Genomic DNA, 115,343 nt, shown 5'->3' on the forward strand with positions numbered 1-115,343 from the left:
GCCGGCCACCTCATCCTCGGTGACGAGCCGCACGAGATCCAACAGGTGCACGCCGATCTCCAGCAAACAGCCTCGCCCGTCGAATCCGGCAACCTCCCCGCTAGACGGCTCCATACGGCTCGCCAGGCTCAGGTACTGTAACGCCCCGACTGTCTGCCGTTGTTGCATCGCCGCCTGGATCGCTGAATCGAACCGCAGGGTTTGGGCCGTCATGGCAAGCAGAGAGGATTGCTCGGCCGCAGACACAATGGCCTCCGCATCCTCCACCGTCACAGCCAGCGGCTTTTCCACCAGAAACGGTTTGCCTGCGGCGGCGGCGGCAAGACAAATCTCGCGATTCAACGTCGGCGGTGTCACAACCACCACCGCGTCCACCCGCGGGTCCGCGATCAAGCGTCGATAATCCTGATAGACTGCGACCTCGATTCCATCCGGCACGCCGGTGCCGGCGCCGAGGTTGCGGCGGCATACGGCGGTCAGCCGCGCCTCCGGCACATCGGCCAGCAGGTGCCGCACGTAGCGGCCGCCATGGCGTCCCAGGCCGATCACACCGAGATTCAGAGGGCTAGGTTTCAAGACCGTCATCGATGCGCGGCACTCTACTGACCGTCGCCACGGCGGTCAAGCTGCATCCGGGCCCGACTTCATTGACAATGGCCAAATCGGCTCCCTATAGTACGGCGATCAGAAACCGCTCGGCCTTGTCCGAAAGAAAGGATCTCGACGCGCATGACCACCCAGGCAACACCCTTCTCGCTTCAGCAGATCGGCACGGGGACGGCCCGTTTTCCCAGCGGCGTCGCCATTCCGACGATCACGGATGCCGCCGTCGATCCCTACATTCTCACCAGACCCACGAAGGACGTGCAGGTCGAGTGCATTCAATTTTGGCCGCAGGAAAAAGGCATCTATCCGGGCATCGTCCTCCTGCATGAAACCTGGGGACTCAACGTCCAGATCAAGGATCTCGGTGCGCGACTGGCTTGCGAGGGGTACGGCGTCATCATCCCGAACCTCTACGGCCGGTTGGGTGGCATGGTCACGGCGAACGCGGAAGTCGCCGAAGCACTGGCCGCCAAGTGCAATGAGCAGATGCTGTTGCAGGACATCAACTCCTGCTGCGAATATTTCAACACCCGCGATTACATCAAGCGCAACATCCATGCCGTCGTGGGTTTCGGCATGGGCGGCACGCTCGCGATCCGATTTGCCTCTCAACGGAAACGGCTGCGCGGCGCCGTCGCGTACTATGGAAAGGTCACCGCGCCGGAGAGCCTCGGCTCCATTCTCTGCCCGATCCTGTACCACCAAGCCGAGCAGGACGCCTTTGTCACGCAGCAAGACATCGACCATTTGAAGGCGGCCCAGGCTCAGGGGAAAAAGATCGAGATCAAGACCTATCCCGGCACACAGCATGCCTTCAGCAATGAAACGAGGCCGGCCACCTACCACGAATCCGCCACCTCGCAGGCGTGGGATGCGACCGTGAGCTTCCTCAAATCCTGCTTCCAAGGCACCTGACGCGTGGGCCGACGGCGGAGAATCGTGAAATCACCCATGCAAGGCTTGTCACCGCATCCCCTGCTCGCGCTGGTTCTCGGAACCGCGCTGACCATCGGGGCTGCCCCGTTCAATTCATCCGAGGCTTCGGCAGCGGACAGCTCGGCCACGACCGCCGCCGCGCCAGGCATCCCGGACCGATACCCGGCGTTCCCGGAATTCGTGAAGGAACTGGGAACGCCATTGTCGGCCCTCTCGAGCGGACAGGACGCCACCACCCTCTTCCGTCAGGAATTCGCTCCCCGCCTCGGGCTGAAGGATGCGGCGCTGACGATTGGGGTCAAGAACCTTCCCGCTGCCATGGCCAAGGAATTGATTTTGGATGATGTGAAACAAGCCGTGAGCCGCCTGATGAAGGGGCTCGCCGCCTGGCAACTCGCGGAGAGCGTCAAGGCCGCCGCCACCGGCGGTCCCGCGCCTCAAGTTACGGAAGCCCGAACCGTTTGGCTCACGGAAGAACTCGAATCGGACCATGCGCTTCGCCAACTGCTGACGCAACTGCAGCAGCAGGCGACGGCCGACGGGTCGGCATTTGCGACGGGATCCGCCGACTCCTCTCAGCTGTTACTCCGCGCCGTCACGGTTGAAAGCTGGGCGATGCATACCGTGAATCGCGAGTGGTTCAAACTCCACAATTGGAAAGACGCCGTGCGGCAGCAACGGGCGTTGGCCCGCCTCTGCGGTACCTGGCAATGGATGATTCACAATCACCAGAACCACCGCGAGGACAAGACTTCCGTGATCTTTGCCCCGCCGGGAGCGGAGCCCTCGGCCAGCCCTGCGGAAATCATCGCGGCAGGCGATACGTTGTATCTCCGCTGGGAAACGAAAGTGGGTGTGCAGGAAGACAGTCTCGTGTTCTCAGGGGAAGGACAGCGACTCGAAGGCACCTTCGTCAATTCGACCGGTGGGTGGGGTTCGATCACCGGGAAGCAGACCGCAACCTGCGCAGGCGTAGACAAACCCACCTCCACTCCCCGCCGGCATCACTGAGCCGTTCTCGCCCGCCACGCCGACCAGGCCACCAGCAGCCAGCCGGCCATGAAGGAAACGCCTCCGAGCGGCGTGATCGCGCCCAGCCATTTGATGCCCGACAGCGCTACGAGATACAGGCTGCCGCAAAAAAGCGCGAGTCCCAGACAGAACAGCCACCCCGCCCGAGCCACCTTTCGATCCTGTGTTTCTCGCAGCAGCCATGCGACGACACAGAGCGCGAGCCCATGGTACATTTGGTACCGCGCTGCGGTCTCGTACACCGCGAGCGCCGGGCCGTCGAGGATCGCCTTCAACGCATGGGCGCCGAAGGCCCCAGCCGCCACTGCAGTTCCGGATACGAGGCCGCCCAGCGCGGCAAATACAAAAGGCCGTTTGTCATCCGTCATGAAGACCTCCCCGTCATCGTTACAATCCCGCCGCCGGTCAGGGCGCGCGATTGTATCACGAGTATTCCCGTGGTATGAGAACGGTCATGCCGTTTGAATGTCCCCGGTGCCTGCTCACCCATCCGGATTCGGTTCAGTTCTGCGAATGCGGCTACGATTTCACGCCGCACTTCGAGGGGCTGGGGTTTGCCAAGCCGCCGGAAGCCCAGCGCGGCCGCCTGTTTTCGCATGAAATGGGCCGCGGCAGTTTCTTGGTCGGGATGATCTTGATCTGGCTGGCCTTGGGCGTCGGCGAACTCTATCGCATCCGGGCGGAGCTGCCGCGACGGCCCAAGATGGAATTGGCGCTCAGCAGTCTGATGGTCGGACTCACCGACCTGGCAGGCGCCCTCGTCGTCGGGGCCATCGGATGGGCCTGCGTCTGGATTGCCTTGGCGGCGCAGAGCAAACGAGACGGCAGTCTCTGCCCGAAGCGTACGACATTCGTCGTCACGCTCATTGCCGCCGGGATTCTCTTCGTCACCAGAACGGTCGAACCCAGCGTGCTCGTGCAGCACGTGATGCAAATCCTTTTCGTGCTAGCTGTGGCGATAGCGTCGTATTACGCGGGATCCAGGGGCTGGCTCGGACGGTGGTAGCAATTTCCCGGCGCGATTCACCGGAGCGGGTTTGACAGCAGGTCAGTGCTTGGTGAAGTAGCGGTAGAACTCGACGAAATCCTCCGAATCGATCATTAAACGAACCGGCCGGTTGCGAATCCCCTTCAGTAAAGCCCACTCAGCCGCATAGATCGCCAGGTGATCCGGCGACACGCCATGCGTGCTCCACAGATTCACCGCAGCCGACGACAACACCACCGTGAGGGTTTCGACCGAAGGGCCGAAGCTGAACTTGTATTCATACCCACCGCGAAACAGGAGAATGACGCCCTCGTGGGACTGAAGGCCCTGCGTGCCGCAGCGATCGCAGCGAAGCGCGTCGACCCCCATCCGGTCGTCGAATGACGGCGGCTCACAATGCATGAGCCCGGCGCATTCGGCGGAAGGACACCACCCGAGCGGCGGCCGTCTGGCCTCGCCGATAGGTGAGATCATCCCGGACGAGTTGGACGCGGGATCGCGTCGAGGGGCAGATGAAGGCTCCGGCGTCGGGAGTATGCGGGCTGGATCTGCCATCCATGGCCTCCTCTCGGGTTAACCCCGAGTGTCACAGGTCATCGAATAGGGTCTCGTCTGCAACGGTTCGGGCATCCTGCCCTCCACGGAAACAATCGCAGACGAATCAAGTATAGCAAAGGGAAAATGGCCTCAAGATTGACGGGGGAGCGACGGGGGAAACGACTAAAATGAAACCGCGAAGTGGCCGCTTTTCGAGCAGTTCTGTATGGTGCCGGAGACGGGAATCGAACCCGTACGGGCTTGTTCAGCCCGAGGGATTTTAAGTCCCTTGCGTATACCAATTTCGCCACTCCGGCTTGGGGCAGGCCGGAGCGAATCTAACACCGGGGTTACGGAGGGTCAAGGTGAGTTGGGTCGCTGGCGGGCTTTATCACCAACCTGTCAAAAGCAAACAGCCTGTCCCTTGCAGGACAGGCCGCTGCAGTTGCTGCTTCCGCTGTATTCGACTGCGCTTGTTGAGCGTTACGCCGCTTCCACGATATGCTTGTCCGACTTCTTCTGCACCATCGCTTTGCTTCGCTCTACCATATCCGTCACACCGGTCTTGACCGCTCGGCTGAACCGCGTGGCCTGTACCTGCGCGCGCCGCGCGTAACGTGCCACATCGCGCCTGGTCTCGGTCCCCGCCTTGGGGGCAAAGAGCAAGCCCAACGCCGCCCCGACCACCGCGCCGCCACCGATCATTGCTGCTATTTTTGCCGCCTCACGCCCCTTCGTCGACATGGTGTGCCTCCCTCTGGTGTTACAAGGTTTGTTGTCTCCGGCTCGGCGAGAGCTACCGTTTTATACAGCATCAAGCGTGCCACGAGTCGTCATCTTGCAAGGCCGCGGAAATCGCATCGTCGACTTTCTCAGCGTTAAGTCGGTCTAATAAACGGTGTAGTTTTGTCGACATCAAGGGGAGACAAGCGTTACAGAAAATCCACATACGTTCGTATAAGAAGGCGATCGCCACCAGCAGTCACGCGCATCCCTGCTCACCTTGCATTGCGCCGCCCGCTCACATAAGATCGCGAAACAATTCGGAGTCTTCACATGTTGGCTTGGTACCACACCATCCCCTATCCCAATATCGATCCCGTTTTTCTTCATCTCGGTCCATTGCAGTTTCGCTGGTACGGGCTGATGTATCTGATCGGACTCACCCTGGCCTACTTCATCATCGGTGCGAGGGCCAAGGCGCAGAACCTTCCCCTGAATAAAGACCAGGTCTACGACATGATCGTCTATGCGGCGGTGGGAGTCTTCACCGGCGGCCGCTTGGGCTATGTCCTGTTCTATAACCTGTCGTACTACCTCGAGAATCCTCTCAAGATTTTGGCTGTGTGGGAAGGCGGCATGAGCTTCCACGGCGGATTGATCGGCACGATCATCGCACTGGTGCTCTTCGCCAAGCGACGGGGCATTGGCGTCCTGACAATTGCCGACTTGGCTGCCGGGGTCACGCCCGTCGGTCTGGGCTTGGGCCGGATCGGGAACTTCATCAATGGCGAGTTGTTCGGCCGGCCGACCGACGTGGATTGGTGCATGGTCTTTCCCGGCGGGGGACCGGTCTGCCGCCATCCCTCCCAGCTCTATGAATCGGCCCTGGAGGGCGCGTTGTTGTTTACGGTGCTGTGGCTCATTGCTCGGAGAATGCCCCCCGCAGGAACCGTCTTCGGATCATTCTTGATCGGCTATGGGATCTGCCGCTTCATCGTGGAGTTTTTCAGGGAGCCGGATGCCCAGATCGGGTTCCTGTTCGGCACCCTTTCGATGGGACAGCTCTTGAGCCTGCCGATGCTGGTGGGTGGCGCGGTGATCCTGGTCATCGCGGCACAGCGGCGCGCGCCTGAGCACGGCACCGTGTGATTGGGAGCGAGGCCGCCACAAGACTTCTGATGGCGCCACGGAACGGCCGGCTTCGTATCGCCTACCGCGTTTCGTCTTCCTGACTCAACGCGGGTTGGCGTCCATGAAGGACTTCTTTTCCAACCCCAGCGTAGTCTCGTGCTTTCTCAGCGGCGGCGCATCCCAGATGACTTTGTTGCCCGGCGCAAGGTTGGCTGCCTGGATGTATTGAGCCCTCGCCGCAGCCTTGTCCCCGAGTCGTTCGAGGGTCAGCGCCAAATTGTAATGGGCCTCGGCCAAGGAGGGCTCAGCCTTGATCGTCGCTTCGTAGACCGCCTTGGCTCCCTGCCAGTCCTGCTGCTTGAACAACCCATTGCCCTGCTCCAACTGCTGACTCACGGCGGCAGTGGTTCCCGCCGGCGCATGCAACGTGACCGCCTGTTCCTTCTGCTGCGTCGCGCATCCCATGCTGAGAACGACTGCTGCCGCAACCAACCATCGAGAGTTCATGCTCTTGCTCCTTTGGCTAGCGACTCATGGGACCACCGAAACACTCAGCCCGTGGCGCAGAAAGACGAACTCAAAGCCCGCCACCGGTTCCCGCAACGAACGAGAAACCGCTTCTGAGTAGATTCGCGCCTGCTCACGGTACGCCTGGGCTCGTTCGGCCACCTGATCCGCCGGGATCATATCCGTCTTGTAATCGGCAATCCAGAGGGCTCCATCCAACCGATAGACCAGATCGATCACGCCTTCCATGACTTGGCGCCCCTCGTTCCAGGGCAGGAAGAAGGGCACTTCTCGGCCCAGGATCTCGGCGCGCCGAAGACGGGCATAGAAGTCGCCGCCTGCAAACCGTCGCAGCAGGTCCCGAACCTCGCGATCCACGTCGTCTTGGCCCAGGTACTCCCCTGAGTCTCCCCGATCGAAGCCGGCGGTGCGGAGCTTCGACAGTTGCTCCTCCACGTCAGCGGCAAAATCCCAATGCTGCAGGGCCTGGTGAACCAACCGGCCCACGTGGGCACCGCCGACGACACCGGTGACAGGCGCCCCTCCACTGAAACCCTGCGGTGGATTTGCTTGCATGAGACGCGAGGGAGAGAGCGACCGCGCCATCGAGCGACAGGCGGCCCAATCCCGATCCCGTTGTGCCCAGCGAATGGACAGGACCGCACCTTCCGGAAACGCTTCGAGCCTCGTCGGCCTGGCTGCTTGGCGCGGTGAGTCCGGTTCCTCTCCCGGCGCAACAACCTGCGGCACCGACACCCCCGCGATGGCGACCTGCGTGGCACGCTGATCGCCGAACCCTTGACCGAATGCCTGTTGGAGCAAATCCATGAAGGTGTCCCGCGAGCGTTTCCGACCCACGGCGCCGGACAGCACGAGACAGTCCTTGGCCCTGGTCATGCCGACATACAGCAACCGGCGCCGTTCGGCCTGCTCACGAGTCCGGGCCTTTTCGGCCACGAGCACGGAACCCAAACTGCATCGCGTGCCGAATTCCAAACCCTGTATGCCGGTGGACCAGTCATGCCGGATCACAGGCCCGGCGTAGCCTCGCGACGCCCCGTCGCCATGATGCAGTCCCGCCAACACGACCAGAGGAAACTCGAGGCCCTTGGCCTTGTGAATCGTCATGACCCGAACCGCATCGAGCGTTTCTTCGGAGAGCGCGCTTTCAGCTTCGTCAGGCTGCTCGACCAAGCGGGCCATCATCAGTTCCACGAAGCCGGAGAGGGACAAGGCCGGTCGATCTGCGAGTTCGACGGCCATCTGGCGAAGCTTCAGCAGATTCGCCACTGCCTGTTCCTCGTGCAGCGACGCGGCGGCCAATTCTAAAATCGGCAAACGCGCGAAGATCCGGTCGAGCAATTCCGGCAAGGGCACATCCGCCGACCCTGCATGCAGTTCGGCCAGCACGGCATACAATCGTCGGACCGTGGGGGCCGAGGGAGCCTCCCATTGGGCCAGCCGCTCGGCCCGTCGAAAGTCCAGGGCATCGAGTCGCTGCAACGCGACCAACTCGGGATCGGAAAGACCGCCCAGCGGAGAACGCAACAGTCCCGCACAGGCGATTTGGTCGTGCGGATTCTCGAGACAACGCAGCAGGTTCACGAGATCGATGATCTCTTGCCGCCGGTAGAAATGCTTTTCGCCGTCGATGATGTAGCGGATGCCGTGGCGGTGCAAGGCCTGCAGGTACACCTCGGCCTGGGTCAGCTTCCGGAACAGCAGCGCCGTCTGGCCCGGCCGCAGGCTCCGCTCCGGCGGACTGGCGCCGTCCCTCGTCTTCACCGGCAGGAGGCGGGCCAACCAGGCAGCAACCAATTCCGCTTCCGCCCGCGTGGCACCCGCGGCGTCCAGATCGCTCTCCTCCTCGCCGCCTGCAATGAAACGAAGCCGGACACCGGGATCGGGAAACTGACTGGCGCGATTCGGTTGGACTGCCAGCGGGACATTCCCCGGTTGCACGGAAGCCTGCGCGACCAGCAATTTGTCGAAGACCCCGTTCACGACATCAAGCACCTGCACATCGCTCCGAAAGTTCGTGGCCAAGGTGCAGACCAGCGCGCCTTCCCGCTCCAACCGGGAAACGACATGGTCGAAAGCCTCGATGTCCGCTCGACGGAAGGCATAAATCGATTGTTTGGGGTCGCCGACGATGAACAGTTTCCCCGGTTCGAGTTCCGTGTCTCGCCAAGAAGAGGCGCGTCGCCCCTGCCGCTCGCACAGGTACAGCACGATTTCATACTGCACCGGATCGGTATCCTGGAACTCATCCACGAGGAGCGAGCGATATTCCTGCTTCAAGCGCTCACGAATCTCGGGATGGTCGCGGAGCAGCGCGCGGGCGCGAGCCAACAACCCATCGAAGGTCAACCAGCCCTCTTCGATAAACCCTCGCCTGACCCGCTCCACGAACGGCCCCACCAGATCCAGGAGCGTCGGCAACAGATGGGGGTCGACTTCCAGCAGTCGCTCCGCCACGCGCTGCAGCGACCGGACCTCTTCCCCCTCCTCTTCCGACCAGCCGTTCGGAAGGGCCCCGAGATCCTTCGTCAACCAGTCACGCATTTCGGGAGACAGCCTCGCCAGTCCCGGCAACCCCTCCGCAAGCAGCAGCGTCGACAGGTCGATCACCGCAGCGGTGACGTGCTCGATCTTTCGTCTCTTGGGCCGATCGTGTGCGCGGAGGAGGATTTCCGCCCGCCCGCGCCGCGCTTCCAGCCAAACACGCATGGCCGGATGCAGGGCCGACTCCCTGACTTGGCTCGCCAGCGACGCCACCTCCACCAACTCGCTCATCAGGCTCAAGGCCGCGTCGCGCACCCCCTCCAACCCGAATGCTTCGATGAGTGCGCGCCAGCGCCCGTGGTCCGTCCCTCCGGCGCCCAGTTCGGTATCGAGCCAGAGATCCCATTCGCGGGCGAAGTGTTCTTCGAAGGCCAGGCCATCCTCGTCGGTCCGGAACGTCGGCGACACACCGGCCTCGATCGGGTACAGCCTCAGCAAATGCGAGGCAAAACTGTGGAGGGTGCCGATCTGTGCCCGTTCGAGATCCCTGAGCGCCGCCTCGGCCCTGGCGCAGATCTCCTCGCTCGCCAGTCCGTACATGCGCGTCAGTTCCGCATGCGTCAGCGCTCCGCCGAAGGAACCGGCGGACGCCGCGCCAGGCTGGACCAGGTCCCTCAACCGCTCGCGCAGCCGGACCTTCATTTCAGTCGCGGCCTTGTTGGTAAAGGTGAGCGAGACGATCCGCGACAGGGGCAGCGGATTGGGCTCTCGCAGCAAAAGGTGCAGCAGGCGACTCACCAACAAGGTCGTCTTGCCGGTTCCCGCTCCTGCGATGACGACGACGTTACGGTCGAAGGTCGTCGCAGCCGCAAGGCGCGCGCCGGAGTCCGGCAACAGTCCCGGCTCACTCATGCTCGAGCTTCCTCCGTCTCAACCTCCGAAGCGCCCTCGCTTCCTCAGCGCGATAGGACCGCCACCAGGTCGCCTGATGATCGCGGCGACAGGCCACGGCAAAATCGCAGTACGTGCAGTAACTGTCCGGGAGGATGAAAAATTGTTCCTCCCGCAATCCGGCGATCATTTCCCGCAGGGAGCTCCGGAGTTGCGCGCCGATCGCTCCCGCCCACGACTCGGCCGGATACTGCGCCCGCTCAATGGCCGGCTGACCGCCAGGCAGAAGATAGACAAACTCGACCAGTTCAGGATTTCCGGTCGCCCCATCAGGCAAGGGCTTGATGGGGTGCATCAACGAGTAGAACGCCGGTTGGAGCTTCTTGCCCCGTAGCGCCGCTTGAGGAAGATTCCGATCTTCCGGCTTCAACTCGCCGGCTGCACGAAATTTATAGTCGACGATCCGAAGCGCGCCGCTGTCGCCGACACGATCGACCCGATCCCAGTAGCCACGAATCGCGATCGGTTCATCGGCCACCTCGTCCGGGAGCCGGCCGGCCGCTTCAGTCTCGGTATCCACCGGGAGCGCCCCGCTCGCCCGCCATACCGATTCCTCCGCCTGAACGGTCGCCAGCACGACCTGTTCGACTAATTCCCGTGCCAGTCGCCAGGTGAGCGCATAGCCCGTTCCGTGGTTGGCTTCATACGCATCACACACTCGAGCCACCGCATCGCGCACGGCCGCACGCAGTTCCTCCGGAAGCATGGCCTTGCTGAGCCACGCTCCTTCGATCAGCCCATCGACACAATGCCGCAGTGCCTTGTGACAGAGATCACCCAGCGCCGAGGGCGGCAATTCCCGAGCAGGCAGCGGCCTCACCGATTCCAGCTTTAGAACCTTCTCGGCGAAGTATTGAAAGGGACAACGGACGTAGGTTTCCAGCGCCGTCGGCGAGAGTCCTTTCCCGCGCAGGGTTTCCCAATGGCCCGCCGACCCGTCGAGCAGCCCATCATACGCACCCAGATGAAGCTGGTCCCCCTCGATTCGAAGCTGCGCGGCCACTCCGTGCGAGAAGACCTCGCCTTCTCGCGCCATCGCCGAAAGCAGACCGCTGACGTCGTGGCCTTCCAGCACCATGGCCACGGACAATTCCTCGCGCGTGAGCAGCGGAGGCACAAAAAGAGGGACGGCGCTCCGCTCCCGCCACCGTCGCGGCAGCGACAGTTCCGGACTGTCACCCGGGTTCCAGCCCGGCAAATGCCTCGCATCGAGATAGCTGGAGGGAGCCAGTACGCGCCCATCCGCATCGACCCGCTGGTACGACACGTAAAGGCGATCCCTGGCAGAGGTTCGAAGCAGCTCGAAGAGCAACGCTTCCTCGGCATAACCCTGAAGTTTTTGATCAACTTTGTAGCCGAGTGTTACGTCCAGCACGGCTCGGTGGCGGTCACGGAGAAACCCATCCTCATGGATGAAGCGAGGAAAGAGCTTCTCGTTCAGCCCGATCAGAAACAATGCCCGGAATCCGAGTCCGCGCGCCGCCATCGCATCCAATACCTCCACCCCACCGAACTCAGGCGGTGCAAGGGGAACGGTCGCGCGCTCCAAGAGCTCGCCGAAGGTTTCAGCCCACGCTTCCCACGTCGCCCTGCCCCCCACTCGATCCAGGTCATAGAGCTGAACGAAGATGGCATCCAAGGCCTCGGCGATGGCCGGACTGCCGGACAACCGATCGGACGGCTTATCAGACCCGTACCCAAGCTCGGGCAATGAGAGGTGTCGTTGCGCAAACGTCAGGTAGGCGTCCGTCAGTTCCGCATAGGTCCCCTCTTGCGGCAACAGCGCCGCATCCGCCAGTAACCGATCGACCCTTCCCCAAAGCAGGCTCAATTGCGCCGGTTCTACCGCCACCACGGACGGTAAGTCCGGTTCGAGTTCGTTGTCTGAGCCGAGACAGGCTTCGACCTGCTGCCAGCGCGAGAGCCTCCGCCACTCCTCCGTCCCTCGCGTGATCCCCAGCGCGAGCACCGCGATGCGCCACAGGTCCGGACGGGCCTCAGGGGCACCGGCGCCGTCTTGCTCGCCGCGGTACCGTGGCGAGGCGACCACATCAAGCACGTCCGAGCGGTAGAAGCCGTTGAGGCGAAGTTGCGCAGCCACCAGCAACGTCTTGACCACCGGCTCCTGCAGCAGGGGTGTCGCCGCGTTGGAGACGAACGGAATCCGATGCTGATCGAACACGCGTTTGAGCACCCCCTGATAGGGCGTCAGACTTCGGCCCACGACTGCGATCTGATCGAAGCGATAGGCGTGGGTCTCCACCAGCGTGAGGATCTGTTTGCAGACCAGCGTCAATTCATCCTCCGCCCCGGCGGCATTCATCGTGACGATCGGGACTGGATCGCACCGATGGCCGGATGCTTGCTCTTCAGCCGCCAGATCCCGGAAGCTCGACGAAAGGGAATGAAGATACCGTTCAAGAAACCGCTGCGCGAATCCATAGGCGGGAACGGAGGCGAGCGGAAGATACAGGGTCACCGGCAACCGTTTCCCCAGCGCTTCGAGAAGACTCAATTGCGTCTGGGTGAGGTCGTAGGAACCGTAATACCAGAGCTGCCTGAGACTGCCGAGAAAGGAAGAGGCCGGCGCGAACTCGGTGACGAGCGCAGCCAGATCGTCCGCCGAGCCGACCTGCAGAGCCTGGCGCCCATCGCGGAGCCCGGCCAATAACGTAAATAATCCCTTGAGCTTCTCGGCATCTTCCGGCTCGAACTGCCCCTCATCGACCGCTCGGATCGCCACGGCCGGATCGACCAGCGCATCCTTGAGATCCCTGAGGCTGGCCCAGAGGGCCGACCACGCTCCACGCGGTAGGCCCGACAGACGGAGCGCCTCGACATAGGGAAGCTTGCGTTGCGCGACGTGCCGCAGCAGGTGCTCGAAGAACAGGTCTGAGACCAGATGCAGCTCGCCTCCCTGGTCGTGCCCCGCAAGTCCGGCCCTCCGCTCACGATCGAGGTGGAGTGCCAGCTGGTGGAACGACAGGATATGCACGTTGAAGAGCGTCAGCCCTTCTTTGAGCACGAGCAGGCGCGTGAGGTATTGCCGGAGCGGTTCGGACGGCACGACGACGGCCACGGGAGCGGCGGGATCGTCGCGTTTCAAAGCCGTCAGGTCATGCAGGAAGGCGGTCTCAAGGGAAGGATGGAAGGGACCAGTGACGACGTGCAGCATGCGGGCGGAAGTTCGTGATTCGTGGAACGTGGAGCAGGAAACGAGCGGTGAACTCTCGGGAATTCATCGGTCGCTTCACGACGTACGAGCGACGAACGACGCGGCGGCTAGCCCGTCTCCGGGCCGAGAATCTCTCCGTTGCAATCGACGCAGGCCCAATCCCCGTCGATGAAAGACATGGGTTCGCCGCAAATTCCGCAATCCGGCGGCGGCCCCTTATCGATGAGCGGCAGCTCCGGCAATTCAAAATCATCATCATCGGGCACAGTCATACTCGATCCTTTCAGGTTTCCCGCGGACGCATTTTCAGCTGCAACGCTTTCTCGGCGCTCTGCCGACTCGGCACGCCGACGAAGGTGAGCCGCCCATCGATGATGGTCGCGGGGACCGCACGAACCGAGTGGCGATTGGCCAATTCCTGCCCATCCGCCGTGGTGATGTCGACTTCCCGATAGTTAAAGCTATACTTCACCCTCAATTCCTTCCAGAGGCTCTTGGCCGAGGGGCAAGCACCGCAGGATGGAGACACGAGCAACGTGATATTCGGCATACATTCCCTCTTGGCTGATCGTGCGCGGATCTTAACACCTGTCGAAAGAGAGGCGCAAGCAAGCGTGAGCCGAGGACGCGCCCGCGACGCTGACAAGCGAGGGCTGGTTCTATATACTTCGGCGAAGAGTCATCCACCACTAACGGAAACGGAGACCATGAGCCTGCACAGCCGCGCCGGACAACGCCCGCTCCCCGACCAGCTAATCGATCTCAAACAGCTCGAACAGGCCTACTACGAGTTGAGGCCGGACCCTGCCGATCCCCAGCAGCGCGTCGCGTTCGGCACGAGCGGTCATCGCGGGTCGTCCCTCCGCCGCACCTTCAACGAAGCCCACATTCTGGCGATCACCCAAGCGATTTGCGAATACCGGCACAAGGCCGGAACGAACGGTCCCCTGTTTGTCGGCAAGGACACCCATGCCCTGTCGGAGCCGGCGATGCGTTCCGCACTCGAAGTCCTGGCGGCCAACGGCGCGGAGGTTCGCATCGACCGCGACGGCGGCTACACGCCCACCCCGGTCATCTCCCATGCCATTGTCACCTTCAACCGCGAACGGAAATCCGGCTTGGCCGACGGCATCGTCATCACACCCTCGCACAATCCCCCGGAAGACGGCGGCTTCAAGTACAACCCGCCCAACGGCGGCCCGGCCGACACCCAGGTCACCAAGGCCATTGAAGAACGCGCGAACGAATTGCTGGCCTCGAACCTCACGGGCGTCCGCCGGCTCGACTACAAAGAAGCGCGCAAGGCCTCGACGACGAAAACGCACGATTATGTGGGCCGATACATCGACGACCTGGCGCAGGTGGTGGATCTGGAACCTATCAAGGCGGCGGGACTCAGGCTTGGCATCGATCCGCTCGGCGGCTCGGCGGTCGCCTACTGGAAACCGATCGCCGAACGGTACGGGCTGAACATCGCGATCGTGAATGAGTCGGTCGATCCCACGTTCCGCTTCATGAGCTTGGACTGGGACGGGAAGATCCGAATGGACTGCTCCTCGCCGCACGCCATGGCCTCGCTCATCGGACTCAAGGATCGCTTCGACTTGGCCTTCGGAAACGACACCGATACGGATCGCCACGGCATCGTCACGCCGGACGGCGGCCTGATGAATCCGAATCACTATCTTGCCGCATCCATTTCCTACCTCTTCACCCATAGGTCCGGCTGGAAAGCCACGGCCGGAGTCGGCAAGACCATCGTGAGCAGCAGCCTGATAGACCGGGTCGCGGACGTACTCCAACGGCCGCTGATTGAAGTCCCCGTGGGCTTCAAGTGGTTTGTCCCCGGCTTGAGCGACGGCTCGCTGGGGTTCGGCGGCGAGGAAAGTGCGGGGGCGGCCTTTTTACGTCGGGACGGCACGACCTGGGTCACGGACAAGGATGGGATCATCATGGACCTCCTTGCCGCGGAGATCACGGCGGTCACCGGCAAGAATCCCTTCCAGTTGTACCGCGAATTGACCAGCCAGCTCGGCGAGCCGGTCTACGAGCGGATCGATGCGGTCGCCACCCGTCAGCAAAAGGCCGTGCTGCAAAAGTTGTCGCCGGACCAGGTGAAGAGCCGAGAATTGGCCGGAGAGGCGATCACCGCCATGCTCACCGCCGCTCCCGGCAACAAGGCCGCGATCGGAGGGCTCAAGGTCATCACGGCCAACGGCTGGTTTGCCGCGCGCCCCAGCGGTACGGAAGACGTGTACAAGCTGTACGCGGAAAGCTTCAATGGGCCGGCCCATCTGAGACGGATTCAGGAAGATGCCCAAGCCCTGGTGCAGCGAGTCTTTGCCGCAGCTGGGGTCTGACAGGAGGAGGCTGAACCCCGCACGTGAATGAAAACCACCTGGGTAGCCTTCTGCGCTCGACACCCACTCACTCTGTCCGAGGGCTCAGCCCCAGAGATCGACGGACGATCGTTGTGAAAGGGTACAGGAACTGAGCCACATAATTGCGTATGACCGCGCCCCCTGCCATCCGGCGCTCGAGCGGGAAGTCCGGATCCGCAATGCCAGTGGCCGGATAACCGCCATCGCCGCGATAGGCGGTGCCGAAGAGTTGATCCCAGAAGCTAAAGATGACCCCGAAGTTCTTATCGCGATGCTGCGGTTCGATCGAGTGATGGATACGATGAAACTGGGGCGACACCAGTATGTACCGCAGGATACCGAGATCGGCCTTGATGTTGGCATGGTAGAACTTCGGGTACCATTTTAAGAGCAAGGCGAAGGAGACAGCCATGGGCGCGTCTACGGCAAACATGAACATCGGGATGCACACCAGACAGTTGGCAATAATCTCATCCATGAGATGGACGCGATCGTCCGTAAACAGATTCATATCCGGTTGAGAGTGATGCACGGCATGGAAGCACCAGAATACCCACACCTTGTGACGAACCAGATGGTGAAACCAGTCCAAGAAATCATTCACCAGGAGAACCAGGACGATTTTTGCACCGAGCGACCACGACTGGATCGCGCTGATGGACAACAGGCTCAAGTGGCGTTGGTACAGATCATGGAGCCCCTGCATCACGACGGAGATGACGACCACCGTCAGAAACCCATGCACGAGAAACCAACAAAGATCCTGAATCAGGCCGACCGAGAATATCCGCTGTTGCGGGCGTGCGGGGAAAAGGCGTTCCAACATGAGTAAGAGACCGAGGACTGCATAGAGGTATGGATCGAGCAGGGGCTTGACGATCAGACTGGGCCAGACATTGAGCATGGTCCAGATGAAATGTTGCACGGACCTCGGCGCCCAGGCGAGGAATAGACGTCGAACATCCGCCACGATCCCCTGCAGGTCGCATTCACGGCACAAAATAAGAACGGCAGCGACTGCAGTGAGCGACAGCAGGATAAGGCCTCCGAGGCGGGCGCGGGCCTGCAAGGCGGATGCGTTCCCTCTCTTGCCGAGTATTTCGAAGCCTGGCAATTTATCATCACCCATCGTAAGACGAATCCTCCAATGTCCATGGACCCGGCGCTCCGTATCCAGGCCTAGGCAACCTCCATCCTGTGAAGGACTCGCTTGCCTGCATACCTCACCGCCCCAACCAACCGATGATGGGCATGCCGAAGATCCTGCAACAGACAATGCCCACCCACATAGACCGCCAGTCGAGGAGAGTTCGACTCCCATAGCGCCGCCGCCGCTTCAGCGAGGAGGTCGCCCACCAGCCGTTTGTGGCTCTGCCGAATGCGCACTGAGGTCTGTTTCCCATTGGAATCGTTGCGTAAATCCTCGCCGAAGTCATGGATCGCGGCGATGGGAGCGGCAGACAGGGACGCCAGTTCCCGCGCCACACGATAAAGATGGACTCGAATCGAGGCGGTTTCCAGCATTTCAGGAGCCTCATGCGCGACTGCCCTCACATGGTCTCTCACCGCTGACAAGCCGCCGAAATGCCAGAGTTGCTCGGCAAGCATGGCCAACCCAGCGGCACGCGCCTCATGTTGAAGCCTGTCATACTGCGCCCTCGGCAGCAGATCCAGCGCACGGTCGACCACGCGACGCAACGCGCCAACGGCTACCCCGTTTCGTATATTCGTCACCCACATGCCGCCGGCGAGTAGGCGTCCGTAACACACGGGACCGGGAACGAACTTCCAGGCGACGTGAAACGCCAAACGAAGCGCCATGTCGTTATGCTCGAGCGTCGGAAGGAATTCATCGAACAGCCCGGCTGCCTCGAAGGCCGTCCGCCGCACTAACCACGTATCCACGTTGTGGATGTCTTCCGACAGGGTGAGAAATGTTTCAAACACGCGACCGGACGGACATGTGGCCGGCCAGATCGTTGTGTGACCAGTCTCCGTGACCACGATCCCCTGACCATAGATCACCCCGATCTCCGGCTGTGCTTCGAAAATCGGCACCTGGACCCGCAATCGATGGGGAAGCCACATGTCATCGTCGTCAAGAAACGCGAGATACTGCCCGGTGCTGGCGGTGATGCCCACATTTCGTGCGACCGACACATTCTGTTTGTGGTCGAGCCGAATGTACTTCACATCAGGGTATTGTCGTGCCACGTCTGGAGTGGCATCCGTCGAGGCGTCATCGACCACGATGGTTTCCAGGTCGAACAGTGTTCCCGCCCCCTCTTGCGCGAGCACCGACGCAATCGCTCCACCGAGCAGGCCCGCCCGGTTACGTGTCGGAAGAATCACGCTCACCAACGGTCGATGCATATGATCGGACAGAGGCCTCGGAGGGTTCGCGAAGATGGACATCATGCGTTCGACGGTCGCTGCGAATCCAATGAAAAGAGAAGATGTTCCGGACGGCCACCCCGAAACTTCATCGTCAAAATCCTACTATCCGATGTATCACGCCACAACAAAATATACCTTTTCGATGCAGTATCGGTCGGAAAAACGCGGAAACAAACCAGATGGCAGGGCACGTTCTCTTTGGTTTTCTGAATCGGAATTCACGATATGGAGGGGGAAGGATTATCCAGGACACATCGTGAAGCAATTCTTTACCGTTGCCGTGGTCTGATCAGGCTCCATGACGAGGTTCGGACCGCCAGGTATACTTAGACCGTATGCCGATGCGCTTCCCCCTTATGCCCTACATCCTGCTCGCCCTGACGGTGTTGGGCTGTGTCGGCCCGACCGCCGAGCGCCATCGGACTGCGGTGGCCCCCCTCCCGGATTGTTGTCGGGCGATGAAGCCCAGCCGGAACCAGGCGGCGATCGTCCAAACGGCTGCCGGTTTGGTCGGTGCGACGACGATCGAAAGCAACGGTCAGCGGATCCGCTACGACTGCGCCGGCGTCACGCGGGCCATCTACCTGGCCCACGGGATCGATCTCTACCAAGGCTCCGATGGGAATGGGACGGACAACGGCGTTCGGCTCATTCACAATCATCTGCGCAACCAAGGCCGGCTCCACCGAGGGCCCGGTGTACACGCCGGGGACTTGGTGTTTTTTGACAATACCTGGGACTACAACGGGGATGGAGTGGTGAACGATCCCCTCACCCATGTCGGCATCGTCGAGCATGTGGAATCCGATGGGACGATCGTCTTCATCAGCCGCGTGGCGGACTCCATCCAACGCTACCGGATGAACCTTGCACAACCCGGCATCCACCGTGCGCAAAACGGACGAGTGCTGAACGACTATATGCGCCGCAAACGCTGGCAGGACGGAGGCGATACCCTGTATCTCACCGGACAGTTGTTTGCGGGATTCGGGACGAGAATTGTAGAGTGAGGGTGATGAGTCAGACCCCGCAAACAGACCGCGAGAACCAACCGACCAAATCCCTGAGCCCCTGCCCGGAATGCCGGACACCGACTGCCTGGCGCGACAATCCCTGGCGTCCCTTCTGTTCCGAGCGTTGCCAGCTGCTTGACCTTGGCGCCTGGGCCGGGGAGCAGTACCGAGTCGCAGGCCCCAGCCTCACAGTCCCAACCTCGGAGTCTCCTTCCGAGGATTGAGGCTAGCGCCTATTCACACCGGCAGTTCGCCTTGTATTCAGTACACATCGGACCGAAGTTCTTCACACAATCGCAGCTGCACTTCGGCGTCTGGTCGGCTGGACAGGTGATCTGACAGGTTTGCTTGATCCCCATGCCGCAAGACACGATTTCGCAGGAGTTCGATCCTTCGGCCATGAGCAACGGCGGCGTCTTGGCTGGACCATGCCCCGGCAGGTGATTTTTCGGTGCGGTGGTCCCCGGCACCGGGGTCATCCGAGGGGCTGACTCCGCGTCAGGCTCCGCCGACCAGGCCATTCCCGCCGCGGAGAAAAGCCCCACGAACAACAGACCCAGCAACGCCCCACGCAACCTGCGCACTCCATGTTTCGTCATAGTCCCCTCCAGGTGAGTCGCCGTAGGATAGGCAGGCGCCAGGCCAAAATCAAGCCGGGCTCGGCGACTCCTGTCCCGGCACATTCGGGAATAACCCTGAGCTTGAGGCAGAATGCGGAAGGACTTGCCCAACCTCGCATGAGTTGATCACGGCTTCACGCAATCCAGGCTCGGGTATCGCCCGGCAACGAACATCGGATCACTGATACGCCACCATCGCTCGACGACGGTCGCATAGAGGCTGCGATAGTCAATCCTATGTTTGAGGTCTCCATCCTGAAGATCGCTGAGAGAGGGCTGCGCCCCATAGAGCCCTCCCTTGACCCGCCCCCCAATGAGGAAGTGCGGCGCTGCGGTGCCATGGTCCGTTCCGGCGCTGGCATTCTCCCCCACTCGGCGGCCGAACTCCGAATAGGTCATGATCAGCAGATCCTGCCACCGCCCCTGCCGGACCGCTGCCTGGCGAAACATCGCCAATCCCTGCGCCAGCTCTTCCAGCAACCGCTGGTGGGTGGGACGTTGTCCGGCATGGGTATCGAATCCCCCGTGGGTCACCTTGATCACCGCCACCGGCACGCGCGCGGCGATCAGCTGCGCCGCCACCTGCAGTTGTCGTCCGATGTTGGTGACGGGAAAGTCGACATCGAGATCGGGCACCTGCTTCATTCTCACCCGCAGATCACCGACCGCATGGGAAATCTCGCGCTGGACCTCCAGGATATGGGCCAACGCTCGATTCCCACCGACCGAGGCGACCGGATGAACCATTGCCGCTTGAGTCAGGAATTCTTCGGGCTCGCGCAATGCAATCGCGCGGGCATGACCGCCGGCCAACGGTCCCCCGTCTCCCTTGCCCAACAGTATTCCATCTGCCGCAAAATCGGCCGGTACGGAAGCCCGCTCGAACAGCCTGGCCAACCACCCTTCATCCAAAACTTGATCACTATCCGACGCGGTGTCCCAGATTTCGATCGAACGAAAGTGAGACCGGTTGGGCTTAGGGTAGCCGACGCCCGCCACAATCGCGCATTCGTTCGCCTCCCACATCGGCATGAGCGGCGTGAGCGCAGGATGAAGCCCCAGGCTCGGCGACAATTGGCGGACCTGCTCGCGAGGGATGGCCAATTTCGGACGAGCACGATAGTACGCGCCATCGGCATACGGCACCACCGTATTGAGCCCATCGTTTCCACCGTGCAGCTCGACGAGGAGCAACACACGCTGATATGGCGATCCGGCCGGAGCGTGGCCGTCCCCCTGCGCGGCCCAGAGTCGTTGAAACCAAGACGGAGACAGTAGCAGCCATGGGATCGCGGCGGCGCTACGGAGGATTTCGCGGCGGCTCACTCCTTCTCGCATGCTGGTCCTCATTTCAGTTGATAGACGGGATCCGTGACCAGGTGAACCACGGACTGCGCCCGCTCCTCGTCGGCAGAAAGCGGAGAGACCGGTGGCAGCGGCAGTAACGTGGCCTGCACGACGTCGATCGGCTCAACCGCTTGCCAGGTACTGCCGATGCCATGCCCCAGTTCACCCATCGTCATCGGATGGCCAAGTTCATGCCCTCGGATGCTTCGGTGTAGCAATTGAGTTCGGACCAACAACGTCGTCGCCGTGATCCATCTAGCCCCGCCAGGCCAACCCTTGACGTTGGGGGGGTCGAACAGATCCTGGCCGAGCCTGCGGCCGTATCGGATGAACGGGAGTGGATCATCGTCCGGCAACCCAAACAATTTCGCGGTCCCGACCATCAACTCCACCGGGGACTTGATCATCGCGCCCCGTTCTTCAGGAATCCAAAACCGCTCGTTCAAAAAGATGGCGCGCAGGACCGGCGTAATCTCGTACCGCTCTTGCGTGAACAGGGTCGCCAGCCGTTCGACCTCAGCCGCCGCCGGTTCCTCCGACACAAACTCCCGCCAGAGTTTCACCACGAGATGCCGAGCCGTCTGAGGATCGTCCAACGTCAGGGCCAAAATGTCGTCTCCCTCGAAGGCTCCGCTCTTGCCGAAGACGAGTTTCCTTCCGTCGTCGTGCTGGATCGGATCCACACGGAACGCCCCGGTTCGATGGTCGACATGCCACCCACTGAACGCGCGCGCCGCTTCTTTGATATCCCGTTCGGTATAGTGTCCTTCGCCCAACGTGAACAATTCGAACAGTTCCCTGGAGAAATTCTCGTTCGGATGGTCTTTGCGATTGGTCTGCGTGTCGAGGTAGAGAACCATCGCGGGATTCTTCGCAATGGCCTTCAGCATGTCGCCGAAGGAGCCGAGGGCATGGAGGCGAAGCAGAACATTTTGCCAATACAGAAATCCCGGCCACTTGACCTTGTGGAGGCTGGAGGTGAAGTGGTTGTGCCAGAAGAGCGTCATCCGCTCGAGGATGGGGCTCTTGGTCGCCCGTAGCTCCCGATACCACCAGCCCTTCAGCTCCAACCCCTCCAGTTTTCGTTCCTCGCGGAAGGCCCGCTTGTCCATCTCGCTCCAGTACTTGCGATCCCTCGGCAAGGGCGGCAATCGGTGGATCCAAGTCGGTGGCGGTGTGTGCGCCTTCGTGGAAGGGACGGCCAGGATGTGGGCCACGGCCGCCGCCCGATCGAGCGGCATGAGCCGGCGGATCTCATCAGGCGTGGCGCCGAATCCCGTGCGGGACAGGAGATGGCGGGCCTCATCGAAGGAGAGCGGCATGGGAATGCCTCAGCGATATCCAGTGGGGACTGATCACCTCAACGAGCAACCGATCGTTCCGTTGACAGAAGACCTTGAGGAAACAGGAGCAGCCGATGACGATGTTTCGGGTCGATTGTTTCACGGAACTGAATCGTTTGATAGACTGAATGTGCGGGGCAGCTATCGGGCCTCGTGCCTTTCCAGCTGCAAGGAGACCCCGATGATTGAGTTGCGCCAGCAGCGCCGGATTCCGGTCAACATGCAGGTCATCTTTGCCCACGCCGGAGCCACCAGCCTGAAGCAAGGGACCCTCTTCGACCTCTCGACCGGCGGCTGTGCGGTCGCGACGACGGTCGCGGTGCCTCCCGGTGTCCCCCTGAGTCTCTTGATCGAAGGCCAAGATCTCGGCACCCCGATTCGCATTCCCACCGCGACCGTCCGCTGGACCAAACTTGGGGAGTTCGGTGTGGAGTTCCTGGCGCTGCCCGAATTGGAACGCCGACGCCTGTATCGACTGATCGACTACCTCCGCCCCTCCACCACGTAGTCCTGAACAGTCCTGCCGACTGCTGCAAATGCCCCCGCAGCCTCCAGCCCGCGTCTCCATTGACTCCGCTGGTCGCATCTCGCCGGATGTAGGCGAACCGAATACGGCCATTCGTACAGAATATGACGCACAAGAAACGGAGCGACGAGGGTTGGGGCATGGGCTCCAAGCCGACGCTCTACAGCGAAACCCAGAGAGGTAGTCTTGTGTTCAGCAGGGAATGTTGATCGCGGGATCGCAGAACAACGGGGGAATGACGGGCGGGCGCATGTAGCGGGAGGCGGGATCCTGAGATCCCAGGGGTTGGTTCAAGGCGGGACCACCGGTCATACCCGGCAGCCCGGCCCCGATGCTGCCGAACGACTTCCCTTGGCTGGATGGAAGTGTCGAAACCTGCGGCGCACTGGCACCGGATGCGGTCGAGGTGATGGTCGCGGAATTCGCCGGTGCGGGCAAAGTCCCAAGTAACGGAGGATTCTGCCCCGGCGGGGTCTGTGGCAACGAGGGGGAGGACGAACTTTGAGCCTGGGCCATGCCGGAACACAGCAGCAACGCCACCCCCACGGCCTGCGCCGAGAGGGCCGTCAATGCGAGCGTCCTGTTTCCTTGGCCACGGAATCCCATCTCGAACACCTTGCTGGTACGTCTCAAGCCGCTCAGTCGAGCCAATCCTTCTCTTTCAACTTCCGCGGCAGGTACTTCTTGGTCAGGTACTGGAAATCTTTGTTGGCCAACGCGTCCAATTCATACTTGAGCCCGCTGGCCAGCATCCGCTTGATCTCCTGCTGCCAGGCCGGTTTCTGAAACCACTCGTAGTTCAGGAGTTCCTTCGCGCGGGCGATGTCCTTCTCGTTCAGCTTGATGCCGACGTTGCGCGGCAGCTCGTACCGCTCCGGATCCGCGCTCGAGAGTCCGATAAACTTGGCCTTGGGGATCGCCATGCGCTGGCTCTCGAATGCCAGATTGATCGACCCCTGTTTCACGACCGAATAAATATAATATCCCCAGGGATCGTTGTCGACCAAGACATAGACCGGCAGCCGGTGCTCCTCGTGCAGGCGTCTTGCCAGCCGGCGCACGCCGCGCGGCGGCTGGCCGTTGCCGGTGAGCAGCACGCAATTGTAGCGGCGCCAAAACTTATCTTCCGAGAGGCGGTTCCACTGCGTGCCCTTTTCGACCAGGAGGACGAAGTCGGCCGTGCAGCGGCGGATCTCCAGATACTCCGGTTCGACGATGGAGGGCACCGAGTAGCCTCCCTTGCCGAGCTTGGCACAATCCACTCGGTCTCCGTCGTCTCCGAACACCACCGGGCCCACGATGCTGCCGCCGTTTTCCGCTCGGACATGGAGCTCTTCACGAAGCGCCGCAAGCGACACTTCGAGGTCCTCGATGATCGGATCGGATTCGTCCTGCGTATCGAAGGTGTTTTCGTGGGAATCCTGGATCGTATGTTTCGTCCGGTAATAGATCTCTCTGAGCGAGGTCGTGAGGTCGGCCCGCTGCAGTTCGGACAAGGCATCGGCGACCAACATGGTCTGCATGAACTTCTTGGCCATCCCGACGTTGAAGAATGTACGGGCCTGTTCCTTATCGCCCATCTCGATCATTCCCTTGCGAGGGTTGAACGAGACGTTCGACAGGGCTCGGATCGGAATCGCGAACGTCGGGTCCTTCGACCGTTGGGCCGCATTGATGACCACGTCGGCCATCCCGATCAACTTCTTCTCCACTACCCCGGCTCGTTTGTCTTTGGTCTGTGCCATCGGTCGTCCTATTGCTTCCGACGCGCCGCGCCACGCGGAGCCGTCTTCTTGGCAACCTTCCCCGCCGTTTTCTCACCACCGCTCTCGCTGCCGTAGAGCCTCAACTGCGCGGCCTTGCCCTTCGCAGGCTTCCCTTTGGCCGCCTTCGCAGCCGTCTTCGCGCCGGTCGCCTTGCCGGGCTTTTCGGACTCGGGCTTGGGCTGAACCTCCTCGGGAGCCGGTGCCGCCTGGACTTGTCCGCCGGCCGCCTCAACTTCCCCCTCGAGGCCGTCCGCCGTCACGATGATGGAATGCGGCAGACCTTGCGGTCCGGCCCCGGTTTTCCCCAAGGCTTCGTCGGTCTTCAGGCCGCCCGTCCGGCTGCTGGCAATCTTCTGCAATTGATCCCGCAACTTGTTCGTATCGAGGGTGCCGCCTTTCAAACGATTGCAGGCATCGACCACTTCCTCGATGTAGAGTTCGAAAATGTTTCGGCGGCGGAATTCGCTCGCGGCCCGCTCACGCCGTCGCAGGAAGACGCCGAGCCGGCGCCCTGCTTCGCGCAGCGCCAAGGTAATCTCTTTTTGAATCTCGTCGTAGTCAGCGATCGCTTCCTTGGACTCGCTCGTGAACGGCACCCAGACGGACGCCATGTGCACGAAAATTACCATCGGGCCGCCCGGCAAGGCGCCCCGCGACTGGCTCACACCATAGTGGCGCCACGTCGTACTCAGCACCGCCTTGAACGTGGAACAGGCGGATTGTTGATAGAGCAACGGCACACGATTGGCGTACCGGATGACGCGGGCCAGTTCGGCGTCATCCTCTTCGTCCTCCCCTTCCGCTTTCGGCCGTGCCGGTTGCTGGGGCTTCGCTTGATTCTCCGGCGGGCGGCCATAGGCGAGACCCGCTTCAATGATGAAGGGATTACCGCGGTAGACAGCCGGTGGACGGCTGACAGCCGTGTAAAATTCGCCTTTGATCTGTTTATACAGGCCGGACAGGATCGCGCGCTCTCCGATCGGCGAAATACAATTCGTCGGCGGCGCCATGATCTTGGTGGTCTGGATGGTCTTGTAGAGCATCTCGGCCGCTTGGTTCTTGACCTCGCGCGGTTTGGCATTCGGCGACACCTTGGCCGCTCTGCAGATCTCTTCGGCCAACGCCGGCGAGACCCGGCAGAAGTCGGTCGCGAGAAATCCTGCCACCGTATGGCTCTTGGTATCCTGCAGCATCTTCAGCAACACGCCGAACTCGATGCCGTAGGGATGCGGCTTGATTTCTTTCGGCGAGGGCGGCAGCTCGTGGTAGGTGCGGGGGTAGTCCTTCGTCTCCCCTTCCGGCGTGTGGTAGATCAGGTGCACGTGCGGATTCGCGATGGAGGTCTGCTCCAACCACTCGTCCACCGAGGCGCGGCCCTTCTGGTACCGCCCCTCTACTTCCAACGACACCTCCGTGCCTTGCGGCTGCACCCACTCGATCTGCTTGTTTTCATGCACGAGCGGTTCGTTCTTCTTGGTGTCGATTTGGACTTCGAAATAATGAGCGGTCGCGCGAGGCCCGGTTCGCGAAATGATCTTCACCGGCTTGCCGGTGGTCAGTTGCGCATACATGCCGGCGGCGGAAATGCCGATCCCCTGCTGGCCGCGGCTCATCCGTAGACGATGGAACTTGGAGCCGTAGAGCAACTTGGCGAAGATGCGCGGGATCTGTTGACGAACGATGCCGGGGCCGTTATCGGTGACGGTCACGCGAAACCGCGTCGCCTGGCTCGGCGCCGTCGCTTCGTTTCCGTTCGCCGCCACCTCGAGACGCACGGTGACTTCCGGAAGAATGCCCGCTTCCTCGCAGGCGTCCAACGCGTTGTCCACCGCTTCCTTGACACAGGTCAGCAGCGCCTTGCGGGGATTGTCGAAACCGAGCAGATGGCGATTTTTGGTAAAAAACTCGGAAACGGAAATTTCCCGTTGGCGCGCGCCCATCTCCACCGCCGTGACCGCAGGTGTAGCCTTGCCGGCGTCTTGCGCTTTTTTACGTGGAGCTTCTTCGGATGGAGAGTCGGATGCGGAACGGGAAGCGGAAGTCGCGGCAGCAGTGGGCTTGAGTGACGTCTTGGTGGCCATTCAACCTCTCAACCAGGTGATCCAGCTACATCGTGCGCCGAATGGCTTTGTCACCGGCGCAGGCTCTCACATCGTCGTTTACAGGGAACGAGCGTGAGAGTCAAGTGAACGTTGAATCCGTGAGAGGCAGACTCAGCCCTCTCGGACCGTGTCACCGACCTGATGTAGGGCGGGCTTTACGCTGAGTGACTCGCAATCCGATACGGCGCGCATCGGTCAGGATTGCGCGTCTGGTCGCAGGCGGCAGCGCTTCCGGAGGGAAGGCCCCGGACAATCGGTTCGGCAGATGCTTGATGAACAACGCCGTCATGTGCGCGGTCGACCAGGCGATCGGGGTGGAGTGAATGCCGCGTCGTCTCAGCAACGCCAGACTCGGCACGACGACATCGTAGCGAATGTGCGTCCTGCGACTCGCTCGAATCCCATGCACGATCACGGCCGCGGCAAAACGGGCATTGTGAAGGACTCCATACGCCACCAATCGCTTCACCGTGCCGGGCGTCGGCGTGCGCGGAAATCTGGCCTCGACCAATCCCCGCGACTTACGCAGTTTGCCCTGACGGTACCACCGCCTGAGCTGGTCCATGTCGGGGCCGCCGATCTTCGCGTCCATCGACTGCAAGGCAATGAAATGCGGCACCGTGACGACTTCATCCTGCGCGGCCAGCATGACGGCGACCGTGCCGATCGGCCGAGGGAATCGAAACGATTCCCGATCGCCGAACCTTGGGGCAAGCGCGAAGGTTCCGCGTCGATACACCCGTGGAGCCGATGTGGCTTCATCGAACGATTCTTCCGCCGACCACTGCGACACCGGATCGTCGCTGTCGGTCTGCTCGTAGAGCCGCACCTGCACGTCATCGACCTGGTCAAGCTGGTCCGCCGCAGCCGCGATCAACAGGTTGGTCAATCCAGGGGCCACACCCGCCGTCACCAGCGCCAGGCGACGCTTGAGCCGAAACCGATCGTCAAACGAGAGTTGCTCCGCTCGAAATGGATGGCCGGTGAGGTGTGCTGCCGTATCCAGATAATGACAGCGTAAGCGCAGCGCCGCCCGCATGATGATCTTATTGAAGACTGCGGGGCAACAATTTACCAGGACGTGGCTGCCGCGCGCCGCCCGGACGATGCTCCACACGTCGCGGGCATTGACCGGCACGACGGACAGCGTCGACGATTCGCCGAGGAATCGGCGCGCTCGCACGGGATCGCGATCGCCGCAGGAGACCTGATGACCCTGGCGTTGAAGCAGGGTGACGAGTCGTGACCCGGTGGCGCCAATCCCGAGAACAAAGATCCGCATCGGGTCGGCACTTTACCACATTCATTCAGCCGATGGGACCAAGGCCTCAGGCGCCGGATTTTCAGTAAGCGGATCACGGTAAAAACATGGCGCTATACCCCTGTAAGACCTGATGGCGCCGTTGGGCAGGGTGACAGAGTTCGTCGCGGTCGAGTTCGCGAACGTGCCCGTGAGCGTGGTGGTGCTCGTCGTGGTGGGCGCGGCGAATTGCGGCAGCACTTTCATCCACACCGTGGTCGCAGGGCTGCCTGGGACCGGCGTGTTGGTTTCCGCTGTGACGACGCTGACCGGGTTGGTCGTCCCGCCGGGTAAGGTCACATCGGCCGTGGTGTAGGAGCCGCCGGGCGTGCCGGCCGGGCTCGTGACCGTAAACGGATAGGTCCCAGACGGCACCGTGGAGGCCACCGTGAGGCTGATGGGCAGCGTCGTCGATGTGCCGCCCTCTCGAATCGAAGCCGTGAGCCCCGCTTGCGTAAACGTCACGGCCGTGGCGTTCAGGAGATTCGTCCCGGTGATCTGTATTCCGCTGGTAGCCCCTGGCGGAACGGTCACCGGATCAACGCTGGTCACGGCCGGTAAGGCAGGAACCGTAAACGATTGTGGACTGGTCGCCGTGCCGTTCGTGTTGGTCACCGTGATGGAACCGGTCGTGGCCGCACTGGGTACGGTGACGACCAGTGTGTTCGCAGTGGCAGACGTCACCGTGGCAGCGGTCCCATTAAACTGGACCGTGTTGTTTGCTGGGGTCGGACGAAGCCATAACCCTGGATCGTCACTTGCGTCGTGGCGGGTCCACTGCCTGGGGCCGCGAGATAGATTCCGATGCCGCTCCCGGGTGGGGTGAAGCGATCGATACTCGTGAGATTGCCCACGGTATCGTAGTTATAGACCGCCGTGACGCCGGCGCTGTCGGCCACACCAATAAGTCGGCCAACCTCATCATACAAATATTTCCCAGTATCTGCCGAGATATGGGCGAGAGGTAATAAAAGCACAGCTGATACAAGAATATACCCACACCGAATAGATACTCCATGATCCCAGGCTCGGCCAAGCCGAGCGAAGTTGACCAGGCTGAAAACAATTCCTAAGAGCGCACCTGCAAAACGCGTGAGTTGGCTCCATAGTGGAAGCATCGCTACAGAGAAATTCACGATGTGGATAAGTACACATGTCACATATTGAGTAACTTCGAGACCACGCGAACGCTCAGAACGATACCTCCACAGCAGGAAAATAGAGATACATAACGTTCCGAAAGGAATGCCAAGCACTGAAAGGCCGACTAGAAAATCGAGCGCATCTGCTCCTTGGCTCCAATAAGAAATCAGAACGCTAAGTCCTTGCGCCCAAAAAATTAAGCCCAGCACCAGCAATACTACCTCACCATTCCTCAAAAATAAGCTGAGTCCCACTCCGATAATTGCAATCGCCATGAAAAGAAAGAAGTAACTACCTCCGTACTGGGAGTCAACGAGAAGTAAAATAAGATAAGTACCAATAGCCAACAGGATTAGCGTGAGCCCACCTAGCTTGAGATTGGTTGTGGTCACTTACTCCTCACCATCATTGGCAAATGGGAATCCTTCCGGGAAACAACTTGGGCTAATCCCATACTGAGCGAAACATTTCTTATGGTAAGCCACTATAGCTGATCGCTTCGGACACGGACGTTTTCGACACACCTGTCTACTGGGGTCATTCATGGCTTCCTTATCCTGGACAATCAGACACTGACGTACCAATCTTGTTACTGGGGAGTAGGGACCATACCCCGTGAAACAAGGGTTAAACTGAGGCCGCTGACAATAAAATCGACCAGAAGAACTGTGGTAATTACAGCCGAAGCGTCCAGCGACCTCATCATAATATTTACACCCTTCTATGCCTACCCCAGGAAGAGTAGGCTGAGGTGCGTCTCCTAACGGATCAGCATAAATGATTGGATTATTGGCTGCATAACTGTAACTATTCAACCAGCTACCCAAACCTGCGAAAAACGAGTTCAGACTTGTTCGACCACGGGACGGATCCTCTCCGAAAAACCGCAGGATAGATGGTCCATAATATCTTGCTCGATAGTAGTATTGATTCGTCGAGTCCTTCTCACGGCCCGTGAACTGAAATGGATTGCTACTAGCCGTGCCGCTCTGTGTGGTCATCCCAAACGGTTGATAGCCATAGGTGGTCTGGCCAGATCCGGCACCATTGGTCAGGACAACAGCACTCCCCAAGGCATCGACCTGATAAAACTCATCACTGGTTCCTTTGCGTATGTAGGGCTCATCGATGCTGAGCCCGCGAATGTACGTGGCCGAGGGGGTCCCGCCGCTCAGTTCCGCTAAGATATCGTTGCCGTCATACCAGAATCCCGTCGTGTTACCGTTAATCGTCTTCGTTTTCCGCCGACCGAGACCATCATACCCGAAACTGGCCGTCACACCACCGCTGATCGCCGTCAAACGATTTCTCGCATCCCACGTATAGGTGTTCGTGCCATCGTTCGTGAGATTTCCATTCGCATCGAAGGTCTGCGTCACGCCGTTGAACTGGGTCTGTTCATTCGCCGCATCGTAGCTGTTGGAAGAGACAGCCGTAGGAATCAGCGACGCAGCAGCATTGGCCCTGTTCAAAGAGATTCGGTTGCTTGTCGGATCGTACTGGTAGGTCAACGCTTCGATGGTCGTGGGCGTCTTCACGTGGTTGATCGTCAACAAGCGATTGGCATTGTCGTAGCCGTAGCTGGTGACGACGCCATTGGGATACGTGAGTGAGGTGCGTCGCCCGGCATCGTCGTAGGCTAACGTGACGGTCTGGCTGCCTTGGGTGACGCCGGTCAGGCGGGAATTGTTGTCATAGCTGTAAGTCGTATCCGTGAGGCCGCTCGCTGATAGTTTGAACCTCCGGCCGATTTCATCGTATTCCACCGTCACCGTGCCTGGCGTGGTCGTCTCCAACACGCGTGGATGATGCCCTCCACTCACGGTGTCGTAGGTCCAAGTGATGGTCCCGCCAACCGAATCATTCACGCTGGTCAATCGATTGATCGCGTCATAGCCGAAGGTCACGATGGCATCGGGGTACGTAGCGCCGGTCCGGCGGTTCAGCGCATCGTACGAAAAGGTAGTAGTTTGATTCTTGCGGTCCGTGAACTGCGTGAGGTTCCCGGCCATGTCGTACTGGTAAGATTCTTGTCTGTTCAGCGCGTCCTTGCGGGTGGCCAGCCGATCCATTGGATCGTACGTATACGTCGTAGTCTGATTCTTGGCATCGGTCACGGTGAGGAGATTGCCGTTGAGATCATAGGCCAACTGCGTCGTCCCATTTTTGGCATCTGTGATCCGCCGCACCCGGTTGGCATTGTCGTAGCGAAAGGTGGTGACGAAGCCGCGTGGGTCTTTGATCCCCACCAAGCGCGAGATCGCATCGTAGGTCCGCTCTGTGCGGTTGTTCAGTGCATCGACCGTCGCCTTCAGGTTGCCGAAGCCGTCGTATTCGAAGGTCGTCGCATGGGACAGCGGATCGGTGATGCTGGTCGGCTGCCCTTGGCTGTTATAAGCGATGGTCGCGACCTTGCCGAGCGGGTCGGTGATCGTCGTCTGGGTGAGGGAGGGGTAACTGATCGTGGTGATATTCGCCGGGGTCATTGCATCGGTGATCTTGGTGAGCCGACTATAGGTCGTGTCGTATTCAAAGGCCGTCGTATTGTTTTCCGGATCGGTGATCGAGGCCACGTTGCCGTTGCTGTCGTAGGTATAGGCAGTGGTCCGGCCGAGCGCGTCAGTGACCTGCGTGAGGTAGTTCGTGCTTGACTGCAACTGGAATTGCGTGGTCTGCCCCGGGGCATCGATCTGGCTCACGAACTGATAGTTGTTGAAGGTATACGTCGTCGGATTCCCGCGCGGGTCGGTGACCTTGGTTTGGGTGATGGTCGAGCCCGCTAAGGTGTATTCAAATCGATAGGTCCCGCCGTCGGCCAGGATCTGCTTGGCCACCAAGCCACTCGGATAATAGAGTGTCGTCAGATAGGTAATGCCTCGGGCGTCCGTGATCGTGGTCAGCCGATTGTTTATGTCGTAGGTGTAGATGGTGACGCCGCCATCCGGGGCGGTGATCGTGCTCAAGCGGTGCAGGGCATCGTAACTGTAGCCGACGGTCCGTCCCATCGGATCAGTAATGGAGGTAATCAGCGCCGAGCCCGCCTGGTTCGCCGTGGTCGTGTAGCCGAATTTCAGGGTCCGCCCATATTGGTCGGCAATGCTGTCGATGCGCTGATTGAGCGAGCTGCGCGTGATAGTAATCATATTGTTGTACCGGTCCTTCTGCTGCATCAGCCAGGCGGCGCCACCGGTCGGCTGGCCGAACACGTAGGTCATGCCGTCCTTCCAGCGGATTTCCACATGGCTGTCGGGAAAGACCTGGGCCCGGGCGCCTTTGAGGAACGGGTAGTTCTGGTTGCGGAAGTACCCGTCGACCTCTTGCGAGAAGGTATAGCGGTTCCCGTTGGGCATCAGCAGCGAGAGCGCGGCCGTGCCGATCCCGGAGATGTACAGGTTATAGTTGAACTCCCCGCCCATCCCGAACGATCCCACGCCTTGGGCCTCGGTCCGGTAGGACCGCATGATAGCGATCGGTAACACGCCAGGCAGGCCTATGTCCGTTTTCTCAATGTTCAGCACGCCCGACGAGGGATCGACGGGATCGCCCGCGAAGAGAAAGCCCAGCAATTTGTAAATGAAGTCTTTCCAGGTCGCGTAACTCACACAAAACTTCGGCTGCCCCACGCCGGGGTCTGGGATGATGGTCTTGCCGTCGGGACTAACCGTGCCTTCGCCGTACTTCTTCCACTGATGGGAGTGGCTGGCGGGCTTGTCGGTCTTATCGTAGTACCAAAGATCCAGACGTGTGCCCGGCGGGGCCCCGAGATCGTTGGGATAGATCACCGGTACTGGCTTCGACGGGGTCCCACCACCGGGGTTGTCGAAGCTGAAGAGATAGACCGTCCGCGGCGCGGCATCTGGCGGCAGCGGAGGCACGCGATCCGGGGACAATGGGGTCACGGTCATTTCGGTCTGCGGGGTCCCGTCCGGGCCCAGGATCGTCGTGTCCTCGGGGATCGTGACAATCATCTCGGGGACCTCGGCTGGTTGAATCGTCATCCCCTTCCCAGGCGTCAGCCGATGACTCTTCTTTGTCGGCTCGATGACAAAGATCGGAGCCGGGACCTCGGTGAGGCCGCTGTCGGCAATCTCGACCATCGCGGGGTCCGCATGCCAGGCCCCGGTCATGGTCGCATCGGCGAGTTTCTGCCGTTTCGCCAAGAGCCACTGCGGCTCCACGATGACGAGCTGGTTTCCGGCAGGCGGGTTGCTGAATCGATACACACCGCGCTCATCCGTCTGCGTTCGTAACGTGCCGAGCGAGACCGGCACATCCTTGAGCGGTTTCTTGTCGCGCGCCGAGAGGACCTGGCCAGTCACAATACGAACGGCATCGGATGCAGACGGCTGCTGCGCGTAAAGCAAATGGACGCTAGTCTGAAAGGGATCGAGAAAAGAAAGTGTGAGGCTGACGATGAGACTCGTGACGAATGACAGCCGATGGAGTACCAATGCGGGGAGTCGCCGTCGATGCGCTGCTCGCAATCAACACCTCCGTTCGGAGTGTACCGCGGAGGCTTCTACACGTTGCCCAACGAAACCACAAGATGAATTATGGCCCTACTGCTAGTGCTACTTAGACCTAGCGCGAAGCGATACGGTTCAGGCTAGGTCAGCGCGGGCAGTGTTTTTGTCGATACTTTTGATCAGCGGCACTTGATTGAAGAATCCTGGTCAATAAATATTGGGTGGACAAGCTCAAGCTGCCGTAGATGCTTTTCGGCGGTTGAAACGGGAATGAACCAATCCCCACTTTTCTTTTCGACTACCTACTCTTTTAAGGCCACCTTCGTGGCGCAGCTATCGCGCCAGCTTGGCTGTCACTCATGCTGCTAAGCCATCCAAATGGATCTTGCTCATTCTTTGTATTTCCTCCGTGAAATGTGCGCTGGCTCTCCGCCTCCTGTGTGAGAGCCACCTTCATTTCAACCAAGGAGGAAACGCCATGACTACTAACAACAAACCGATGCACACGCTGCGATGCGGCAACATCAAGGCGACGATCTGGCGGAACCAGAGCGAGAAAGGTCCGTTTTTCTCCACGACGTTCACCCGTCCGTTCAGAGATCAATCGGGTGTCTGGAGAAATGGCACGTCGTTCGGTTTGAACGATTTGGAAGCGCTCCTCACGGTAACCCAACAAGCCATGAAGTGGATTGCTGATCACATTCCAAAGCCGTAAATCGCCAGAGGGAGGCTCTTCATGGAAGGAGGGCTTCCCTCCCAAGCTAATCTGATATGGCGGGACTATAGTGTGACAGCTAGGATTCAGTCGTCAGGTTTATGCCGCTACCCTGCAGAAACAATCGCCACGGAACTTATGATTTGCCAAGTAGTCTAGTCCATCCACCTTTGAGGCGTGAACAAGACCGGAGAAAACGATGTGGCGTCTTCTTCGGCTGCCAACGAATTTGGTGTCATTACGGTGTCAGCCAGACAACACAACTCACCTCAATACAGCTTAGTACCACCGAGGAAATTTGGCGGAGAGAGCGAGGCAATGCCGCTTTCAGAGCGGGTTCCCCGGATTAGCCACGTAATTTGTAGGAGGATTAGAACTGCTTGGGAAGCAAGGACTCTACCACTGAGCTACGCCCGCCCCTCTCGAAGCGATGTTGAATCCTACGCTGGCCGGTTCAGCTAAGTCAAGGTAACCGCGGCGGAATCACGCACGGTACTCGGCCACGGCGAACTTCCGGCGGCCGACCCGCATCCGTAAAATCTTCCCGGACTCCAAGGCGACCGTGCCGTTCACATCGGTCATCTTTCGTTCGTCGATTTCCACCCCACCCTGCGCGATCAAGCGCCGCGCCTCGCTCTTGCTTGGCACGAGTCCGGTTTTGGCTATCAAGTCGACGAGGCCGATGGCGGGTGCGGCGGCATCTTTCACATCGGCCGGGGTCAACTTCACGTGGGCATCCGGCTGCTCGGGAAATTCCCGGGCTTGGAATTTGTGTTGGAACGCCGCGCGCGCCGTGCGACCGGCTTCGGCCCCGTGGTAACGGGCCACGATCAATTCGGCCAGCGATTGCTTGGCTTCCATCGGATGGGCCGCACGGACCGCCCCCAGATCTTCAGTGGTCAACAATTCATAGTACCGGTGCATCAACGCATCGCTGATCGACATGACCTTGCCGAACATGTCGTCCGGTTGGTCCTCAAGGGCGATGTAGTTGCCCAGGCTTTTGCTCATCTTGCGGACCCCGTCGGTGCCCTCGAGCAGCGGCATTGTGATTACGACCTGAGCTTCCTGCCCGTAATCCCGTTGGAGATCGCGACCGACCAGGAGGTTAAACTTCTGATCGGTGCCGCCCAGTTCCACATCCGCCTTCAGCACCACCGAATCATACCCTTGGATCAGCGGATACATGAATTCATGGATGCTGATCGGCCGCTGCTCGGTGTACCGCTTATGAAAATCTTCCCGTTCCAGCATGCGGGCCACGTTGTAATGGGCGCTCAATTGAATGAGCCCGTCGGCCGTCATCTGGCTCATCCAGCGACTGTTGAATTCGACTTGGGTCCTTGCCGGGTCCAGGATCTTGAAAATCTGGCGCTCATAGGTCTTGGCGTTCTCGAGCACCTTCTCTTTGGACAGCGCGACCCTGGTCTCGGATCGACCAGTCGGATCCCCGATCATGCCGGTGAAATCGCCGATTAGAAAGATCACTTGATGGCCGAGATCCTGAAAATGCTTCAGCTTGTGGATCAGGACCGTATGGCCCAGATGGAGATCCGGAGCCGTAGGGTCGAAGCCGGCCTTGATGCGCAATGGCCGCTGCTCCTTGATGGCGCGGGCAAGTTTCGTCTCGAGTTCGGTTTGCTGGATCACTTCCACGATGCCGCGAAGAATCAAGTCGAGTTGTTGCGCGAGGGATGTCACAGTGTTCCTTAATGGCGAGAGGGTACTTTGGTATTCGTGACCAGCACGAAGGGCCGCAGACGATCGAACTTCTTACGCCCGATGCCCTTGACCTGCTGCAATTCTTCCACGCTATGAAACGGACCGCGTGAGGTACGATGCTCCACGACGCGCTGCGCCAGCTTCGGCCCGATCCCCGGCAGTCCTTCAAGGTCCGTGACGCTGGCCCGATTCAGATCAACCCGACGTGATTCCGCGAGGCGAACCGGAGCGTCGGTCTGTGCCGGTTCCTGAACCGACTTCGCCTTCGCGACTGTCTCAGCCTGTTCTGTGCCGCGATCCGGCTTGACCTTGACCTCTGGACCCGGTGCGACCGCCGGGGGAGATGCCGGGATCGCAGCTGGAAGCGCCGAACGAACGGGAGGCTGAGATACCGGTCGCGGAGGGGGCTCGGTCACCTGCCGTATCGGGGTCGTGGTTCCAATCCAGATGAGCGCTCCCAGCGTCACTCCCAACATGCTCAGCTTGATCAGGAGCGACCGGAGCATCTACGGAGCCTTTCTTGCCAAGTGTACCGCCCGGCCATGGACGTCCTCCATGGCCTCCATAAGTCCTTCAGCTAGCGTCGGGTGTGCATGGATCATGTCACCGACGGCCGTCGCGGTCGCCCCGACCTGCATGGCCAGTGCCGCCTCGTGCACCAGGTCGGCCGCATGGGCACCCAGAATATGTACGCCGAGAATCCGATCCGTGGCCGCATCGGCGATGACTTTCACCAAGCCCTGGATATCACCGCTCGCCTGGGCTTTGCCCAATCCCCCGTAACGGAAGCGGCCGACCTTCAGCGCTTTTTGCGCATCCTGCCCGGCCGCCGCGCAACGATCCTGCGCTTGCTGCTCGGTCAATCCGACTCGTCCGATCTCAGGTAACGTAAAAATCCCCGCCGGGATGACGTCATAGTTGATGGTTTTCTCCATGCCGAGCAGATTTTCAACGGCGACCTTGCCCTGGGCCGAAGCCACATGGGCCAACATGGCCTTGCCGACCACGTCGCCGATGGCATAGACGCCCGGCACATTTGTCTCCATGCGATCGTTGACGAGAATTTGTCCCCGTGACCCGACCTGAACCCCTGCGACCTCCAGGCCGATACCGTGAGAGTTGAATCCCCGGCCGACCGAGACCAGGAACTGCTCGGCATTGATCGACAATCCATCCCGCAGATGGGCCGTGACGACCTCGGGATGCCTGACGACTTCCTCCACCGTCACCCCGGTGCGGACATCCACGCCGCGCTTCTTGAGCTCCCGCTCCATCATCTGACTGATTTCTTCGTCCTCAAGCGGAAGGAGGCGGGGCATTAATTCGATGATCGTGACCTGCGTACCTAACCCGCTGTAAAGCGACGCGAACTCACACCCCTCCACGCCCCCACCGATGATGAGGAGGCTGGCGGGAATGCGCGGGAGGTCCAAGGCCTGCTTGCTCGTGATGATCTGCGCGCCGTCGATCGGGAACAGGGGCAAGTTCGGCCAAGAGGAGCCTGTGGCGATGATGAGACCATCGGCTGAGATTCGGGTTTCCGTCCCATCGGCTTTCTTTACCAGCACTGTCCTTGCGTCCAGCAACGCGCCTGTGCCTTCGACATGCTCAATCTTCCAGGTTTTGAAGAGAGTGCCGATGCCCTTGACCAAGGTGCCGACCACTTTGTTCTTACGAGCCACCATTACGGCCGGGTCGTACCGGATCGATCCCTCGAGCGTAATCCCGAAGTCTCGAGCCTTCTTGGCCTTGTCGCCCAACTCGACGACGGACAACAGCGCCTTGCTGGGGATGCACCCCCAATTGAGGCACACGCCGCCCAACGCCTGGTTTTCGACCACGGTCACTCGCGCGCCCAATTGTGCGGCGCGGATCGCCGCGACATAGCCGCCGGGACCCGCACCGAGAATCGCAATGTGTTTCATGGGGAATATCGAGACGTGATGCGTTGCTGAGCCGGTCAATGGACGAATGATCGAGGCCGTAAACGGAGCGAGCCTTCCGACTTCAGCCCATGACCGGCTTGCCGAAATCTAGTGCTTTTGTTTCTTTAAGAAATCTTCATACTGCGCCGCGGTCATCAGACCATCGACCTCCGCGCTGCTTGCGAGGTCGATGACGACCATCCATCCCTTGCCGTAGGGATCGGCATTGACCGCTTCCGGATGATCCTTCAAGTCGCTGTTGACCTTGCTGATCGTGCCGCTCACCGGCGTATAGATCGTGGACGTGGTCTTCGTCGACTCCACTTCACCGATCTGCTGTCCCGCGGTCACCTTGGCCCCAAGCTTCGGCAGGTCGATGAACACGATGTCACCCAGCGCCTCCTGCGCAAAGTGGCTGATGCCCACCGTGCCTTGTTGGCCTTGAACGCGAACCCACTCGTGTTCCTCATGGTAACGGAGATCCGACGGTATCATGCTGCTCCTTTAGACACGGACGAAAACGCTGTCCGTCCGCCTACTCGACTGATTTGATATCACGTAAGTTTTGGCGCCCTACCGATGGCGCCGGATCGTAAAAGGTGCGCCCGCTTTTGTCAAGGAAGTGTCCCGCGGGCATCGGGCACAAACACCACATGCCGCAAGTCCGGCGTCCGCACTGTGCTGGCAAAACTTCCGAGTCCCATAAACATGCCCGACCGATCATCGCTGGGCGTCCTGACCAAGACCCAGGCCTGCGGTGGACTTTGTGGTACTCCCTTCACAGGCTGCACGACTTCTTGACTCCAGCCCTTGAACGACGTCGCCAGAACTCCGACCTCCGACGTCTCCCGCGGCGTTCCTCCCAAGAGCAGATCGAATCCGCGACGCTTCGCTTCCGCGGCATCTTCCCCAAAATTCATGAGCGCCGACGTGGGATTCGAAAAGGCTTCAGGATGAACTTCGAGGATCACGCGCAGGCGCGGAGCAGCGGCCTGGATCTGTTTCTTGAAGGTCGTCAGGACGTCGAGTTCCTTGCGCGCCTTCCAGCCGACCCACCGCCAGAGAGTTTGGGTCGCAGCCGACGCCCCGGCATCCTGACGCAGCGAAATCTTTTCCCTCAATGCCTGAGCCACGTCCGCCGACGGTTGATGGAACTGCGTTTCAAACTGGCGCAAGACCCCGTCGCTCACCTCATAGGGAAAGCTGTTCTCTCCCCTCGCACGAAAGACGAGACCATCGACGCCCGTCGCCGAGAGATCGACCAAGAGCTGATTGAGAAACGGCTGCAACGGCGAGGATAACAAATCCAGTTGCGTCCACGGGTGGACGGTCCTGCGCGTCGGATCATAGAGCATGACATGCCACTCTCGACGCGGGTTGTTCAACGGCGCATGGAAGAGATCGATCACCGCATAGACGGACAGCCCCAGTTCATGGGCAGGCGGAACAAGTTGGCTGTACCAATCTTGAAGTACCGGCGCCTGCTGCGTCGGGAAAAATGCTCCCTCGAGAGAATCCGGCACAGCCGGGTTGTCAGCGCCGGTCTGCGCACGGGGTCTGGTGAAGGACGCGTCCGGGCTCGCATCCAGCAAGATTGCCGTGATGCCCTGCGCGCTCAACTGTCGTACCCATTGATCGATCTGCGAGATTGCCGGCAAGCCATTGAACGGCACATACAGCGCCGTATGCCCGGCCGCACTCCCACGCGATGGGGTGGGAAAACGCTGAATTTTTTCGATGCGGTCGGAGGCCCGCTCGGCATAGCTGCCCAATTTGTTTTTCGGGGTACCTTCGGGACCGGCGACTGCGCGATATTCCTTCAAGGCCGCAGGGATATCGCCCATTTGCTCATAGGCCTGCCCAAGATCCCATCGAGCTTCAACCGTGCGGCGGGATTGCGGGTAGATCGTCAGGTAACGGCTGTAGAGTTGAATGGCAGAGGCATACCGACCGTCGGAAAAGGCATTCGTCGCCTGCTGCCAGAGTCGGGTTTCGGCTTCGACCGTGGGATCGTCGGACGGCCGCGGCAATGTGCCGCCATCGCGCGTCACGCACCCCCCCGCCAAGGCGGCGAGCAGTGGCAGGAAGAAGATAACCCGAAGCACCGTCGCGTGCGGCGCCCTGCGGATGGGATTTACTTTAGTCTTCCAGCCGTGTGCAGCATTAGCCGTAACCAAGTAACCGAAGGTCATCCAGGATATACTCCAATCAAGTCATGGAGAGGCTCTATTTTGGAACCACACTATATGATGGGTTCTACGGGTTCTACCCCATTTCCACGGACACCTGAGGTAAGAGTTGCTCCGCCTCTTGCTGAACGGCCAGTCTCCGCCGCAGTCGCGGATTGTGCCAACGTTCGATGTAGTCAAAGATATCCGCTCTTGCCTCGGCCCTCGTCCGATACTGCCGCCGGTTGCCCCGCTCCCGCTGGAGCACCCCAAAGAAACTTTCGGCGGCCGCATTGTCGGCACAACTGCCCACCGCACTCAGGCGGCAGGTAATGTGGGGCACCTCCAAGAATGGGTGGTCGTCGTCGGACGTAACCTGGCAGCCGTGATCGGAATGGAGAATGACGGGCGTCCGGCCCGGCCGCTGCCACACGGCCATCAACACGGCTTGGACCACGAGTTGCCGGTCCTGCCTCGGACTCATCGACCAGCCCACGACCCCGCCCGAATACAAATCCAGCACGATGCAGAGAGACAACCAGTGTTCGGCGGTCCGAATGTACGTGATGTCGGTGCCCCATTTGGTGTTGGGCGCCGTGGCGGTGAAGGTCCGCTCCAACTGGTTCTGTGTCCCCGCGGGTGGAGCCCCGGACGGCTTCCGGCGCCACCACCGCCGCTGCGGCACGCCTTGCAACCCGGCCCCACGCATCAAGCGCGCGACTCGGTGCCGCCCGCACCGTTCGCCGGCATTGCGCAGCTCCTCCCAGACGGGGGGACTGCCGCTGATGCCGTCGGATTCGGTATGCAGGCGCCGAATCTGGACCAGTACGCGGGCGTTCTCCGGAGCTCGTGGACTGGGCGGGCGCGTGGTCCAGCCGTAACACCCACTGGCCGACACCCGCAAACAGCGGCACAGTAATCGGATGGGAAACGCAGCGCGGCATCGTTGGATCATCCGAAACTTCACGTCGACGCTTTCGCGAAGAACGCTGCCGCCTCGCGCAAAACATCCCGCTCCTTGGTGACGCGAGCCAGCTCCCGCCGTAACTGGCTCAGCTCTTCATCCCGCGAGCGCCCATTGCCCACCAAGGCCTGCTGAGGCTGACGGCGCAATTCACGCCGCCACCGTCCCAACACTTTGGCCCCGATGCCCAGGTCGGCGGCGATCTGACTCACCGTCACCCCCGGTGCATCGAGCATGGCGACCGCTTCTCGCCTGTACTCGGCTGAAAACTTCCGTCGTGTTCCTATGACACCCCTCCTGGCCCAGTATGGGCCTTCAGTGAGGTGTCCGTAAATCGGGGCAGAACCCGATTGCCGTGGAATCTGCATCAGCCCAATAGGCATGTAGGATGGGCCAATCCTCTCAAAATTATAGGCTAGCTTACCGATTACACTCTATCAGTCTTCAGGAACGGACTTTGAGCACAAGTATTGCGCATCCATAAGTTACCGCACGGGAAAGATTTTTCTTCCTAACGCTGCATATGCCCTACGGTGGGCGCATTATATTGAATGGCCGAAACAACGAACAAGATGGATGAAGCGGGCATCCAGGATTGCCAGGCCTCGAACCATACGAAGACCTGGCCGAGTCACAAACGTGTCTCTGCCTAAATGAAATGGAGTGCGACTGTCGAACGCTTTTTCTGGCGCTCAAGACACTAACGCAGCCAGTTTCAGCCCCAGACACGGCCAGTTACTCAGTCAGCTTGATGCAGGGTGCTTCTCCAATTCAACAAGTTTGGGATTCCTGGAGTATAGAGACAGGAGCATTTAGACTGATTTCTAGGTACGTTTTCAACATCACTCTAGACAACATCGCTCTTACTTCGCACAACAAAACGTGCCCCGCGAAATGGCATCAGAAATTGCTGAGGATATAATCCTGTTTTGTTCAGCAGTCGGATGCATATCCTCGGCCAGGAAGAAATCCGCGACCTTTTTATTTTGCTCCTGTGCGGCCTTCCGAATAAGCTCCTTGGATGCTATGAAAGGCACTCGATGTTCTTCGAGGGTCCTGACCAGCAATGCCTCCCGCCAAGACCGCGTGTCGCTTTGCATCTCGTCCAGAGAACTAAATATTATGAACAGGAACGGGATATTTCTTGCACGCAGATGTTCTATTGTCCCCTCTAAGAGCCGGGTGCCAATAGATTCAATCTTTTGGATTGCCCGCCCGGCTAAATAGTCCACCAATACCCTCGGTGCATGGTTGGAGTGCAACACGAATTGTAGGAGATAGGATCGGATGTCAACTGGATGGTCGTTCAGATAGCGAACAGGATCAGGGTCAATTGGAACACCGTGCAGTTGAAGCCCCCGGCCATCGAGTTCGAAGTAGGGTTTCTGCCCTATTCGAAAACCCATGACACTTCGATCGAGATCGTCAGTAAAAACGCCAACGATTGCCATTGCTCGCTTGTAGAGAGGGAGGGTTTCTCTCAGTAACAGCAACATCTGGTCCAAGCCATAGCCGCCTACACCATAATTGAGCATGTAACGACTGCCGGCGAACGACGGATTACTATTTAAGATTTGATGAAAACATTCCCCGGATGCAGCAGAAGCACATTGCGCGAAGGAGTCCCCGTAGAGAAGGATCGGCTGTCTTTCACCAAGCTGTCCCTCATCATCGTGTAGGTACGTTTCTCTCGAGAAATATCCAACCCAGCCAAGCAATGGATGGGGGGTCGCCGGGCCTTGATACTTGCCGCCCCAGAGATGATAGAGCTTCCAATAGTTCTCTTCATAAGTGTACGCAAAATGATAGGGCTGTTTGAATCGCTCAAGCATTGGCAAACCAGAGAAAAGGACCCACCGGAAAGCATACTCGGATGCTACCAGGGTTACGGCCGTGGAAAAACACAGAAGAAGCAGGTTTGCGAGAAGATGTTTTCTCATTTCATATCAGCAGATAGGGGCGCCCTGTATCAACATCAGGACTGGATAGAGCTGAGCAGTATAAGGATGTAGGCGTTTTCTCGGAAATTCCAGCTTTGAAGCGCTAACCCAGCGATTGAAATCCCGGGCGATCAAGTTACGTCATTGTTCATGGTCGACTGCTTTCCCCAACAGTGTTAGCATCTACGAAGATTCCTGACCTACGCCCTCAGATTCAGCCCTGAGCAAAAACATGAAATCAATTGTAGCGTTATATCATTCCTTGTTATGTTAGCCTGTGCATGATACTCATAGGCATCAGTTTTGCTTCCCGGCTCTTATAAAATATGCAAATGAGCACTGGGTCCCAGCTAGGAAACTCGTGATTGTTATTTCTACCCAGGTAGCACATTCTATCTTACGCACAGATAGGAACCAAGTAGGGAGTGCCGCAGCCAAAGTTTTACAAGGGGAACATCATGGCAGAACAGCTAGATCGCCAATGCATCAAGGTTTTGACAGCAGTCGTTATGGTCGCCATAGGTACGGCAACAATTTTCTTCCCGTCACAAGGTCACGCTGCTGGGATCTGGACTAACGAACCGACTGGCGCCAGTGTTGTTCTCGACTGCCCTTTTAATAGCGTCTCGGGTTGCGGCATCCTTGATGCGTACGCCACATCTCAGGTTGTTCCTGACGCCAGCGCCCCCGTCTCACCGAGCAATGTAGTTAAATCTACCCTGCTCCCGGGAAACACCGGTGGGGGCATTCAGCTGAATTATGTAACGCCACAGGTTCAACGAGAAATGTATATGGGATTGATGTGGCGTACCAATCCTCAGTTCCAGGGTCGCGTGGTAGGGAACAAGATGTTTTTCTTGCGTGGACCAGGGGCAAATGGCGTCTGGCTCTTCGGGAACAGCGCTTTGGTGGGCGGCACGGCACCGATGATTTTCGCTCACAATACAGGCGGCCTCGACAACAGTCATGTCTGCGCACTCGATTCGGGTCTGGCGTGCTATCCCAATGTCGGTGACGGCACCTTGCGCGTCGGGACCTGGACCAAACTGGAAGCCTATGTGAAGGCAAGCACCACGATGACATCACGCGACGGAATCGTCCGGTGGTGGATTAACGGTGTCCTGGTTGGGAATTACACGAACCTCAATTACGCTCAGAATGGGTTGAACGAGTGGGTATGGGCAGAAACTTGGGACGGGTTGGTCAATCCCCCACCCACGGTCGAGTGGAATCACTTTCTCGACCACCTTCACGTGTCAATTCCCAATGGAGGCGGGACAACGGATCAGCCACCCGGACCGCCGGCGAGCCCAAGCATCCGAGGCGTCACCGTCCCCTAGTGTGAGCGCGTCTGTTGATTGAGCCTTTGAGGCTATGCTGATTGCAGAGCCCGTCCGCATGCGACGCGGGGCACAGTTGCAATGTGCCTCGCGTCGCGCACATTTCTGCTTGCACCAGTCGGTGAGGGTTCCCCTCAGCGGTGTCTCACGACAACAGGACCTTCGTCTTTTCTAACAGGCCATGGTCTGAAACAGCATGCCTCGCACGCCTAGCCACCCTTCTGAGGTCACGGGTTCTCGGGACTGGCTGCCACGATTCCAGTTGAGCATAGGACACTCTCGACCCCACCCCCAAGGACAGCTCGTATGAGCTTCCACTTGTTGAAAATATTGTGGTGGGGCCTGTTTTTCCTGCTCGTCACCGAATTTGGACTGGAGTTCCGCGCCTACCAGCGGGGATTCGATACCCTTGCCTTCGGTACCTATCAACGGCAGGGGGACGAGCCCAATCCCCCTGCTCCCAACCCGACTGTCCTGCCGACCACACTCGGCGAACCGGTCGGAGACAAAAAGCCGGGAGAGATTCGATACTGGATCGCATCCTCCTCACACGCGGAAGACATTTATTTGAGCCGCGACCTGATTTTCCCAACCCGATTGGAAGGCTTGCTTCATGAGTCCGGCCAACAGGCCATCGTAGTCAACGCCAGCCATGCCGGGATGAATATTCAAGCCAACCAAGCCGATCTTGAAGCACGCGGAAATCGCATCCATCCTGACGTCGTCATCCTCTATCAGATGTCGACTCAGATCACTGAACTGTCGAAAATGTTCTTGTCACCGCGACGATCGGAGTCGACCAAAGGAAAAAACGCCGGGGCAGTACCCCCGCCTCCCCCAGCGCCAAACATGATCGTGAAGGTGTTCGAAAATACGTCCATTTATGCGCTCCTGAAAGGGAATCTCTCAAATCGCTTGGCGGGGCAACGGCTGCTGGCCGATAGTTTGGGAGAACAGGGAGACGCCGCATTCGAACAGCAGGTCGCCGCCTTCGTCAAAGCTGCAAGACAGATCGGCGCCGAGCCGGTTCTCTGCACATTTGCGACCAGCCATACGCGATCGCAGTTCCCGAATATTCCGAGCACGGTCGGCAGTTTCCTCTTTCGCTACAACTTGTACCTTTCCCTGATTGGATGGCTGGATACGGTCGAGCGCTTTAACCAGGTGATCCGCAGGATGGCGGCCACTGAACACCTACGACTGGTAGAACTGGATACGGTCTTGTCCGGCCGGGAGGAATACTTCCGCGACTTCGTACATTTCACCCCAGAGGGACATGCGCTGGTCGCCCAAACGATCTTCTCCCGACTCCGTCAAGAGTCCGCGCCGGGACTTCGGGTCGCCACCCCCAATGCCGGAGCGGACGGGCAAAGACCATGAATTTCAACTCCGTCGAATTTTTCGTGTTTTTCTCCAGCCTCCTCGTGCTCTATGCCCTGGCATTTCATCGCGTGCTCTGGCGAGACATGTTGTTGCTGGTGTCGAGCTACTTCTTTTACATGTGTTGGAATTGGAAGTATGCAGGACTGCTGGCTCTGTCCACCTGTGTCGACTATAGCGTGGGGCGTCTCCTTGATCGTGCCACAGACCCTCGGTCCAGGCGCTGGATCCTGATTATCAGTTTGACCTCGAACCTCGGGCTGCTGGCCCTGTTCAAGTACTACAATTTTTTCATGGACGTGGCGAAGCCCGCCGTTGCGGCGTTCGGGTGGGATCTCTCGTTCCTCCAGCACCAATTGCTGCTGCCAGTCGGGATCTCCTTCTACACGTTCCAGACAATGAGTTATACGATCGACGTATACCGCGGGGAACGTGTCCTTGAGCGCAGCTTTCTGAAATTCGCTGTGTTTGTGGCGTTCTTCCCGCAATTGATTGCAGGGCCTATCGTGCGCGCCCGGCAATTCCTCCCTCAGCTGCACCACCCGCCGACGGTGACCTTCGAGCGATTTCACAGCGGGCTCTTTCTCGTTTTCAAAGGCCTGTTTAAGAAGATCGTATTCGCCGATCTTCTGGCAGCGTTGGCCGTGGACAAGGTGTTCTCGGATCCGCTGAGCTTTTCCTCGTGGGACTTACTGATCGCGCTCTACGCTTATTCGTTCCAGATCTATTACGACTTTTCCGGATACAGCGACATTGCGATCGGCTTGGCCAGAATCCTGGGCTATGACCTTCCCCAGAACTTCAATCGGCCCTATCTCTCTCAGAACGCTCGCGAGTTTTGGACTCGCTGGCACATTTCGCTGTCGACCTGGCTGCGAGACTATCTGTATATTCCTCTCGGCGGAAACCGAGCAGCGCCGTGGCGGGTGAAACTCAACCTCATGCTGACGATGCTGCTGGGAGGTTTGTGGCACGGAGCCGCCATGCACTTCGTACTCTGGGGCGGATTTCATGGCCTGCTCCTGATGCTGACGCCCCAAAGAAGCCAATCGGGTCCTTCCCCGTCCTTCCTGGGAACAGTGCTGCGCCGGCTGGGATGCTTTCACCTGATTGCGTTCGGTTGGCTCCTCTTCCGCGTGCAAGATATGAAGAACTTTGTGGACTTTTTCGAGGGCTGCGCTCGATTGACGGTGGGGACTAGGCTCAGCGGAATCTTTTATCTCGTATTGTGTGCCGGCATCCTCTCTCACCTGTCCCCACTGGAACGACTCGAACGATTCGGCCAATGGTGGATTGCGCGGCCTATCCCCGTTCAGGCTGCCGCATATGCCGTGCTGTTGATATTCTATGCCGGCGTCACGCTTGAGGCCCCGGCGTTTATTTATTTTCAGTTCTAACGACTCCACCTACTCCCTCGTCTTCAGCCGGAGCACCCGACTAGACTGGTAAAAGGAATCACCGTGTTCCCCGGACAGCCCACACCGCCCTCCGCCAGACTCACATATCTGGACAATTTCCGTGGATTGGCGATCACCATGGTCGTGGCAACCCATGCATTGGGATATGCGCACCTGCCTGAGGATGAACAGCGTCGCATCGCCTGGATCGTTCAAACGATCGCCGTTCCGGTATTCTTCCTCGTTGACGGACTCCTCTTTTCCTTACGTCAGGGCGCCGGGATCGGATTTGACTATCGAGGGTATGTGGCCAAAAGCGCGCACCGGTTGCTGGTCCCGTGGGCGCTGTTCACTTTCCTCTACTGGGTACTTCGTCTCATCTTCGAACTTGTCGGAAGCGCACCGGCCCACATCCTCGTCGGACGCCCCTGGCAAGATTGGGTCTCGGCAATCTATCTGTCGGAATTCTCGAGCCAGATGTACTTCCTCCCATCCCTGTTCTTCATTCGCGCCGCCGCCCAACCGCTGCGCGCCTTCGCCCAATCCAGTCTCTCCACACGGACCGTGATTCTCATCCTGTATGTCGGCGCCTTCCATCTTCTGCCGATCCGCGGGTGGTTTTACCCGGGACTCGATCCCATCTACCATGCGCTCTGGGGTCTGCAATTCTATCTGATCGGACTCATGATACCGCTCGTAGCAGGACTCTTCACAAGCCATAGCCTGGCCGTCTCGCTCGCAACACTTTCGGGCGGAATCTTGCTGCCTGCGTATTCTGAACACATGGCCGTCCCGTCGCAATTCCTACTGCTGATTGGGAGCTACTCAGCATTCGCGTCTATCACCGCCCCGCTTCGGCTTCTTGCCATGCTCGGCCGATACACGATGGGGATTTACCTCCTGCATATTCCGTTGGTCATGAAGGGGATGGCCTCGGTGCTATCACGCGTTCTCCCGTCGACTTCACTCACCTTCTTTGCCTGTCTGACCCTTTCTTCGCTGACAATCTCCCTCCTCCTGACGAAGCTCCTTCTCCTATTTCCGCACGGCTATCGACTATTCGGTGAACAGCCGCAAGCCGACGATCCTAAGAATCGGACCCGTTAACACCGACAAACGCAAGTGGCTATACCCCGGTTCCGCGGTTACCGACGAGGCCAATGGGCAGCCGGGCGACACAAGTCGAGCGGCGCTCTGGAGATGCGCCACTACTCGGATGCGTCTTTGAGAGGTTGATTCGTATTCGTGGAGTGATGCGCCGCCGGAACGGCGGCGCAGAAGTGACTAACTTTTTCGTGAAGCTGAGTCGCGGAAGGTTCGTCCCCAGCCTTTTCGTCCGAACCCCAGCATGCCGAGAATCTCTATCCCAAGCCTCCAGGGCAGAAAGACAGCGATATAGGGAATCCCAGCAAGCGTCTTCAATGGGGACTCGGTCTGGAAGGCGCCCAGAAGAAAATATCCGCCGAGGGAAGCCAACACTACCAGCGACCAGGGCATCAAGAACCCCCAGCCTTCCACCTGACTGACCAGAAGACTGCAGACAGCAGAAAACACGGTCAGCGATGCCTGGCTAGAATAGTTGGGAGCGGCCAAGGTAATCGCCCCATCCACGAAATCAGGGCGCCTTTCGGATATGCCCCGTAGCAGCAAACGCTTTGCCCCATGCGTCATCACGGCATACCGACCTGTGGCCCACCGCAACCGCTGGCGGGAGGCTTGCTTCAGCCCCTTCGACTCCGTAGCAAACACTCGTGCCCACGGGTTGAAATGGATGCGGACGTTGTTCAGCAACAGCGACACGGAAAATTCCCAGTCTTCCGCTACAGAGAATGCCGACCAGCCATGTTGATCGACAATCTGCCGACTGAGACACATGCCGGTTCCACTGAGCATCGCCGACCAACCGAGGGCTTCTTTGCCTCCATAAAACAGAAAATTTCGGAGGACACTGGTTACGGCGATCACTCGCGTAAACGGAGTCTCCCACGGGTTGGACAGGTAGTTGTAGCCTTGCTGCACCTGCTGCCCCTTCGCGAGAGCATCATCAAAGGCGATCAACAGGTTGGCATCGGCGACACAGTCCGCATCGACGATCACCAGTGCATCGAACTCTTCACCGGCCGCCCGCAACTGCTGCATCGCCCATGACATGGCCGCACCTTTTCCACCCGGCCCGTCGTTCCTTTCCAAACAGAGAGCTCCCCCTTCACGGGCCACTTTCGCCGTCGCGTCGGCGCATCGATCCGCGATGACCACAATCCGAACCAGCGCCTTGGGGTAACGCAGCTGAGACAAGCTTCTCAATGTCGCCGGCAGACCATCTTCCTCATTGTGTGCGGGAATGAGAATGAGGAACTTGGTCCGGCGGTCGACCTGCTGTTCCTGCGGCCGACGCTGGGTCAACATTGCAACGATCGCGTGCAGCCATTGATACAACGCTACGAAGGAGATGACACCCAGCAGACAGACGCAGATGATGCCAAGAATAGTGGTCATAGCCCCTTCCTATGAACTGACGGTCTGTGGGATTGGAATGCGCAACCCCAGGTACATCGCGCTCGTACGCTCCGCCATGCGAGCGGCGCTGAATTCCTGCTCCACACGCGCACGCCCAGCCCTGCCAAGTAGCATGGATTTTTCAGCGTGTTCAATGAGATCTCTCAACGCATTGCTCAAGGCGACATCGTCACCCGATTGCACCAGGAGCCCGCACACCCCATGCTGAATCACTTCGGGGATCCCTCCAACATGAGTGGCCACCACGGGACGTCCCAATGCCATCGCCTCCAACAACGCCATGGGAATCCCCTCGTGTAACGAAGACAAAGCGAAGATGTCCATTGCGCATAGATAGTCGGGGACGTGTTCCTGGTGTCCCGCAAAGACGACGTGCAAATCCAAATTCAGCTCGCTCACCAGATGACGCAACTCGTGCTGCATTGGGCCATCCCCGACGAGCAATACGCGAACTCTGTAGCCATCCTGAATCAGCTGCTTCGCTGCCCGCACCAACCGATCAGGTGCTTTGACCGGAGACAACCGGCCCACGGCTCCGACGACAATATCCTCACGGCCAAACCCGAGTCGGAAGCGCACGTCATCGCGCTTGCGCTCGTCGTACTGCAAGGATTCCAGATCTACGCCGTTATGGATACATACGACGTGGTCCGCAGAATATTGCTTCGTCAACGCCACTTTGACATTCTCTGATACCGCCACAAACCGCCCAACCCGCCAACGACTGATGAACCCGTCAAGCAAGACATACGCCTTCATATTGAGCCCCTTCAGGCCCCGGAATGGCTCAGGCAATCCGTGTACCATCCGCACCACGGAAACTCCTCCGACAACCCAACTCGCCAGCGACGCAGCAATATTGTCCTTGTATTTGTGGGTATGAATAATGTGAGGGCGAAACTCCTTGAACCAGACTATCAGTTGTCGTATCAAGCCGAAGAAACCGACTCGAGACTCTTCGATGACTCGCACGGGTATGGAAAGCTTTCTCAATTCATCCGCCAGCTTTCCTTCGTTGAACAGCACGACCGAAAGGGAAAGGCGTTGGTCCTTCCTGAGGTATCGAATGAGCGTGGCGAGTTGCACTTCCGCCCCAGCCCAGAGATCACCCATGGCCACGTGACACACACGCAGGCGTTCACTCATTGTGAATCCATTTGCCCAACTCGGTATTGCTTCATGAACACGTGAGCCCTTCCCAACCGGACGTGGGGCCAGATGCCTCACCGTTATCGAGGGGTCGAATCCGGCAACAATTCGTCGTACAGCGCCTGATAGCTACGGACCATTTCTCCGACGCTAAACTCAGCTCTCGCTCTCTGGTAAGCCCTAGCCCCCATCCCCAGCGCCAGCCGCGGTTGAAGCAACAATTGCTCCAGGCCGGAGGCTAGAGAAGACGAGCTTTCCGAGTCCACCAGAATGCCGGTCTTTCCATGTTCGATCAGCTCAGGATTTCCCCCAACACGAGTGGCGACGACCGGCTTCCCTGCCATCATGGCCTCGATGATGGCCATAGACAGCCCTTCTGACAGGGAGGACATCACAAAGATATCCATTATCGCCAACAACCTCGGCACGTCATCACGCAACCCCAAGAACTGCACTTTGTGGTCAATTTTCAACTCTGCGGCCTGCGCCTTGAGCGCCATATCCAAATCCCCTCGACCAACTACCAGCAACGTGGTTTTCGGATGGCGTTTGAGGATCGACGCGAAGGCCTCAAGCAAAAAGCGGTGCCCCTTTACCGCATAAAGACTCCCGACCACCCCAAGAACTCGCTCGTCTGGGAGGATACCCAGGAGACGTCGACACACGGCGGTATCCTCACGGGAAACCTCCACCGGGATCGAGACTCCATTATGCACCACACGGAGTCTCTTCGGATCGATACCGACCTTATCCGCGATAAAATCCTTCAGCTCATGGGAGACAGCCACCATCTGCCCCCAGCGGCTGACAAGCCTGTACGCCAACCGGCGGCGGATTTTCATCCAATAGTAGTGCTTCCCATGAACAGTGGCTACCATCGGCACGCCAGAGAGTTTTGCGACGAGTGCGCCCTGGACATTAGCGTCAAATTCATGAGCATGGATCAACTGGACTCGCTTCTCACGGACGAGTTTCCAACAGGCTTGCATCCAGGCCCCATGCAGAGGGCCTCCCGCGGGAAGCACGTGCGTTTCCACATCCCGCTGCTCACATTCTCCTTTGATCCAACCCGAGCGAAACAATCCGACAATCGGTTTGAAGCGCGCACGATCCAGGCCGGCAGCAAGTGACGCGATCATACGCTCGGCCCCACCCGGCCCACTGCTGCTGGATAGGAACAATACCGGGATCGGATCTATCGGTGCCATCGTAGAAAGGCGTGCACTGATATGATTAGTTGACATTCGTGGGATAGAGCGCTGTCAGGAACCGGCGACAGCCGCCTCCACCTCTTTACGGGAGACCGCAGTGACCCGATGCCAACTATGTGGCACCCCGCCGGAATCGCTGGGATGATTGGACAGGACGTCGCAGTTGGGTTACTGGTGCCGGTGTTGACTCATGCCCCACCAGGTGAGTCGTAGTATTTCTCAAAGCCACGATCAATCCACTCATAATCCAGAACGTCGGATAATACAACGTCGAGATAAAAGTGCTTGTGATGAGATACCCGATAAGTGCCCCGAGCATCGCATTGCCAAACCAGGTAATCTTGTCCAGAGTCAACTTTTCAGCCTGTGCACTCGGTCTAAGGCCTATTCGCTTTCGAAAACTTAGCCAGTAGGACGTTCGCACATCACGGTAGTTTAGATAGATGATCGAGAAGAAAATTCCAAATCCTACCAAGCCTAACTCCGGAAGCAAGGTAAAATACAGAGAATGGGCCTGACGGCCGGCTAACGACTTCGACTGCCATGTCCGTCCTCCAAGGTACTCACCTATGGTCCATGGGAAATTGCCCTGGCCGACTCCTACGATAGGATTAGCCAAAAACATTTCCCAGCCGATTCCCCAAGTAAACATACGTTGTCCCGCAGTGCCGACTTCGGTTGTCTTGTCGTCGGTAATCGTTGCGATGCGCTCCCAGTACTCTTCCGGGGCAGTCATGGCTACTACCACAGCCAGGCACACAACAAGCGCCAAGGAGCGCATCTTGGCGGGCGAATAGAACCAACAGAACGTACCGACCACCAGCAAACCGATGAACCCACCACGAGAAAAAGTAGACATTGACGATAGGACCAACACACCAAGCACGATTAAATAGAGGATTTTTTCTTTGGCGGTCTTTGAGCCCTGAAACAGGAAAAAGGCAAACGGTACCGCCACGTTCATTTCCATGCCGAAATCATTCTCATCCCCGAGCCAACCACCGATACCGCGGCCGGAATGCAGCAAACCGTTCACGGCCAACACACTGTGAACCGCCAACCATACCACCATCACAACTTGCATACGCTCAGTTGTGTTCACAAAGGCCACGATGCCCAGAAACAGGAAAAAATATAGCGTCATGTCTTTAAAGACCATAAACGCATAGTAGTTGTTGTTTGCGAATGGCACCCAGCAGGCCATGACCCCTAGCAGCGTGAGCCAAAGCTTGCCTTGCATATTCGCCAAGCTAGACTTGCCCCATAGCAAAACTGATCCCGCAATGGCCACATCAATCAACGTGGGGAAGGGAATGATTTTCAGCGGAGGAAAGAAATCCTGAGGCCGCCCGAATTCAAACAATAGCGCCAGCAGCACCAGGTAGAACCCAACCTTCGGCGCCTCTGGGGCCGCCTGCCCCACAGGCATTCCCTGCGCTGCAGGACGCGGCCACTGGCGTGCAACCGTTGCCATCTTCCGTTATGCTCCCAATTCAATCCAAGGATGGGACACGGTCGTTCACGCAACCTTCCTCAAGGCCACGATCATGTTAGTCCTCAAGGAACGCATCGGCTCAGTCATGAGCAGTTTGATCCACAACAACTCCAAAGCGGCCAACGGAGGCACCATTGCAAAAATCGCATCCGTGGCCAAAAGGTCCAGTTGCACGACCTCAAATCCGTGTTTTTGGGCCAGTTCGCGGACCTGCACCTCGGTGTTTGCCTTGTAGTGAGTTTCAAAGACATCATGCTCCTGCCGCCCCTCCAGCAAGTAGATCAACTTACCCTTCAAGAACTCAGGAACGAACCGAGACAGTACAACACCATAACCGTAGGCATTTGGAGTATGAAATAGAAACACTCCCTTCGGGCGAAGGATCCGATTAATTTCCTTGAACTGTTCCCCTGGGTTGTCTAGATGCTCGACCACCATGTTGGCCGAAGCCAAATCGAACGATTCACTCTTGAATGGCAAGCGTGTAATGTCCCCTCTCAACTTCTTTGTAATATTGTGATGCGCCTTGAGGGAGGGCAAGTCGTAATCGATCCCAAAAATGGCTTTGCACGTCTTCACCAATTGGCGCTCCTCATTTGCACGCCAACTGGGCAGGATCGAATGCCCGCAGCCGATCTCGACCCAGGACACGGCTGGAGACACATGACGTTTGAGCGTATCCTCGTAGTAGTACTGGGAATACCGTAGCGTCGGAACGAGGACTCTCCGCATCGTCCAATATATGTTGAATAACCTCGATCGTAGACTCATTTCACCTCCGCCCCCTGTTCAACATGCCCTGTTCCGACTCATCGCTCCTGAGTTGATCTGGTGTTTCACCGATGACACTCCCTGGAAGCTGGCCTGTTTCGATTCTTAAGACAAGCTTGTCACAGGCCGCCTTCACAAGAGCCAGGCATTGCTCGAAATCCTGCACCGTACCACTATACGGATCCGCAACCTCTGCCACAGACTGATCATAAAACTGACGCAGGAGAAATACTTTCTCCGCCGCGTCTGGATAGAGTCGCACCAATCGTCGACGCTGCCGCCACTCCATGACTAAAATCAAACTGGCACGGTCTACCTGGTCCTTATGGAGTGGGGTCGTGGCGTGGGATGTCAGGGAAAGTCCGTGTTGTGACCCAACAAGCTGAGCAAACGGATGCGCGGGCTTGCCAAGCGAGGTCTCAAGCCCAGCCGACTCAACCTTCGCCGCGATGCCCCGAATACCCAGCCGCTGTCTGAGATAAGCCTCAGCCAATGGGCTTCGGCATATATTTCCTTTACACACGACGAGGATGGTGCCAACTCGTTTGGGAAACGACTGTCGCGTATACAGAATCATGCGACGGATGAGCCCCAATCCTAGCCCCACCCCCCGCTTCACCGACCTGGCTACCCTTCTCGCCGAACTTGGCGTAACAGCCGACGACTTCTCTGTCACACCCTCAGACATGGCCACCACCATCATCAACGCAATTTCGCATAGCGAAGAACCTCATGTACGCTCGGTCCCGGATCACCGAACCGCTCAACTTCACAAAATGTATTTTTGTCCATAAAGTTCAAAAAAGAAAGCACTGTCCGCCATTTCGATTGCATTCCTGGCGATAACTGTTTCACTTGGTCATTTTTGAATATTCGCATTAACAGATGATCAAGATCCCCAAGTACCCAGCGTGAACGAACCCCGACGCGGTACCCTTCGGAGGGAACAGCTTCGGGCTTGCCCATGGCTGCTTTTAATAGCAGCAGTGGAAAATTAATTCCCGCATCGATAGCTAGTTGAAGTGATCCCCAGAAGCGTCCGTTAATTTCCATCAAATATGGCACCTTGGTTTCCACGTCTTGCTTGAATTCGACCATGGCTACCCCATTCCATCGCACATGTGCCATGAGCGCCAAGGCTGAATCCACCATCTGCTTGGATGGGACAATGCTTTCCCTCAGAACGCTCACGCCGCCTGAGGGCGGGCGTTCCCGAAGCCGACGATGACCGAACAGGCCCAGGAGCTTCCCCTTGTCCATAAGCAGAAATAAGCCGCAGCCCTCGCCGACGATACGGCGTTGGATCATCGAAGGGCGCTTGAGGTATGGGTGATCTCTGTAGACCCGAAGAAGTTCTTCGCGCGACCCCGCATACCGCACACTCGTTTTGGCCCACCGCCCCCGCTCAAGTACAAGCGAACAACCCGGCTTTACAACAACTGGGAATTCCTCAATCTCAGCAATTACTCGCTCAACATCACCATCTGGAACGAAAATGGTGTCAGGAACCGGCACCCCGTGATCAATAGCAAACTGCGTTAGGCGATACTTATCTGACACAAAGTCAAAATCCTCCGCAGAGGGAATTGGCACGTGCACATGGCTCTCGAATTGGCCCTTGGCTGGAGAAATTATGTGCATCGCGAGATCGGACATGGGGAACACTGCGTTAACCTCAGAATTCCGTGCCATATCAACAAGACACCTCAGGTACCGATCTGGGTCGGTGTACGGCGACGGGTAAACAAACCGCTTCGTGCAATATCGTGATGCACCAGCCAGCGACCGTATGGTTTCCGCACCGACGACAATCTCGACGCCTGAGGAACCCAATGCCCGCGTGACGGCGAGCGTCGCCCGCTCATCGCCGTCTGTCAGCAGTACGCGCATGGGTAGACCTTTTCATGCCCCTCACACAGTTTCATTCGCGCCCTGCAATACTGAGGAAGATCCCTGCCAGTGCAGGAATGAGATGCCACAACTTCTGGTCCCAATTACGCTGCAGCCGGTAGCGGACCAAACATTCGGAAGGCAAATAGTGGAATTGTATAGCTAATGTCGTCGTGAATTCCGACACGGGGAATGTTAAACCAGTTGGCAGGCCGGTCACCGCCAATTCCAGGTCCCACACCCACCGCCGCCTCATATCCACATTCGCGAGCTAATCGCTGAACCGTCTCGTTGCTATTCCCATTCGGATAGCAAAATATAGGTGTGTAGGAGGCTCCGGATTCGAGCAAGACACGGCGGGAGTGGGACAACTCTTGCACAACCTGATCATTCGGCAGCGAAGTCATGATACGGTGGGAACACGAATGCGATCCGAATGTCAGCCCAAACTGTGACATCTCCCGGACTTCTTCCCAATTTACAATCACCCGATTAGTTGGAAGTGGGACATCGAAACTGCACGCAAGACTTTCGATCAGTTGCTGAGTTCGTTCGGGAGGAATCGTCTTACAGTGCTCGATCAATTGGTCAGCGAAGCCAGATTTCCCAATTGGCCCATCCGGCAAAGTGATCGGCTGCCCCCCGAAGTACTCATCAAGCACTGCACGCATCTGACTTTCCGCTTCACCGGAATTGGATTTATCCGACACAGCACCGATTACTCTTGCGAGCAAGTCCGGCCAAAACCACCGGGCAGTTCCGACAAAATCGGTAGGGAGAAAAACCGTGGCGGGAACTCCAAGCTCCTTCAGTACAGGATAGGCATGGAGGTAGTTGTCCTGCCACCCATCGTCAAACGTCACCGCGCAGTAGGTCGCTTTTGTGTCCAACTGGGAGCACTGCCATAAGCGTACGAGCTCACCCAACGGAACGACGGTAAAATGGGACCGGACAAACTCCATTTGCCGGCGAAATACGACATCCCGAACATACATTCCCGCTTGTATCGACTCTTCGCAAAGATTCTCAGTCGACAGCACACGGTGATACATCAGGATGATGACTTTTCCCCGATGGCGCCAGCGGTGCATCTGGGCTGCATAGGACAAGCCTGCCGCACCCAACCGCATAACAGCTTTTAGCTTTTGATTGAGGTTCCTCACCGGCAACACTGTTCAAAACAAGGTATAGATGAATGGGGCTACCGCCGACCCTTGAGTCAACACGATGAGACTCCCGAGCAGGACCAGCATCACAATGATCGGGAGCAGCCAAAATTTCTTCCGCTCTTTCATGAATGCCCACAATTCCTGAAGAAAATCCCCCATCGTCGCCTCCATCCCCTCCTAGAATTGCCGAGTCATATGGGTACGTGGGCGCGCCTCACGAACAACACGGTATGTCTCGGCATCTCGCGTCAATGCACGCCGCATTGAATCCCATCCGAACAGTCGCATCACCATTCCCATAGGTGTGATCAATCCAAAGTAGAGAATACCCAAAATGATCCTGGTATTTATCGCCCCCAGAACATGGCCCACCTTCATCCAAACCTTGAAGACAGGGGCAAGAAGGCTTGGGGCCAGTAGCCCCAATGGTACTAGTAAGGCGGCAGGAACCAAAGCCCATAGTCGAATCGACTCACCGTAACGTATCGCGGGCCAAGAGCCGATCAGGGCAAACACACCCCCGACGAGAAGACCAAACTTTCGTAACTCCTTGCTGTTCGGTGCGATATCAACGTCAGCAGTTCCCATGATTGCTCCCAGGAGAGCCGATTCTCCTGCCTCCCTAGACCAGTACTATGCACTGCATAGGCTTGATACTCGTTGTGTCAATAACCACACAAGAGTCACCGCTTGGAAGGATCCCATCGGAATATGCGTTCACCCTTGAAATATCTGATCCAAGCATCAAGAATCGATAGGTTAACAAGCACAAAGAAAGCGGGAAGCTTCAGAATCCGCCGCAATGGAAATTTTTCCAGCCATACATAAATCAGCGTGCCCGCATACAAGAGGATCTGACAGCCCAAGAGGGCGCGGTAAACATCTGAATGAATCGCCAGTATTCCATTCGCCGCAAAGGCCATGATCAGCGCAAAAGGAACAAGCCATCGACAAAGCTTGTGACTGAACAGTTGCCATGCGAACAACCCATGCTTGAACGGGTTTAACAATGGCAGGCTCCTCATGAGCACGGCAATCCCTCTTAAGATCGTCCGTACTTTTCGCTGGTACTCTCGCTTTTCATCTGAAATACTCTTGTAATATCCAATGCTTGCGCTATCAGAGACCCCACGGAGCCCGCACTTCACGGAATTGAGAAGGGTATTGAAGTCGCTCTGAAGGTCTTCCGCCCAAGGAGAACAGACTTCTCGCCTGGCAGCAAAGAATGAGCCGCTTAATCCCACCAACGAGTTCACTCGGCTTTCCAGATTCCGAAGGGCCATTTCGTATCGGACATAAGCCCCCTCCCCGCTCAACTTTCCATCAGCATCGAGAAACCGATCCACGCTGCTCACGCAACCAACGGTTGGATCATGAAAGGGCCTGACAATCGTTGCGATTCCATCGGGCGACAAGGCCGTCGCAACATCAGAAAATACCAGAACCTCTCCACTGGTCTGTGCCACGGCCAGCTTCTGGGCAGCTTCTTTTCCTTTCCGTTCAGACGCTCTGATGAGACGGACACCCCGTTCGGCATACGACAGAACTATTTCATCTGTTTTGTCATTCGAACAATCGGAGGCTATGACAATTTCAAGCCGTTCTTGCGGGTAGACTTGTTGTAGTGAATTTTCAATCTTCTCTCTGATCCTTGATTCTTCATTAAATGCAGTAATGATGAAAGAGACGCGCGGATAAACAGCACCACTCATAACCGGTCGATTTCTGGCGAGGGAGAGGGCCCACAAAGCAAGGAGATATCCTGCATAGGCGTAGGACACAAAGAACACCGCCCCCCAAAACAGCCATTCCACCAGCATCATCAAATCATCCAACCGTTAGCCTGTGGGCAAGAGATAACTGGGGTCTTCAACGACTGGCTCCCGACATACCAGACTTGGCAGGTTGAGGTGCCTCGTCGGCAGATACCCCCTCCACCTTTACCGAACGCCACGGGATATCTACAAATAGCTGGCAGACCCGTGCAAGATCTTGTTCCGTCACCCACTCATGTGTAGGTAGGGTCACTACTCGACTAGCTAACTCTCTAGCCTGCGGAACTTCGCTCCCCTGCGTCCACTCCGACAATTCTGGAACATCGCCTAAGCAAGTTGGGTAGGACCCACTGACACCCAGTCCGCATTGAGTCGCCGCTTCACAGACTGCAAGTTTGGCTTGGGCGTTCGGCAATAATACAGGAAGCCTGAGCACAACACCTTGCTTAGAGTGATCCGTCGGCAAGAGGAATCCACCAATCCGAGAAAACCACTTCGTGTAATATGCTCCGCGAGAGAGGCGGGCCCCCGAAGTAGATTCCAGCCTTCGTTTCCACCCGTGCAATAGCCCGCATCGGATTGGGTCCATGCGGAACATCGGAAAATCTTTATAGAATTTGGTTTCCCCTATGCGAAGGAATGGCAAACCCGAAGGCAGCCAGAACAATTCCGGCCGCATGAATAGCTGCATGAGGGCCACTTCCAGAAAATTTTTGAATGCCGCAACGGTCGTTTCTTCAGGCAACCGCTGATACTGCTCCTCAATCGCTTTTCCAATACGTTCATCATTGGATAGTATTACGCCACCAGACCCGCATGAGACGTTCTTTCCCCTTCCGAAGCTTAGGAACGATACATCCCCGAGCGTCCCAATCTGGGCACCATTCGATTTTCCTCCAAACGCCTGAGCTGCATCTTCAAGCACAAATGCTCCATGAGGTCGGCAAATCTCTCGTACGCGCTTTACATCAGAAATACAGCCATAGAGATGTGTCGGCAAGACACATAGGGTGTCGGAGTCAACCATGCGAGCCAAGCGGCTCCAATCAAAATCAAGGGTCTCCAGTTCCACATCGCATAACCGGATCGTAAGCTCAGCACGCCGTACAGCAGATGGCACCGAGAAGCAGGTATATCCCGGCAACACGACCTGCCGTCTCCCGGAAAGTTGGTGCAGCGCGAGAAGTATGGTTGTAAGCGCCGCTTTCCCAGACGAGACAAAAAGGGCATGACGTACGCCGAAAAAGGCGCGAAACTGCTCCTCGAGCTTGAAACGCGTTTCGCTCGGACGAAGGAGCCCAGCAAGCCCTGCGGCAAGATCTCTCCAACTCAGTGGAGCTGCGGAAGGGGGAAGGGTCCGTTGGCATTTCATGGGAGATATTTCACAATGCGAGGACCAAGTGCATTTGCAATTGGAATAGGCAACCGTTGCCAGACACGGATTGCTAAATCGAATTTCGGATTCTGCGGATTCAGCTGAGGAATGGCTTTCCCATCCCGAACCCAGTAATACCAGTATAGTTGGTGTGGTTTTGCGCCCCACTGCTCCTTAAATCGATAGGTCCCGCTATCCGGAGTGGATCGGCCAAAATCAAAGACACTATACCCCCGTTGACAGGCATGTTCCAGCACCGACCCGTATAGCAGCATATTGGGGGAAAGTCGGTTAAATCTTCGATCAGCCGCAGCCCAAGGGATTTCCAGAATGGATCCGAAGCCGTAGAGAAACCCTGCGGAAACCGGGATCTTCTCATGATAGACGACACAGAGCCGAGCATCATCGGGAAAGGCCTCGAGGATATTTTGAAACCACATCCTGGGATACACCGGAGTTCCCAAATCTCTCATGCACCTCGAGAAGACGGAGTAGAAATCGTCGAGTCGGTCGAGTGCCCCAAACTCGACGATCATTCCTTCCTTTTGGGCTCGCCGCACCTGACTTCTCAGTTTTGAGGGGAATGCTTGCCACAGCTGCTCAAAGCTATCAGGCAGCGCCAAGCGCATGGACACCTTCCGCTCACTCGCCGTCCAATTTGTTGTGCTTTTGGCGTCCTGCCGACACTCGATATGCTTCACGCCCAACGCATTGGCTTGCTCAATGGCCGCAGCCTCCAGTTGGCTTTGAACCTGGTCAGATTCCGCCAGAATGCCGCCATAGTTAACGAAGGAAAGGGACACAAGAAATCGCCCAAACATCGGGCTCGACTGAAAAACCAGCGGAAGAATGCCCTTGATAACCCCTTGGTCATCCTGAGCTAATAAATACCGAGTGGCATGGCCAAACACCGTTTCGACAATCCCTCGCCATCCCGATAGATGATATCCGGAAGCCTGCGGAGACGCGAGAACGTACCGATCCCACGCTCGAAGGTCGTCAGCTGAACGGCCCAAACATGCGGTGGAAATCATACTCGTTAGGCTAACTTCACGAACGACTTAGAGTGCCTGACCGGCACCAACTGCCGCATCGAGAACGCTGGACAGTTCCCCAGCCAACTGATGGTAGTCAAATCGGGCGATTTCCTTTGCAGAAGGTGGCATAAGGCGGCGCTGTCCCCCAGCCAAATCCTCAAGCAACGCTCGAATCGCGACTGCATCATTGGGCGTATCGAGCCCCAGGGAATGTCGGCGGACAAGATTTGCCGTGGCCCCTTCCCCACCGACTAACAGCAGTGGACGCCCTGTGGCTACATACTCATAAATTTTTGCAGGAATTTGCATCGGGGAATCCGGTTGGAGGACCAACAAGGTATTTGACCGACTCATTTCTCTCATACATGCGTCATGGGCCACGGCTGGCTCACGCTTCAGAAAGCCATGAGCTTCAAGCTCTTCCGCAAAACGATTACACTCAACATCAGCTACATCCCACCCCCCCACAAACCTCATTTTGATCTGCTTGGGCGCGATGGCATGATTCTGAAAGAGCGTCAGAACAGCCTTAAACAACGCCTTGGGCGTCCGCCGACCATACACTGTTCCGAAATGGCAGAATTCATATCCACTCTCCTCCGACGAGGCGAAATTCTGTGCAACGGATTCGCCTGCACCCACAATTTCACGGTCATAGCCGTTAGGGATACAGACCACTTTCTGAGCGAGGGCAGGAAACTGCACGGCGAACTCCTGTTTCAATTCCTCAGTGTTCGCAACAACCCGGCTAGCCAAGCGAAACAGTCGCTCCTCAAGTCGGTGAGCCCTCCAACGAAGAAACGGGCTCGAGTAAGAATAATATGGATTGCAGGTCCAGGGATCTCGATAGTCAAGCAATAGTGGACAACGAAAATGCGTGGCCAGTTCGTGTCCGACGACGAAGCTGGTCCATGGACCTCCAGTGGCGAACACGGCATCGGGAATGTCTGGCTGCCCGAATGAACGCCCTGCCTGCACTGCTTCCGCTGCCCAGGAACATTGCCGGTCAGGAAACTCAAATATCGCTTCGAGCAGGGCCTGTTTCAGCGACGGGCGACCTTTCGAGTCTCCCGCCCCCTCTCCCTCACCTGATTTCGGCTGAACCGTCACAGCACTCTTCGATGATATACCCTTCCATAAACCACAAACTCGGTCTCGCAGTTGTAGCAGTTGACTCAGCCTATCAACGTACGGGACACGAATTACGGGAACCCCGTAGGGAATCCGTCGTTCCAGATTGGCATCCCGTTTATGTAAGGGATACGTATTTTCTGGATTGGTCGTCAGCACGCAAGGTTCCCAGCCGTATGACCGCAGGTGTCGACAATACCCCAAGGGCCGCATGGCTCCACTGGCAGCCGTCGGGGGAAAATAATACGCAACAACCAGAACCTTTCTCACGATGTTGACCTTGCGCCCACCATCGCCAAGGTGTTCACGCCACCTGCCGCAGTTTAATCTGCTCCTGCAACACCCTCACGATGCGTTCAGAGGCGTGACCGTCCCACAACGGAGGCGGTGGCAAAGATCTAACAGGCAAATCCAGTGCATTTCCGGTTTCTTCGAGAATGCGCTTCGGGGAGGAGCCGATGACACGGTTTGTCCCATGAGTAACCGTAACCGGTCGCTCTGTATTCTCACGCAAAGTCAAACATGGGACGCCCAACACCGTGGTCTCTTCCTGAATGCCACCAGAATCCGTCAGCACCAGCCGTGCATTTGCCACCAGTGACATGAAATCAAGATAGCCGATGGGGTCCATGCAATGCACACCCTTGACTGGAGTCGGAGGCGGACCGAAATACAGCCCTGGCCCGAGTTCTCCCATAGCTTCCAGCGCCTTCTTCGTACGCGGGTGGATGGGAAATATCACCGGCAGGCGACGTCCAACCTCTAGCAAACTTTCTACAAGCCCTCTAAGAATTGTCATGTTGTCGACATTGGAAGGTCGATGCAAGGTCGTCACGGCGTATTGGCTCCGTTGCAATCCAAGCCGAGTCAGGATGGTGGATTGACCCCACAAACGGCGCGACGCCTCCAGCGAATCGATCATGACATTGCCTACTTCGAAAACCTTGCTCTTGGGTACCCCTTCTGCCATCAGATTCCGCGTACCACTCTCCTCCGTGACAAAAAGGTAATCTGACACCGCATCGGTAACGATGCGGTTAATTTCTTCCGGCATCGACCGATCCCCGCTTCGAAGGCCCGCTTCCACATGCGCGACGGGGATATGCAACTTGACCGCGGTAAGGGCGGCCGCCATCGTCGAATTCACGTCGCCGACTACCAATACAAGATCCGGCCGTTCACGCTCCAGAATCGGCTCCATTCGTTTCATAACCTCTGCAGTCTGAACCGCATGGGTGCCAGACCCGACGTCCAGCGATACATCGGGTAAAGGGATCTGAAGGTCTTCAAAAAATTGACCCGCCATCTTCACGTCATAATGTTGCCCCGTATGAACGAGTAACGGGGTGATGCCCGGGTGCTTTCGCATTTCCCTGATCAGCGGAGCAATTTTCATAAAGTTCGGACGGGCACCGACAACGTTCAATACTTTCATGCGTTCATCCTATGTGAAATATCGGCCAAGTCTGAGGCTGCTGATCAGCCCCTACCAACGCGGCGTTACGGGGAATCTCCGTCAAAGTCCATCAGGCTACAGCTGGATTCTGGTGCAGGAGGTTAGAGACAATTTCGAACTCGGCCACATGAAACAGCCGGTTGGCGACATCTATCTCTCCTCGTCGATGACGCTCGAGGTCGGCTAGCACAACATCGGCATTATAGATCCCTCGCTCACGAATGCCTTTACTCCCGAGAAGATCGCGCAATGGTTCATACAGATCATGCGCAAACCACTTCTTACTGCTAGTAGGGAACCCCATTTTGTCGACCCGTGTACGAACTGATTCCGGGATTCTCCCGCGCATGCCTTCCCGTAGAACGAACTTGTTCCATGGACCTCTAATTTTCCACTCATCAGAGAGGCCGAACAGAAACGCCACCAAGCGATAATCCATGAAGGGAAGCCGAGCCTCCACAGAATGGGCCATTGAATTGCGATCTTCAATTCTCAGATACAGCGGCAATGGGGCGGATCGCACAGACTGCTTCAATGACTCAGTGAGCGCATTTGCTCCAACCGTTGTCGGCTTGTTACTCCACTGGTCAATCAATTCGGGAGTGAACCATCCATTCCGCTTGAGGTCTGCTTCTCGCTTCGCACCAGCCCATTCTCTGTAGAGACCAATTTTCTGCAGTTGCCAAGCAGTTGCGCGAGCCGAAGCAGAGGCGAGGTTGCTGCCTGTTTGCCCACCGTGTGCAGCCGTGTATGCGGAGACTGCACCATATGCAGACCCGATTCGCCCTTGAGATAAAAGAGTGGCCCATGCGTCCATGAAGTAGCTCGAATATCCGCCGATCGTCTCATCTGCACCTTGACCATTAAGCACCACTCTAATCCCGTGAGACGAGGCCAACCGCATAAGCTGGTATCCCACAATCGCTGTCATCGTATGAACGGGCTCATCCTGGAACCAAAGCATGCGCTCGAGGTCAGCCCATAATTCGGCCGGACTAGTTTGCAGCTGTTGGAGGCAGGCTCCAGTTTGCTTTAGCGTGTCCGCAATGTATTTGGATTCGTCGAAATCTTTGTCCATGTAACAGAAAGCGAGCAAAGACTCCTGCGAACCCGCACCGGAATCTAGTCGATGACGCGCGGCGGCACAAATTATGGAAGTGGAATCTAAGCCACCGGACAAGAACACCCCGACTGGTACGTCACTACGCATGCGAATGCGCACAGAATCCTCAAAAAGATCCGCGAACTCTGCGGCCGGGTTTCCGCAGATGGCAGACGGCAGATTGTCGAGCGACCAGAACATCCATTGATCCCAGGATCCTTCCAAGTCGACCTCAAAGCCACTCCCAGGGGGAATTTGGTGAATACCCGTGTAAAACGTGTCACATTGTGTATCCAGCTGCTGCTCAAGAAAAAATCGGGCCGCGACGCTCCAGTTAATCGCAGACGAGTAACAACCGGATGCACGAATCGCCTTGATCTCCGAAGCAAACAGAATGGTCTGCTCACCACGATAGTAGAATAATGGCTTAACTCCGAAGCGATCCCGTGATCCAAAAAGCCGTCGTTCCCGGCGATCGTAGATGACAAAGGCCCACATGCCATTTAGCCGCGATAGACACCCGCGACCCCACTGCCGATAGGCAGCCAGTAGCACCTCGCTGTCGCCGCTTGAGCGGAATCGATGGCCCAACCTCTCAAGCTCGCCCCTCAATTCGAGATAATTAAAAATCTCTCCATTAAACACAAGGATGAGTTGGCCATCCTCGCTCACCATTGGTTGATGCCCAGCCTGCGAAAGATCGAGGATGGAAAGACGCCGAAAGCCCATCCCCACTGCTCCATCCATGTAGAGCCCATGATCATCTGGCCCACGGTGGACTAGGCTCGAGGCCATTCGCTCGACCACGGCTTGGGGAACAGGCCTGCCTCCGACGCCAAGGGCAACAGCGATTCCGCACATCCTAGGTCCCTACCATTGACTGATTCTCGCCAGGCTGCAGTCCTACTGCGATACAACTTGCCGGAAATACTCTGTAGTCTTTCGGATGCCGTCCTCTAGCTCGACACGAGGCTCCCATCCAAGCAGCGCCTTTGCGCGCGTAATGTCAGGCCGGCGAACTTTGGGGTCGTCTGCGGGAAGAGGACGTTCCTCGATGATACTCTTGGAGCCAGTCAGCTTCAGAATTATCTTCGCGATCTCACGAACGGTCAGCTCTCGAGGATTTCCGATGTTCACAGGGTCATGAATACTATCTAAGGTGGAATCAGCCTTCTGAGTCAGGAATTTTGCCCGGTCCGTCCGCTCGGCAGGAGATTTGTCAGACTTGGCCATCAATAAGGCCACGATACCACGAACCAAGTCGTCCACATAGCAAAAGCTTCTCGTCTGTGAGCCATCCCCAAATACCGTCAATGGCTTCCCTTGCAATGCCTGGACAATAAAGTTTGACACCACACGACCGTCTTTGGGCCGCATACGTGGGCCGTAGGTATTGAAAATTCTCACGATCCGCGTATCGACACCGTGGTACCGGTGGTAGGCCATCGTCATGGCTTCGGCAAAGCGCTTGGCTTCATCATAGACGCCTCGAGCACCAATCGGATTCACATTGCCCCAGTAGGTTTCAGGTTGCGGATTCAACAGGGGGTCACCATATACCTCGGACGTACTCGCAAGGAGAAACCGAGCGCCCTTGGCTTTGGCTAACCCAAGCGCCTTATGGGTGCCCAACGCTCCTACCTTCAGCGTCGCGATCGGCATCTCCAAATAGTCTTGGGGGCTGGCCGGCGAGGCAAAATGCATCACGGCATCCAAGTGCCCGTCCACGTGGAGGTAATCACAAACATTGTACTTTACAAAGCTGAACTTGGAGTTTCCGATGAGATGCGCGATATTTTCGGCCCGACCTGTGATCAGATTATCTAAAGCGATAACCTCATGTCCCTGTCCGATCAACAAGTCCGACAAATGACTCCCGAGAAATCCGGCACCACCGGTGATTAAAATTCGCATCGAACTCTTCCTCCTTCATAAGCTGGCTTCGCCTGCTAATCTAACTCGAACTCCTTCTTCCAGTCCGAATCGCCGTCCAACGGGGTTTGTTCGGACTTTTGAATCACACAGTTCTCAAGCACGAGCACGTCCATTTCCGTTCTCATGAAACAACGGTAGGCATCCTCAGGCGTCGAAACAATCGGTTCGCCCCGGACGTTGAAGGATGTATTGACCAGTACCGCGCATCCCGTTTTCGCTTCGAATGCCTTGAGAAGCGCATGGTATCGGGGATTCGTCTCCTGGTGAACAGTCTGCACACGGGCGGAATAGTCCAGATGGGTTACAGCAGGAATATCCGACCTCGGCACATTTAGCAACTCGATTCCCCAGAGCCCTTTCTGGCCAGAACTCATCGGGAGTCGTCGCTTTTCGACGACCGGAGCGACGATCAACATATATGGGCTATCGTCACTGAGTTGGAAGTAGTCGGATACCCGCTCCCGTAGGACCGAGGGAGCGAATGGCCGAAACGATTCACGATACTTAATCTTCAAGTTCATGACCGACTGCATCTGAGTATTCCGCGCATCCCCGAGAATGCTTCTCCCTCCCAACGCGCGCGGCCCAAATTCCATTCGGCCTTGCAGCCACCCAACAACCTTTCCCGCCGCCAGTTCCCCCGCCACAGAATTAAACAAGTCCGCATCACTGAGCCGGACGTACGGAGCATTGATCGATGTGAGGTACGATTCTATTTCTTCATTCGTGTGCGAGGGACCGAGATACGACCCCTTAATAGAATCTCTTCCTGATGTCACTTGACGCGGCTGCTGTTCATATTGATACCAGGTAGTCAGGGCTGCCCCAAGCGCGCCTCCCGCATCACCCGCAGCAGGTTGGATCCAAATCCCCTTGAATGGCCCTTCCCTCAAAACTCGACCATTGCCCACACAATTCAACGCAACGCCCCCAGCCATACACAGGTGGTCAACCCCTGTTTCTCGTTGCAGTGTTCGCGAGAGACGGAGCATGACTTCCTCCGTGACCTCCTGAACAGAACGAGCAAGATCCATTTCTCTCTGAGTCAGCTTGGATTCTGGTTTTCTCGGCGGCCCGCCGAAGACCTCGTCAAACCGGTTCCCCGTCATCGTCAGCCCGGTGCAGTAATTAAAATACTCCATGTTGAGGCGGAAAGTACCATCCGGCTTAAGGTCGAGAAGATGTTCATAGATGGCTTTCACATATTTGGGCTCGCCATAAGGGGCAAGTCCCATCACCTTGTACTCGCCCGAGTTCACCTTAAACCCGGTATAGTATGTGAATGCTGAATACAAGAGACCGATAGAGTGAGGGAAGGGAATCTCCCAAAGGGGAGTTAACGTATTGCCCTCTCCAAGCCAGGCAGAGGTTGTCGCCCACTCCCCGACTCCATCCATACACAGTACAACAGCCTTCTCGTACGGTGAGGGGAAGAAGGCGGAAGCCGCGTGAGATTCGTGATGTTCCGAAAACAATATTTCCGGCAACTGCGCCTTCGTCAGGCCAGGTGCGTGTGAGAGGAACTCCTTTTGCAACAAACTCTTCAGCAACAGCTTTTCTTTAAGCCAAACCGGCATCGCAGCGACGAATGACTGCATTCCGCGTGGTGCAAATGCCAGGTACGTCTCCAAGAGACGCTCAAACTTCACGAGCGGCTTATCATAGAAAACCAGATATTTGACATCCTCCAGACGAATGCCGCCCTCCCGCAAACAGTACTCAATGGCCTTGTGGGGAAATCCTGGGTCATGCTTTTTCCTCGTGAAGCGCTCCTCCTGCCCGGCCGCGATGATTTCACCCTTGCGTACGAGACAAGCAGCACTGTCATGGTAAAAAGCGGAGATACCCAGAATGTTCATGGCATGGTCCTTTCCTAAAAGAAACAAGTGGACCTATCCTAGCATCACAGCTGACAACCCACTTCCCCGTCTTTGGGAGGGGCGACAAACTCTGGAGGTTTTTAAATTATCCCCCCGGTACGGAGCTAAGCCCTCAAATGCTCGAGGTACCGCTGGGCAATGACCGTCCAATTGTATTGCTTCAACGCCCAGTCCTTCCCCCTCGCCGCAAGTTCCTGCCGATGGGATGGTTGAGTGGCGAGGTCAACCATCGCCCTTGCAAGCGCCTGAGGGTCTTCGGATGGTACTAACAGCCCGGTGGAACCCTGCTGCACCATATCTGGAATTCCGTCGACTTCCGTCGCAACGACCGCGGTACCGCAAGCCATGGCTTCTGCCACAACCAACGGCATTCCTTCAGCTCGAGAAGCAAGGACAAAAAATGCGCTCGCCTTCATCAAGCTCAGCACTTCTTCCTGCGATCTATTTCCTAAAAATTTGATTTGGCCGGCAACGTCCAATTCTTGCGCTTGCCAGATCAAAGCCTCGCGCTCTGGTCCATCTCCAGCAATCATCATCTGAACTCGTACTCCGGCATCCTTGGCAAGCTTCAGGGCAGAAATGATGACATCAATGCCTTTTCTGCGAATCAAATGACCAGCCGTCAAGGCGAACTCCTGATGGCCCAGCTTCTCGGTCTGCGTAGGCTGTACCCGCTCAATTAGGGCAAGCGGGGCGCCATTTGGCATGAGGGACTGTCTCTTTGTCTGGAACCAAGGAAATGCTTGCTGCACCTTCGCCAACAGCGTCCTAGACACTCCGAACACGATGTCGGCCTCGCGAAGCAGGAATCCCACCAAAGCTCGTTCCCATCGATGCCATTCTCCCAAATCATGTGCATCGTTACCGTTGTAGGTCACTACAAGGCGCACCCCAGACAATCGTGTGAGCAAACCGAAGTAAAACATATTCGGCAGCGGGTACTGAACAATGATCGCGTCCGTCTGAAGTTGCGTCACCAACCGGACCAACTGCCATATGGTAAACGGGAACGCAAACAGCCACTTCGCAAACCCGAGCAGCGGGAACTCCCTTGAAATAGGGCACCTGAGATACATTCCATAGACCGGAATAGTTTGCAGTGATTCTATCTGCCTCACAACGTTGTTCTCGTCAGTCACAAAGACTGCTACCCTGTGTCCGAGTTTCTCAAATTCAGTGCCGAGGCTGGCGATGACGGTGCTGATTCCACCGGTCGTCGAGGGTCGCCATGGTGTAACCAAAAGAATATTCATAGCGAATTTTGCTGCCACACATTCATGTTTACGAGTCGGAGCTATTCATCCGCTAAGCGGCCGTAGACACTGAGCCCGTGCTGGGTTGATGCAGATAGGTCTTGAGAAAATCGAGGTACAATCGCCATTGCCATGGGTGCTGTGACAAGAGACCGCGAAGACGTTTTCTCGCCGACTCCACTTTACCTTCACGTCGCTCCAAATAGGCAATTTGTCGCTGTGTATTGAACAATTGATCCCGAAGAAAATCACCCAAGTCTCTTCCAAACCGATGATCAATATCGCGTTCAACCAGTAGGATATGGTTGATCATGGCTATGTCTTCCAACAATCGCTTCGAGTTCCCCATAAGACTACCCTGCCGCCAACGGTATTGTCCCAATGGCTCTGGGATGTACCCAATCTCCCATCCTAGAAGGGCTACGCTAATCCAGTGCAAATAATCCTGCGCAACGGGCAGACGTCGATCAAACTCCCCGGCGGCGTCAAAAACTCTTCGTCGCTCCATAACTGTGAGAGTTTGGATATGCGAGCGTATAAGCAGATCGCGGATACAGGCTCCTTCCGGGACGGCACGGCCGGTCTCCTGATTGAAGCGGGCATGCAAAACTCGATTCTGCTCATCAATGACCGAAACTTCCGTATGGAGGAGTCCACAGCGTGGATGTGCATCCATATAGGCAACCTGCATTGCCAACTTGTCTGGCATCCACAGATCGTCCGCGTCCAGATAGGCAATGAACTCCCCTTTCGCCTGATGCATAGCCAGGTTTCGCGCTGCAGAGGCTCCTTGGTTTGCCTGCCGAAAATAGCGGACGACCCGACCATACTGAGCCATGAGGGAGTGGGTTCCGTCCGTTGATCCGTCATCAACGACGATCACCTCATAGTCTGCATATGTCTGGGCAAGCACCGACTGAACAGTTTGCTCAAGGTACCGCTCACAGTTGAAGGTGGGAATGATGACAGAAACTCGGGGCATGATAGCGCTGCCATGCATAGATTGATTGTCAAGCAGCCATGCCGACAGATTTCTTAGACAGAAGTTCCAGCGTACGTGTCGTTGCCGTTTCCCACGAAAACCATTCCTCGGCAAATCGTATTGCGCCCGCCGTCAATCGAGATCTCATCTCGCGATCATCCATGAGGTTGAGGAGATGGCCGGCGACAGCTTCAACGTCTCGAGGTTCGCACGTGAGCACATTTCCGCCGTCCAGAAAAACCGTGTCCATCATGGGGCCGCGTGTAACAATCGTGGGCAAGCCATGCGCCATAATTGAAGCAAATGAGCTATTGTTCAGCTGCACCCCCTCCAGAAACGGGAGCACACACGCATCCGAAGCGTAGAGGTATTGCGAGGCTTCCTCCTCTTCAGACTTGAAGGCCCCGGTCCAGATGGTTTTTCCCTCGATGCCTAATTCTTTGGCCAGAGCTTGCATTTCCTCGAAATAAGACGAGCCTCCGGCCACGTCCAGACCAACTTTTCCGCCAATGAATAGCAATCTTGCCTGAGGCCGTTGTGAGGCGACTTTAGCGAACGCACGCAGCAAGGTATCAACACCCTTGATCGGATAGAGATACCCAAAGAAACTTACCACGAAGTTGTCAGAGGACAGACCTAGCTTAGCCCGCCCCTTCACTCTTGCCTCGTCGTTCACGTTGGGCGCAATACGAAGGTTCGGCGGAGGAGGAATCAAAGCGGTCTTACTCCTGACGGGGGGCCATTCTTCCACCATCATTGATTGATGGCGTTCGCAGAGAGCCACCACTGCATCACTATCCCGAAGCAAAGTGCCCGAACTGTAGGCGACATCCTTTCCGCCGGCCCATCGGACCATGAACTTTCTAAATGCTCGCGAGAGGAGCCCCCACCTAGATGGATCCGCTCCGACAAATGCACTTTCATACCGAGTCACAACCGGAATATGCGGCCAGATTCGTTTGCAAAGAGTTGGAGCGAAGGTCACCATCGGGTGATAGTGATACATCAAGCCGATATACATGATGAATACGGCATCAGGCGAACAGGACTTAAGTTCTGTCCGCAAGCGAAGCATCTCAGCCCAATCCCAATCTCGCATAACCGGATGCACATGAATCTCTGAATCGCCCAGCCCCACATTGTCCCTGGAGGTAAGGACATGCACCTCAACCCCACGTTGTGCCAGCTTCTTGCACAAATGGTAGGTGTTGGTGGCCTCGCCGGCATGCATGGGCGGATATGCCGCAGAAATAACAAGAATTTTCATCGTGTGGCATTCACCATCATAAAGAGACGTCGTTCTCCCTTTCAGCTGACGCTCATGCGGCTCCGGCAGTCCGTTTGACCCAGGACTGGTAAATTTCCTCAAAAATAGTTCTTAGGCTCTTGGAAATACCCCAGCTTGGATAGTGAGATATCATTTTATTCAGATTGCTGATGTAACAAATATGGTCCCCCTCACGATTCTTGTCGACGTACTCATATTGCATTTTCTTGCCTGAAATACTCTCGATCATTGAAAACGCCTCAAGGATCGAACAGCTGTTTCCCCTCCCACCACCGAGATTGTAAACCTCGCCGCAACGTGGAGATTCAATGAACGCATGGATGAATCGCGCTACGTCATAGGAGTGAATGTTATCCCTTACCTGCTTTCCCTTATATCCGTAAATATTGTACTTCTTGCCCTCAAGATTGCACTTCACGAGATAGCTCAAGAAACCATGCAACTCCACACCGGAATGATTGGGGCCGGTCAGACAACCACCGCGGAGGCAACAGGTCTTCAATCCGAAATACCGTCCATACTCTTGAACCATCACATCAGCCGCAACCTTTGACGCGCCAAAGAGAGAGTGCTTTGACTGGTCGATTCGCATTTGTTCAGTGATGCCGTCGAAGTCGCCTGGTGCGGCGTAGTCCCACCGGGTGGCCTGCTCGGCCAGAGGCAGTTCATTCGGAGCGTCCCCATACACTTTGTTCGTAGACATGTGTGCGAACACGGTAGTTGGAGCATGCATTCGTGTCGCCTCGAGCAAATTCAACGTCCCGACCGCATTCGTATCAAAGTCGTCGAACGGTATCTTAGCAGCCAAATCGTGGGACGGTTGTGCGGCCGTATGGACGATCACTTCCGGTTTCAATTCACCGATCAACGCCATCACACCAGGCCGATTGCGGATATCGAGTTCGTGGTGGCGGAAGTTTTTCAATTGCGCAGCCAGACGCTGTTGATTCCAACGAGTATCACCGCTGGGCCCAAAAAAGGTCGCGCGATTGTTATTGTCGACCCCATGAATAAACCACCCTTGCCCATGGAAATAGCTACAGACCTCCGAGCCGATGAGCCCGGACGAACCCGTCACCAGCATGTTCCCCATATCGACTCACTCCTTTGCTTCAGTTTCAATACGAGGCAATTAGCCCGCCACGCGCACGAATGTGCCTCAACAGCGACTCCGCCACCAATGCGTGACCGCGCTCGCTCCAATGATTGTCCGAAGCGAGCACATCCTCCCCGTCCGCCTCCGCGCGCTGAACCACCGCACCCACATCATCCCAGTACTCGATGTCATGATGTCGGGAGATATCTCCAAATGCCTGGCTGTATGGCTCAAAGCGGAGGCAACTGAACGCCATGACGGGACGTTTCCCCACACGCTGACGCACCAACCCCATCAGGCGGTCGGTCGTTTCCACTGATCGACGAAAACCAGGATGAGATTGCCCAACCTTCTCAATCTCCATCTCAACGGTGTCTTTGCTAGCCCGAGCCCGCAGACGATCCACACGACTCAGGATGAAATAGGCCAGGCGACTGTTACGATTGGCCCATTCCCTTATTCGCACTGCCGACTCCTTCGGCGACAACATCTCGATTTTTCCATTCTGCCAATAAGGGCGCGTCCAGCCATTGTTATTGATCGTACTCAGCCGCTCGAGTTCGTTGTCGTTATTGATGAAATCATTGACGCAATATTGCCACAACAGCGCGTCAGGTTGGATGAGATCCAGGTAGCGATCCAACACAAGCCACTCTTGCAAGGTGCCATATCCGCCAGCTCCGTACGCAAACACTTCCACCCCCAATGCCTTCGCCAAAATAGCATGGTAGGTTCGCTCATCCGATACTGCCGTGGCCTGGGTAAAAGAATCACCGATCACCAGCAGCTTGGGTTTGGCCGATTCCACATTCCCAAATTGGCGAAAGCCAAATTGTTTCTGTGAGCGTCTGACGATATACGGATGCCCCTGACTCGTCTTCTCAACTAGCTGTTCCTCGTAGGAATCTGTCGCCCGCCAACCCCAATCGGGATCAAGGGTGATCGGCCCAACGCGGCCACCGGCCGCACTTTCAAAAAACGGAATACCGTCCCTCAGTAGATGCACCATACGTAAAGCAGCCTCACCGACAAGGCAGACAAGCAAAGTCAAGACAACCGTTGCCCCTGCAGCCACCCCCGTCAGCAAAGCCCGTTTGCGCACTCTTGTCTACCTCTGCTTGCTATTATTAGCTAGGGGGCTGGCCTTCGCAAGGACACAGTGTTTTCCAGCCGACCAGTAGCTGTCGCGATGGCCCGTACCGGCTCAGCAGGAAGCGCCTTCAGCACAAGGGAAGCCACCAGTTCGTGACCGACCTCGTTATAGTGGCCCCGTTGCCGAAAGGGAAAGAGGCTCAATGGGTCCTTCATAGACTCAAACGTCGGATGTACATCGATGATGGGCACATGTAGCTCTTGGATGGTGCCAAGCACACGGTCTCGATTGGGGTTCAGGTGAGGCGACCCGGCGTACCGCTCCCACTGTGGAAGGTAGACGAAATACAAACGGCCGCCCCATTCTTGAACCGTCCGTTGGGCTTCGGCAATAACGGTCCGAAACAACTCCATGTCACCCGGCGACGCCGGGCTTGAATTTTCGGCAAAATACCGCTGCTCTTCTGGTGTGATGCCACGTTGCTGTACTTGCTTCAACAACACCGCCAGTTTGTCCCTTAAATGGTGTAACTTGACGATTTCCTCAAACCTCACTTGCGGCACCTGTTCGGCTCGAACCTTGGCCACGTAGGATGCCAAGAGGTCATCGATATGGGTCTGCTGATTTCGCAGTTGTTGTCGAAATCCTGGACGGAGGTAATTCATCAATAAAGGCGAATTGCGCTCTCGTCGCAAATCGCCGAGGTCATTTCCCTCAAAGTAAAACCACAGTACGATTTTGGGCCTCAGATCGGCAGCATACTCCTTGATGGAAGCCAGCATCATCAAAGGCCCATTGTCGTCCATACCAAGATTGACCAGAGAGGGAACACCTGCCCGAATCTTTCCCACGAAGCTCTTATCCGACGGCACACAAGCGCCGTGCGTGAAAGAATCCCCGACGGTGACCATCTCCAGACTCGCAACATTCCAACTGCCAATCGGATTGTGAAAACCCGTCTCATCACTGTCATAGATCGTGTACCGACCGTTCTCATTGCAGAAAACCGTCGTAACCCGAGAAATTCCTCCCAAGGGAAGTAGTTCTTTCCCGCCCGCCTTTACTTGGGACTCCTCTACACCCTCGGCGTTCGCTTGAAGAAGGATGCTCGGGACCATCGCCGGATAGGCACGCACCCCTCGACGCTCCAAGTCTTCGACAACCTCCAATCGGCTTCGCCTATCGAATTGCACTCCTTGCTTCGATGCTCGCCCCGCGGTTTCTGACACTTCTTCGGCAGAGAAGACCGAAGCAAACCGAAGCCACATTGGGCCCTGATCTGATGGGGTGGCTCGGGCCGATACCAGCATCACCACTTCTGCGGCATATACGGATAGCCCGGTTACGAGAACCAGAATTGCAAGGTTTGCTTTGAGGTCTTGGCGTCCAAACAGGGCGGCAAGGAGAAGACCTCCGACTACAATCAGCACCCCATAGTGAGGCGCGATCCCGTAACGCACGATGCAATAGCCAGCCAGTGTTAGGACGAAAAAGCCGGCACCACCAAGAACACCATCGGCTAGGAATCGGGCTACCTTTGGCACACTCCCTTCAACACTCTTCGAAGCTAGCATCACTTCACCCCCGCGCTGGTAGGAAGCAGGTACGCCTTCAGATCTCCCACCGACACTTACTCGACCATCACAGGAGGACCGCCAAATCGGATACTTCCCTTCAACGAACCCATTAAGCGGCCAAGTCGCCACAACAGAAGTGTCTTTCCGGTCGAGGAACGCAGCAACTCCGGCGCTCGCCCCAAGAGCAACCACCAGGCCTGAAAGTACTTGCGCCAACGCCACATTTCACTCATGGATCCGGCCTGAGCATACTTGGTGTACAGATACACCTCGTATTTCGCATACTGCGACGCTTGGCGGTAGACGTGCTGAGGAGTCGTCCGTAATCGGTAGTGAATGACGGCCGATGAAACGAATTGCAGTCCCACTCCACGCTGCTGCACCTTCATGCAGTAATCGACATCCTCGCAGATGGGCAGCGATTCATCGAACCCACCGACCGCTTCGTGAAGGAACCGTTTGATACCTAAGGTACCAGCCCCCGCATGCCCGAATGGCAAGAAAGCAAATCGCTGGAGGCCCCAGGCTTGCGTATTCCCTCGGCTCGCGCGCACGGGTGCTGGGTTCAGCAATTCCGTATCAAGCCTGCATGCAACGAAGTCATTTGTTAGCAAAGCCTCGGCCATAGCGGCGGCCCATCCATCCGCCGGAACGTCGTCGGCATCACAGAACAGAACAACCTCTCCGAGAGCTGCCTTCACACCGCAGTTACGTGCGTAAGAAGGGCCGCGTCTACCGGAAGCATCGATCATTCTGAGACCGGACATTCTGTTGACATAGGTCTCAAGCACCTGCTTTGTCGAATCCGTCGAGCCGTTGTCGGCGACAATCACTTCCCATTCACCCGGCCACGCTTGTTCCCATAGCGACTCAAGGGTCTCTCCCAGCGTATCAGCAGAATTGTAGCAAGGGACGATGATGCTCAATTTCATGGCCGAACAAACCCACGCGCGAGGCGGCGCTAGTTGGACGAAACAGCGCCCTCAGTCTGTGGCACCGGGGAATCCCGCACGACTTTCAGATCACGGAATACTCGAATAATACGCCAGGGTCTGATCCAAGACTGCGGGTCATGAAGCACGGCTCCAATTCCAACCAGCCAGGCTCTCCGAGGGGATCCGGTTCTCAGATACAGCGCCGCATCAGTCAACATGGTGCCAAGTAACGCCCGTGCTCTGAAGCGAGGCCCCACAGATCGCCCCCCTATCGCCCGTATAATCTGCCGCCAGAATTCCTTCACTGCCCCGATGGGTTCACCCGCATTCCCGGCCAAGGTCGTCGTGATACGCTTGATCCAGGTCCTCACGGAAGGTTCATTCAGCAACCCGGGATCACGTTCAATAGAAGTCAACAGGTATTCTCGAGTTGGATTGAGGCCTCCACCAATAAACCACCGCTGACCTGCAATGCTGGCGCAGACCGCCGCCCTGGCCTTTCGCTTGATCCGCTCAGTATCCTCGGTTAGTGGTAACCTCGCCAATGCCGCCTCAACAATCTGAGGCAACTGCACCTCATTGGTACCATCCGCGATCGTGCTGTACCACAAACCTTTCTTTGAAAATCGGCCCCGGGCGACTGGACCTCCGGCTAAAAATTTCCATGGAGTCAATGCGGCGATTCGTAGCGCCATATCGTAGTGCTCCATGCCAGCCTTCGACTCATCAAAAAATCCTGCGGCCTCGAACAATTCCCGGCGAACCAACCATGTAGGCGGATGGAGAAAGTCGTCGGTTCGTGTAATAAACTCTTCAAATACTTGCCCGGATGGGCCGGCTTCAGGCCACAGCAATAGAGGCACATCTGATCCGGTCACGACGCTTTGCCCGTAGACCACCCCAATTTCGGTATGTGCTTCAAGTATGGGAACCTGCACCATCAACTTGTGAGTCAAAAACTCATCGTCATCGTCCAACAACGCAATGTACTTTCCTTTGGCACGCTTGATTCCCGCGTTCCGTGCACCGGATGCACCGCTGTTTTTTTCCATTCTCATGTAGCGCACACCGGGAAACGAGGCAACGACCTGTGGAGTCTCGTCCGGCGAACAGTCATCGACGACGATAATCTCCATCTCGAACATCTCGCCAGCCATTTCCTGAACCAAAACGGATGCTATCGCCTTCTTCAGCAACGAGGCTCGTTTATAGGTGGGTATCACCACGCTGACAAGAGGTCGTTTACTGGCCTGTTTAGAACTTTCACTGCTCGACATGTCCCCTCCACCACTCCCGTCGCTTCGGAACTACTCAGAATTCCTTTCTAGCACCAGTACCGATTTTCCCGTATATCCATTTTCGCACCCCGCGACGACATCTGACTTTTGACAGCGGCATCGACGGAGCTGCGAGGGTCCGACTAGGACCTATTGGTGCGATTTCGCTGAGGAGAAAGTCTTAGAGCCACTACACCCAGAGGAGGCCCTAAACTTAGCCTCTTCAAGTAGGTGCGGTTCCCAAAAAGAACGGTCATAACGAGGCCAGGCATGACAGCCGAAAGGCAACCTGTGATGATTGAGTTCGAAGCAATGTCGTGGAACGACTTCGAAGGCAAACCTTAGTCCCGCCTCAAATGACGCCACCCTGAAATTCGGGTCATAGTGGACGGCGCGATCAGACCAAAAATGATCCTCGTTTTTAGTTCCATCAGGACGAAGATGCCACTGTGACAGCTCGCGCTGAACCCCGTTGAAACGACGAATCCCCTTCCACAACTTTCTCGGCCAGTTGAGCCACTGCAGGAAGACAGGTTTCCCCGCACAGAATGACGCCCAGTATTCATCAGGGTCTATCCAATACCGGTTGGAATCAATGACGTGCAGAAAACTGCGGACCTTCCTGAGCGAAAACCCTCCATTCCCAACACGAGACAGGCCAACCCAAGGACTATCCGCACTGGCCAGCCAGGGGGCCCCGATATAGTCTAAATCAGTGTCGCACCATTCGAGCAACTGATCAGAAAAGACCAGCGCATCCAACTGATAAATCAACACATACTTGTACTCGGCGAATCGCTCATAAAATTGACGGGACAACATCAACTTCGCATTCGCAATTGCACTCCCAAAGAAACTGTCGGAGAAACGACTAATCTCATAGCCCGACCGTTTGATCGCAAGGCTTTCTGGCACGACAAGATACTTGTCGTACTTCCCTAGAAAGTGCTCCAGGTGACGAAACGAGATTTCCTCGTCGGGCGTAAACTCAGAACGGTTGTAGCCTGGCACAACAACCGCGACTGTTTTACCTGGATTGGCCGTCTGGTTTAAGGTCATTCCTTCGTCCTTCGCCGGCAGATCGTCCGACAACCATCGACACAGTTCAGTTCTAGCAGAAATCCGCTATCCCCACTTCTGCAGCAGGCGCTCGACCAATCCCAGCCCAGGCGACGGTGCGACCCGCTTGAACCAGCAAGAACGATATGGTAGCCCTCGTCGCATTAATTCAGGAACTGTCACAAACTCAAATTTTGATCCAATCCGCTCAAACATCATTTCAAGCGCGCACAGCATTGCCTCACGATCTACCCATGAATCCCTGTCCGGAACAGGACCTCGGTGTGGCTTTCCATGGTCATAAATCGTATCGTGCAATAGGACAATATCGCCTGAGTGGATTCGCTCGACGAGCAGATCAGCAATAGTTGATGCATCGGACTCATACCAATCTTCAGAACTCACACTCCACCCGATGACTTCAAATCCGGCTCGCCACGCATCCACCTTTGCTGCCAGTGTCAGTTCCCCATATGGAGGGCGAAACAGCCGGCTTCCATATGCTCCCAGTGAGCGCTCGCAGGCCATCAGCTGTGCCCGCCGCTCCCTTCCTGTGATCAAGGGAAAGGCAGAATGGTCCCAAGAATGACTTCCAATCGTATGGCCCTCATCCGCCATGCGACGGATTAGAGCCTGGTGCTCAGCAACCGACTTGCCGACCGTAAAGAACGTGCCACGGGCGTGATATCTGTCCAGCAGGTTCAACAGCCTTGGCGTGATGAGGGGATCAGGCCCATCGTCGAATGTCAGGGCCACAAGCGGCAATTCCGTTTGTACACGCGTCACACTGCCGCATACCCTACGGACTCGTCGCTTCATTTCCCGCATCGGATTGATCATCTTTCCGGTGTCCCTATGCGCTCCTAGTGGACGCTTTCCAGGTATGCCGGACAAACATTCCCTGTCCACGCCACCCGTCATGAGGGTAGAGCTTTCCGGTGCCGTAGTAATCCCCCTCTACGACCTCAATTTCTCCGGCAGATTCGACCCAGTCCTGGCATGCTGTGTTTCCCGCGTGCTCGATAGCCGCATTCATATAATACCGGCCGGCACCCAAGGGTAAGTCAGGAACAGTAAACTCAACATACCCGTCACCGGACAGCGACAATGGCCGTTGGTCAACCAGATCCGTCGCCATTACAAAACAGGCGCGCCCTTCATGATTGAAAGATGCCAGGACTCTGTAGTTGCTGAACATCTTGCTGGTACGACCGTGGTAATGAACCCGCACCCTCAATTCCTTTCCGGACATAGCGTGCTGGATGCGTTTTCCGTCCCCATCATAAAACTCAATCGCACTCACGATCATTGCGCCTTCCCCGGATCGGTCCGTGCGATCAAGCAGTGAGGTACTTGCAAGACTGAACGTTTCCTTCAAATAGCTCTCGATCAAACGGTGCGGATCTCCATCCTCCGCAATCGAGCCTTTTTTCATCCAAATCACGCGCCGACAGAGATTTGCGATAGTCGGCAGGTCATGACTTACCAGAATAATGGTCCTTCCACCTTTCCGAACATCATCCATCTTGCCCAAGCATTTCTTCTGAAATGCCGCATCACCAACAGAGAGCACTTCATCCACGATCAAAATATCGGTTTCCAAGTGCGCCGCAACCGCAAATGCCAATTTGACATACATGCCACTCGAATATCGCTTAACCGGTGTATCAAGGAACTGTCCGATCTCCGCGAATTCGACGATTTCATCAAACTTTCTAGAAATATCAACCCGGCGCATGCCCAATATAGCGCCGTTGAGAAAGATATTTTCACGTCCGGTCAGTTCCGGATGAAAACCCGTTCCAACCTCCAAGAGGCTACCCACACGACCGAAAATCCGCGCACGCCCTTTGGTTGGCAGAGTAATGCGGGACAATACCTTCAATAGAGTACTTTTTCCCGCTCCGTTTCTGCCGATAACTCCAATGACTTCACCATGTCGAGCTTCAAAGCTGACATCTTTGAGTGCCCAAAAATCTGCCTGTTGATTGCCCTTCATGGTTTTGGCAGTGTCCGATCCCAATACCCGTCGTACCCGGTGTGTCAGGTAATCGGTCAGCAGGCTGTGTTGCTGTATGCCAATGCGATAGAGCTTCGACAGGTTTTCAACGCTGATTACAAGATCACTCATGGCAGATTTGCAGCGCTCCTCAGATGCGTCACCGCATCAGTCGATCAGTCGCAGAATGAATGGGACCGCACGCCAAGGCCTTGGGGAGACCGAGCTAGATGACGTCGGAAAAGGTGTCCTCGACGCTCCTAAAATAGATGACTCCTCCCACAAACAGCGCAAGCACGACCGCGGCACTCAGCATCATGGCATCAAAATCCGGTCTCGCATTCCCAAGCAAAGCCCATCGAAAACCCTCGATGACGCCGACCATGGGATTCAGGCTATAAAGAAACTTCCATTGATCGGGAACCATGGACAACGGATAGACAACCGGCGAGGCAAACATCCACAATTGAGTCGCGAGCGGCACCATCGACGCTACGTCGCGGTACTTCACATTTGTTGCGGAAAGCCACAAACTCACTGAAAGCGCCGTTAATAGCGCAAGCCCAAGAAATACTGGTAACAGCAAGATTCCCCAGGTCGGGACAATGTGATACCACCCCATCATGGCCAGCAAAAAGAGAAACGCTACAGAGAAATCCACTAGTCCGATAACCGAAGCCGCGAGCGGGATAATAAGTCGCGGGAAGTATACCTTTCGGACGAGCGCCCCCTCGTTTACAACGCTGGTGCTGCATCGTTCCAGGCTTCTCGCCATATAGCCCCATGGAAGCAATGCCGTGAGAGCGAAGACAGAATAAGGCAGTCCATCCGACGGGATATTAGCCATTCGGCTGAATACGAGTGTGAACATCAGCATAGTGAACAACGGCTGAACAATAGCCCAGCCAATGCCGATAGCGGTTTGTGCATACCTTGTCTTCAGGTCGCGCCACGCCAAAAAATACAGCAATTCGCGGTAATGCCACGTTTCGCGGAGATTAAGACGAAACAGACCCTTGGGGGGCTCAATCACAATCGATACGTCGTTACCAGCATTCACAAGACCACTCACTTCCTTAGGTTGCCTAATTTCCCGCTATCACCTATATCATATGGGGCCACACCGGAACGCAGGCGTCCTGCCGAATTGCTAGACGTCACATCTTCAACGCCTTCTGGCCAACGATTTCTACTCCTTCGCTCCTGCCAAGACCAACCCACTCCTGTCTTCGTCCGCTGAGCTCAACGGCGGCCATGGCCTCCTGTGCAAGCAGGCCATCCTGAAATGACGCATCAACTTCCAGATCCAACTCTCCACGACAGCATGCTTCGACAAAACTTCTCATCATAAGCCCCAAACAATGCGGCTTCCCGTCAGATGCAGCATCCGGAAGGGAGACTTCTTCCCAAGTTGGCCGGCTAGGCTGCGAGCGCTGCAAGACATCGACAGAGCCTCTACTGAGCAGCGCCCTCAGTGCGCCTCGCTCCCCAATCACCTCAACCCAACTTTTCGACCCTACACTTGGGGAGACGCGACTGATGGAGATTTGGCCTCGCACGCCATTCTTAAATGTGAGTAATGCCGTGGCCATATCGTCTGTCTCGACCTGTAACGTCTCTCCGGAGCGACTATCTAACGCATGCCGCGGCACACTTACGGTTAAGCCCGCAATTTGGTCAATTGGCCCAATCAAGTGGGCAGCAAGATCGATGAGATGACTGCCCACGTCGAACAGTACACCTCCTCCAGCAAGCTCCATTTTGTCCCGGAAACCGATTTGGAAACCCTGCTCAAGACCTTGCCAGGTATCGTACTGAAGGCGAATGTAATGTGGGACACCAATTTCCCCTTGACGCACAAGTTGACGTAGTCGCCTGACACCGTATAAGTACCGGTAGGTGAATGCTACCTGATGGATACCGGGAATCTCGCCGGCCAATGATGCCATCCGTTTGGCATCGGCCACCGTCGTCGCCAACGGCTTTTCGCAAAAAACGTGCTTCCTGCCATGAAGTGCCGCGATGGCATGACTCACATGATCAATGTTTCTCGAGGCAATTGTGATTGCATCCACATCAGGGCGGGCACATAATTGGTGGTAGTCAGTCATGGCCTCTGCGATTCCATGCCGAGTCGCCAAAAGCCTTGTTCTTTGCAAGTCACGCCCACAGAGAGCTACGATCTCGACCCGTGGGTGGGCCTTCAATTCCGGGATGTGGCAAGCCTCGACAAAATCTCCGGTACCGATGATGCCCACCCGTAACAGTTTAGCCCCATTACTGCTGCAAACCATCGCGCTACCTCAGGCTCGTGCATCGATCACAACAAAGTCCAGATGCCCTTTCAGACGCCAGCTTCCTTACGTAGGTCGATAAGTAAGGTTCCCCTGCTCAGCAGTTCCATCATCGTACATTGCAACGAGATCATCCGGAATATGAGTCAAATCAGTTCCTCTGAGATAATCCCGCATAGTGGTACCGGTGCATTCCTCATCGACCTTCGGCGCTCCGGCTTTCGACCGTACGTCATCGAGATGAACAAGCCTAAAATCGATACTAAATCGAGTCTTTCCAGAGGTATTCGGTACGCTCGAATGCATCTGTGCGGCGGAAAACATAATCACGCCTCCAGCAGGAACGATCAATCGAAGCTGGGGGTCCAGATCGAGCGCCCCCGAGGGCCTGGGCAGCGGTCGCGGATCTTGCTTGAGAAACTGTGCCACATGCCCTCCCCGATGTTGCTGATTCCAAGCGTAGTAGTTGTAACCTTTTGAGGTGTTCGCAACCGTACGATTCCAATACTGGGGATGAAACGCCATTGCATTGTCCGGCTGAATATCATAAATGGGAATCCACCAGTTAATTTGCGACATGGGCGCTGAGTACCAAGTATCGCGATGGGGATGCCACGCATAAGCGATACCGGTTGTTAAGTAGTTGTCGCTCGTGGAACTTCGCATCTTCGGCACGTCAAAATAGGTTTTCCCCAAATCACACCCAAGGTCTGCGAGCACAGCCTGTATGTGCTTCTTAGACTCTGGATGATGGATGAACTGCGGTTTCAATTTCCCCAAAATTTCTGCGTATGCTTCAACCGATATGTGGTACTGCGCATGCTCGGGGTCGTGCGGGGCAAAGGCGTCTCGAATCAACTGCCTGGCAAACTCGACAAATGCAAGCGATGCTTTTCGCGGCGAGTACGCAAATAGCTGCCCTTCAAATAGGAGTCGACGGCGAGCGTCATCGGTCACCTGAGCATCATAGTACACCGCGTTGTTCATAGACTCTCCTCTGTTCAGGATTCTTTCGCTTCCACAGCATTCGCGCGGACCAGCCCACTCGCTTCTAGCAATTTCGACGCAGCATGAATAGCTACGAACGGAATCTGCGCCTTTTCGGCAATATCCAGGAGCGAGTGTTCCCCATCAGCCATGTTCAGCACCCATAGGAGCGCCATCTCGCTACTCGCCCCTTCTTTCTGCCCGGCGATTGCCCGATACAGTCCCCGCCTCCCCAACTGCGGTTCACAAAACGGGTTCTTGCTAACAGGTTTAGTGTCATTTTCGAGTACGTACAAGGCGTTGAGCACTAGGTCCAGTGAATCTTGCAAAGACTCTGCTTTTACCAGCTCCAAGTTGTCGGCAGATGTATGGTACTCCGGATACTCCCCATGTGGAGTCCGCATCAAGCAGCCTACTGGAAGATTGAACCCCGGAGAGCAATACTGCCGCTCGTCATATCCATATGGATAAAACTCGATTATCCTATAGGACTTTCCTCGATGCTTGAGAACATGTGCCATAGCCCGATCTATTAAGCTGATGCCTCGGCGACTTTGCTTGTAGGTCACGCCGCCGCCATCCCCAATACCCGTTAGCACGAGACCGGCCTGGATCCGCCCGACTTGATCCTGGTTTCTAGCCAACCAAGTAATGGATCCGATTGTCCCAGGAATAAAAAGGAAACGGTAGGAATATGTCCTGGCCATACCACTGAGAAGCTCGGCTAGCATCGTCGCGACGACGATCCCCGAAAGATTGTCGTTGCAAAGAGACGGGTGACAGACGTGACTGGAAATCAAAATCTCTTGATCACTCTCGCCTGGTATCAATAACTCACCGTACGTCAGGCTCCCTTTCTCAAGAGTTGCCTCAATCCGCACATCATACTCAGCTGCACGGAGCTCCAGTCGTTCGCGATGCGAAAGGCAAAAACCCCAATTCCCCTTGTAGTAGGACGTTCGATATGGAATCCAATCCGGATGCTCGGGCAAGGAATGCAAATGCGATTCTAATTCGTCACGTGAGACCCGCCCTTGGAAGGGGACACTGTACCCAACCACGTGAAGATTGTTGTCTCTAAAATCCACGACGCGATGACCATCGATCGTAGCCAGGTAAGCATCCCGAACGTTCCACTCCAGAGGAACCATCCAGTCAAACACAGGTGTACCTGAAGCCACCTCGTGGACGTGGAGTGGTACGCGTTTTCCAAGCCTGGCAAGCGTCTCTCGTACACCGTTGCCCGTAATGCTGCGACAAATTGGGTAGAGTTCCTTCATGAGGCCATACATTTGTCCAGCACGGGTTTTGGCTAATACAAGTTCTAGTTCAGCCAGGGTCATCTAACTTCACCGTTCGACAAAATCGTCATACGTACGGTCTCGATCCGAAATCATCCGAACACTCTCAGGCCAATCAATCCCAAACGCTGCATCATTCCATCGAAAACCTCTCGCATATTCCGGCGCGTAAGCCTCTGACATCTGGTAGGCAACTTCGGCATCATCTGTTAATGTCTGGAAACCATGTGCAAAGTCTTTTGGCACATAAAGCATCTTGTAGTTTTCTGAGGATAGAACCACCGCAAACCATCGCCTATATGTGGGAGACTCACGACGCAAATCTACGATCACGTCATACACGGCTCCGCGAGTACAGCGCACTAGTTTGGCTTCCGCTGCGGGGGACACCTGGTAATGCATGCCACGGATCGTACCTCGCAAACGTGTGTAAGAGAGGTTACACTGTACGAGCTGAGCATCGAGTCCCTTGGCAAGGAATTCTTTGGCACACCATGTCCTTGCAAAAAACCCGCGCTCGTCCTCTCGACGCTCAAGATCAATCGCAAATGCTCCTGATAAACCTACCTCTTGAAAAATCACGAAAGCACTCGCACCTCAGGAATCGGCACAACAAATTTTCCTCCCCACTCCTTGATATAGGCCATTTGCTGAACCACCTCCGCCTGAATGTTCCAGGGAAGAATTAAGACATAGTCCGGTTTGGTCTCACGAATTTTTTCAGGAGGAAGAATGGGGATCCGTACTCCCGGCAAGAGATGCCCCTGCTTGTAGGGGCTCCGATCCACCGTATAATCGAGAAAATCTGTCCGGACACCACAGAAGTTGAGAAGCGTATTCCCCTTAGCGGGAGCCCCATAACCGACAACCGATTTACCTTGTGTCTTTGCCTCAATGAGAAACTTGAGCAGTTTCATTTTCGTTTCAATAACTTGCTTGGAAAATGACAGGTAATGGTCCAGACGTCCAAACCCTTCCTTCTCTTCTCGATCCCGCAAATCCAAAAGGCGCTTCTCGATAGGCTTGGTGCGATCATCGGCATGGCAGGCGAAGATTCTCAGTGACCCTCCATGAGTGGGTATCTCCTCAACATCAAACAGCGCGAGGCCATGCTTGGCGAAAACCCGCGCCACAGACAACAGCGACCAATACGAAAAATGCTCATGATAAATGGTGTCAAACTGGTTCTCCGCCATCAGTCTCATCAGGTGCGGAAACTCCATGGTCACGACACCTTTGGGCTTGAGCGCAATCTTGAGTCCACTGACGAAATCATTGATGTCCGGGACGTGCGCCAAAACATTGTTGCCGACGAGCAAGTCAGCACGCTTACCGGCTTTGGCCAACTCCCGTGCCGTCTTGACGCCAAAAAACTTGACGATCGTAGGGATCTTCTTTTTCCGTGCTATCTTTGCGACATTTGCGGCTGGTTCTACCCCCAGTACCGGCACACCCCGTTCCACAAAGTATTGCAAGAGATATCCGTCATTGCTGGCAATCTCGACAACCCTATGACGCTTGTCGAGGGATAGCCGTGCCGTAATGTCTTGGACATATCGTCGTGCATGATCCAGCCAACTCTCGGAGAATGATGAGAAGTACGCATAGTCACCAAAAATGCTCTGTGGACTGGTGAACTCTTCGAGTTGAACCAGGAGACAAGCACTGCACACAAATACATGAAGGGGATAAAAAGGCTCCATTCGGTTGGCCATATCACTCTTGATGTACGAATTTGCAAGAGGAGACATGCCAAGGTCCGCAAAGGTATGCTCCAGCCCCGCACCACAAAATCGGCAGGACCGTTGGCCAGACTGCACCGTTTTAAGGCGAGTCGGTTTTACGGACTTGCGTTTGTTCGACGTCGAAGAGCTCTTGCGCATCATACCTCCTGCATTTCATTTACCCCGAGATACTTCATGCCACTGGGAAACCGATGGAGCCCTCAGCACCCCTTGTTCCACCGAAGCTCATCTGTCACATACCCTCGACTCTTGAGACCCTTCAATACGTTGAGCCTCATTAGGTGGGACTTCCGGAAATCAGCATCTGCAAAATGCATATTTGTTAACCCCTGCCTCAGATCACGGATGGCATGGTCAAGATCCACCTCAGGCTGATACGCAGGAGCAAGCCGTCGGAACTTGTCAAAACTCACACGATAGGACCGCTTATCAGGCTGGGCGTCCTTGTTGATGGAAATCTGCACATCGGGGACAATCTTTCCAACAGCCGCTGCAAGATCTTTAACTTGGTAATTCCATGAGTCCGTACCGACATTCACAATGACACATTCGCCGCCGTTGTCGGACTTACGCTGGACCCCCCAATCAATAGCCTTTGCCATATCCTTGATATGGATTAGGGGACGCCAAGGTGTACCATCGCTCAAAATAGTAATCTTTCCAGTAGCTAGAGCACTTGCCACAAAGTCATTGAGAACCAAATCAAGCCTGAGGCGGTCGCTCATCCCGCAGGCAGTCGAAAATCGCAAGCAGGTCACTGAAAAGCCAGCCGCGGCAAATTTTGCAAGCTCCTGCTCTGCTTCAATTTTTGACTTCGCATAGGCAGTCAGAGGATTGACCATTGATTCTTCTGTTTTCGCCCCCTCTTCAGCAAATCCATACACGCTGCAACTGGACGCAAAGACGAAACTTTTTGCACCGCAGCTCTTTGCCATTTCAGCCATTGCCACGGCGGCGCGACAATTTACGTCCATCGTGACTCCCTCAAACGAGGCTCCCATCGGATCGTTTGATATCGCAGCCAGATAGACGATGGAATCCACGCCTTTGAGCATCTCACGATCCACGGTCCTGACATCTGCAAATACTTGAGCATCCAACCGGCACTCAGGCAGAAAGTCACTTGCGGTGAGACAATTGGCAAAGTAGCCCATATCTAACCCGAAAATTACCGCAGATGGGTACGACTGCCGCAACCGCCGTACTACCGTCGAACCGATATAGCCCATATTACCCGTGACTAGAATCTTCATCTTCTCGACATCTCCATGATCATACTAACTTCCTAAATTAGCTCGGGCATCCAAAGCGTCAGTCGGAGAAAATCATCCTTTTACCAGATCTTCCAGGGAGCCTTTCCTGAGGCCCATAGTTCCTCTAGGTAATTCTTTTCCTTCAAGGTATCCATGCAAGACCAGAATCCATAATGTTTGAATCCCATCAGCTGTCCGGCATGCGCAAGCCGTTCAACAGGTTCCCGCTCCCATGCAGTTTGGTCACCATCAACGTAGTCGAGCGTGTTCGTATTTAGGACAAAAAACCCCCCGTTAATCCAGCCCTCCCCCGCATCCGGTTTTTCGAGAAACTCACGAACTTGGTCACCATCGAAACCAATACGTCCAAATCGTGCGGGAGAACGCACCGAAGTCATTGTTGCCTGCTTCCCATGTGAACGGTGAAACTCCAAGAGTGACCTGATATCAATGTCCGCAACACCGTCGCCATAGGTCAGCATGAATTCTTGATCATCTCCGATCCATTTTCGCAGACGCTTTACTCGCCCTCCAGTTTGTGTATTCACACCTGTGTCAACTAGATGGACCGTCCATTTCGGCTGATTACCATCATGGATCTTCGTCTTTCCCGTAGACAGATCAATCGAAAGATCATTGTTGATTGCAAAGAAGTTCAGGAAATACTCCTTAATCATTTCTCCCTTATAGCCCAATGCAATGAGAAATTCTGTAATGCCATACGCAGCATGAATTTGCATGATATGCCAGAGAATCGGTTTTCCACCGATCTCTACCATCGGTTTGGGTCGCAGAATCGTTTCCTCTGAAAGTCGTGTCCCCAGTCCTCCTGCAAGTATGACTGCTTTCATGAGTCTCCTTCCTATCCTGCTACTAGAACCTACATGCCACGGCCGTTTAGGATCTACCCAAGGAACCTATTGCTCATACTGTATCGAACCGAATTTCGCTACTGAGATTCCGACGGTATCGAATGTGGGAGAACCTTAAATGATATGCATTCTCTCCGCCGTTTAGGGAGGGTTTGTAGGCTATAAATGCGTCCCTTACGGACCCCCAATCAGCTGCCCTTAACAACAATATCATTTTTGGTGCGGAATGGATCGTCATCCCACTTCTGAGGGGGGAAAATAGAGGCACGGCACACCGAAAATCCCTGTCCAAGCATTGGGTTCCAGGACAGAGAGACGCCCGCTACCCGCAAGCAAGTTCTAGGTCCCAACCAAACCAACCTGAAGCTGAGCGTCTAGACAGCCAAGGACAATCAACTTCGCAGCCTCAAGAACGATTCGACATACTTGAGGCATAAAATTACCTTGGTGTTACACAAACAATGGTGTCGTGGACAGGCAGAACGCACGCCTGACAGTGCACTATCGCACCCACTGCGAAGAGAGCATGTGTCACGAAATGGCTCGCCCCGCCGTCAAAATTGGCGTCTAGCGGCAAATCGCTCCAATTGGCGCAAAGACTTCACGGATGGGGGCAAACCGAAAATCTTCCAACAATCGTGCTAGCCGGGATTCCGTTTTGTGCAAATTAAGATAATGACGAACACGTGAGAGCAATGGCCCTTCCATACGGGGCTGATCTGGATCCAATTCCCACGGATGCAGATACATCACAAATGAGCTTCCCTCACGCTCAAGCCGCCGCAGAAATCCTCGAAGAATACCATAGGGGTATAGGCGGAAATAGCCGCCACCGGCGATTGGCAGCCGAAATCCACAGAACTTCACAGTCGAAGGTGGTGCTTCCCACAGCTCACCAGAACTTGTAACGATCTGATGCACATTCGGATTGGCACCGGGTACTCCGTAGCGGTCATGAACTACCGGAAAGATACTGGAGTCATAGCAGTATCCTTCCTCAATTAGGATAGGCAAAGCCCATAATGTCTGTTGAGTTATGGTGAAGCTGGGAGCACGATAACCATGAACAGGCTGAGACAGTATCCCCTCAAGTATTCCCTTGGCACGACGGACATCCTCACGAAACTCTTCCGGCGTCAGACTTGTCACTAATTGATGACCATAGCCGTGGGAAGCTACCTCATGTCCTTCAAGAGCAATGCGCCGCACTAGATCGGGACACCGTTCGGCAACCCAGCCCAAAACGAAAAATGTGGCCCGAATGTCCTTGGCTGACAAAAGCCTGAGGATTCTCTCTGTATTGGCCTGAACTCGGCTTTCAAATTGCCCCCAATGCCGCCTACGCATCGGCGATTCAAAGGCGGAAACCTGAAAGTGTTCCTCGACATCAAAGGAAAGCGAGTGCAATCTTAGAGTCGTTCCCATTCAAGAAAACTCTCTACCTTGCCCCGTCTCCCATCAGCATCACTTTGACCGTGTGCAGGACAATCCGCAAGTCGAGCAGCAAGGACAGGTTCTTAACATAGAACAGGTCGTACTGCAGTTTGACGTGAGAGTCTTCCTTCGATGCGCCATACCGGAAACGAGTCTGCGCCCAACCTGTGATGCCGGGACGAACGGTGTGTCTGAGATCGTAATATGGAATAGAGTTGCGCAGCTCTTGCACAAACACTGGCCGCTCCGGCCTTGGGCCAACCAAGCTCATTTCCCCTTTCAACACATTCACGAGCTGAGGCAATTCGTCCAAGCGGGATTTTCGCAACCATTTCCCCACTCGCGAGATTCTGGGATCTTCCGCGGAAGCCCACCGCGCGCCACTCTTTTCAGCATCTTGGCGCATTGATCTGAATTTCCAAATCATATACGGTCTTCCACGCAGGCCAACTCTCATTTGTCGGTAAACAACTGGTCCTGCAGAATCCACCTTGATGACGACCGCCAGGACCATGAACAAAGGTATAAGCATTAACAGCCCAACTGCTGCCACGAAAACGTCAACGCACCGCTTAAACACCATGGACAGCATGCGCCGACGAAAACCCGTCGAAAAAATAAGTGCGCTAGGCTTGAGATGATCGATCGATAGCCGACCGGACTCCTCCTCATAGAGGTAATGCCCATCTACAACATCACGGCCCATTGCTTTCATATCGAGCAAAGTCTGCACAGGGAGTACTGCTCGGCGGTCCTCCAAGCAGACTGCAACAGTATGAACTTGGTAGCGCTCAGCGATCTCAAATAGTTGGTCGTAGGTCCCAATAATGCAAGGATTTACTATTCGTTCGCCCACTCGACTACCATCCTTGTCTAGAAACCCTACCACTTCCGTCAATCCCGCACGCTTTGCCAGCAACGCCTGGCATAGGTCACGTGCAAGCGGGCCGACGCCTAGGATTAATACTCGCCGCTTCAACTTTGGGAAGCTGACAGAAACCGAAATCAGCGGTTGCGGAACCACACTCTCGCTGATTTCAAGACTCTGATCAGATTTACTTGAGCTGTTCATGATGTGCTTCGCGGTAGTATTCCTGCTGCATGTAATACGGCGTGGTATGCGCGTCAAGTCCGTTCAGTATGATCCCGACGTTAGTCGTATCTCCTATCGCCTTTAAGGCCTTCTGGACCACATCCCGTCCCGTCACACCGGCCTTCACTACATAGGCAAGCACATCGGCCAAACTCCCCAGGACGTGGATATCGGCAAGAGGGAGCACCGGCGGTGCATCAATGATTACGTAATCAAACTTTTCCTTCAATTCCATTACCAAGTCCGCCAACTCATGCATTTTCGACAACGCAAGAGGATTGTCAGCCACGGAACCAGCGGTCAGAATCCAGGGGCCCGCCTCCCCAATCCGCTGGATACAATCCTCGACTGTCTTGGTGCCACGAAGAACCTCTGCTAAGCCAGGCTGTTGCCACACGCCAGCATAGATATGTTGCATCGGTCGCTTCAAGTCACAATCGATGACGATGGTTCGACGGTCAAGATCTTTTGCCAGCACATAACCAAGATTGAGCGCTGTGGACGACTTACCCTCGCCCATGACGGCACTAGTGACAACTACTGCCGTGCTTTTCCGATCACCGACCATTAACTCTAACCGCGTTGCCGCGACTCGATACTGTTCTGCGACAAAAGAAAGTGGGCGCCACATAGAAACCAGTTCCAAACCAGGCGCAGGGCTGTGTAAGTTCCCAGGCTGAGGCCGCTGGCGTGCCATTCCTACCACTGGCACCCCTCCGCTCACTGCAATCTCGCGGTCTTCCGTGTCTGCGCCGGAAGGAAGAAGCTGAGTTGCTCTTGACTTGTGAGACAGGGTTCGCACCGTCTGCATAGTCCCACCAAATGCCGTCTCATATAATGGAACGGAGGCGATTACGGGTAAGCCGAGTGTGACTTCCACTTCCTCGGCAGATCGGAAACCTCTGCCCATTAACTCAAGACCTATCGCTCCGCCAAAACCAACCGCACATCCAACGACGAGGCCAGCAAGCATAATGAGGGGAATATTGGGAACAACAGGGACAATTGGGGTATAAGCAGGGTCCACCACGCTGAACTTCGCACCCTTTCGTCCACGCGCCATGTTTTTTGCCATACCCGCGCTCAATTTCTTATCGAGCAAAGATTGATAGTTCTTCTGCAAGTTTTCATAATCACGCTCGAGAGTTTTCAGGCGTTGCTCACGTTCCGGTGTACGCTCAACCCTTCGCTCGTACTGCGAACGTTCAGCCACGATCTGAGACTGATGTCGCTTGACCGCTTCTAGTTCGATTACAAGTTCCTCTCGCTGGCGCAACTGTTCAGCATGATAGGGGTCAATGGCCTTCTTCTTCGTCCGTTTTGTCCCACCCGTATCCTCCTGCTCATCCGATTCCGGAAGAAGATCCCGATACTGTGCCGTGGTCATCTCCTTGAGCTTTTTCAACTCTTCTTTGATTTGAACGAGATCCGGATAAGTGTCTTTGTACATCGACGAAAGCTCAACCATTCGTCGCTCGAGGTCCTTAATCCTAGCAAGCCTTGGATCCTTGTTTTTTTTAGTTGTTCCGGAGATTCCAGGGACATCACTCGCCTCTCCGGTTTCCTCATAGTCTCGAATCGCCTTGTCCAATTGAATCAACCTGCTTGATAAGGTCTGGGCAAGATCGCTTTGTGACTTCATATCGTCTTGAAGACGATCCAGCTTGTGCAAATTGGCATCAATCTGCTGAGGGAGTTCCCCAAGATGCTGCTGCTTAAACTCAGAAATAACCTTCTCTTTAGCCTCAAGATCCGACTTTGCTCTTTTTAATTCCTGTTCCAAAAATTCTTCTGCGGCCTCAACACCCCGCTCGCGATCCTTCAAGGTCTCCTCTATGAACAGATCGCCCAACTTTCCGGCTACATCGCGAGCCATAATCGGGTCTTCGCTCAGAAACGATAGGACAATAAACAGCTTGTCCTTGGTCGGCTCTACCTTGATAGATCCTCGCATAGCCCTAATGGCATTCTCAGATTCCGACGACTCGGGGCGTTCCTTTTCATACCCATACAACCCGAATTCTCCAGCAATCGCCCCGAGTGTTTTCCGACCCATGACAAACTGTCGAACCTCCATCACTCTGTCATCCAGAGAAGGGACGTATGCCCCTCCAGCGGGATTAGGGCCGCTGACGATTGATTCCTCTATCTTTGCCCCCTCGAACCACATCTTTACGCCAGACATATATGTCTTGGGCATCAAAGCACAAACTGCGCTTGCGATACTGAGCGAGATGAGGATCGCGGACACCACCAACCATTTCCGGCTAACAATGGAACGCCAGTAGTCTTCCGGAGACAAAGTACGTGTGTTCATTTCTTTAGGTCCACTCCTCCAGGACTGTTTGTTCCTGATCCGCTTCCAGCACCAGACGACTCAGAAGACGCCCCTTCCCAAAACGCTCCAGACCGAAAGAAATCACCACGAGGTGCGTACGCGTAAGTAAGACCTAATAGAACAACCTGCTTAGAAAAGCTGAGGTCACCAGCACCCACCGCTGTCACATTGTTATCAAATTGCAGCCACCGATGAGTCAGGAATGCAGTGAATGTGGGGGTAATGAGATAGTTCAACCCCACTGTCGTTCCATAGCTATTGAATGTAGTTCCAACCGTATCAGCCGTAAAGCTACTATGTGCGAAGTTAAACCCGGCTTGGGCTGTCAATCGATCGGTAATACCTGCCGCACTTGTGAGCGCGACCAAGTGAGTATAAATCGGACCTGCCGTCTGTACGAAACTGGGATACACACCAAGATTGTAGCCCAGTGTCACACGATAAGACCCCGGCGCGGCAATCCCACCTGGCATATTCATCCCCGGCAGGATTGGCAAAAACCCTCCACTCATTGCACCAGACGAAGACCCTCCAGTCGCTTCTTGTATCTCGCTTCCCAGTCTCCTCAAAAACGACGACCCTGAAGCATAGGTTACAGTAAAACCACCCGTTGGCAACATTGTCGCGGGAACCCGTCGCTGCCCACCAACCGCCGTCGCGTCCGGCGTAGGTTCAATCAACTGCAAGCCGCCGTTCACACTGGAACTCATTTCTCTCGTCCAGTTCCTCCCCCAACCCAGGGTTCCGGTATGAAAGGTAAAATCTCCAAACGAGGCTTGGGAGGTTTGAGTAAACGTGTATTTGAAGGAAACCGTATCGGCCCCGGAAATCCGCATGGTGGGTCCGGCGCTGATCGTATGGGTGTGAGTATCAAAGACGGTGTTCACAGCCTGACCGGTGCTCGTAGTGGTGGGAGCCAGATTACCACCAAAACTTATTTGGGAATAACCATACGAAGTCTGAAAGTCGGTGGTTGGAGATAATGCGTAAGAGGTGGCAGCACCGACATTATAAAGACTTGTCCGAATCCGTCGCGTCACTAGTCCGGAATCGATCGGCCCAGTCACACCAATCCCGCCACTACCAAAGGTACCTCCCCCAATTCCTCCCCCTAATCCGCCCGCTCCAAACGCAGATGCTGAAGGTGTGAATTGATAGGTGCCGTAAATCCGTGCCATCTTCATTCTCGGCAGAACGTTACTGACAGCCCTGGAAAAATCAATGCCTGCGGCCGCATTGAACCCAAAGTTATCCAACTCTGAATTATTGGCAAATTTCTGGACTACCGCTCCCAGCGACAAGTTCATCGTGACCTGTGAGCTACGCTGGGAAAGATTTATCTGGGGCGTGATAGTCGTAATAAGGTCATCGGGCTTCTTCCCAGACAATTGCGATTTTGGTGCAAAAAACACATTGCTATCGTACTGCTCCAAGATGGATATGGATGGCACCACTCGAACCTGCTGCGCCCATACCTGCTGAACCAGAACGGCGAAGAGGATCACAATTGCGAGAGAAGCCCGCCCCCATGCTCGCCCGCCCCATCCATGCCTAAGGCACGACAATGACATCACCAGCCTTGAGGAAGAAATTCCCCTCTGAATTCTTTCCTTGAATGATGTCTTCATAGGGAACAGGGATTTGGATCTGTTTCGGCTGCCCCTGTCCATTGGGAACCACACGTAGCACGTGGATTTTGTTTCGCGAAGCAAAGGTCGTAAATCCGCCCGCCAAAGATACTCCTTGCAACACGGTGGCGTAGGACTTGAGCGGAACCTTGCCAGGCTTCTGAACTTCTCCCAACACATAGACATAGTAACTATTTACCTCTTTGACTTGAACGGAGACGGTCGGATTGGACATGAATTCTGCCAATCCATCCGCGATTCGCTTTGCCAGCACGTTAGCCGTCATACCAGCGGCCTGGACATCGCCAATAAGCGGCATGGAAATTTTCCCATCCGGCCGGATGATGACCTCACGGGACAATTCCTGGTTTCGCCACACGTTCACCACCAAAATATCCTCAGGCCCGAGAAGAAACTCATTTGGGGGAATATAAGTGACGTTAAAATCTAATTGTTCGTTGCCAAGCCAGCATCCTGGCAGAGCAAGGAAAAGTCCCAGGGCAATACATAACCCTCCTCGCGCGACTGTGCAACCGAAAGTTTTCACTTTCCTCACTCCTTTTGCTCCTTAGTCCTAAATCAAAAATCTAAATCAAACGCTTCGAGGTCGCAACGAACTGACCTCGGCAAATGCAGCTTCTATCGAGTAGGCAATACGACCATCGTCTCCGAAGGAACTACAATTTGGTCGCCCGGCTTGAGCTCGATGTTTTGATCCGAGCCATCGCGTAGAACAATGTCATCGTAGCTTGCTTTAATCTTATTCAGTCCCTCTCCATCCTTTCCAAACCGAAACACCACGATCTTATTCCGTGCCGCGACTTGGGTGAACCCACGCGCTATGGTAATGGCCTGCAGAAGCGTGGTCTTGCTCTTAAGAGGATATTTGCCTGGAGCATTCACTTCTCCCAGCACATAAATCTGATAGCTGTTGACCTCACGCACCACAATTGAAACCGTGGGATTCTCCATATAAGACTTGAGACGTGACGAAATCTCCTCTGTCAATTGAGCTGCGGTGCGACCGACTGCTGAAACATCGCCGATCAACGGCAGGGAGATTCTCCCGTCGGGTCTCACTTGTACCTGCTTCGAGAGATCTGCATTCTTCCAAACTGTAATTTCAAGAACGTCCTCGGGACCAATGATATAGTCGGGGGTCACCGTCAACGAAGACTTCTCCGCTCCTTCAGGAATCGAGGCATGACGCGGACTTGCCGATGGATTAGAACCAGCCGTCAAAGTAACCCTTGGACTCGACTCCAGAGGATTTGCGCTGACGGAGCTCACAAGCATAACCCCGCTCAGCAGGATGGCGCCGCCAAGATTTAGTCTTCCAATCATGTTGATCTTCTCCCCAAATGTGTGATGACGTCACAAAAAATAGCACGCGGCCAGGCCAGCTCAGCTAAAACAGAAACTTCAGTCCAACAAAATACGAGTCACTGTGCTTGGACGAACCAAACGGAACCCTCCTCATCCATCGGACTTCGGCAAGCGTTGGCGTCTCAGCCTCGGCAACAGGAGTTGGTACATATACCTTCATGACTTGTTCGAGGGTCGGAGCCGTGTCCATAAGTAGCAACATACCTCCACTGCTAATGTTCACCGAGAGCGCACGCCCTTGCACAGCTTTGCCCGGCAACTCAGTTGCCAACGTTGTCAGCTCGTAGGGGATCGGCCGAAGTAGCGTGACCCGCTCACTGTGCTTTTGGTGCGTCGGTGAGATTGGCCATTCCCAATCGGTATGTGCCACGGAGTTGTTTCCCGACTGAAATTCACGCATGGCTGAGAACCCTCCCCAGTCCCTAATTCACCCTTATCGTTACCCTTGTACCAATCAAAGTTGGCACATCATCTAAATTTTGTCTAAACCCCAGGCACACTTCGCTTAAGCCCCCTCAATACCTACTCTCAAATCATTGATTTTCTTGCAATCCAATCGGGATAAGCTATTATCAGCCTTGCCCCTCGGTCCAAGCGCACACATCTTTGGAGATGGAGATCAATCCTCGGTGGGTGGCCACAGGCCCAAATTGCACAACATATGTGCCACAAGAACAAGTGTCAGTATAGAAGCATCCAGGATTACGAACAATACCGATCACGTGGGAACGAGATCCTCGAAGGTAGGATTTGACTACCTCGAAAGTGTTATGTAGCATTACTACATGACCTCCGCTCTCACCTAAGTTACCAGAAAGAGATCGATTGTCTAGCTTGGTCAAGTACTTTAGGAGCACACGCCGTGGCTGAAAACGCGATCAATACTCAGGATTCCGCAGATGGCTTGGTTGACCAACGGGCCGGGGCGGGCATCGTCGTCCTATCCTCATCGATGCAGCTGCTGCACATGAACCGCCAAGCGGCCGAGCTCTCCAAGCAGATCAATATGGCAGAAAATGGTGGCGTCCCTGCCAAGGCCGCACAAGGAGTGCTGCCATCCGCCCTCACTGAGCTCTGTGCCGAGATCATCAAGGCCCTCCAGGTCAGAACTGAGGCCAAGGATTGGGAACAGTTCGAGGTAAAACGAGTCGCCGGCAATCCAAACCAACCAGTTCTGCTTCGGGGATTCGGGCTACCGGACCGGGGCGGCATTCAGCATGCGCGTCTGGTTGTAACCCTGGAGGAGTTGGGTCGACGCCAACACCTCAATACAGACCAGGCCAAAGAACGATTCCAACTAACCAATCGCGAACAGTCCGTTGTGGAAAACTTGGCCAAAGGCTGGACCAACAAGGAAATCGCCAACGCCCTTCAGATCACTGAACAAACAGTCAAAGAACACATCAAACATATTATGAGGAAAACGAACTCAACGACCCGCACCGGCATTCTCGTCCAGGTGTTTAAGTCCTAATACATCTGACAATCTCAGCAACTCCCCTCTCTACCTCGCCCCAGATATTCTGGCTTGGTTGACTGCCATCATCTCTTCTCAAGCAATTGCCTCTGTCGCAAATTCCTCACAGTGAATGAAATTAGAGACGATCACACGCATCGCCACACAAAAATAAACATTATAGATCATACAGTTACGATTCTGGTTACTGGCCCAGCCTTTGCTCAACACTTATAGTTGTTTGCCCCTGTTGGGGACGACCGAGTTGATGGGGAATCTTAGGCGGGTATCAGGGATGAGAACTCCATTCAGACACCAGATTCTGGCGATTGTGGCAGGCAGTCTCCTCGTATCAGCCTGCCAGTCCGCACCACAGGCTACTTCCAATCGATACAACAATGGCGCGTTCATGGATCTGTGGGGAACCTACACCCATTGCCTTGCAACCGATCAATTTCTGACGGCAAACCTAGACTCAACGAAGCTCCGCGGCGTCAGTGCAAATGCCTCGGCTCAGACGACATTGGAAACTCTCGTTCCGACCGCCCTGCGCAAGCACTTGACTCAATCATCCCCTCGTCTGGCCGTTGACCTCCACGCGATGGCGGCCTCATGCAGTCTCCATACGGGTACCCTGGCTGCATCCGTCGGCGAATTCGATGTGGCCCGCGCACAGTTTCGACAAGTCGTGGCGGCCGAAGGCCAAGGACAAACCCGCTACTACGTGGACCTAGCCCGCACCAAGCTTGCCGAACTGGAACTAGCGCTCCAAGCCTCAGCCAGGTAAGTGGAGCCCCCTATCCCTAGGACAAATTCCCTGGCTGCTGCTCCTTCCGGCTAACCGAGTGGAAGAGTTGTATATACTTAGCAGCCGACTGCTGCCAGTTTAGTTCCTGCCGCATGCCAGCAGTCGCAATCCCTCGCCATTCTGCTTTGTCTCTATAGACCTCCAAAGCCAACATGATGCTCGCCAACAGTGACTCCGAACTGGAGTCAACAAAGACAAAACCGGTCGAACGCTTTGCCTTGGCCGCCACCGGCGCATAGTTGCAGACCGTATCGGCCAATCCACCGGTTTTGCGAACAATCGGAACCGTACCGTACCTGAGGCTATAAAGTTGGCTCAAGCCACACGGTTCATAGCGGGAGGGCATAAGAAAGAGATCGGCGCCGGCCTCGATGCGATGCGCTAAGCCTTCGTCGAACGCCTGTCGAAACGCGATCTTCTTCGGATACCGCTCCGCCCATTCCGTGAGCGTCCGTTCATACATCTGATCTCCAGTACCGAGAACCACCAACTGAAGATCCAACTCGATCAACTCAGGCAACAACGCGACGATCAGGTCAATCCCCTTTTGACTCGTCAATCTAGCGATCACAGACAGCAGCGGCACACTTTGTTGCGGCAGGCCAACTTCCTTTTGGAGATCGCTCTTGCAGCGGGCCTTCCCAGACAAGTCCTCCACGGAATAATGGTAGCGAAGGTGCGGATCCGTCGCCGGATTCCATAGGCTGTCATCGATTCCGTTGACAATTCCATGCAAAACCCCTTTCCGCTCTTCCAGAACCCCCTCAAGGCCAAAGCCGAACTCCTTCGTCTGAATTTCGCGGCTGTATGTCGGGCTCACGGTCGTGAGGGCATCAGAGAAAACCAATCCTCCCTTGAGCAGATTCACGGACCCGTAAAATTCCAGATGTTTGGGACCAAAGTATTGGACAGGCAGACCAGTCGTCGGAAAACTCTTACCAGGAAAGAGGCCTTGGTAGCCAAGATTGTGCACTGTCAGAATCGTACGGAGGTTCTTAAAGGCAGATGTCGTTTGATACAAGGTCTTCTGATATGCCGCACAGAGCGCCGTCTGCCAGTCATGCAGGTGGAGAATGTCTGCGTACCATGATTCGTGCTCACCAAGAAATACCAACCATTCCATCACCGCTCGACAGAACAGACTAAACCGTTCAAGGTTGTCGGGATAATCAGCCCCCCCTTCCTGGTACAGCCCAGCACGGTCGAATGACGCATCATGCGATATCGCGAATATCCGCAGCCGCCCCGCCCCGGCCGGCTGTGATTCTCCTCCCGCCGAGATCTCATGAATGCCGACTTTCGCCATCCCCGAAACCGTCGGCACCACAAGCCGCGCAACTTCCTTTCGGTGAGATGCAGCCGCCAACAGCTGTCGGTATCCGGGGATCAGGAGGTTGACATCGTGCCCCAAGCGACAGAATTCCACCGCCAGGGCGCCAACGACATCTGCTAGCCCGCCGGTCTTGGCAAAAGGCACAGCCTCTGAGGATGCCATGCAAACATTGAGAGGAGAGAGTTGGACTTTGCTCATATTCGATAAAGGAGAGGGTCTTAGCGAGGCAACGATTCCAATCGTGTTTTGAATTGCTCCTCGTATTTCCAGGTCTTACCAACGGCGTGGATTTTTTCAGTCGTCATCGGCTCGTAATAGACGAGGGCCTCTTCGAGAAAAACAAGGTACATGCCTGGATCGGCATAAGCCAGAAATAGCGCATCGCCCGCTTCCAATCCGGTTTCCCATCCCTGTGGAGCCTCTCCCAATGACAGCCGCGCCTGCGGGATTAATCGCCCATCCTTCATCCCGAAAAAGTGAGTGAACTGATGATGCATGTAGGTCGGCTGACCCCACGTTTCCACAAACGCCTTCGGCGTAATCTGTCGAACACGAAAATCCTTCTGTTCGACGAAGCGCTTTTGCTCGGCAAGCGGCGGCATCGCTGTGCAGGATGAGAGTAGGAGCCCCACCAGCAGACACCATGACCACAGCCCATGGGCACCGCTATAAGCCTTCGCCCCTCGAATCTCCGCCGAGAGATACCTGCTCATCTGCCTTCCTCCAGTTAGAGTAATCGACGAGACTTCGGCGCCTCGACTTTCACCGGCTGACAGATGTCGCACTGACAATGCCGGCGCAGAAACGCGTAGGAGTAGATCCCCGTATCGTGCCCATCGCTCCAGGTGAATTGGAATGCATACCGGCCCACAGGCTGCACGTCCTGCAGCATGATCAGCAATGGCACATCGTCCGGCTTCAATCGAAGTTCGCCGGTCCACTCGTCGGTGCAGGCGGCGCACGGACAATGTTGACGCAGGTATCGAACTGGATACCGGGCCTTATGGCCATCGCTCCACGTGATGGAGAGCACCCCCTTCTCCACCCATTCCATATCGATCGGCTCAAGCACCGCTTCGGTCATGATCTTTCAACCCCCTCAGCACAACGGTCGGGCCGGTGGCCCGCTCGCCAAGAAATCGATCGGCGGCAGCCGTCGTCCCGCCACCACCGTCACATAACTTTCAATTGCCGCCTCCACTTCCGTCCGTACTTGGCCGGCAGCATGAAGACGGTTCACCAGCGCCGGCTGCATCTGTAACGCTTGGTGAAGAAATGCCGCGCTGCCGCGAGACAACACGGTGCAGCGAGCCGGCTGTTGGCTGGCGCAACGCTCGCAGACGAGCCCCCCCGCAAGCGGAGAGAAATTCGGCAATGGGCGGGACTGGGTCTGGCCGCAAGCCGCGCAGTGATCCGTCTGGGGACGAAAGCCACTCAGCCCGAGCAGACGAATCTGAAATAACAGTGTGGTCCACGCCACATCCCGACTCATTAACAACGATCGCAGCCCCTGTTCCAGCCCTTCGAACACCCGGGGTTCGGCATCTCCTTCGGCCATCACAGCCCCAACCAAATTGACCATCCGGCTGGCCGCCGCCATCAGCGACAAATCATCACGAAACTTGGCGAAAGGCTCGTCGATCGTCACCTGGGAGATCCGATAGAGAGAATCACCCGGCTTCTCGAACAGATCAAGCTGGCACAAAGTGAAGGGTTCGATCATGCCGCCCAAGCGGCTCTTCAGTCGCCGCGCGCCGCGCGCCACCCCGCGCAACTTTCCAAACCGCAGGGTGAAAAACGTGACGATCCGGTCGGCATCTCCCCACTTGCGGCTATGCAGGACGATGGCGGGCGTTTTGACGAGCGGCACTCTCTCACCCTTGAACGGAAGACTGCACAAGACATCCGGCGTGGGATTCCACTACCGCAACTGCTCCAGGAAAATGGTCGCCAGCGTCAGATAGATGGCAATCCCGGTAATGTCGTTGGCCGTGGTCACGAAGGGACCGGCCGCCACAGCGGGATCTACGCCCATGCGCTTCAGCATGATAGGCATCACCGTGGCCATGCTGGTGGAGACGAGAAACGCCGTGATCAGCGATACCCCAACCACAACGCCCAAAAAGACCTGGTGCCATAACCAGCCGACGGCCGTCAGCATCAAGCTGCAGGCCACGCCCATCAAGAACGCGATCTTGATCTCGCGAAAGAAAATCTTCCAGACGTCCGTCAGTTCGAACAGGCCGGTGGCCAGCCCCCGAATGATCAGTGTCGACGACTGCAACCCGACGTTTCCGCCCATCGCGGCTATGACCGGAATGAAACTGACAATGGCCACGACCTCTTGGATCGTAAATCGGAAAAACCAGAGAATCGTCCCCGACAACAGGCTCCCGATCAAGTTGGTGAACAGCCAGGGAAGGCGCACGCGCGCCGCCGCCAAACTGGACGACTTCGACGTCGCTTCTTCCTCGATGGCGCCGGCCATCTTCAACATGTCTTCGTTGGCTTCTTCACGGATCACGTCCACCACATCGTCGACAGTGATGATTCCGACCAACTTGCCGTCCTTTTCCACCACCGGGATGGCCAAAAGATTGTAGCTGGCCACCTGACGCGACACCTCTTCCTGGTCCATGTCGACCGCGACACTGATCAAGTCCCGCGTCATGATGTTTTTGAGCGGCGTCGCCGGCGGGACCGTCAGCAGTTGCCGAAGGGACAGCACCCCGACGAGGCGATCGTCCTTGTCCGTCACATAGATGTAGAACACCATCTCCGCGTCCGTCGCCTGCTGCAGCCGGCGGATCGCCTCTTGCGCCGTCGCATCCTCGGACAGCGCGAAGAACTCCGTGGTCATGATGCCGCCGGCGGTCCCCTTCGGATACTTCAGGAGATCGGCGATTTCGGTGGAGTCCTCGGTCCGCATCAGCGAGAGGACTTCCTTCGCGCGCTCGTTCGGAAGCACACTCAGGATGTAGGCAATGTCGTCGGCACCCAAGTCCTTCAGCAGCCAGGCCACGTCGGAGGGCAGCAAATCGGCCAGCACGAGCGTCATGCTGTCGCCGTCAAGCTCGCTCAGCACCTGGCCGCGCTTCACTTCACCGCGCACCAACTCGAAGATCTCGCGCTTTTCTTTCGGGGAAGAGAGGTGATCGATGACGTTGGCGATGTCCGCCGGGTGCATTCGCGCGAGCATTTTTGTCAGATTCGTGATCGCCCCACGCCGCAACAGACGCTGGATCGACACGAGACGCATGTCGGCCTTGGCCTGCCCGCGCTCCAGCGACTCGCGCGGCGGCTCCTTGACCGGCACCTCCCGTTCGGGAGGCCGGACTCGCTCAGGCTGGGACTGCACCGGTGCGTCTTTAATAACCCAACTCCATCAGGACCCGTTCGTCCTCTCGCCACGAACCGCGCACTTTGACCCACAGTTGCAAAAAGACTTTCATCCCGAAGATCCGCTCCATATCTTGACGAGCTTCCGTACCGACCTGCTTCAACCGCTCTCCGTGCTTGCCGATCAGGATTCCCTTTTGGGATTCTTTTTCCACCAGCACGGCCGCGGTGATGCGCGCCATCTTCTTCGTTTCTTGAAACTCTTCGATTTCCACCGCCACAGAATGGGGAATTTCCTCGTAGGTCTGCCGAAGAATCTTCTCTCGAATCAGTTCCGCGGCAAGCGTCCGCATGGACTGATCGGTCACCATGTCGTCGCCGTAGACCGCTTCCCCCTCCGGCAACAGCGCCACCGTCACGGACAACAAGCGATCCACGTTGTCGCCGGTTTCAGCCGACAATGGAACCACCTCCGTCCACGAGTACAGCCGCGCATACTGCTCCATCCGCGGAAGCAGCCGCATCTTATTGACCACATCCACCTTATTGATCACGAGTACGACCGGCCTCGCTTCTTTCGCGACCGCCTCCCGCACGTGACCGATCACCGCCAAATCGCCCGGTCCCGGCTCGGAAGTCGCGTCCACCACCACATACAGCACGTCCGCGTCCTCAAAGGTCTCGAGGGTCGTCCGCACCATTCGGCGGTTCAACAGATGTCTCGGCTCATGCAATCCCGGCGTATCCAAAAAGACGATCTGCGCGCCATCCACGTGCGCGACGCCAAGGATACGGGTCCGCGTCGTCTGCGGCTTATCGGAAACAATCGCAATTTTTTCTTGAAGCAGCCGGTTCAAGAGCGTCGACTTGCCGACGTTCGAGCGCCCGACAATGGCCACACTGCCGAACTTCATGGCGTCCGTCCTGGATAAAGCTTGTCCCGATCAGAACCCGGCGCGAGCTGGTACACCGTCTCACCCTTCCGGACATAGCCTAGCTGCTCCCGCGCCAGTTCCTCGAGTCTAGCCGAGTCGTATTGCACACGATCGAGGTCGGCCCGCAGTTCCGCATTGAGCTTCTGCAGGTCCGCCAAATCGTGCTCGAGCTGCTCCGAGTGCGTCCGCAGGTGCAGATAGCGCGAGATGCCCATCTCGCCGAACAACAGGGCACCGAGCATCAGCAGCACGGCCGCCAGCCCGACCCATTTGCCGGCTGTCATGACCTTCCGCTGCCAATCCAACCAGTCTCGTCCGCGATTCGGCTTGATCATCGTCGTCGTCACATCCTCGTCGGTACAGCCGTGCGTCCCCGATACACCGCCGTGCCGCCCAACTCATCTTCGATGCGAAGCAGCTGATTGTATTTAGCGACTCGATCCGTCCGCGACAACGAGCCCGTCTTGATCAGGCCGCTGTTGGTTGCCACCGCGACATCCGCGATGGTCGTATCCTCCGTTTCGCCCGAGCGATGCGAAATGATCGCGGTATAGCCGGACCGTTTCGCCAATTCGATCGCGTCCAGCGTCTCGGTCAGCGTACCGATTTGGTTCAGCTTGATGAGGATCGAATTGCCGATCCCCTCCTGAATCCCCTTGGAGAAGATACTCACGTTCGTGACGAAAATATCATCGCCCACGAGCTGAACCCGCTTCCCCAGCTTCTCGGTCATGATTTTCCACCCCTTCCAATCGAGTTCACTGAGACCGTCCTCGATTGAGAGGATCGGATACCGATCCAGCAAGTTCCCGTAATAGCTGACCATCTCTTCCGATGAGCGCTCAGGTTTCTTCTCCGCCTCAAGCATATACCGGCCCTTCTCATAGAGTTCGCTTGCCGCGCAATCGAGGGCCAGCGCGATATCCTTGCCGGGCTTGTAGCCCGCATCCTCAATGGCTTGCATGATGAGCGCCAAGGCCTCTTCATTCGACTGCAAATCCGGGGCAAATCCCCCCTCATCGCCGACGGCGGTGTTCAGGCCTTTTTTCTTCAGCAACGCCTTCAACGTGTGAAACACTTCCGTCGCCATACGCAGGGCCTCGCTGAAACGCGGCGCCCCTACCGGCATGATCATGAACTCCTGCAAGTCCAGCCGATTGTCCGCATGCGCACCGCCGTTGATGATGTTCATCAAGGGTACCGGCAAGACTCGCGCATTGGCTCCGCCTAAATACCGGTAGAGGGGTTGTCCTGTTTCGTTGGCCGCCGCCTTGGCGACGGCAAGCGACACGCCGAGGATGGCATTCGCGCCCAGCTTGCCCTTAGTGCTCGTCCCGTCGAGCGCAATCATCGCGTGATCCACGCCGGCCTGGTCCAGAGCCTCCATGCCGAGAATCTCGGGCGCGATGGCCTTCTGCACATTGGCGACCGCCTTGGAAACGCCTTTGCCCATCCAACGCTTTTTGTCGCCGTCCCGCAACTCAATCGCTTCCTTCTCGCCGGTGGATGCACCCGAAGGCACGGCCGCACGCCCATGCGCACCGCTTTCCAAGAGCACTTCGACTTCCACCGTCGGATTGCCTCGAGAATCGATAATCTGCCGTGCCTTCACATTGGTGATTCCGCTCATGCCGCTCTACCTCATCTTGGGGTTAACACCGCACACTGCCGTCGTCTCACCCGGCCAACGTGGCCCGGAGCATCTCATTCACCTTGCCGGGGTTCGCCTTGCCGCCCGAGGCCTTCATCACCTGACCAACCAGAAATCCGAGGACCTGCTGCTTCCCAGCCTTATATTGCTCCACCTGCGACGGATTCTTCGCAAGCACCTCGGCAATGATGGTCTGCAGGGCGCCTTCATCCGACACTTGGGTCAGGCCTTTGGCCTTCACGATCTCCTCCGGCGACTTCCCGCTCCGGTAGACCTCCGGGAAGATATCCCGCGCGACCTTCAGGCTGATCGTCCCCTGATCCACTAACCGGAGCAACCCAATCAACCGTTCGGGAGAGACTGGCGACTCGGCGGCATCCGTCCCCGACTGGTTCAGCTCGCGCAGTAGTTCGCCCATGACCCAATTGCTCACCGTTTTGGGTTGCGGATAGAGCTTCACGCTGGCTTCAAAATAGGCCGCCAGGGATCGCGACGAGGTCAAAATACCCGCGTCGTATTCGGGCAGACCGAACTCGCTCACGAAACGCTGGGATTTGGCCGATCCAAGTTCAGGCAGCTCCTGCCGCAATTTTTCGATCCAATCTTTCGAAAGCTCCAACGGCACCAGGTCGGGATCGGGAAAATACCGATAGTCATGCGCTTCTTCCTTCGAGCGCATCACGGCCGTTTCACCGCGCTCAAGATTCCACAATCGCGTCTCTTGCCGCACCGTCCCGCCTTCGCTCAACACCTTGGCTTGCCGTTTGATCTCGTACTCTACGGCATCTTTCACGAACTTGAAGGAGTTGATATTCTTCAGCTCAACCTTGGTACCGAACGCCTTCTGCCCCACCGGACGAAGGGACAGGTTCGGTTCACAGCGAAAGCTGCCCTCATCCATATTGCCGTCACACACATCCAGGTACATCAGCACGTCGCGCAGGCCCTTCAGGTAGCCCACGACCTCGTCAGCGGACCCCATATCCGGCTCGGTCACGATTTCCAAGAGCGGCGTGCCCGCCCGGTTTAAATCGACCCGGCTCATCCCGCTGGCTCCATCATGCACGTTCTTGCCGGCGTCCTCCTCCAAATGGGCGCGACGAATTCGCACCCGCTTCGTCGCGCCGCCGACGGCCACGTCGATCCACCCATGCTCGCAGATAGGTTCTTCGTATTGAGAGATCTGATAGCCCTTGGGCAAATCCGGATAGAAGTAGTTCTTGCGCGCAAACCGGTTCTGCGCGCGGATCGTGCAGTTCAGCGCGAGCCCCGCACGCACCGCCATCTCGATCGCCTTGGCGTTGATGACCGGCAGGCTCCCGGGAAGACCCAGACAGACCGGACAAGTCTGGGCATTGGCCGTCAGCCCGAAGGTCGTGCCGCAGGCACAAAACATTTTCGACTGCGTCCGCAGTTGGGCGTGGACCTCCACGCCGATGACGACTTCGTAATTCACGCTCAGCTCGGTTCTCCCTTGGTAAAGCGATCCCGTTCGCGCCGCATCGCCTCGCGGCCAGCATCGAAGGCCTCGCGCAGGACCGACTTCTTGGATTCGATGAAATCACGCCCTTCCTCCACTACTTCCTCGAACGTCTCCCCGGCTTCTCCGGCCAGATCGCGCAACCCATCCTCCGCCCGCCGAGCGTAGCCACGCAGAATGTCTCGCGACTCCTGGCCGCTACGGGGCGCCAGCAACAGGGCCGCCATTGCGCCCAACGCCGCCCCACTCAGAAAGCCCAACAACACCGCCGCCGTTGAGGGTCCTCGTTCATCCGCCATTGTGATGCCCTCCTTCTTTCATGCGTTCCTTCACCACCTGTTTGGCCGCGCGAAAACCCGCCACCATGCTGACCAAATTGCTGACCAGCGACCCGCCGGATCCCCGCACCATGCCGTGAACCTGCTGAACCGACTCTCCGACCTCGCCAACCGCGTGCAGCAAGACCGCCGCATGTTCGACCCCGCCCCGCGCCTGGTCGGCAAGATCGTTCAGGTTCTGGCTCATCGCACGCAGCTCCGTGATCAATGTCGGAAGTTCCGCATTCATCCTGGTGAGCAACTGTTCCGACTCCGCTACCGTCTTCCGCATCTGAATCAGGAGCGGCACGAGATAGCCCACGAGGACCGCGAACGCCACCGCGACTAGAATCGCTGCAATTTCCACAATCATGGTTCGTCCCCCGCCGGTTATCGGATGCTCGGCTTCTTCATCCGCCAGTTGGTCGTCTGTTCATAGGCATGCGCGGCGCGCAACAGCATGTCTTCTTCGAATGCACGCCCGATGAGCTGCATCCCGATCGGCAAGCCGGTCTTGCTGAACCCGCACGGCAAGGCGATCGCAGGCAATCCGGCCAGGTTGACCGAGATCGTGTAGATGTCCGACAGGTACATGGTCAATGGGTCCTGGACTTTCTCGCCGAACTTGAACGCCGGGGTCGGGGTCACGGGTGTCACGAGCAGATCCACATCCTGGAACGCTTGCTGAAAGTCTTCGCGAATCAAGGTGCGCACCGCCTGCGCCTTCCCGTAGTAGGCATCGTAATAGCCGGCGCTGAGGACATACGTCCCCAGCATGATCCGGCGCTTCACTTCCGCACCGAAACCTTCGGCCCTGGTCTTCACGTACATCTCCAGCAGATCCCGGCTCTCCTTGGCCCGCGTCCCGAACTTCACACCGTCGTATCTGGCCAGGTTAGAACTCGCCTCCGCCGTCGCGATCACATAATACGTAGCCACCGCCGCATCGGTCCGAGGAAGCGACACCTCGCGCACGTCAGCCCCCAACTCGCGCAATCCTTCGATCGCGGTCCGCACCGCCTGTTCGACTTCGGGGTCCAGCCCCTCGCCAAAATACTCGACCGGCACGCCGACCTTGACCCGCTTCAAATCTTTCCGTTTCAGCGCCTTGAGATAGTCCGGCACCGGCACGTTGGCCGAGGTCGAATCTCGCGGATCGTACCCTGCGATGATACCCAGCAAGAGCGCGGCATCCGTCACGTCTTTGGTGATCGGACCGATTTGATCGAGGGACGACGCAAACGCGACCAATCCATAGCGGGAAACACGGCCGTAGGTCGGCTTCACCCCCACCACGCCGCAAAACGCCGCCGGCTGCCGGATGGATCCGCCCGTATCCGACCCCAATGCCGCCGCACATTCATCCGCCGCCACCGCCGCGGCCGATCCGCCGCTCGAACCACCCGGCACCGTCTGCACGTTCCAGGGATTGCGGCTCGCACCGAACGCCGAGTTCTCGGTGGAGGAGCCCATCGCAAACTCATCCAAGTTCGTTTTCCCAACCAGGATGTACCCCTGCTCCCGCAGTTTCGCTGCAACCGTGGCGTCGTACGGCGGCGTGAATTGCTCCAGAATGCGCGAGGCGCAGGTGGTCCGCACGCCCTGGGTGCAAATGTTGTCCTTCACCGCCAACGGCATCGCCATCAGCGGGGCGGTCTTTCGCCACCCCTTCAATTTCTCATCCAACTCCGCGGCCCGCGCGAACGCGGCGTCCTTGCATTGCGTGAGATAGGCCTTCACCTTCGGCTCGACCTGCGTAATGCGAAGCCAGTAGGCGCGCACGATCTCGGTCGCCGACACCTCGCCCGCGGTAAACTTGCGCTGCAACTCCGACAATGTCAGTTTGTGCAGCGCCATCAGCGTTTGGATCCTTTACGAAGCATACGGTTCTTTCCGTCCACCTGGATGATCTTCGGCTTGTGCCGCTTGATCTCGGCGTCGCTGTAATACTCGTAACAGAAGATGATGATCTGATCGCCTACCGCCGCCTTCCGCGCCGTCGGACCGTTCAATACGATTTCGCCCCCGCCCCGCTTCCCTTTCATGGCGTAGGTCATGAACCGTTCGCCGTTGTTGAGATTCGAGCAGACGATGGCCTCATAAGGGAGAATGCCCGCCGCCTCCAACAATTCCTCGTCGACTGTCAGGCTCCCTTCATATTCGAGACAGGCCTCCGTCACGGTGGCCCGATGGATCTTCGCACGCAACATTTGTCGAAACATTCGTCGTCATCCTCACTATGGGTGATCTGTGACAAGTACCGCCAACCGGATGGCACAATGCTGAAGAAGCAGCCCCCATCCGATCACCGTTCGCGGTCCTCGATAATTTTGGGTACGAGAAACGCCTGCCCCTCAGTCTCCGGCGCGTTGGCCACAGCCTCGGCTGCCGACAGAGACGGTGCCACGCTGTCTTCACGGAAAACATTCACTTGTCCGAGCACCGTAGCCGTCGGCTCGACGCCCTTGGTGTCGAAGGTGTTCAACTTCTGCACGTACACTAAAATCTGGCTCAACTGCGAGGCCATGGCCGGCAATTCCGCCGGCGACATCTCCAGCCGGGCCAGCTTGGCCACCTTTTCCACTTCCTGAGTCGTGATCTTCATTTCATGCTCTCATTTCTGCAAGGATGTTCACCATGGTCTTCCCACAAGGCCGCAGAAAGCCCGGCGACCGAGAACGCAGTGGGAAGCCATATTCAACATTCGGCTACTCCACCGTCACACTCTTCGCGAGGTTTCGCGGCTGATCCACATCCTCGCCGCGCAACACGGCAATGTGGTAGGCCAGCAACTGCAATGGAATCGTGAACAGAATCGGCGACAGCAACGGATGCACGTCCGGAATCGTGAACACCGCGTCGGCGGTCTTGCCGAGTTCCCGCTCGCCTTCAGCCACAAACGCAATCACCGGCGCGCGGCGAGCCTTCACTTCCATCAGGTTACTGACCGTCTTTTCATACAACCGATCCCGCGGCGCCAGCACCACGACCGGCATGTCCTTATCGATGAGCGCGATCGGACCGTGCTTCATCTCCCCCGCCGCATAGCCCTCGGCGTGGATGTACGAGATCTCCTTCAGCTTGAGCGCCCCTTCAAGCGCGATCGGATAGTTGATCCCACGCCCCAGGTATAAAAAGTTCGGCTTTTTATAATAGCGCTTGGCGATCGCCAGAATCTCGGCTTCCCGTCCGAGCACGTTCTTGACCAAGGTCGGCAAAGTCACGAGCCGATCGAGCCAGGCCTTGCCGTCCGCCACCGTGAGGGTGCCGCGCACGCGGCCAAGGTGGAGTGCGAGCAGATAGAGCGCCGCGAGCTGGCTGGTGAAGGCCTTCGTGGAGGCCACACCGATCTCGGGTCCGCAATGGGTGTACAGCACACCGTGCGACTCGCGAGCGAGGGTGCTGCCCACGACATTGACGATCGACACGACACGTGCGCCCTTCTCTTTCGCTTCGCGCGCTGCGGCCAGGGTATCCGCCGTCTCGCCCGACTGCGAAATCGTCACGAACAAGTCGTTCTTCTCGATCAATGGGTCGCGGTACCGGAACTCCGACCCGATGTCGACCTGGACCGGCGTGCGGACCATTTCTTCCAGCAGATACTTCCCGACCAGGCCGGCATGCCAACTCGTACCGCAGGCCACGATCCAAATTCGCCCGACCTCGGCAAACTGCTTCGGCGTCAACCCAATGTCCGGAAGATCCGCCTCACCGCTGTCATACGAGTAGCGGCCGCGCATCGTATCGAGAATGGTCTGCGGCTGCTCGTGGATTTCTTTCAACATGAAATGCGGATAGCCGCTCTTCTCGGCCGCCGAGGCGTCCCACGTCACCTTGGATTTCTTCCGCGTCACAGGCCGGCCTTCGATGTCGGTGTACTTGATGTCCGACGACGTCACTTCCGCCACGTCGCCTTCCTCGAGGAAGGTCACGTCCCGCGTATAGGACAACATCGCCATCACATCGGAGCCGACGAACGAGGAATCCGAGGTCCGGCCGATGACCAAGGGACAGCCTGACCGCGCCGCAACCAGCAAGCCCGGTTCGCGCTCGGAGATCACCGTGATCGCGTAGCTGCCGCGGATCTCCTTCGCTGCGGCGCGCACGGCGTCCGCCAGATGCAGGCCCTTCTTCTGGATGTACTTGTCGATCAGATGCGCCACCACCTCGGTGTCGGTCTCGGACTGAAACTTGTACCCATCCTTCTGCAGTTGCTGCTTGAGCTGGACATAGTTTTCGATGATGCCGTTGTGGACCAGCGTGCAGCTCTCCGAGCGATGCGGATGCGCATTCTGCTCGGAAGGCTTGCCGTGGGTCGCCCAGCGCGTATGGCCGATCCCGCAGGTTCCGGTGATGGATTTCTGCGCGAGCGACTTCTGCAGATTGACCAGTTTGCCCACGCTGCGGCGGATCTCGATCTTCTCGCCCCGCTGCACCGCCACGCCCGCCGAGTCATAGCCGCGGTACTCCAGCTTCGACAAGCCGTTCAGCAGAATCGGAACCGCTTCCTGATTGCCCACGTACCCAACGATTCCACACATAGGTCGTCGTTACCTCCGTTTGGTCCGTTGAACCGCTTGCCGCTGCTTCTTACCCGCCGGTCGTGACGCCTTGGTGGCCGCCGATGGCTTTGTCGCTTTGGATGCACCTTTTGATTTGGTCTTTGCGTTTGTATTCGGCTTCGACACGACCTTGGGAGCGGCATTGGACGGTATGGCCTGCCCCAACTGCAACGCGCGCCGCCTCGCCGCCCAGCCCTGCCTCGTGACCTGCTGCACTCGGGAAATCACAAGCGCATCGGCCGGCACATCTTCGGTCACCGTCGTACCCGCGGCGATCACGGCACCCTGACCGACCGTCACCGGCGCCACCAACTGCACGTCGCTGCCGACGAAGACCTGTTCACCGATCACCGTCTGATACTTCTTGTATCCATCGTAATTGCACGTGATGGTCCCGGCACCGATATTGGCACCCTTGCCGATCTGCGCGTCGCCAAGATAGCTCAAGTGATTCGCCTTCGCGCCCTCGCCGAGCACGGCTTTCTTCATCTCGACGAAGTTGCCGACCTTCGCGTTCCGCCGGATGATCACCCCCGGCCTCAGATGCACGAAGGGGCCCAGATGTGCGCCTTCTTCGATCTGCGATTCGCGGAACAGACAATGGTCCAAGATCTCCACGCCGTTGCCGACCGTGCAATCGCTGATGCGTGTCCCACCGTGTACCACCACATCTTCGCCGATAACCGTCTTGCCCTCCAGCGTCACCTGCGGATACAACACCGTATCCCGCCCGATCGTCACCTCCGTGTCGATCCAGGTCGAAGCCGGATCGCGCATAGTCACGCCCGCCTCGAGCCATCGCTCGCGGATGCGCTGTCGGATCACCTGCTCCGCTTCCGCCAACTGCACGCGGCTGTTGATACCCAATCCCTCATCGATCGTTCGCAGCCGCATCGCCGCAACCGTGCGGCCCTGCTCGACGGCCATCTGGATGATGTCCGTAAGATAGTATTCGCCCTGGGCGTTGGCCGGCGTCAATTTCTCCAACGATGGAAAGAGAAACGCGCCGTCGACCACATAAGTCCCGACGTTGATTTCGCGAACCGCCCGTTCTGCCTGGCTCGCATCCTTGTCCTCGACGATCTTCTGTACCGCATTGTCCGCGGCGCCCGCCTGCCACTCGTCGCGCCGCTGCCGGATGACGCGGCCATACCCGGACGCATCGTCCAGCACAGCCGTCAGCAACGTCACCGCCGCCTTCTGCTGATCGTGCACCGCGAGCAACTCCCGCACCGTCGCCTCCGTCAGCAACGGGGTGTCGCCGTTCAGAATCAGAAAGCGCGAAGGCCGCCGTTGAACATCGCCGGCAAATACCGGCTGCGCTTGCAACACCGCATGGCCGGTCCCGAGCTGTTTGGTCTGTTCGGCAACGGCTACCTGGCGGCCGCCTACCTCCACAGCCTTCCGCACGTCCGCACCCTGGTGCCCCACGATGAGGGCGACGCCCTGCTCACCGAGCCGGCAGGCGACATCGACGACATAGAGCACCATCGGTTTGCCGGCCACGGGATGCAGCACCTTGGCCAGTTTGGATTTCATCCGTTTGCCGAGCCCGGCCGCCATGATGATCACGCCGAGTCCGGGAATCGACGACTGCGAGGTCTGATCAAGTGATGAGTGCGTCATAGCTCCT

General features: G+C 56.7%; 101 protein-coding genes, 1 tRNA gene and 1 pseudogene (1 of these 103 only partly in view). 16 read left to right on the forward strand and 87 right to left on the reverse strand.

Features of this window, described 5'->3' with window-relative positions:
• A protein-coding gene (locus tag KF814_14010; GenBank protein MBX3237259.1) for a Gfo/Idh/MocA family oxidoreductase crosses the window boundary here: on the reverse strand, nucleotides 1-576 show its 5' portion. The gene continues 393 nt to the left of window position 1, outside the view; 576 of the gene's 969 nt are visible here — the first part of the coding sequence; it begins with the start codon at nucleotides 574-576; its stop codon lies off the left edge, out of view.
• A gap of 153 nt (nucleotides 577-729) precedes the next feature.
• Here KF814_14010 and KF814_14015 point away from each other — a divergent pair, with 153 nt between their 5' ends.
• Both KF814_14015 and KF814_14020 read left to right on the forward strand, forming a co-directional pair.
• The gene (locus KF814_14015) at nucleotides 730-1,521 is read left to right on the forward strand and encodes a dienelactone hydrolase family protein (GenBank protein ID MBX3237260.1); all 792 of its coding nucleotides are present in this window, start codon (nucleotides 730-732) and stop codon (nucleotides 1,519-1,521) included.
• A gap of 24 nt (nucleotides 1,522-1,545) precedes the next feature.
• A complete protein-coding gene (locus tag KF814_14020; protein ID MBX3237261.1) occupies nucleotides 1,546-2,553 on the forward strand; it encodes a hypothetical protein in 1,008 nt (335 codons plus the stop codon).
• Here KF814_14020 and KF814_14025 read toward each other — a convergent pair.
• A complete protein-coding gene (locus tag KF814_14025) occupies nucleotides 2,547-2,942 on the reverse strand; it encodes a DUF423 domain-containing protein (protein ID MBX3237262.1) in 396 nt (131 codons plus the stop codon). The genes KF814_14020 and KF814_14025 overlap by 7 nt on opposite strands.
• Nucleotides 2,943-3,028: 86 nt before the next feature.
• On the opposite strand from KF814_14025, the gene KF814_14030 reads away from it, so the two are divergent.
• On the forward strand, nucleotides 3,029-3,580 hold the full coding sequence (locus tag KF814_14030; GenBank protein MBX3237263.1) for a hypothetical protein: 552 nt from the start codon (nucleotides 3,029-3,031) through the stop codon (nucleotides 3,578-3,580).
• A 42-nt stretch (nucleotides 3,581-3,622) separates the two neighbouring features.
• Here the strand turns inward: KF814_14030 and KF814_14035 are convergent, their stop codons facing one another.
• The 3 genes from KF814_14035 to KF814_14045 form a co-directional block, all read right to left on the reverse strand.
• The gene (locus KF814_14035; GenBank protein ID MBX3237264.1) at nucleotides 3,623-4,117 is read right to left on the reverse strand and encodes a hypothetical protein; all 495 of its coding nucleotides are present in this window, start codon (nucleotides 4,115-4,117) and stop codon (nucleotides 3,623-3,625) included.
• A 209-nt stretch (nucleotides 4,118-4,326) separates the two neighbouring features.
• Nucleotides 4,327-4,416, reverse strand: a tRNA-Leu gene (locus tag KF814_14040).
• Nucleotides 4,417-4,582: 166 nt separating this feature from the next.
• Entirely contained in the window at nucleotides 4,583-4,843 is a 261-nt protein-coding gene (locus KF814_14045; GenBank protein ID MBX3237265.1) for a YtxH domain-containing protein, read from the reverse strand.
• A gap of 312 nt (nucleotides 4,844-5,155) precedes the next feature.
• Between KF814_14045 and lgt the strand changes: the two genes are divergently transcribed.
• Nucleotides 5,156-5,971, forward strand: coding sequence for a prolipoprotein diacylglyceryl transferase (lgt, locus tag KF814_14050; GenBank protein ID MBX3237266.1), 816 nt, complete (start codon nucleotides 5,156-5,158; stop codon nucleotides 5,969-5,971).
• An 84-nt stretch (nucleotides 5,972-6,055) separates the two neighbouring features.
• Here the strand turns inward: lgt and KF814_14055 are convergent, their stop codons facing one another.
• From KF814_14055 to KF814_14075, 5 genes are all read right to left on the reverse strand, one after another.
• Nucleotides 6,056-6,460, reverse strand: coding sequence for a tetratricopeptide repeat protein (locus KF814_14055; GenBank protein MBX3237267.1), 405 nt, complete (start codon nucleotides 6,458-6,460; stop codon nucleotides 6,056-6,058).
• Nucleotides 6,461-6,484: 24 nt separating this feature from the next.
• The gene (locus KF814_14060; protein MBX3237268.1) at nucleotides 6,485-9,877 is read right to left on the reverse strand and encodes a UvrD-helicase domain-containing protein; all 3,393 of its coding nucleotides are present in this window, start codon (nucleotides 9,875-9,877) and stop codon (nucleotides 6,485-6,487) included.
• Nucleotides 9,870-13,091 carry an exodeoxyribonuclease V subunit gamma gene (locus tag KF814_14065; protein ID MBX3237269.1) on the reverse strand — a complete coding sequence of 1,074 codons (3,222 nt, stop codon included), beginning with the start codon at nucleotides 13,089-13,091 and terminating at the stop codon, nucleotides 9,870-9,872. Before KF814_14065 ends, KF814_14060 begins: the two co-directional genes overlap by 8 nt.
• A 107-nt stretch (nucleotides 13,092-13,198) precedes the next feature.
• Entirely contained in the window at nucleotides 13,199-13,363 is a 165-nt protein-coding gene (locus KF814_14070; GenBank protein MBX3237270.1) for a hypothetical protein, read from the reverse strand.
• A gap of 11 nt (nucleotides 13,364-13,374) precedes the next feature.
• Nucleotides 13,375-13,641 carry a thioredoxin family protein gene (locus KF814_14075; protein MBX3237271.1) on the reverse strand — a complete coding sequence of 89 codons (267 nt, stop codon included), beginning with the start codon at nucleotides 13,639-13,641 and terminating at the stop codon, nucleotides 13,375-13,377.
• A gap of 157 nt (nucleotides 13,642-13,798) precedes the next feature.
• Between KF814_14075 and pgm the strand changes: the two genes are divergently transcribed.
• On the forward strand, nucleotides 13,799-15,451 hold the full coding sequence (pgm, locus tag KF814_14080) for a phosphoglucomutase (alpha-D-glucose-1,6-bisphosphate-dependent) (GenBank protein ID MBX3237272.1): 1,653 nt from the start codon (nucleotides 13,799-13,801) through the stop codon (nucleotides 15,449-15,451).
• Nucleotides 15,452-15,518: 67 nt separating this feature from the next.
• Here pgm and KF814_14085 read toward each other — a convergent pair whose 3' ends face one another.
• The gene (locus KF814_14085; GenBank protein MBX3237273.1) at nucleotides 15,519-16,601 is read right to left on the reverse strand and encodes a sterol desaturase family protein; all 1,083 of its coding nucleotides are present in this window, start codon (nucleotides 16,599-16,601) and stop codon (nucleotides 15,519-15,521) included.
• Between the two features lie 50 nt (nucleotides 16,602-16,651).
• Nucleotides 16,652-17,845: a glycosyltransferase family 2 protein gene (locus KF814_14090; protein MBX3237274.1), complete on the reverse strand. Its 1,194-nt coding sequence runs from the start codon at nucleotides 17,843-17,845 to the stop codon at nucleotides 16,652-16,654.
• Nucleotides 17,846-17,879: 34 nt separating this feature from the next.
• On the opposite strand from KF814_14090, the gene KF814_14095 reads away from it, so the two are divergent.
• From KF814_14095 to KF814_14105, 3 genes are all read left to right on the forward strand, one after another.
• A complete protein-coding gene (locus KF814_14095; protein MBX3237275.1) occupies nucleotides 17,880-18,158 on the forward strand; it encodes a hypothetical protein in 279 nt (92 codons plus the stop codon).
• Nucleotides 18,159-18,225: 67 nt separating this feature from the next.
• A complete protein-coding gene (locus KF814_14100; GenBank protein ID MBX3237276.1) occupies nucleotides 18,226-18,879 on the forward strand; it encodes a hypothetical protein in 654 nt (217 codons plus the stop codon).
• A gap of 5 nt (nucleotides 18,880-18,884) precedes the next feature.
• Nucleotides 18,885-19,106 carry a DNA gyrase inhibitor YacG gene (locus KF814_14105; protein ID MBX3237277.1) on the forward strand — a complete coding sequence of 74 codons (222 nt, stop codon included), beginning with the start codon at nucleotides 18,885-18,887 and terminating at the stop codon, nucleotides 19,104-19,106.
• A gap of 9 nt (nucleotides 19,107-19,115) precedes the next feature.
• On the opposite strand, the gene KF814_14110 is transcribed toward KF814_14105, so the two are convergent.
• The 3 genes from KF814_14110 to KF814_14120 form a co-directional block, all read right to left on the reverse strand.
• Complete coding sequence (locus tag KF814_14110; protein MBX3237278.1) at nucleotides 19,116-19,481, reverse strand: hypothetical protein; 366 nt, start codon at nucleotides 19,479-19,481, stop codon at nucleotides 19,116-19,118.
• Between the two features lie 147 nt (nucleotides 19,482-19,628).
• Complete coding sequence (locus KF814_14115; GenBank protein MBX3237279.1) at nucleotides 19,629-20,840, reverse strand: DUF1501 domain-containing protein; 1,212 nt, start codon at nucleotides 20,838-20,840, stop codon at nucleotides 19,629-19,631.
• A gap of 8 nt (nucleotides 20,841-20,848) precedes the next feature.
• Nucleotides 20,849-22,171, reverse strand: coding sequence for a DUF1800 domain-containing protein (locus KF814_14120; protein MBX3237280.1), 1,323 nt, complete (start codon nucleotides 22,169-22,171; stop codon nucleotides 20,849-20,851).
• Between the two features lie 202 nt (nucleotides 22,172-22,373).
• On the opposite strand from KF814_14120, the gene KF814_14125 reads away from it, so the two are divergent.
• The gene (locus KF814_14125) at nucleotides 22,374-22,700 is read left to right on the forward strand and encodes a PilZ domain-containing protein (protein MBX3237281.1); all 327 of its coding nucleotides are present in this window, start codon (nucleotides 22,374-22,376) and stop codon (nucleotides 22,698-22,700) included.
• A gap of 210 nt (nucleotides 22,701-22,910) precedes the next feature.
• On the opposite strand, the gene KF814_14130 is transcribed toward KF814_14125, so the two are convergent.
• The 7 genes and pseudogenes from KF814_14130 to KF814_14160 form a co-directional block, all read right to left on the reverse strand.
• A complete protein-coding gene (locus tag KF814_14130; GenBank protein MBX3237282.1) occupies nucleotides 22,911-23,324 on the reverse strand; it encodes a hypothetical protein in 414 nt (137 codons plus the stop codon).
• A 32-nt stretch (nucleotides 23,325-23,356) separates the two neighbouring features.
• Complete coding sequence (locus tag KF814_14135) at nucleotides 23,357-24,463, reverse strand: DNA topoisomerase IV subunit A (GenBank protein ID MBX3237283.1); 1,107 nt, start codon at nucleotides 24,461-24,463, stop codon at nucleotides 23,357-23,359.
• A 254-nt stretch (nucleotides 24,464-24,717) separates the two neighbouring features.
• A pseudogene (locus tag KF814_14140) lies at nucleotides 24,718-26,424 on the reverse strand (DNA topoisomerase VI subunit B).
• Nucleotides 26,425-26,716: 292 nt separating this feature from the next.
• Entirely contained in the window at nucleotides 26,717-27,868 is a 1,152-nt protein-coding gene (locus KF814_14145) for a saccharopine dehydrogenase NADP-binding domain-containing protein (protein MBX3237284.1), read from the reverse strand.
• A gap of 21 nt (nucleotides 27,869-27,889) precedes the next feature.
• Complete coding sequence (locus KF814_14150; GenBank protein ID MBX3237285.1) at nucleotides 27,890-28,570, reverse strand: hypothetical protein; 681 nt, start codon at nucleotides 28,568-28,570, stop codon at nucleotides 27,890-27,892.
• The gene (locus tag KF814_14155; protein ID MBX3237286.1) at nucleotides 28,567-29,421 is read right to left on the reverse strand and encodes an RHS repeat protein; all 855 of its coding nucleotides are present in this window, start codon (nucleotides 29,419-29,421) and stop codon (nucleotides 28,567-28,569) included. The genes KF814_14150 and KF814_14155 overlap by 4 nt, the downstream gene beginning before the upstream one ends.
• Nucleotides 29,422-33,513 (reverse strand): hypothetical protein, encoded by a 4,092-nt coding sequence (locus KF814_14160; protein ID MBX3237287.1) that lies wholly within the window; start codon nucleotides 33,511-33,513, stop codon nucleotides 29,422-29,424.
• A gap of 460 nt (nucleotides 33,514-33,973) precedes the next feature.
• On the opposite strand from KF814_14160, the gene KF814_14165 reads away from it, so the two are divergent.
• A complete protein-coding gene (locus tag KF814_14165) occupies nucleotides 33,974-34,210 on the forward strand; it encodes a hypothetical protein (protein ID MBX3237288.1) in 237 nt (78 codons plus the stop codon).
• A 483-nt stretch (nucleotides 34,211-34,693) separates the two neighbouring features.
• Here the strand turns inward: KF814_14165 and KF814_14170 are convergent, their stop codons facing one another.
• From KF814_14170 to KF814_14200, 7 genes are all read right to left on the reverse strand, one after another.
• Nucleotides 34,694-35,911, reverse strand: coding sequence for a tyrosine--tRNA ligase (locus KF814_14170; GenBank protein MBX3237289.1), 1,218 nt, complete (start codon nucleotides 35,909-35,911; stop codon nucleotides 34,694-34,696).
• Between the two features lie 8 nt (nucleotides 35,912-35,919).
• A complete protein-coding gene (locus KF814_14175; GenBank protein ID MBX3237290.1) occupies nucleotides 35,920-36,438 on the reverse strand; it encodes a helix-hairpin-helix domain-containing protein in 519 nt (172 codons plus the stop codon).
• On the reverse strand, nucleotides 36,439-37,857 hold the full coding sequence (gene lpdA, locus KF814_14180; protein ID MBX3237291.1) for a dihydrolipoyl dehydrogenase: 1,419 nt from the start codon (nucleotides 37,855-37,857) through the stop codon (nucleotides 36,439-36,441). It abuts the gene before it with no gap.
• 108 nt (nucleotides 37,858-37,965) lie between these two features.
• A complete protein-coding gene (gene gcvH / locus KF814_14185) occupies nucleotides 37,966-38,352 on the reverse strand; it encodes a glycine cleavage system protein GcvH (protein ID MBX3237292.1) in 387 nt (128 codons plus the stop codon).
• A gap of 119 nt (nucleotides 38,353-38,471) precedes the next feature.
• A complete protein-coding gene (locus KF814_14190) occupies nucleotides 38,472-40,049 on the reverse strand; it encodes a tetratricopeptide repeat protein (protein MBX3237293.1) in 1,578 nt (525 codons plus the stop codon).
• Between the two features lie 73 nt (nucleotides 40,050-40,122).
• Nucleotides 40,123-41,276 (reverse strand): IS3 family transposase gene (locus KF814_14195; GenBank protein ID MBX3237294.1). Its coding sequence is split into 2 segments (ribosomal slippage): nucleotides 40,123-41,033 and nucleotides 41,033-41,276, totalling 1,155 coding nucleotides; the frame shifts between segments, so codons are not numbered across the junction.
• A gap of 576 nt (nucleotides 41,277-41,852) precedes the next feature.
• Nucleotides 41,853-42,929 (reverse strand): hypothetical protein, encoded by a 1,077-nt coding sequence (locus KF814_14200; GenBank protein MBX3237295.1) that lies wholly within the window; start codon nucleotides 42,927-42,929, stop codon nucleotides 41,853-41,855.
• A 458-nt stretch (nucleotides 42,930-43,387) separates the two neighbouring features.
• Between KF814_14200 and KF814_14205 the strand changes: the two genes are divergently transcribed.
• The 4 genes from KF814_14205 to KF814_14220 all read left to right on the forward strand — a co-directional run bounded on the left by KF814_14205 (nucleotide 43,388) and on the right by KF814_14220 (nucleotide 48,153).
• Complete coding sequence (locus KF814_14205; protein ID MBX3237296.1) at nucleotides 43,388-44,269, forward strand: hypothetical protein; 882 nt, start codon at nucleotides 43,388-43,390, stop codon at nucleotides 44,267-44,269.
• A gap of 306 nt (nucleotides 44,270-44,575) precedes the next feature.
• Nucleotides 44,576-45,649, forward strand: coding sequence for an SGNH/GDSL hydrolase family protein (locus KF814_14210; protein ID MBX3237297.1), 1,074 nt, complete (start codon nucleotides 44,576-44,578; stop codon nucleotides 45,647-45,649).
• Nucleotides 45,646-47,046 carry an MBOAT family protein gene (locus KF814_14215; protein MBX3237298.1) on the forward strand — a complete coding sequence of 467 codons (1,401 nt, stop codon included), beginning with the start codon at nucleotides 45,646-45,648 and terminating at the stop codon, nucleotides 47,044-47,046. Before KF814_14210 ends, KF814_14215 begins: the two co-directional genes overlap by 4 nt.
• 63 nt (nucleotides 47,047-47,109) lie before the next feature.
• Entirely contained in the window at nucleotides 47,110-48,153 is a 1,044-nt protein-coding gene (locus tag KF814_14220; GenBank protein MBX3237299.1) for an acyltransferase, read from the forward strand.
• Between the two features lie 177 nt (nucleotides 48,154-48,330).
• Here KF814_14220 and KF814_14225 read toward each other — a convergent pair whose 3' ends face one another.
• The 42 genes from KF814_14225 to KF814_14430 all read right to left on the reverse strand — a co-directional run bounded on the left by KF814_14225 (nucleotide 48,331) and on the right by KF814_14430 (nucleotide 97,787).
• The gene (locus KF814_14225; GenBank protein MBX3237300.1) at nucleotides 48,331-49,542 is read right to left on the reverse strand and encodes a glycosyltransferase family 2 protein; all 1,212 of its coding nucleotides are present in this window, start codon (nucleotides 49,540-49,542) and stop codon (nucleotides 48,331-48,333) included.
• Nucleotides 49,543-49,551: 9 nt separating this feature from the next.
• Nucleotides 49,552-50,709 (reverse strand): glycosyltransferase, encoded by a 1,158-nt coding sequence (locus KF814_14230; protein ID MBX3237301.1) that lies wholly within the window; start codon nucleotides 50,707-50,709, stop codon nucleotides 49,552-49,554.
• Between the two features lie 83 nt (nucleotides 50,710-50,792).
• Nucleotides 50,793-51,851, reverse strand: a complete 1,059-nt coding sequence (locus KF814_14235) for a glycosyltransferase family 4 protein (GenBank protein ID MBX3237302.1) — start codon at nucleotides 51,849-51,851, stop codon at nucleotides 50,793-50,795.
• A 184-nt stretch (nucleotides 51,852-52,035) separates the two neighbouring features.
• On the reverse strand, nucleotides 52,036-53,397 hold the full coding sequence (locus tag KF814_14240; GenBank protein MBX3237303.1) for an O-antigen ligase family protein: 1,362 nt from the start codon (nucleotides 53,395-53,397) through the stop codon (nucleotides 52,036-52,038).
• 45 nt (nucleotides 53,398-53,442) lie between these two features.
• Complete coding sequence (locus tag KF814_14245) at nucleotides 53,443-54,189, reverse strand: class I SAM-dependent methyltransferase (GenBank protein ID MBX3237304.1); 747 nt, start codon at nucleotides 54,187-54,189, stop codon at nucleotides 53,443-53,445.
• Nucleotide 54,190: 1 nt separating this feature from the next.
• Nucleotides 54,191-54,808 carry a low molecular weight phosphotyrosine protein phosphatase gene (locus KF814_14250; protein MBX3237305.1) on the reverse strand — a complete coding sequence of 206 codons (618 nt, stop codon included), beginning with the start codon at nucleotides 54,806-54,808 and terminating at the stop codon, nucleotides 54,191-54,193.
• A gap of 83 nt (nucleotides 54,809-54,891) precedes the next feature.
• A complete protein-coding gene (locus KF814_14255; protein MBX3237306.1) occupies nucleotides 54,892-56,079 on the reverse strand; it encodes an ATP-grasp domain-containing protein in 1,188 nt (395 codons plus the stop codon).
• A 104-nt stretch (nucleotides 56,080-56,183) separates the two neighbouring features.
• Nucleotides 56,184-57,242, reverse strand: coding sequence for a polysaccharide deacetylase family protein (locus KF814_14260; GenBank protein ID MBX3237307.1), 1,059 nt, complete (start codon nucleotides 57,240-57,242; stop codon nucleotides 56,184-56,186).
• A gap of 12 nt (nucleotides 57,243-57,254) precedes the next feature.
• Nucleotides 57,255-57,407, reverse strand: a complete 153-nt coding sequence (locus KF814_14265) for a hypothetical protein (GenBank protein MBX3237308.1) — start codon at nucleotides 57,405-57,407, stop codon at nucleotides 57,255-57,257.
• An 18-nt stretch (nucleotides 57,408-57,425) separates the two neighbouring features.
• Complete coding sequence (locus tag KF814_14270) at nucleotides 57,426-57,836, reverse strand: hypothetical protein (GenBank protein ID MBX3237309.1); 411 nt, start codon at nucleotides 57,834-57,836, stop codon at nucleotides 57,426-57,428.
• Nucleotides 57,837-57,931: 95 nt separating this feature from the next.
• Entirely contained in the window at nucleotides 57,932-59,071 is a 1,140-nt protein-coding gene (locus KF814_14275) for a glycosyltransferase family 2 protein (protein MBX3237310.1), read from the reverse strand.
• Nucleotides 59,072-59,117: 46 nt separating this feature from the next.
• Nucleotides 59,118-60,395, reverse strand: coding sequence for an aminotransferase class V-fold PLP-dependent enzyme (locus KF814_14280; protein MBX3237311.1), 1,278 nt, complete (start codon nucleotides 60,393-60,395; stop codon nucleotides 59,118-59,120).
• Nucleotides 60,392-61,432 carry a FemAB family PEP-CTERM system-associated protein gene (locus KF814_14285; protein MBX3237312.1) on the reverse strand — a complete coding sequence of 347 codons (1,041 nt, stop codon included), beginning with the start codon at nucleotides 61,430-61,432 and terminating at the stop codon, nucleotides 60,392-60,394. The genes KF814_14280 and KF814_14285 overlap by 4 nt, the downstream gene beginning before the upstream one ends.
• 27 nt (nucleotides 61,433-61,459) lie before the next feature.
• Nucleotides 61,460-62,725, reverse strand: a complete 1,266-nt coding sequence (locus KF814_14290; protein MBX3237313.1) for a glycosyltransferase — start codon at nucleotides 62,723-62,725, stop codon at nucleotides 61,460-61,462.
• Nucleotides 62,726-62,870: 145 nt separating this feature from the next.
• Entirely contained in the window at nucleotides 62,871-64,001 is a 1,131-nt protein-coding gene (gene wecB, locus KF814_14295; protein MBX3237314.1) for a UDP-N-acetylglucosamine 2-epimerase (non-hydrolyzing), read from the reverse strand.
• 91 nt (nucleotides 64,002-64,092) lie between these two features.
• Nucleotides 64,093-65,985 carry an asparagine synthase (glutamine-hydrolyzing) gene (asnB, locus tag KF814_14300; GenBank protein MBX3237315.1) on the reverse strand — a complete coding sequence of 631 codons (1,893 nt, stop codon included), beginning with the start codon at nucleotides 65,983-65,985 and terminating at the stop codon, nucleotides 64,093-64,095.
• Between the two features lie 42 nt (nucleotides 65,986-66,027).
• Nucleotides 66,028-67,038, reverse strand: a complete 1,011-nt coding sequence (locus tag KF814_14305) for an SDR family oxidoreductase (protein MBX3237316.1) — start codon at nucleotides 67,036-67,038, stop codon at nucleotides 66,028-66,030.
• Between the two features lie 35 nt (nucleotides 67,039-67,073).
• Nucleotides 67,074-68,918 carry a carbamoyltransferase gene (locus tag KF814_14310; GenBank protein ID MBX3237317.1) on the reverse strand — a complete coding sequence of 615 codons (1,845 nt, stop codon included), beginning with the start codon at nucleotides 68,916-68,918 and terminating at the stop codon, nucleotides 67,074-67,076.
• Nucleotides 68,919-69,043: 125 nt separating this feature from the next.
• Nucleotides 69,044-70,192 (reverse strand): glycosyltransferase family 4 protein, encoded by a 1,149-nt coding sequence (locus KF814_14315; protein ID MBX3237318.1) that lies wholly within the window; start codon nucleotides 70,190-70,192, stop codon nucleotides 69,044-69,046.
• Between the two features lie 52 nt (nucleotides 70,193-70,244).
• Entirely contained in the window at nucleotides 70,245-71,192 is a 948-nt protein-coding gene (locus tag KF814_14320) for a glycosyltransferase (protein MBX3237319.1), read from the reverse strand.
• A gap of 10 nt (nucleotides 71,193-71,202) precedes the next feature.
• On the reverse strand, nucleotides 71,203-72,441 hold the full coding sequence (locus tag KF814_14325) for a glycosyltransferase family 4 protein (protein ID MBX3237320.1): 1,239 nt from the start codon (nucleotides 72,439-72,441) through the stop codon (nucleotides 71,203-71,205).
• Nucleotides 72,442-72,493: 52 nt separating this feature from the next.
• Nucleotides 72,494-73,555, reverse strand: coding sequence for an NAD-dependent epimerase/dehydratase family protein (locus tag KF814_14330; GenBank protein ID MBX3237321.1), 1,062 nt, complete (start codon nucleotides 73,553-73,555; stop codon nucleotides 72,494-72,496).
• Nucleotides 73,556-73,580: 25 nt separating this feature from the next.
• The gene (locus KF814_14335; GenBank protein MBX3237322.1) at nucleotides 73,581-74,660 is read right to left on the reverse strand and encodes an SGNH/GDSL hydrolase family protein; all 1,080 of its coding nucleotides are present in this window, start codon (nucleotides 74,658-74,660) and stop codon (nucleotides 73,581-73,583) included.
• Between the two features lie 1,621 nt (nucleotides 74,661-76,281).
• Entirely contained in the window at nucleotides 76,282-77,154 is an 873-nt protein-coding gene (locus tag KF814_14340; GenBank protein MBX3237323.1) for a glycosyltransferase, read from the reverse strand.
• A 35-nt stretch (nucleotides 77,155-77,189) separates the two neighbouring features.
• Nucleotides 77,190-78,440, reverse strand: coding sequence for a glycosyltransferase family 2 protein (locus KF814_14345; GenBank protein MBX3237324.1), 1,251 nt, complete (start codon nucleotides 78,438-78,440; stop codon nucleotides 77,190-77,192).
• Between the two features lie 150 nt (nucleotides 78,441-78,590).
• On the reverse strand, nucleotides 78,591-79,499 hold the full coding sequence (locus KF814_14350) for a hypothetical protein (GenBank protein MBX3237325.1): 909 nt from the start codon (nucleotides 79,497-79,499) through the stop codon (nucleotides 78,591-78,593).
• Between the two features lie 66 nt (nucleotides 79,500-79,565).
• Nucleotides 79,566-80,339 carry a polysaccharide deacetylase family protein gene (locus KF814_14355; GenBank protein MBX3237326.1) on the reverse strand — a complete coding sequence of 258 codons (774 nt, stop codon included), beginning with the start codon at nucleotides 80,337-80,339 and terminating at the stop codon, nucleotides 79,566-79,568.
• Nucleotides 80,340-80,352: 13 nt separating this feature from the next.
• On the reverse strand, nucleotides 80,353-81,630 hold the full coding sequence (locus KF814_14360; protein ID MBX3237327.1) for an ABC transporter ATP-binding protein: 1,278 nt from the start codon (nucleotides 81,628-81,630) through the stop codon (nucleotides 80,353-80,355).
• A gap of 94 nt (nucleotides 81,631-81,724) precedes the next feature.
• The gene (locus tag KF814_14365) at nucleotides 81,725-82,570 is read right to left on the reverse strand and encodes an ABC transporter permease (protein ID MBX3237328.1); all 846 of its coding nucleotides are present in this window, start codon (nucleotides 82,568-82,570) and stop codon (nucleotides 81,725-81,727) included.
• An 85-nt stretch (nucleotides 82,571-82,655) separates the two neighbouring features.
• Complete coding sequence (locus KF814_14370; protein ID MBX3237329.1) at nucleotides 82,656-83,792, reverse strand: Gfo/Idh/MocA family oxidoreductase; 1,137 nt, start codon at nucleotides 83,790-83,792, stop codon at nucleotides 82,656-82,658.
• A 66-nt stretch (nucleotides 83,793-83,858) separates the two neighbouring features.
• A complete protein-coding gene (locus tag KF814_14375) occupies nucleotides 83,859-84,779 on the reverse strand; it encodes a phytanoyl-CoA dioxygenase family protein (GenBank protein MBX3237330.1) in 921 nt (306 codons plus the stop codon).
• A gap of 14 nt (nucleotides 84,780-84,793) precedes the next feature.
• Complete coding sequence (locus tag KF814_14380; protein MBX3237331.1) at nucleotides 84,794-86,071, reverse strand: DUF4910 domain-containing protein; 1,278 nt, start codon at nucleotides 86,069-86,071, stop codon at nucleotides 84,794-84,796.
• A 57-nt stretch (nucleotides 86,072-86,128) separates the two neighbouring features.
• Nucleotides 86,129-86,662: a dTDP-4-dehydrorhamnose 3,5-epimerase gene (gene rfbC, locus KF814_14385; GenBank protein ID MBX3237332.1), complete on the reverse strand. Its 534-nt coding sequence runs from the start codon at nucleotides 86,660-86,662 to the stop codon at nucleotides 86,129-86,131.
• Nucleotides 86,659-87,963 carry a class I SAM-dependent methyltransferase gene (locus KF814_14390; protein MBX3237333.1) on the reverse strand — a complete coding sequence of 435 codons (1,305 nt, stop codon included), beginning with the start codon at nucleotides 87,961-87,963 and terminating at the stop codon, nucleotides 86,659-86,661. Before KF814_14390 ends, rfbC begins: the two co-directional genes overlap by 4 nt.
• A 62-nt stretch (nucleotides 87,964-88,025) precedes the next feature.
• The gene (locus KF814_14395) at nucleotides 88,026-89,078 is read right to left on the reverse strand and encodes an SDR family oxidoreductase (protein MBX3237334.1); all 1,053 of its coding nucleotides are present in this window, start codon (nucleotides 89,076-89,078) and stop codon (nucleotides 88,026-88,028) included.
• 80 nt (nucleotides 89,079-89,158) lie between these two features.
• Nucleotides 89,159-89,929: a glucose-1-phosphate cytidylyltransferase gene (gene rfbF / locus KF814_14400; GenBank protein ID MBX3237335.1), complete on the reverse strand. Its 771-nt coding sequence runs from the start codon at nucleotides 89,927-89,929 to the stop codon at nucleotides 89,159-89,161.
• A 588-nt stretch (nucleotides 89,930-90,517) separates the two neighbouring features.
• Nucleotides 90,518-91,375 carry a DUF3473 domain-containing protein gene (locus KF814_14405; protein MBX3237336.1) on the reverse strand — a complete coding sequence of 286 codons (858 nt, stop codon included), beginning with the start codon at nucleotides 91,373-91,375 and terminating at the stop codon, nucleotides 90,518-90,520.
• 13 nt (nucleotides 91,376-91,388) lie between these two features.
• Nucleotides 91,389-92,456 (reverse strand): TIGR03013 family PEP-CTERM/XrtA system glycosyltransferase, encoded by a 1,068-nt coding sequence (locus KF814_14410; protein ID MBX3237337.1) that lies wholly within the window; start codon nucleotides 92,454-92,456, stop codon nucleotides 91,389-91,391.
• Nucleotides 92,440-94,794, reverse strand: a complete 2,355-nt coding sequence (locus tag KF814_14415; GenBank protein ID MBX3237338.1) for an AAA family ATPase — start codon at nucleotides 94,792-94,794, stop codon at nucleotides 92,440-92,442. Before KF814_14415 ends, KF814_14410 begins: the two co-directional genes overlap by 17 nt.
• Nucleotides 94,791-96,266: a hypothetical protein gene (locus KF814_14420; protein MBX3237339.1), complete on the reverse strand. Its 1,476-nt coding sequence runs from the start codon at nucleotides 96,264-96,266 to the stop codon at nucleotides 94,791-94,793. Before KF814_14420 ends, KF814_14415 begins: the two co-directional genes overlap by 4 nt.
• 100 nt (nucleotides 96,267-96,366) lie before the next feature.
• Nucleotides 96,367-96,990, reverse strand: a complete 624-nt coding sequence (locus KF814_14425; GenBank protein ID MBX3237340.1) for a polysaccharide biosynthesis/export family protein — start codon at nucleotides 96,988-96,990, stop codon at nucleotides 96,367-96,369.
• Nucleotides 96,991-97,082: 92 nt separating this feature from the next.
• Nucleotides 97,083-97,787, reverse strand: coding sequence for a polysaccharide biosynthesis/export family protein (locus KF814_14430; protein MBX3237341.1), 705 nt, complete (start codon nucleotides 97,785-97,787; stop codon nucleotides 97,083-97,085).
• Nucleotides 97,788-98,691: 904 nt separating this feature from the next.
• On the opposite strand from KF814_14430, the gene KF814_14435 reads away from it, so the two are divergent.
• On the forward strand, nucleotides 98,692-99,303 hold the full coding sequence (locus KF814_14435) for a response regulator transcription factor (GenBank protein ID MBX3237342.1): 612 nt from the start codon (nucleotides 98,692-98,694) through the stop codon (nucleotides 99,301-99,303).
• 277 nt (nucleotides 99,304-99,580) lie between these two features.
• Nucleotides 99,581-100,072, forward strand: coding sequence for a hypothetical protein (locus tag KF814_14440; protein ID MBX3237343.1), 492 nt, complete (start codon nucleotides 99,581-99,583; stop codon nucleotides 100,070-100,072).
• A 16-nt stretch (nucleotides 100,073-100,088) separates the two neighbouring features.
• Here KF814_14440 and glgA read toward each other — a convergent pair whose 3' ends face one another.
• The 16 genes from glgA to glmU all read right to left on the reverse strand — a co-directional run bounded on the left by glgA (nucleotide 100,089) and on the right by glmU (nucleotide 115,336).
• The gene (gene glgA, locus KF814_14445; protein ID MBX3237344.1) at nucleotides 100,089-101,588 is read right to left on the reverse strand and encodes a glycogen synthase GlgA; all 1,500 of its coding nucleotides are present in this window, start codon (nucleotides 101,586-101,588) and stop codon (nucleotides 100,089-100,091) included.
• Nucleotides 101,589-101,644: 56 nt separating this feature from the next.
• Entirely contained in the window at nucleotides 101,645-102,139 is a 495-nt protein-coding gene (locus KF814_14450) for a hypothetical protein (protein MBX3237345.1), read from the reverse strand.
• Between the two features lie 14 nt (nucleotides 102,140-102,153).
• On the reverse strand, nucleotides 102,154-102,510 hold the full coding sequence (locus KF814_14455) for a DUF971 domain-containing protein (protein ID MBX3237346.1): 357 nt from the start codon (nucleotides 102,508-102,510) through the stop codon (nucleotides 102,154-102,156).
• Between the two features lie 15 nt (nucleotides 102,511-102,525).
• Nucleotides 102,526-103,296 (reverse strand): DNA repair protein RecO, encoded by a 771-nt coding sequence (gene recO / locus KF814_14460; GenBank protein ID MBX3237347.1) that lies wholly within the window; start codon nucleotides 103,294-103,296, stop codon nucleotides 102,526-102,528.
• Nucleotides 103,297-103,347: 51 nt separating this feature from the next.
• Nucleotides 103,348-104,685 carry a magnesium transporter gene (mgtE, locus tag KF814_14465; GenBank protein ID MBX3237348.1) on the reverse strand — a complete coding sequence of 446 codons (1,338 nt, stop codon included), beginning with the start codon at nucleotides 104,683-104,685 and terminating at the stop codon, nucleotides 103,348-103,350.
• 109 nt (nucleotides 104,686-104,794) lie between these two features.
• Nucleotides 104,795-105,679: a GTPase Era gene (gene era / locus KF814_14470; GenBank protein ID MBX3237349.1), complete on the reverse strand. Its 885-nt coding sequence runs from the start codon at nucleotides 105,677-105,679 to the stop codon at nucleotides 104,795-104,797.
• Entirely contained in the window at nucleotides 105,676-106,047 is a 372-nt protein-coding gene (locus KF814_14475) for a septum formation initiator family protein (GenBank protein ID MBX3237350.1), read from the reverse strand. The genes era and KF814_14475 overlap by 4 nt, the downstream gene beginning before the upstream one ends.
• Nucleotides 106,044-107,330: a phosphopyruvate hydratase gene (gene eno, locus KF814_14480; GenBank protein ID MBX3237351.1), complete on the reverse strand. Its 1,287-nt coding sequence runs from the start codon at nucleotides 107,328-107,330 to the stop codon at nucleotides 106,044-106,046. Before eno ends, KF814_14475 begins: the two co-directional genes overlap by 4 nt.
• A 46-nt stretch (nucleotides 107,331-107,376) precedes the next feature.
• The gene (gene gatB, locus KF814_14485) at nucleotides 107,377-108,807 is read right to left on the reverse strand and encodes an Asp-tRNA(Asn)/Glu-tRNA(Gln) amidotransferase subunit GatB (protein MBX3237352.1); all 1,431 of its coding nucleotides are present in this window, start codon (nucleotides 108,805-108,807) and stop codon (nucleotides 107,377-107,379) included.
• A 2-nt stretch (nucleotides 108,808-108,809) separates the two neighbouring features.
• A complete protein-coding gene (locus KF814_14490; GenBank protein MBX3237353.1) occupies nucleotides 108,810-109,130 on the reverse strand; it encodes a YtxH domain-containing protein in 321 nt (106 codons plus the stop codon).
• Entirely contained in the window at nucleotides 109,120-109,521 is a 402-nt protein-coding gene (locus tag KF814_14495) for a DUF948 domain-containing protein (GenBank protein MBX3237354.1), read from the reverse strand. Before KF814_14495 ends, KF814_14490 begins: the two co-directional genes overlap by 11 nt.
• Before the next feature lie 17 nt (nucleotides 109,522-109,538).
• Nucleotides 109,539-111,005, reverse strand: a complete 1,467-nt coding sequence (gatA, locus tag KF814_14500; protein ID MBX3237355.1) for an Asp-tRNA(Asn)/Glu-tRNA(Gln) amidotransferase subunit GatA — start codon at nucleotides 111,003-111,005, stop codon at nucleotides 109,539-109,541.
• Nucleotides 111,005-111,370, reverse strand: coding sequence for an aspartate 1-decarboxylase (locus KF814_14505; protein ID MBX3237356.1), 366 nt, complete (start codon nucleotides 111,368-111,370; stop codon nucleotides 111,005-111,007). Before KF814_14505 ends, gatA begins: the two co-directional genes overlap by 1 nt.
• Nucleotides 111,371-111,453: 83 nt before the next feature.
• The gene (gene gatC / locus KF814_14510; protein ID MBX3237357.1) at nucleotides 111,454-111,753 is read right to left on the reverse strand and encodes an Asp-tRNA(Asn)/Glu-tRNA(Gln) amidotransferase subunit GatC; all 300 of its coding nucleotides are present in this window, start codon (nucleotides 111,751-111,753) and stop codon (nucleotides 111,454-111,456) included.
• 103 nt (nucleotides 111,754-111,856) lie between these two features.
• Nucleotides 111,857-113,689, reverse strand: a complete 1,833-nt coding sequence (glmS, locus tag KF814_14515; protein MBX3237358.1) for a glutamine--fructose-6-phosphate transaminase (isomerizing) — start codon at nucleotides 113,687-113,689, stop codon at nucleotides 111,857-111,859.
• A 9-nt stretch (nucleotides 113,690-113,698) separates the two neighbouring features.
• A complete protein-coding gene (gene glmU / locus KF814_14520) occupies nucleotides 113,699-115,336 on the reverse strand; it encodes a bifunctional UDP-N-acetylglucosamine diphosphorylase/glucosamine-1-phosphate N-acetyltransferase GlmU (GenBank protein MBX3237359.1) in 1,638 nt (545 codons plus the stop codon).
• Nucleotides 115,337-115,343 lie beyond the last annotated feature (7 nt).

The sequence above is a fragment of the Nitrospiraceae bacterium genome, assembly GCA_019637075.1.
In the GTDB taxonomy this organism is placed as follows: Bacteria; Nitrospirota; Nitrospiria; order Nitrospirales; family Nitrospiraceae; genus JAHBWI01.

Coding starts and splice junctions, on each gene's coding strand:
- KF814_14015 (MBX3237260.1), top strand. CDS start 730: ATGACCACCCAGGCAACACCCTTCTCGCTTCAGCAGATCGGCACGGGG.
- KF814_14025 (MBX3237262.1), bottom strand. CDS start 2,942: ATGACGGATGACAAACGGCCTTTTGTATTTGCCGCGCTGGGCGGCCTC.
- KF814_14030 (MBX3237263.1), top strand. CDS start 3,029: ATGCCGTTTGAATGTCCCCGGTGCCTGCTCACCCATCCGGATTCGGTT.
- KF814_14035 (MBX3237264.1), bottom strand. CDS start 4,117: ATGGCAGATCCAGCCCGCATACTCCCGACGCCGGAGCCTTCATCTGCC.
- KF814_14045 (MBX3237265.1), bottom strand. CDS start 4,843: ATGTCGACGAAGGGGCGTGAGGCGGCAAAAATAGCAGCAATGATCGGT.
- lgt (MBX3237266.1), top strand. CDS start 5,156: ATGTTGGCTTGGTACCACACCATCCCCTATCCCAATATCGATCCCGTT.
- KF814_14055 (MBX3237267.1), bottom strand. CDS start 6,460: ATGAACTCTCGATGGTTGGTTGCGGCAGCAGTCGTTCTCAGCATGGGA.
- KF814_14060 (MBX3237268.1), bottom strand. CDS start 9,877: ATGAGTGAGCCGGGACTGTTGCCGGACTCCGGCGCGCGCCTTGCGGCT.
- KF814_14065 (MBX3237269.1), bottom strand. CDS start 13,091: ATGCTGCACGTCGTCACTGGTCCCTTCCATCCTTCCCTTGAGACCGCC.
- KF814_14070 (MBX3237270.1), bottom strand. CDS start 13,363: ATGACTGTGCCCGATGATGATGATTTTGAATTGCCGGAGCTGCCGCTC.
- KF814_14075 (MBX3237271.1), bottom strand. CDS start 13,641: ATGCCGAATATCACGTTGCTCGTGTCTCCATCCTGCGGTGCTTGCCCC.
- pgm (MBX3237272.1), top strand. CDS start 13,799: ATGAGCCTGCACAGCCGCGCCGGACAACGCCCGCTCCCCGACCAGCTA.
- KF814_14085 (MBX3237273.1), bottom strand. CDS start 16,601: ATGGGTGATGATAAATTGCCAGGCTTCGAAATACTCGGCAAGAGAGGG.
- KF814_14090 (MBX3237274.1), bottom strand. CDS start 17,845: ATGCATCGACCGTTGGTGAGCGTGATTCTTCCGACACGTAACCGGGCG.
- KF814_14095 (MBX3237275.1), top strand. CDS start 17,880: ATGGACATCATGCGTTCGACGGTCGCTGCGAATCCAATGAAAAGAGAA.
- KF814_14100 (MBX3237276.1), top strand. CDS start 18,226: ATGCCCTACATCCTGCTCGCCCTGACGGTGTTGGGCTGTGTCGGCCCG.
- KF814_14105 (MBX3237277.1), top strand. CDS start 18,885: ATGAGTCAGACCCCGCAAACAGACCGCGAGAACCAACCGACCAAATCC.
- KF814_14110 (MBX3237278.1), bottom strand. CDS start 19,481: ATGACGAAACATGGAGTGCGCAGGTTGCGTGGGGCGTTGCTGGGTCTG.
- KF814_14115 (MBX3237279.1), bottom strand. CDS start 20,840: ATGCGAGAAGGAGTGAGCCGCCGCGAAATCCTCCGTAGCGCCGCCGCG.
- KF814_14120 (MBX3237280.1), bottom strand. CDS start 22,171: ATGCCGCTCTCCTTCGATGAGGCCCGCCATCTCCTGTCCCGCACGGGA.
- KF814_14125 (MBX3237281.1), top strand. CDS start 22,374: ATGATTGAGTTGCGCCAGCAGCGCCGGATTCCGGTCAACATGCAGGTC.
- KF814_14130 (MBX3237282.1), bottom strand. CDS start 23,324: ATGGGATTCCGTGGCCAAGGAAACAGGACGCTCGCATTGACGGCCCTC.
- KF814_14135 (MBX3237283.1), bottom strand. CDS start 24,463: ATGGCACAGACCAAAGACAAACGAGCCGGGGTAGTGGAGAAGAAGTTG.
- KF814_14145 (MBX3237284.1), bottom strand. CDS start 27,868: ATGCGGATCTTTGTTCTCGGGATTGGCGCCACCGGGTCACGACTCGTC.
- KF814_14165 (MBX3237288.1), top strand. CDS start 33,974: ATGACTACTAACAACAAACCGATGCACACGCTGCGATGCGGCAACATC.
- KF814_14175 (MBX3237290.1), bottom strand. CDS start 36,438: ATGCTCCGGTCGCTCCTGATCAAGCTGAGCATGTTGGGAGTGACGCTG.
- lpdA (MBX3237291.1), bottom strand. CDS start 37,857: ATGAAACACATTGCGATTCTCGGTGCGGGTCCCGGCGGCTATGTCGCG.
- gcvH (MBX3237292.1), bottom strand. CDS start 38,352: ATGATACCGTCGGATCTCCGTTACCATGAGGAACACGAGTGGGTTCGC.
- KF814_14190 (MBX3237293.1), bottom strand. CDS start 40,049: ATGACCTTCGGTTACTTGGTTACGGCTAATGCTGCACACGGCTGGAAG.
- KF814_14200 (MBX3237295.1), bottom strand. CDS start 42,929: ATGAGAAAACATCTTCTCGCAAACCTGCTTCTTCTGTGTTTTTCCACG.
- KF814_14205 (MBX3237296.1), top strand. CDS start 43,388: ATGGCAGAACAGCTAGATCGCCAATGCATCAAGGTTTTGACAGCAGTC.
- KF814_14210 (MBX3237297.1), top strand. CDS start 44,576: ATGAGCTTCCACTTGTTGAAAATATTGTGGTGGGGCCTGTTTTTCCTG.
- KF814_14215 (MBX3237298.1), top strand. CDS start 45,646: ATGAATTTCAACTCCGTCGAATTTTTCGTGTTTTTCTCCAGCCTCCTC.
- KF814_14225 (MBX3237300.1), bottom strand. CDS start 49,542: ATGACCACTATTCTTGGCATCATCTGCGTCTGTCTGCTGGGTGTCATC.
- KF814_14230 (MBX3237301.1), bottom strand. CDS start 50,709: ATGAGTGAACGCCTGCGTGTGTGTCACGTGGCCATGGGTGATCTCTGG.
- KF814_14235 (MBX3237302.1), bottom strand. CDS start 51,851: ATGATCGCGTCACTTGCTGCCGGCCTGGATCGTGCGCGCTTCAAACCG.
- KF814_14240 (MBX3237303.1), bottom strand. CDS start 53,397: ATGGCAACGGTTGCACGCCAGTGGCCGCGTCCTGCAGCGCAGGGAATG.
- KF814_14245 (MBX3237304.1), bottom strand. CDS start 54,189: ATGAGTCTACGATCGAGGTTATTCAACATATATTGGACGATGCGGAGA.
- KF814_14255 (MBX3237306.1), bottom strand. CDS start 56,079: ATGCGCGTACTGCTGACAGACGGCGATGAGCGGGCGACGCTCGCCGTC.
- KF814_14265 (MBX3237308.1), bottom strand. CDS start 57,407: ATGGGGGATTTTCTTCAGGAATTGTGGGCATTCATGAAAGAGCGGAAG.
- KF814_14270 (MBX3237309.1), bottom strand. CDS start 57,836: ATGGGAACTGCTGACGTTGATATCGCACCGAACAGCAAGGAGTTACGA.
- KF814_14275 (MBX3237310.1), bottom strand. CDS start 59,071: ATGATGCTGGTGGAATGGCTGTTTTGGGGGGCGGTGTTCTTTGTGTCC.
- KF814_14280 (MBX3237311.1), bottom strand. CDS start 60,395: ATGAAATGCCAACGGACCCTTCCCCCTTCCGCAGCTCCACTGAGTTGG.
- KF814_14285 (MBX3237312.1), bottom strand. CDS start 61,432: ATGATTTCCACCGCATGTTTGGGCCGTTCAGCTGACGACCTTCGAGCG.
- wecB (MBX3237314.1), bottom strand. CDS start 64,001: ATGAAAGTATTGAACGTTGTCGGTGCCCGTCCGAACTTTATGAAAATT.
- asnB (MBX3237315.1), bottom strand. CDS start 65,985: ATGTGCGGAATCGCTGTTGCCCTTGGCGTCGGAGGCAGGCCTGTTCCC.
- KF814_14305 (MBX3237316.1), bottom strand. CDS start 67,038: ATGCGAATTTTAATCACCGGTGGTGCCGGATTTCTCGGGAGTCATTTG.
- KF814_14310 (MBX3237317.1), bottom strand. CDS start 68,918: ATGAACATTCTGGGTATCTCCGCTTTTTACCATGACAGTGCTGCTTGT.
- KF814_14315 (MBX3237318.1), bottom strand. CDS start 70,192: ATGAATATTCTTTTGGTTACACCATGGCGACCCTCGACGACCGGTGGA.
- KF814_14320 (MBX3237319.1), bottom strand. CDS start 71,192: ATGCATGGCAGCGCTATCATGCCCCGAGTTTCTGTCATCATTCCCACC.
- KF814_14325 (MBX3237320.1), bottom strand. CDS start 72,441: ATGAAAATTCTTGTTATTTCTGCGGCATATCCGCCCATGCATGCCGGC.
- KF814_14330 (MBX3237321.1), bottom strand. CDS start 73,555: ATGGGGAACATGCTGGTGACGGGTTCGTCCGGGCTCATCGGCTCGGAG.
- KF814_14345 (MBX3237324.1), bottom strand. CDS start 78,440: ATGTCGAGCAGTGAAAGTTCTAAACAGGCCAGTAAACGACCTCTTGTC.
- KF814_14350 (MBX3237325.1), bottom strand. CDS start 79,499: ATGACCTTAAACCAGACGGCCAATCCAGGTAAAACAGTCGCGGTTGTT.
- KF814_14355 (MBX3237326.1), bottom strand. CDS start 80,339: ATGATCAATCCGATGCGGGAAATGAAGCGACGAGTCCGTAGGGTATGC.
- KF814_14360 (MBX3237327.1), bottom strand. CDS start 81,630: ATGAGTGATCTTGTAATCAGCGTTGAAAACCTGTCGAAGCTCTATCGC.
- KF814_14370 (MBX3237329.1), bottom strand. CDS start 83,792: ATGGTTTGCAGCAGTAATGGGGCTAAACTGTTACGGGTGGGCATCATC.
- KF814_14375 (MBX3237330.1), bottom strand. CDS start 84,779: ATGAACAACGCGGTGTACTATGATGCTCAGGTGACCGATGACGCTCGC.
- KF814_14380 (MBX3237331.1), bottom strand. CDS start 86,071: ATGTATGGCCTCATGAAGGAACTCTACCCAATTTGTCGCAGCATTACG.
- KF814_14390 (MBX3237333.1), bottom strand. CDS start 87,963: ATGCGCAAGAGCTCTTCGACGTCGAACAAACGCAAGTCCGTAAAACCG.
- KF814_14395 (MBX3237334.1), bottom strand. CDS start 89,078: ATGAAGATTCTAGTCACGGGTAATATGGGCTATATCGGTTCGACGGTA.
- rfbF (MBX3237335.1), bottom strand. CDS start 89,929: ATGAAAGCAGTCATACTTGCAGGAGGACTGGGGACACGACTTTCAGAG.
- KF814_14405 (MBX3237336.1), bottom strand. CDS start 91,375: ATGGGAACGACTCTAAGATTGCACTCGCTTTCCTTTGATGTCGAGGAA.
- KF814_14410 (MBX3237337.1), bottom strand. CDS start 92,456: ATGAACAGCTCAAGTAAATCTGATCAGAGTCTTGAAATCAGCGAGAGT.
- KF814_14415 (MBX3237338.1), bottom strand. CDS start 94,794: ATGAACACACGTACTTTGTCTCCGGAAGACTACTGGCGTTCCATTGTT.
- KF814_14430 (MBX3237341.1), bottom strand. CDS start 97,787: ATGATTGGAAGACTAAATCTTGGCGGCGCCATCCTGCTGAGCGGGGTT.
- KF814_14440 (MBX3237343.1), top strand. CDS start 99,581: ATGAGAACTCCATTCAGACACCAGATTCTGGCGATTGTGGCAGGCAGT.
- glgA (MBX3237344.1), bottom strand. CDS start 101,588: ATGGCATCCTCAGAGGCTGTGCCTTTTGCCAAGACCGGCGGGCTAGCA.
- KF814_14450 (MBX3237345.1), bottom strand. CDS start 102,139: ATGAGCAGGTATCTCTCGGCGGAGATTCGAGGGGCGAAGGCTTATAGC.
- KF814_14455 (MBX3237346.1), bottom strand. CDS start 102,510: ATGACCGAAGCGGTGCTTGAGCCGATCGATATGGAATGGGTGGAGAAG.
- mgtE (MBX3237348.1), bottom strand. CDS start 104,685: ATGCGTCTCGTGTCGATCCAGCGTCTGTTGCGGCGTGGGGCGATCACG.
- era (MBX3237349.1), bottom strand. CDS start 105,679: ATGAAGTTCGGCAGTGTGGCCATTGTCGGGCGCTCGAACGTCGGCAAG.
- eno (MBX3237351.1), bottom strand. CDS start 107,330: ATGAGCGGAATCACCAATGTGAAGGCACGGCAGATTATCGATTCTCGA.
- KF814_14490 (MBX3237353.1), bottom strand. CDS start 109,130: ATGGCGGATGAACGAGGACCCTCAACGGCGGCGGTGTTGTTGGGCTTT.
- KF814_14495 (MBX3237354.1), bottom strand. CDS start 109,521: ATGATTGTGGAAATTGCAGCGATTCTAGTCGCGGTGGCGTTCGCGGTC.
- gatA (MBX3237355.1), bottom strand. CDS start 111,005: ATGGCGCTGCACAAACTGACATTGTCGGAGTTGCAGCGCAAGTTTACC.
- KF814_14505 (MBX3237356.1), bottom strand. CDS start 111,370: ATGTTTCGACAAATGTTGCGTGCGAAGATCCATCGGGCCACCGTGACG.
- gatC (MBX3237357.1), bottom strand. CDS start 111,753: ATGAAGATCACGACTCAGGAAGTGGAAAAGGTGGCCAAGCTGGCCCGG.
- glmS (MBX3237358.1), bottom strand. CDS start 113,689: ATGTGTGGAATCGTTGGGTACGTGGGCAATCAGGAAGCGGTTCCGATT.
- glmU (MBX3237359.1), bottom strand. CDS start 115,336: ATGACGCACTCATCACTTGATCAGACCTCGCAGTCGTCGATTCCCGGA.